Source organism: Serratia sp. SM04, assembly GCF_040280225.1.
Lineage (GTDB): Bacteria > Pseudomonadota > Gammaproteobacteria > Enterobacterales > Enterobacteriaceae > Serratia > Serratia sarumanii.
In genome coordinates this window covers 57672-168744 of the sequence record NZ_JBEOQT010000006.1, presented here as the reverse complement: position 1 = coordinate 168744, position 111073 = coordinate 57672, and the positions used below count along the sequence as shown (strand labels likewise).

Genomic DNA, 111073 nt, shown 5'->3' with positions numbered 1-111073 from the left:
GGCACCCAGAACAGATAGCGGTGGGTGGCGTCGCGAATTTCGTTCAACGCTTCGATCAACTGGGTGTTGGCCACCTTCAGCTTGGTCAGCTCGAGGATTTGGGTGTCGCAACCGGACAACAACGAGTTCAGCAGCTCGCGCTGGGTGCGCAGCTGGGCATCGACGATGCGCTGCTCCTGGTTGGTCAGCGCGCTGCCGTCGTCGCGTTTGAATTCGCGCTGCGACAGTTTTTCCAGCTGAGTTTCAAACTGCAGGCGCTGCACGCGCAGCTGGGCCATGTCGCCGTCCAGCTGTTGCGGCTTGGGCATTTCCGGTAGTGTCGCCACCTGGGCGCGCAGGGTTTCCCCCAGCGCCGACGACGAACCGAGCCACTGGGCCTGCTCGATGATGGTGCTCAGCGCCTGGCGCACCTGCAGCGTCTGCGCCGCCGCCTGCCGCTGCTGCGATGAAATCAGATCCATGCGCTGCGCCTGGCTGTTCAGCGCGGCAGACAGTTCGCGGTTGATCTGCAGCTGTTGGCTGATGCTTTTTGGCAAATCGCCGTTCTGCTCGGCCAGCTGCTCGGTTTTTTCCAGCGCCTGTTCCGCTTCGCGTTGGCGCTGGGCGTTGAGGTTGTTGCGCAGCGCCTGCAGTTGAACGTCTATTTTCTCGTGGCGCTTTTTATAGACTTCGGCGCGCATGCGCGCCAGCTCCTGCCGGTTGTTGGCCGACAGCTGCGCCAGTTCCAGCTCGTCCACTTTGGCCTTGCGCGCCGCGGCTTCGGTCTGCAGCAGGGCCAGGGCGGCCTGCGCGTACGGCGTGGTCGGGTTGGCGGGCTGCGCCTGCAGGCGGCGCTGCACTTCCGTCAGCGCACGGCGGGCGTCGGTCTGCTGCTGCGGCAGCTGGCCGAGCGAATCGCTGATTTCCCGCGTGCGATCCTGCTCTTGCTGCAGCAGGCGCGCCTGTTCCAGCAGCAGACTGCTGGTTTGCAGGATCTGCTGTTCCAACTCGGCGGCCGGCAGATCGTCGCCGTTCGGCAGGATCTTGTTGCTTTCCAGCACCAGCTGGCGGCGCAGTTCCTGCGTCATCTTCGGGAAATCGTCGATCACCCTCTGATACTGCTCGGAGCGAGTCTGCGACTCTTTACGCTCCGCCAGCCAGTTGAGGGCGCTTTGCAGCGCCTCGGTGGTCTCCGCCTGATTCGGCGCGTTTTTGCTGCTTTCCGCCTGCTTCAGCTCTTGCTTGAGCTGGGTCTCGGTCGGCAGGGGAGCGGCCAGCGCCGGTTGCCACAGCAGGCAACCGAGCAAAAGCGTGATGATCAGGCGCACGACGTCGATTCCTTTAGAGCGGGGTCTGTGGTGTTTCAGCGGCGGCCGGGATTTCGGCGAACGCCTCACCCATGCGGGTGACGGTGCCGTTTTGCAACTGCGGCGCGAGCTGCACGCTGCCTGCGGTAAACAGATTGATCACCGTGGAGCCAAGCTTGAAGCGGCCCATCTCGGCGCCTTTTTCCAGCGCGATGGCGCCCTCTTCACCGGCGGCCGGGTAGGTCCAGCGTTTGATGATGCCTTCGCGCGGCGGCGTGACGGTGCCGGCCCAAACGGTTTCGATGCTGCCGACGATGGTGGCGCCGACCAGAATTTGCACCATCGGCCCGATGTCGGTGTCGAACACGCAGATCACGCGCTCGTTGCGCGCGAACAGGTTAGGCACGTTGGCGGCGGTGAGCGGGTTGACCGAGAACAGATCGCCCGGCACATAGATCATTTCGCGCAGCACGCCGGCGCACGGCATGTGCACGCGGTGGTAATCGCGCGGCGCCAGATAGGTCGTGGCGAACAGGCCGTTGCGGAACGGTTCGGCCAGCAGGTAGTTGCCGGCCAGCAGCGCTTCCAGGCTGTAGTGATGGCCTTTGGCCTGGAAGATTTGATCGTCGCGGATCGGGCCGAGCTGGCTGATGGCGCCATCGGCGGGCAGCGCCAGCCAGTTGGCGTCGGCGATGATTGGGCGTGCGCCATCGCGCAGCGGGCGCACGAAGAAGTCGTTGAAGGTGGCGTAAGACGCCAGGTCCGGATTTTGCGCTTCCTGCATGTCCACGCGGTAGAAGCGGGCGAAGGCCTTGATCACCAGTTGGGTCAGCCAGCCGGCCCGTTTGTCGGCGCCCCAGCCCGCCAGGCGGGTCAGCGCCAGCTTCGGTAGCCAATATTGCAATTTAATCTTGATGCTATCCAGCACGTTAACCTCGTGAATCAGGGTAAAGGGCGCGCATTGTAACGAGGGCCTCGCCGTCGTCAATGCCCGCCCGTCAGTGTCAGTCTGCGGCGTCCGTGAAGTTCTTGCGAACCTTCACCTGCGCCATGCTTTCCAGAATGCGGTGATAGTTGTCGAAACGCTCTTCCGCGATATCGCCTTTCTCCATCGCCGCGCGGATGGCGCAGCCGGGATCGGTATCGTGGCGGCAGTCGCGGAATTTGCAACCGCCTAAATAATCACGGAATTCGACAAATCCGCGGGTGATTTGTTCCGGCTCCAGGTGCCACAGGCCAAACTCGCGCACCCCGGGGGAGTCGATCACGTCGCCGCCGTGCTGGAAATGGTACAGCCGCGCGGCGGTGGTGGTATGTTGCCCGAGGCCTGATACGTCGGAAACCTGATTTACCAGAATTTGCTCTTCGGACGGCGGCAGCAGCGCATTCAGCAGGCTGGATTTGCCGACGCCGGACTGGCCGGCGAAGATGCTGATGCGCCCGGCCAGCGCCTGTTCGAACTCCGGCATGCCTTCTCGCGTCTGGCTGGAGACTTCCAGCACCCGGTAGCCAATCTTGCGATAGATATCCATCATGCCGTCGACCAGCTTGCGCGCTTCGGCGTCCAGCAGGTCGATTTTGTTGAGCACGATCAGCGGCTCGACTTCGAGCGTTTCGCAGGCCACCAGATAGCGGTCGATGATGTTCAGCGACAGCTCGGGCAGGATCGCCGACACGATGACGATCTGATTGATATTGGCGGCGATCGGCTTCACGCCGTCGTAGAAGTCCGGGCGCGTCAGCACCGAGGTGCGTTCGTGCACCGCTTCCACGATGCCTTTCACCCCTTCATGGGCGCCCAGGCCGGGGCGCCACACCACGCGATCGCCGGTCACCAGCGAACGCAGCGTGCGGCGGATATTGCAGCGGTGCTGAGTGCCATCCGGCGCCTCAACGTCGGCGTGCATGCCGAAGCGGCTGATGACGACGCCTTCCTGCGGCTCGCCCAGTTGGGAATCATCCGGTTCCGGTTTGTTATCAGCGCGCTTCAGACGGCGCTGATGGTTCGCCTGCACGCGGCGTTGCTGACCTTTGGACAGTTTGTTCTTACTCACTGCGCCTCACTTGACTCGATTTTATACCTTTACACGTACGGCGGCGGTTGGGGCCTTCCCCGGCCGCAGCTTTGAACCCGTCGGGGTATATGTCGCCCAGGGCGACCAAAAAGACTATGATACACGCTATTTTATATTAAATAACCGTTGTTAGCCGTCGGCTGCGGCGCGTCGCCACCGGCGGCGCCCGCCGTCTCGTCCGCACAGCGTTTTTCTCTCGGCTTTTAGGCAGGAAACATCATGACAGGAAACGAAAATAACCTGATTTGGATCGATTTGGAGATGACCGGGCTGGATCCCGAGCGTGACCGCATCATCGAGATCGCCACGCTGGTCACCGACGCCAACCTGAACATCCTGGCGGAAGGGCCGGTGATCGCCGTGCATCAGTCCGACGAACAGCTGGCGCTGATGGACGAGTGGAACGTGCGCACCCATACCGGCAGCGGGCTGGTGGAGCGGGTGAAAGCCAGCCGCCAGGACGATCGCGCCGCCGAGCTGGAAACGATAGCCTTCCTGCAGCAGTGGGTGCCGGCCGGCAAATCGCCGATCTGCGGCAACAGCGTGGGCCAGGATCGCCGTTTCCTGTTCCGCTATATGCCGGAGCTGGAGGCCTACTTCCATTACCGCTACCTGGACGTCAGCACGCTGAAGGAGCTGGCGCGCCGCTGGAAGCCGGAAATTCTCGCCGGCTTTAAAAAGCAGGGCACCCATCAGGCGCTGGACGACATTCGTGAATCGGTGGCCGAACTGGCGTATTACCGCGAACATTTCATCCAGCTCTAAGGTGCGAGGGCCTCTGCGGGGAAAAAATGCCGGTTTTAGCCGCTTAATTCGCCAATCTGGCGCTTTAATCGGCAATCAAACAAAAATCGCGTTTTTTTGCTTTTAGGGGCTTGCGGCAAAAAGGATTTCTCGTATAATGCGCACCCCGTACCGATGAAGAATTTCGTAACGTTCCACCATCGATACGCCGGGCGGGAATAGCTCAGTTGGTAGAGCACGACCTTGCCAAGGTCGGGGTCGCGAGTTCGAGTCTCGTTTCCCGCTCCAAATTCAACAATGTCGCGATGCGGCATGATGAATAAATAAAGCAGTATCAAGCAGTACCTATGCGACGCGGGAATAGCTCAGTTGGTAGAGCGCAACCTTGCCAAGGTTGAGGTCGCGAGTTCGAGCCTCGTTTCCCGCTCCAAAAATTCAAAGGTCACGCCAGTGTTTGGTGGCCGGATGCCAAAAGCATCTCAATGCGGGAATAGCTCAGTTGGTAGAGCACGACCTTGCCAAGGTCGGGGTCGCGAGTTCGAGTCTCGTTTCCCGCTCCAATTTTCTCTTCGTTTCAAACTCAAATCCAACGCCTTATCCGGCGCGGGTTTTTGTCCCGTTTTACACGCCTGGTAAAAATGTTGTGAACAGAGTTATCCACAGCCTCTGCACATAAACTCGCCTGCCTGAAAAATCAACGTCATACAAATTAAATATTTATCTATTTGATTTGTAAGTTTATTTATTTATCCCAAAACGTTATGCCGATCACTTGCTCTTTTTGTTGCAGTTGAAAGACAACGTGTTTTTATTTTTATGCACAAATCCACAGAGTGAGTCTTCCGGCGCTACGTCCGAATGGCGCACGCCGTCAGGCATCCCTTGGCAAACCTTTTTCCACAGCCCGTATCAGCCGTTTTTTCTGCGCCGTTTGCACCTCGATGCCCTGCGCTTCGCGGCGGGCGAGCTGTTGCGCCAGCGCCCAGTGGATATGTTCGTCCAGCATGGCGTTCTGGCCCAAACGGGTGCGCAGTGCGAGCACGATGCCGTCCTCGTAGGGCGCATTGCCCAGCGCCACGGCGATATTGCGCAGCCAGCGCAGATGGCCGATGCGGCGTATCGCCGAGCCTTCGGTGATGCGCAGGAATTTTTCCTCCGTCCAGTTGAACAGATCGATCAGCTGCGGCGCATGCAGCGCGGCGCGCGGGCTGAAATCGTCTTCGTCGGTAAGCTGCGAAAAGCGGTTCCACGGGCAGATCAGCTGGCAGTCGTCGCAGCCGTAGATGCGGTTGCCGAGCAGCGGGCGGAACTCCTCCGGGATCGCGCCTTCCAGCTCGATGGTCAGGTAGGAGATGCAGCGCCGGGCGTCTACGGTATAGGGGGCGACGATGGCGCCGGTCGGGCAGGTGGTGATGCAGGCGACGCAGCGGCCGCACTGCTCTTCCTGCGGCTGGTCTACCGGCAGCGGCAGATCGATCAGCAATTCGCCGAGGAAAAACCACGACCCGGCTTCACGGTTGAGAATTAGTGAGTGTTTACCAACCCAGCCGATGCCCGCCTTGGCGGCCAGCGCGCGTTCCATCACCGGCGCAGAATCGACAAAGGGGCGGAAATTCAACTCGCCGCAGTAGGCCTGGATCTGATCGCCCAACTTTTTCAGGCGCTGGCGCAACAGCTTGTGATAGTCGCGCCCCAGCGCATAGCGGCTGACGTAGCCCAGCTGCGGATTTTGCAAGGTGCTGGCAAACGCCGCCTTGGCCGGCAGGTAGTTCATGCGTACGCTGATCACTCGCAGCGTGCCCGGCAACAGTTCGTGAGGGCGTGCGCGCAGCATGCCGTGGCGCGCCATCCATTCCATTTCGCCGTGGTACTGTTTGTCGAGCCAGGCCTGCAGCTTCGGCTCTTCAAGGCTCAAATCGGTATCGCAGATGCTAACCTGCTGGAATCCTAGCGATTGCCCCCATTGCTTGATATGTTGGGCGAGTTGATGGAGATCGAGGGGGTGCGTCATGACGGGCCACAGTGAAAAAGCATACGCTGACAGTTTACCACACTCTGTCTGGCCTGCGGATTGGATCCGTCGCTCGGAACCCGCAGCGGCGGCCTCGCTCGGTATTTCTCTTTACGATTTGATGCAGCGCGCCGGTCAGGCGGCCTACGCGCTGGCGCGCAACGCGTACCCCTCCCGCGACCACTGGCTGGTGCTGTGCGGCCACGGCAACAACGGCGGCGACGGCTATGTGGTGGCGCGCCTGGCGAAGGCGGCGGGCGTGCAGGTGACGCTGATCGCCTGCGACGGCGCACGGCCTTTGCCACCGGAAGCCGCAGCGGCCCGCGAGGCCTGGCAAGCCGCAGGCGGCGACATTCTGCCGGCGAGCAGCCGCTGGCCGGCGTCTGTTTCTCTCATCATCGACGGCCTGTTAGGTACCGGCCTGGGCAGCGCGCCGCGTGCGCCCTACGACGCGCTGATCGAGGCCGCCAACCGCCATTCGGCACCGGTGGTGGCTCTTGACATCCCGTCCGGCCTGCTGGCGGAGAGCGGCGCGGCGCCGGGCGCGGTCGTGCGTGCCGCGCACACCGTCACGTTCATCGGCCTCAAGCCGGGGTTGCTGACCGGCCAGGCGCGCGACTGGGTCGGGCAACTTCATCAGAATGCGCTAGGCTTATCGGGTTGGTTGGCGAAGCAACCGGAGCAGATTCAGCGGCTTACCGCCGAGGTGTTGCCGCGTTGGCTGCATCCGCGCCGTCCCTGCGCCCATAAGGGCGAGCATGGCCGCCTGCTGTTGGTGGGCGGCGATCGCGGGTTCGGCGGCGCCATTCGCATGGCGGCAGAGGCGGCGCTGCGCAGTGGGGCTGGGTTGGTGCGAGTGCTTACTCACATAGAGCATGTCGCGCCGCTGTTGGCGGCTCGGCCGGAGCTGATGGCGCAGGCGCTGGACGAGGCGACGCTGCGGCAGGCGATGCAATGGGCGGATGTGCTGGTGATTGGCCCGGGTCTGGGCCAGGCTGAGTGGGGCAAAAACGCCTTGAACGTGCTGCAAACCAGCGATAAACCGGCCTTGTGGGACGCCGATGCGCTGAACTTGCTGGCATTAAATCCCGAGAAACGGCAGAATCGCGTGATGACTCCGCATCCTGGAGAGGCTGCTCGGCTGTTGAGCTGCAGCACCGCCGACATCGAGAGTGATCGCTTACTTGCCGTGCGCAAGCTGACGGCGCGCTACGGTGGCGTGGCGGTGCTGAAAGGCGCCGGTACGCTGATCGCCGATGAGCAGGGGCAGATGGCGATCGCCGATGTCGGCAACGCCGGCATGGCCTCCGGCGGCATGGGCGATGTGCTGTCGGGCATCATCGGCGGTTTGCTGGCGCAAAAGCTCTCGCTGTATGATGCCGCCTGTGCGGGCTGCGTCGTACACGGCGCGGCCGGCGATCGCGTAGCGGAAAGACAAGGAACAAGAGGCATGTTGGCGACCGATTTACTGCCGGACATCCTTCATTTCGTTAACCCTGAGTGGGCAAAATAGACTTTATCGAATGAAAGAACTCGTTTTACCTCTGCCGGACGAGGCAGCGACTGTCGCTTTGGGCACCACTTTGGCCCAGGCCTGCGATCGCGCCAGCGTCATCTATCTCTACGGCGACCTGGGCGCCGGTAAAACCACCTTCAGCCGTGGTTTCCTGCAGGCGTTAGGGCATCAGGGCAACGTCAAAAGCCCGACCTACACGCTGGTGGAACCCTATGCCTTGCAGCCGCTGGCGGTGTATCACTTCGATCTGTATCGCCTGGCCGATCCGGAAGAGCTTGAATTCATGGGCATTCGCGATTACTTCGCGCAAGACGCCATCTGCCTGGTCGAATGGCCGCAGCAGGGCACCGGCGTGCTGCCGGAGCCGGATCTGGCGCTGCATCTTAGCTATCAGGGCGAGGGGCGAGAGGCGAAGATCGAGGCGATTTCCGCATACGGCAGCCAGCTGTTAGACCGCATTCATGGATCACAGGGATGATGCTGCAATGACGCACGTGTTGAAAAAATTTGCGGTCATCATGCTGATCGCCGTGCTGGGGCCGCTCGGCGCGCTGAACGCGCTGGCGGCGTCCTCGCTGTCCGATATCAAAGTGTCCAACGCCCAACGCGAAGCGACGGTGTCGGTGAGCTTCAATGGCCCGCCGGACTATGCGTTTTTCCCGCTGCACGGCCCGGAACGCGTGGTGCTGGACGTTAACCAGAAGGGCAAGGTCGGCGGTCTTCCGCTCAATTTCAGCGGGCAAAACCTGGTGAAAAGCATTCGTTCCAGCGCGCCGAAAGACGCGCAGAGCGTGCGCCTGGTGTTTGATCTGACCCAGCGCGCCAAAACCCGCGTCGCCACCCGCCAGAACGGCGGCGTGCATACCGTGGTGTTCACCATTACGGCCGAAGGCGGCGCCAATACCGTGGTGCGTAAAGCGCCGGTGCAAACGCCTGCGCCGGTTGCGGTCAATCCACCGCCGCGTCAGGCGCCGGTCACGGTCAGCCAGCCACCGCGCCAGGCGCCGGTCGCGGTGCGTGAAGCGCCGGAGCCGCCGCTGCGCAAAGCGCCGACAGGATCGAATCCCTTCACCAATAAACAGACCGTGGTCGCAGGCACCGCCACAGAGGTCACGCCGCGCAGCAGCCGCGTTTCCGCCGGTTCCGGCGATCGGGTGGTGGTAGCGATCGACGCCGGCCACGGCGGCCAGGATCCGGGCGCCATTGGCCCGAGCGGGCTGAAAGAAAAGAATGTCACCATCGCCATCGCGCGCCGCCTGCAGGCGATGCTGGACGCCGATCCGCAGTTCAAACCGGTGCTGACCCGTACCGGCGACTATTTCATCTCGGTGATGGGGCGCTCCGATGTGGCGCGTAAACAGGGCGCCAACGTGCTGGTCTCCATCCACGCCGACGCCGCGCCAAACCGCAGCGCCAGCGGGGCCTCCGTCTGGGTGCTGTCCAATCGCCGCGCCAACAGCGAAATGGCCGGCTGGCTCGAACAGCATGAGAAACAGTCCGAGCTGCTCGGCGGCGCCGGCGATCTGCTGGCCAACAGCCAGGCTGACCCTTACCTGAGCCAGGCAGTGCTGGATCTGCAGTTCGGCCACTCGCAGCGCGTGGGATACGACGTGGCGGTGAAGGTGCTGCAGCAACTGCAGAGCGTCGGATCGTTGCATAAACGCCGGCCGGAACACGCCAGCCTGGGCGTGCTGCGTTCGCCGGATATTCCCTCGCTGCTGGTGGAAACCGGATTTATCAGCAATAGCACGGAGGAGCGGCTGCTGGGCAGTAGCGCGTATCAGGAGAAGATTGCCAGGGCCATTCATAACGGCCTGCGCAGCTACTTCCTGGCGCATCCGCTGCAAGCCGACCCAAAGGTGGAAAACCGACCGCTGGACGTCGCAGCAGCGGTTAACACCTCAACACCAGACGTGCGCCAGCCTGAGCCTATCGTCAGCTCGGCCGGCGCGAGCCGCAGCGTAAGCGGCAAGACCCGGATCCACGTGGTGAAGCGGGCGGAAACGCTGTCCGGCATCGCCGACAGCTACGGCACCACCATGGCGGCGCTGCGTGATCTGAACAAACTGAAAAAAGACGGCGTGTGGGTAGGGCAACGTCTGAAGGTGCCGGCGGGGAAAGCCGCCGCCGTCACCACCACCGTCGCCAAGGCGAAAACGCCGGCGAAGAAAACGTCTAAACATAAAGTGGCCCGCGGGGATACGCTCTCCTCCATCGCTTCTCGCTACGGGGTCAGCGTCGGCGATCTGAAACGGGTCAATAATCTGAAGTCGGACGTCGCGCCGCTGGATCGGACGCTGACCATTCCGCAGGCCTAGCGCCATCGCTACAGGAGCCAGCATGCCTATCCAGGTGTTACCGCCGCAGCTTGCCAACCAGATTGCCGCCGGAGAGGTGGTTGAACGCCCCGCGTCGGTCGTCAAGGAGCTGGTGGAAAACAGCCTGGACGCCGGCGCAACGCGCATCGATATCGATATTGAACGCGGCGGTGCCAAGCTGATCCGCATTCGCGACAACGGCTGCGGCATCGGCAAGGACGATCTGGCGTTGGCGCTGGCGCGGCACGCCACCAGTAAAATCAGCACGCTCGACGATCTGGAGGCTATCGTCAGCCTCGGTTTCCGCGGCGAAGCGCTGGCCAGTATCAGCTCGGTTTCCCGTTTGACCCTGACGTCGCGCACCGCCGAGCAAAGCGAGGCGTGGCAAGCCTATGCCGAAGGGCGCGAGCAGGCGGTGACCGTCAAACCCGCCGCGCACCCGGTCGGGAGCACGCTGGAAGTGCTGGATCTGTTTTACAATACGCCGGCGCGCCGCAAGTTCATGCGCACCGAAAAAACCGAATTCGGCCATATCGATGAAGTGGTGCGGCGCATTGCGCTGGCGCGTTTCGATGTGGCGATCAACCTCAGCCACAACGGCAAACTGATCCGCCAATACCGGGCGGCGAAAGAAGAGAGCCAGCACGAACGCCGTTTGGGCAGCATCTGCGGCCCGGCGTTCTTGCAGCATGCGCTGAACATCGACTGGCAGCACGGCGATTTGAGCATCCGCGGTTGGGTGGCGGATCCGGCCGGGGCGCGCCAGCTGGGTGAAATGCAGTATTGCTACGTCAACTGCCGCATGATGCGTGATCGCTTGATCAATCACGCTATTCGTCAGGCCTATCAGGATCAGCTGAAGGACGATCAGCAGCCTGCTTACGTGCTGTATCTGGAGGTCGATCCGCACCAGGTGGACGTCAACGTTCATCCCGCCAAGCACGAGGTGCGTTTCCATCAGGCGCGGCTGGTGCACGATTTTATCTACCAGGCGGTAACCACCGTGCTGCAGCAGGCCGGTCAGACGCCGCCGCTGCCGCTGGCGGAAACGCCTGACGAAGCGCCCGCGCCGATCTGGCAGCCGGAGAACCGCATCGCCGCCGGCGGCAACCATTTTTCTCAGCCTGCGCCGCGCCGTGAAACGCCGCCACCGGCCGGCACCGCCCGCGAGCGGGCGCCGCAGCCGGGTTGGCAAACGACCGGCGGTTACCAGAAACGCGAAGGCGAGCTGTACGGTAAACTGATGCAGCCCGCCGCCGAGCCGCAGGCCGATGCCGCGCCGGAAGTCTCGAGCAAGCCGCCGCTGTTCCCGCCGGCGAAAGCCGCAGCGGAAACGCCGTTGGCGGGCGGCCAACACAGTTTTGGCCGGGTGTTGATGATCCATCCGCCGTGCTACGCGCTGATTGAGCAGCGCCAGCAGCCGGCGTTGCTCAATCTGGCGGTAGCCGAACGCTGGCTGCGCCAGGCGCAGCTCAACCCGCCGGCGGAAGGGCTGCGGCCGCAGCCGCTGCTGATCCCGATTAAGCTGACGTTGGAGAAGCGCGAAGCGGCGGCCATTGCGCGGCATCAGGCGCTGCTCGTGGCGATGGGGCTGGATCTGCAGACGGATCACGGCCGTGTGACGCTGCGCGCAGTGCCTTTACCATTACGCCAACAAAATTTACAAAAACTGATACCCGAACTGTTAGGCTATCTGGCCGAACATCAGGAGATGTCGCCCGCGGTGCTGGCCACCTGGCTCGCTCGCCGTCTTGGCAGCGAACATGAACAGTGGAACACCTCGCAAGCGATACAATTGTTGACCGACGTTGAACGACTTTGCCCGCAGCTGGTCAAATCGCCACCGAGCGGACTTTTACAACCCGTTGATTTACAGGCCGCACTGGCGGCCCTCAAGCATGACTGACACTGAAATGACACCACGTCCCCCGGCTATTTTCATCATGGGGCCGACCGCCTCGGGCAAGACCGCGCTGGCGATCGCGCTGCGCGAACGCCTGCCGGTGGAACTGATCAGCGTCGATTCCGCGCTGATTTACCGCGGCATGGATATCGGCACCGCCAAGCCGAGCGCCGAAGAATTGGCGCAGGCGCCGCATCGGCTGATCGATATCCGCGATCCCGCCGAAGCCTACTCGGCCGCGGAGTTTCGCGCCGACGCGCTGAAGGAGATGGCCGACATCACCGCCGCCGGGCGCATTCCGCTGCTGGTCGGCGGCACCATGTTGTATTTCAAGGCGTTGCTGGAAGGATTGTCGCCGCTGCCGTCCGCCGATCCCGCGGTGCGCGAGCGCATCGAACGGCAAGCGGCGGAGCAGGGCTGGGAGGCGTTGCATCGGCAGTTGCAGGCGATCGATCCGGTCGCGGCATTGAGAATTCATCCGAATGATCCGCAGAGACTGTCCAGAGCACTGGAAGTTTTTTTTATTTCGGGTAAAACTTTAACGGAACTGACTAAAATTTCGGGTGAATCGTTGCCGTATCAAGTTCACCAATTTGCGATAGCGCCGACCAGCCGTGAGTTGATCCATCAACGCATCGAGCTGCGGTACCATCAAATGTTGGCGGCGGGTTTTGAGACGGAAGCGCGTGCACTTTTCGCACGGGGTGATTTGCATACGGACTTGCCCTCCATTCGCTGTGTCGGTTACCGCCAGATGTGGTCATACTTGTCTGGTGAAATTAGTTACGATGAGATGGTTTATCGTGGTATTTGCGCAACACGTCAGTTGGCTAAACGCCAGATGACCTGGTTACGGGGTTGGGAGTCGGTCCATTGGTTGGACAGTGAAAAGCCGGGAGAGGCTTTGGACTCGGTGACACAGGTTGTTAGTGCATAGGTTGGGTGATTGTGTACAATTGCTGAGTATTCAGCGCGCAAATTTTTTACGTCGTTTATTTTAGAGCCGACAGGTTCTTAGTTACAAACAACAAGCAAATAAGGAAAAGATAGAATGGCTAAGGGGCAATCTTTGCAAGATCCGTTCCTGAACGCATTGCGTCGTGAACGTGTTCCGGTTTCTATTTATTTGGTGAATGGTATTAAGCTGCAAGGCCAGATTGAGTCTTTTGACCAGTTTGTCATCCTGTTGAAGAACACGGTTAGCCAGATGGTGTACAAGCACGCTATCTCTACCGTTGTCCCGTCTCGCCCGGTCTCGCATCACAGCAACAACCCGAGCGGCGGTTCAAGCAACTATCACCATGGCAACAATCCGTCTGCGCAGCAACAGCCGCAGCAGGAAAGCGATGACGCTGAATAAAGCGCGTTGCAAGTCAACCATGACGGGGAGCATAAGCAGCCGCGGGCTGTTTATGTCCCCCAAACTCACGGTGAGTGTCCGTTTGAGAGGTTGCACGCTTGTTTGACCGTTATGAAGCCGGTGAGCAGGCCGTACTGGTTCATATCTATTTCTCGCAAGACAAAGATACGGAAGACCTCAACGAGTTCGAATCGTTGGTTTCCTCAGCCGGTGTCGAAGCTTTGCAAGTGGTGACCGGTAGCCGCAAAGCCCCGCATCCGAAGTACTTTGTCGGCGAAGGAAAGGCCGAAGAAATTGCAGATGCGGTGAAAGCCAGCGGCGCGTCTGTTGTCCTGTTTGATCATTCCCTTTCCCCGGCGCAGGAAAGAAACCTCGAGCGCCTGTGCGAATGCCGGGTGATCGATCGCACCGGGCTGATTTTAGACATCTTCGCCCAGCGTGCCCGCACCCATGAAGGTAAGCTGCAGGTGGAGCTGGCGCAGTTGCGTCACATCGCCACGCGTCTGGTACGCGGCTGGACGCACCTGGAGCGGCAAAAAGGGGGGATTGGCCTGCGCGGGCCGGGGGAAACCCAGCTTGAGACCGACCGTCGCCTGTTGCGTGATCGCATCAGCTTGATTCTGCGCCGCCTGGAGCGGGTAGAAAAGCAGCGTGAACAAGGCCGACGCGCGCGGACCCGCGCCGATGTGCCGACCGTATCGCTGGTGGGCTACACCAACGCCGGCAAATCCACCCTGTTTAACCGAATAACGTCTGCCGAGGTGTATGCGGCGGACCAGCTATTTGCCACCCTGGATCCTACGTTGCGGCGCATTGACGTGCCGGACGTGGGGGATACCGTGTTGGCGGATACCGTAGGCTTTATCCGGCACCTGCCGCACGATCTGGTGGCCGCCTTCAAGGCAACGCTGCAGGAAACGCGCCAGGCATCTCTGCTGCTGCACGTCATCGATGCCGCAGATCCGCGCGTCGATGAGAACATCGAAGCGGTGAACACCGTGCTGGCGGAGATAGACTCGGATGAAATCCCTACACTGTTAGTGATGAACAAAATAGATATGCTGGACGATTTTGTGCCGCGTATCGACCGCAACGACGAAAACCTGCCGATCCGGGTGTGGCTGTCCGCCGCCAGCGGAGAGGGTATTCCGTTGCTGTATCAGGCGTTGACGGAGCGCTTATCGGGGGAGATCGCGCATTACGAATTGCGCTTACCGCCACGGGCAGGCCGTCTTCGCAGCCGTTTTTACCAGCTTCAGGCGATTGAAAAAGAGTGGAACGAAGAAGACGGCAGCATTGGCGTGGTGGTGCGAATGCCGATCGTCGAATGGCGTCGTCTTTGCAAGCAAGAACAGGACCTGATTGACTTTATCGTATGATCATATCCTGTTACATTTATGCTTCGCGAAAGCCTGAAGTACCCAATCACAGAATATGGAGCTAAAACATGGCGTGGAATCAGCCCGGTAATAACGGACAGGACCGCGACCCGTGGGGGAGCAGCAATAACAATGGCGGCAACTCTGGCGGTAACAACAAAGGCGGTCGTGATCAAGGGCCACCTGATTTGGACGATATCTTCCGCAAACTGAGCAAGAAATTGAGCGGTTTCGGCGGAGGCAAAGGCTCCAACAGCAATAGCGGCGGCACCGGCACCTCTGGTCCGGGCTTCAGCGGCCGCATTATCGGTATCGCGGCGGTGGCCGTGGTGGTGATTTGGGCCGCCAGCGGCTTCTACACCATCAAGGAAGCCGAGCGCGGCGTCGTGACGCGTTTCGGCAAGTTCAGCCACCTGGTGCAGCCGGGCCTGAACTGGAAGCCGACCTTCATCGACGACGTGCGTCCGGTGAACGTGGAATCCGTGCGCGAGCTGGCGGCGTCCGGCGTGATGCTGACCTCCGATGAAAACGTGGTGCGCGTGGAAATGAACGTGCAGTACCGCGTGACCAACCCGGAAGCGTACCTGTTCAGCGTCGTCAATGCCGACGACAGCCTGAGCCAGGCGACCGACAGCGCCCTGCGCGGCGTGATCGGCAAATACTCGATGGACCGCATCCTGACCGAAGGCCGTACCGTGGTGCGTAACGATACGCAGCGCATGCTGGAAGAGACCATCCGTCCTTACAACATGGGCATCACGCTGCTGGACGTCAACTTCCAGGCGGCGCGTCCGCCGGAAGAGGTGAAGGCGTCGTTCGACGATGCGATCGCCGCGCGTGAAAACGAGCAGCAATACATCCGTGAAGCGGAAGCTTACGCCAACGAAGTTCAGCCGCGTGCGAACGGCCAGGCGCAGCGTCTGCTGGAAGACTCCAAGGCTTATAAGGACCGTACCGTCCTGGAAGCCCAGGGTGAGGTGGCGCGCTTTGCCAAGCTGTTGCCGGAATACAAGTCCGCACCGCAGATCACCCGCGAGCGTCTGTATATCGAAACCATGGAAAAAGTGCTGGGCCATACCCGTAAGGTGTTGGTGAGCGACAAAGGCAACAATCTGATGGTGCTGCCGCTGGATCAGATGCTGCGCGGCCAAGGCGCGGCGCCGGAGAGCGGCAACAAGGATACCAGCCTGATTCGCCTCAATCCGAATCCTGCGCCGGCTGCCAACAGCAGCGCCCCGCGCACCAGCGGCGGTTCGATTATGGATCAGCGCCGGGCGAATGCGCAGCGTGACGACACCACTCGCGTAGGGAGAGAGTAATCAATGCGTAAGTCTTTTGTAGTTATTGTCCTCGCGGTGCTGGTGGTGCTGTACGCTTCGCTGTTCGTGGTGCAGGAAGGCCAGCGCGGCATCGTGCTGCGCTTCGGCAAGGTTCTGCGCGACGGCGAAAACAAGCCGCTGGTGTATGCGCCGGGTCTGCACCTCAAGATCCCGTTCATTGAGACCGTGAAGAACCTGGATGCGCGCATCCAGACCATGGACAACCAGGCCGATCGTTTCGTGACCAGCGAGAAGAAAGACCTGATCGTCGACTCCTATCTGAAGTGGCGTATCAGCGACTTCAGCCGTTACTACCTGGCGACCGGCGGCGGCGACGTCTCCCAGGCCGAAGTGCTGCTGAAACGCAAGTTCAGCGACCGTCTGCGTTCCGAAATCGGCCGCCTGGACGTGAAAGACATCGTGACCGACTCGCGCGGCAAGCTGATGTCCGACGTGCGTGACGCGCTGAACACCGGCACCGTGGGTGATGGCGAAGAAGTGGCGACCACCGAAGCCGATGACGCTATCGCCTCTGCGGCGGCGCGCGTTGAGCGGGAAACCACCGGCAAACAGCCGCAGGTTAACCCGAACAGCATGGCGGCGCTGGGCATCGAAGTGATCGACGTGCGTATCAAGCAGATCAACCTGCCGGCCGAAGTGTCCGACGCCATCTACCAGCGTATGCGCGCCGAGCGTGAAGCGGTAGCCCGTCGTCTGCGCTCGCAGGGCCAGGAAGAAGCCGAGAAGCTGCGCGCCAGCGCGGACTACGAAGTGACCCGTACCCTGGCTGAAGCCGAGCGTCAGGCGCGTATCACCCGCGGTGAAGGCGATGCCGAAGCGGCCAAGCTGTTTGCCAACGCGTTCAGCCAGGATCCGGACTTCTATGCCTTTATCCGCAGCCTGCGTGCCTATGAAGCCAGCTTCAAGGACAACCAGGACGTGCTGGTACTGAGCCCGGACAGCGATTTCTTCCGCTACATGAAGTCGCCTGATAGCCTGCGCAAGTAAGCGCGGCAGGCAATCTGATCGAGGGCCCGTTTACGCGGGCCCTTTCTCGTTTTTGGGGGATGCATGAACTCAACGATTTGGCTGGCGCTCGGGCTGGTTCTGGTGTTGGAAGGATTGGGGCCGATGCTGTTTCCGCAGGCCTGGCGCAAAATGATTGTGGCGATGTCGCAGTTGCCGGACGCGACGCTGCGGCGATTTGGCGGTGGAATAGTGGTTGCGGGCTGCGTGATCTACTACATGTTGAGCGGCCGCACGGGTCTTTAAAGTCTAGCCCAAAATTTATGCAATCGTATGCTAAAAGTGCTGAAAATCGAAAATTACGGTGGTAGAATCCATTTTTAAGCAATCGGTGATTTTGAAAAATGGGTAAGAACGTCGTCGTACTGGGCACCCAATGGGGTGACGAAGGTAAAGGCAAGGTTGTAGACCTGCTGACTGAACGGGCTCAATATGTTGTGCGCTACCAAGGTGGCCATAACGCTGGCCACACTCTGGTAATCAACGGTGAAAAAACCGTTCTTCATTTAATTCCTTCAGGTATTCTGCGTGAAAACGTCACCAGCATCATCGGCAACGGTGTTGTTCTGGCGCCGGACGCGTTGATGAAAGAAATGGGTGAACTCGAAGCGCGTGGCATCCCGGTACGCGAACGTCTGTTACTCTCTGAAGCTTGCCCGTTGATCCTGCCTTACCACGTTGCGTTGGATAACGCGCGTGAGAAAGCGCGCGGCGCAAAAGCGATCGGCACCACCGGTCGCGGCATCGGCCCGGCTTACGAAGATAAAGTGGCTCGTCGCGGTCTGCGCGTCAGCGATCTGTTCAACAAAGAAACCTTCGCCGCTAAGCTGAAAGAGATCGTCGATTACCACAACTTCCAGCTGGTCAACTACTACAAAGTTGAAGCCGTCGATTATCAGGCGACGCTGGACTACGTGCTGTCTATCGCCGACATCCTGACCGCCATGGTGGTTGACGTTTCCGAACTGCTGGACGGTGCGCGCAAGCGTGGCGACCTGATCATGTTCGAAGGCGCTCAGGGCACCCTGCTGGATATCGACCACGGTACTTACCCGTACGTGACCTCTTCCAACACCACCGCTGGCGGCGTGGCTACCGGTTCCGGCATTGGCCCACGTTATGTGGACTACGTGCTGGGCATCGTGAAAGCCTACTCCACGCGCGTGGGTGCAGGCCCGTTCCCAACCGAACTGTTCGATGAAACCGGCGAGTACCTGTGCAAGCAGGGTAACGAGTTCGGCGCCACCACCGGCCGTCGCCGTCGCACCGGCTGGCTGGACGCGGTAGCGGTACGTCGCGCGGTGCAGATCAACTCCCTGTCCGGCTTCTGCCTGACCAAACTGGACGTCCTGGACGGCCTGAAAGAAGTGAAGATCTGCGTGGGTTACCGCATGCCGGACGGCCGTGAAGTGGACACCACTCCGCTGGCGGCTGAAGGCTGGGAAGGCATTGAGCCTATCTACGAAACCATGCCGGGCTGGAGCGAAACCACCTTTGGCGTGAAAGAGCACAGCAAGCTGCCTCAGGCTGCGCTGAACTACATCAAGCGCATCGAAGAAGTGACCGGCGTACCGGTAGATATCATCTCTACCGGCCCGGATCGCAGCGAAACCATGATCCTGCGCGACCCTTTCGACGCATAATCAGGCTTTGCGGCATTAAACAAACCGGGCGCGTCCCGGTTTGTTTTTATCCTGACTCCCTCCGATTGCGGTTTCACGTCAAAAAATCCTTTCATAAACCCGCCTTAGGGCGCGGGATTCGCTAAATAATTAGCGACGAACTCTCCGGCTGGTTTATTATCCAATGAGTAATCTTTTGAATAGCGCCGAAAAGCGGCGTATCAGACGGGTAAAGCGATACCCAGAGGTAAGATGTGCAGTTAACAAGTTTTACTGATTATGGCCTGCGGGCGTTGATCTACATGGCCTCGTTGCCGCAGGACAAGATGACCAGCATCTCGGAAGTGACCGAGGTTTACGGCGTGTCTCGCAACCATATGGTGAAGATCATCAATCAGTTGAGCCGGGTAGGTTTTGTCACGGCGGTGCGCGGCAAGCATGGCGGCATTCGCTTGGGCAAACCGGCCGAGAGCATTCGCCTCGGCGACGTGGTGCGGGCGCTGGAGCCGCTCGCGCTGGTTAACTGCAGCAGTGATTTTTGCCACATCACCCCTGCCTGCCGATTGAAGCAGGTGCTCCACCAGGGCGTACAGAATTTCCTTGAAGAGCTGGATAAGCATACGTTGGCCGACATGGTCGAAGACAATCCGCCGCTCTACAAGCTATTGCTTGTCGAATAAAACGACGTTGAGAAGACAAGGCTCAACGTCATCCTGCTGATGACAACGGAGGAACCGCAATGTCACAAGATCCATTCCTGGAACGAGAAGCAGAAAAATACGAATCCCCTATCCCCAGTCGTGAATATATCCTGGCCCATTTGGCGAAAAGAGAAACGCCGGCCAGCCGCGAAGAACTGGGCAACGAACTGGGCCTCAGCGGTGAAGAGCAGCTGGAAGCGCTGCGTCGCCGCCTGCGCGCCATGGAGCGCGATGGCCAGTTAGTGTTTACCCGCCGCCAGTGCTACGCGCTGCCGGAACGTCTGGATCTGCTGCGCGGCACGGTGATCGGCCACCGCGACGGCTACGGCTTCCTGCGCGTTGAAGGCAGCAAAGACGATCTGTACCTGTCTGCCGAACAGATGAAAATGGCGATCCACGGTGACGTGGTGTTGGCACAGGCGCTGGGCGCGGATCGCAAAGGGCGCCGCGAAGCGCGCATCGTGCGCGTGCTGGTGCCGAAAACCAGCCAGATTGTCGGCCGCTTCTTCATGGACGCCGGTACCGGCTTCGTGGTGCCGGACGACAGCCGTCTGAGCTTCGATATTCTGATCCCGGCGGACAGCGTCAGCGGCGCGCGCATGGGCTTTATGGTGGTGGTGGAGCTGACTCAGCGCCCGACCCGCCGCACCAAGGCGGTCGGCAAGATCGTCGAGATCCTCGGCGACAAGATGGGCACCAGCATGGCGGTGGACATCGCGCTGCGCACCCATGAGATCCCGCATACCTGGCCGCCGCAGGTGGAAAAACAGGTGGCCGATCTCAGCGAGCAGGTGCCGGAAGCGGCCAAGAAGGGCCGCGTCGATCTGCGCAAGCTGCCGTTGGTGACCATCGACGGTGAAGACGCACGCGACTTCGATGACGCCGTGTACTGTGAGAAGAAACGCGGCGGCGGCTGGCGCCTGTGGGTGGCGATCGCCGACGTCAGTTACTACGTGCGCCCGCGCACCGCGCTGGACGACGAAGCGCGCAGCCGCGGCAACTCGGTGTACTTCCCGTCGCAGGTGATCCCGATGCTGCCGGAAGTGTTGTCCAACGGGCTGTGCTCCCTGAACCCGCAGGTCGATCGCCTGTGCATGGTGTGCGAGATGACCATCTCCGCCCAGGGGCGCCTGTCCACGGCCAAGTTTTACGAGGCGGTGATGAGCTCGCACGCCCGCCTGACCTACAACAAGGTGTGGCACATTCTGCAGGGCGATCAGGAGCTGCGCGAGCACTACCATCCGCTGGTCAAGCACCTGGAAGAGCTGCACGTGATGTACAAGGTGCTGGATAAGGCGCGCGCCGAGCGCGGCGGCATCGCGTTTGAAACCGAAGAAGCCAAGTTCATCTTCAATGCCGAACGCCGCATCGAGCGCGTGGAGCCGACGGTGCGCAACGACGCCCACAAGCTGATCGAAGAGTGCATGATCATGGCCAACGTGGCGGCCGCGCGCTTCGTCGAGAAACGCAACGAGCCGGCGCTGTACCGCGTGCACGATCGTCCGAGCGACGACCACATCTCCGCGCTGCGCAGCGTGCTGAGCGAGCTGGGGCTGACGTTGGGCGGCGGCAACAAGCCGCAGCCGAAGGACTATGCGGTGCTGATGGATGAAGTGTCCGAGCGCCCTGACCACGAAATGCTGCAAACCATGTTGCTGCGCTCGATGAAGCAGGCGATTTACGATCCGGAAAACCGCGGCCACTTCGGCCTGGCGCTGGCGTCTTACGGCCACTTCACCTCGCCAATCCGTCGTTATCCGGATCTGGCGCTGCACCGCGCGATCAAATATCAGCTGGCCAAAGAACACGGCGAGCCGAAAGAGCGCTGGACGCCGACCGGCGGCTGGCACAGCGAATTCGAAGAGATGCTGCAGCTGGGCGAACACTGCTCGATGACCGAACGCCGAGCGGACGAAGCGACGCGTAACGTCGCCGACTGGCTGAAGTGCGACTTCATGCAGGATCACGTCGGTGAAGTGTTCAGCGGCATCATCTCCAGCGTGACCGGCTTCGGTTTCTTCGTGCGCCTGAACGATCTGTTCATCGACGGGCTGGTGCACGTATCAACGCTGGATAATGATTACTATCGCTACGATAATATCGGCCAGCGCCTGATCGGCGAATCTTCCGGCACCGTCTATCGCCTGGGGGATACGGTGGAGATCCGCGTGGACGCGGTGCATATGGACGAGCGCAAGATTGACTTCGCGCTGGTGTCCAGCACCCGCAAAGCGCGCGGTGAAGGTAAAACCGAGCGCGATCGCGCCAAGAAGGGCGGCCAGCGCACGCTGCGCGACAACGGCAACGCGGGGCGCGGCAAGCGCCGCGGCGGCAAACCGCCGGCCAACTTCGAGCCGGACAGCGCCTTCCGCAAGCAGGATGACGCCAAACCCGCAGACAACGTGAAGAAGGCGAAAAAGAAAGCCAAGAAAGCGTCCGACAAAACGCGGAAAATCGCGGCGGCGACCAAAGCCAAACGCGCAGCCAAGAAGAAAGGTGCCGAGCAGGCTTAACCTGCCGCACATCGTTATCATCGGTCGGTTATCGCCGGCCGCACGAATTTAAAAGAGCATCATGAGCGAAATTATTTACGGCATCCACGCCGTCAAAGCCCTGTTAGAGCGCGATCCGCAACGCTTCCTGGAAGTGTTTATCCTGAAAGGCCGCGAAGATCGCCGCCTGCAACCGCTGATCGCCGAGCTGGAAGCGACCGGCATCGTGATCCAGGTGGCGAACCGCCAATGGCTGGATGACAAGGTTGAAGGCGCGGTGCACCAGGGGATCATCGCCCGGGTGCGCGAAGGGCGTCAGTATCAGGAGAACGATCTGCCGGGCCTGCTGGAAAGCGTGGAGACACCGTTCCTGCTGGTGCTGGACGGCGTGACCGACCCGCACAACCTCGGCGCCTGTCTGCGCAGCGCCGACGCTGCCGGCGTGCACGCGGTGATCGTGCCGCGTGACCGTTCCGCCCAGCTGAACGCCACTGCCAAGAAAGTGGCCTGCGGCGCCGCCGAAAACGTGCCGCTGATCCGCGTGACCAACCTGGCGCGCACGCTGCGTCTGCTGCAGGAAATGAACGTCTGGGTGGTGGGCACTGCCGGCGAGGCCGACCATACGCTGTATCAGAGCAAAATGACCGGCCCGATGGCGTTGGTGATGGGCGCGGAAGGCGAAGGCATGCGTCGTCTGACCCGCGAACACTGCGACGAACTGATCAGCATCCCGATGGCCGGCACCGTCTCTTCGCTGAACGTGTCGGTCGCCACCGGCATCTGCCTGTTCGAAGCGGTGCGCCAGCGCGGCTGATTCTTCTGACGGGGGCTTAGTGCTCCCGTTAATTCCCCCTCTTGTGATCCCGCCTGCGGCAGAAATCTCTGCGCCGACCATACTTACTCCTGACGCTTTTCTCAGGGAGCACTCTCATGGTCTGGACTACGCACACCGTTTTTAACCAACCCAAGCCGCTGGGCAACAGCAACCTGTTTCTCTCCGATACGCCGCTGCGAGAAGCGTTGCAGCGCGAGCAGGGCGGCTGGGACGCCGAGGTATTGGCCTCGCTGGGCCAGCAGCTCGGCACCCAGGAGTCACTGGAGCTGGGGCGCCTGGCCAATGCCAACCCGCCGGAGCTGCTGCGCTACGACGCCACCGGCCAGCGGCTGGACGACGTTCGCTTTCACCCCGCCTGGCATATCCTGATGCAGGGGCTGATCGCCAACCGGGTGCACAACCTGCCCTGGCAGGAGGATGCGCGCATCGGTTCCTTCGTGGCGCGCGCCGCGCGCTTTATGCTGCATGCGCAGGTCGAGGCCGGCACGCTGTGCCCGGTGACCATGACCTTCGGCGCTACGCCGCTGTTGCTGCAGGCGTTACCGGCCGAGTTTCGCTCCTGGCTGACGCCGCTGTTGTCGGATCGTTATGACGCTCACCTGTTGCCTGGCGGGCAAAAGCGCGGCCTGCTGATCGGCATGGGCATGACGGAGAAACAGGGCGGCTCCGATGTGCTGAGCAATACCACCACCGCCGCGCCGCTCGGCGCGCGCGGGCCGGGTGAAGCCTACCGGCTGGTGGGGCACAAGTGGTTCTTCTCGGTGCCGCAGAGCGATGCGCACCTGGTGTTGGCGCAGGCCGAAGGCGGGTTGTCCTGCTTCTTCCTGCCGCGCATTTTGCCGGACGGCAGCCGCAACGCCATTCGCCTGGAGCGGTTGAAAGACAAGCTGGGCAACCGTTCCAACGCCAGCAGCGAAGTGGAATTTCAGGACGCCACCGCCTGGCTGCTGGGGGAGGAGGGCGACGGCGTGCGGCATATCCTGAAGATGGGCGGCCTGACCCGTTTCGACTGCTCGCTCGGCAGCCACGGCCTGATGCGCCGCGGGTTGTCGGTGGCGCTGTATCATGCGCTGCAGCGGCAGGCGTTCGGCAAGCTCTTGATCGAACAACCGCTGATGCGTCAGGTTCTGGCGCGCATGGCGCTGCGGCTGGAAGGGCATACCGCGTTGCTGTTCCGGCTGGCCCGCGCCTGGGAGAGCCGCAGCAATGAGGGCGAGCTGATCTACAGCCGCCTGCTGACCCCGGCGGCCAAATACAGCATCTGCCGCCAGGGCATGCCGTTCATCGCCGAGGCGATGGAGGTGCTGGGCGGCATCGGCTACTGCGAAGAGAGCGAGCTGCCGCGCCTGTATCGCGAGATGCCGGTCAACAGCATCTGGGAAGGTTCCGGCAACATCATGTGTCTGGACGTATTGCGCAGCCTGCACAAACTGCCGGGTGCGCTCGAGATGCTGCAGTTCGAACTGCAGCCGGTGCGCGGCCAGAATCGGTTGTTCGATCATGCCTGGCGGCAGTGGCAGCAGCGCGCCCGGCAACCGAGTGAGGAGATGGGGCGGCTGCTGACCCAGCAACTGTTCGATCTGTGCTGCGCCGCGCAGCTGCTGCAGCACGCCAGCCCGCAGGTAGCCGACGCCTGGTGCCATCTGACGCTGGATCACCGCGGCGAGAGCCTGCTGTCGGCCGAGGTGTGCGAACTGCTGCTGAACCGCGCTATCGGCGGTTAGGGAAAAGGGTGGCGCGCGGCGGCGAAAACCTTTTTAATTCAGTTTCACTCTGACAGGAAAATGCACATGGATATTCTCAGCGCGTTGACGGCGTTCGCCTCTTACTTCTTCAGCGGTTTCGCCATGGTTTTGGTGTTTCTGTTCGTCTATACCCGCATCACCCCGCACGACGAATGGGCGTTGATCAAGGCCGATAACCAATCCGCCGCCTTTGCTTTCATCGGCGCTTGCCTGGGGTATGTGATCCCGTTGGCCAGCGCGGCGATCAACTCGATCAGCCTGCTGGATTACCTGCTGTGGGGCGTGGTGGCGCTGGTGGTGCAACTGCTGTTGTTCGCGGCCGTGAAGATCTACATGCCACGCATCAGCGACAAGATCGAAGCGAACCACCTGGCCGCCGGGATTTTCCTGGGGGGCGTCTCCGTCAGCGGCGGCGTGTTGAATGCGGCTTGCATGAGCTATTAAAGGTATAAGATGGCCGAGGCGCGCCAGCCAAGCGGGTGCGCCTGTTCTTCCATCCGCAGGATGCGGTAATAGCTGGCGCCGTGCTGGCCGGCGGTGCGGGCGATGGCCTGCTCCGCCTCCTGCGGTGAACCGGGCAGATCGTTAAAGGTGATCTCGGCGATTTCACTGAGCGGCGTCACGCGATCGGCGGGCGCCAGTTCGGCGGACTGTGCGCCGGTGCTGAGCAGCCCTACTGAAAGCAGGAGGGAGGTGAGTGCGGTGGAGCGTTTCATGGCGTTCCCCTTCGTCAGATCCTGAATCGCACCCGCAACATGCGGCATGCTGTCCGCCAGTGTGCAACACCCTACTTCAGCCTGTGCAAAGCCAGTGTAAATCTGCTTAAAAAATCCCCGCCTTACCGATACAGGATCGCCTGGGAATACCATTGGCCCGGCACGACGGTTTCGCTGTTCATGATGATCACGTAATACCGGGCGCCGGCGGCGGTGGCCTTGCGCTGGATCTCCGCTTCCACGTCCATCGGGCTGCCGCGCACTACGGCGGTGACGGTACCTATCTTCACCAGCTCGGCGGTCTGCGCGCGGACGATCTCCTGCGCCTGTGCGGTGGGCGGCGGCGGCGGTTTCGGCGTGGTGGTCATGATGCCGCAGGCGGAAAGCTGTGCGGCCAGCGTCAGGATGATGAGTGTACGGACAAGCGTCATGATGACCTCGGAAGAGCCGGTAGATGGCTTCAGTGTAACGCAATATAAGCTGGAACAGATTGAGCTAACGCTGGCCGGCGCAAGTTTGTCATGATGAATGCCAACAGGTGCGTTGAGGATGAACGGATGATCGAAATTCATGACGAGCGGGCGGGCGATATCGCGGTGATCCATGCGGTGCCGGCGGGGCAGTATCATCGGCCGTTGCCGACGGTGTTTTTCTGTCACGGCTATACCTCGTCGAAAGAGGTGTACGCCTACTTCGCCTATGCGCTGGCGCGCGTCGGTTTTCGGGTGGTATTGCCGGATGCCGATCGGCACGGCGAGCGGTTCGACGGCGATGAGGCGCGGCGTCTGGCCACGTTTTGGGAGATCCTGCGCAGCAATATCGACGAGCTGCCGCAGATCAAGGCGCATTTTGAGCGGCTCGGCCTGATTGCCGACGGGCGTATCGGCGTCGCCGGCGCCTCTATGGGGGGCATGACCGCGCTTGGCGCCTTCGCGCGCTTCCCGTGGGTCCGGGCGGCCGCCAGCCTGATGGGTTCCGGCTATTACCGTTCGCTGGCGCAAACGCTGTATCCGCCGTTGGGCGCAGAGGGCGAGGCGCTCTCGCCGGCGGCGTTTGCGGCGCGCACCGCCGTGCTGGCGGAATATGAGCTGGAGGGGCGTTTGGAGACGATCGCCGGGCGGCCGCTATTGCTGTGGCACGGCGAGACGGACGACGTGGTGCCGGCGGCGGACAGCCTGCGTTTGGCGGCTGAACTGCGCCGGCAAGGTGCGGACAGCCGTCTGACGTCGCTCGTCGAACCGGGGGTGAAGCACCGCATCACGCCGCTAGCGCTGTCCGCCACGGCCGACTTCTTCCGCCGCGAGCTGTAATGCTCCGCCGGGTGCGATGCAGGGAATTGCACCGCTCTGTGCCTGCTGTTTCGGCCATCGTTTGGCCGAATAAAGGGGAGAATGCCAGCGTGAATTCTTTCAGGGCAGCAAGGAGCAAAGGGCATGATAAAAAACATCGGCAGTGCGGCCGGTTTAATGGGAACGATGAAAGCACGCGCCGAGCTTAACTCAGCGGCCTTCAGCGAGATGTTGGGGGCCGCCGACGGCAAGGCGCGGCAAAACAAGGCGAATCCGCTGTCGCGCATCACCGCGCAGACGATGCAAAACGTGACGGCGCTGTTCGCCTCCGCGGCGAAAGCGGCGCCCACTCACCCCGTGGCAGCCGGTGCGCTCTCGTTCGAACAGCGGGCGACGCTGGCGGAAAGCGCAGAGCTGCTGCAAACGCGAACGAACTATCTGCGGACGGCGCTGCAATTGCACAATCCGGGCAAGGCGTTCAGCATGCCGGCGCTGCTCAAGCTCTGATGAGGAAAGCGGAGCGCCCAACGAGCGGCGCTCCGGTGCGGACTGAACGGGCTTTCTGATGAAGCCCTGGGGATTTCCCTGGCGTGGCTTGTCTCTTTAGCGATACAGCTCGGCGCTGACGTGCATCGTGCTGTTGTCGCCCGGTTCGTGCAGGGCGATGATGCGATAAGAGGTCGCGCCGCGTTGATCGGCGATTTTACTGACCTGGCTGCTGGCGTCATCCGGCGAAACCACGTTCTGGTTCAGGGTGATGAAGCCGACGCTCTGGCGTTGATCGGCCTGGTGCGACGTGATCTCCGTGGCGGCCATTACGTTGGCGGAGAACAGGGCGGCCAGCGCCGTTGCGAGAATGATGCGTTTCATAGTGCCTCTCTTACTTTTTGCCGTTACGGCCTGACAGCGAGTGTCGCTGCGGCAAAAAGTCATTTATCTGCATTGAATAACCTGGAATCTTTTTCGTCGCGCTGTCTGCGGCGGATATGGTTAATTTTAGTCCGTTGCGGCGGATTAAAAAGCGGGGTCTTTTGATGGCCTCTTTCAAAAAAAGTGAAATAGATTTGTGACTCAGCGCTGATTTCATTGAAAGATTTTTGAAACCGATGGATCGGCGTACATAGGTTCTCCCACGAGCAAATCGTGCTATTTCCCGTAACGCCTCGCATTAACGCGAATAAAACCCACGCAGTCCTTGAGTTTCCCGCCCTGCGTCAGTATGATTACGCGTCATTTTTCAGCCGCACACTAAACACGTTCCTTGCTTCCATGGGCCGCGGTTGACCCTGACAGGAGGCTGAATAATCCGTAAGGAGCAATTCGATGCGTCATTACGAAATCGTTTTTATGGTCCATCCTGACCAAAGCGAACAGGTTCCGGGCATGATCGAGCGTTACAGTGCTACCATCACTAACGCGCAAGGTCAGATTCACCGTCTGGAAGACTGGGGCCGCCGTCAGCTGGCTTATCCGATCAACAAACTGCACAAGGCTCACTACGTTCTGCTGAACGTTGAAGCGCCGCAGGAAGCGATCGATGAGCTGGAAACTAACTTCCGCTTCAACGACGCCGTTATCCGCAGCATGGTTATGCGCGTTAAGCACGCGGTAACTGAAGCATCTCCGATGGTTAAAGCGAAAGACGAACGTCGTGGCGATCGCCGCGAAGACTTCGCTAACGAAACCGCAGATGATGCAGATGCTGGGGATTCTGAAGAGTAATTGCCGCCGTGACGGCTAATCGTCTGGTTTTGTCGGGCACTGTGTGCAAGGCGCCGGTTCGAAAAGTGAGTCCTTCCGGGATACCGCACTGCCAATTTGTGCTAGAGCACCGTTCGCAGCAGATGGAAGCCGGATTCAGCAGACAAGCATGGTGCCGAATGCCCGTGGTTGTCAGCGGACAACAGTCACAAGCACTAACTCAAAGATTAACGGTCGGCAGTCAGATTACCGTGCAAGGCTTTGTAAGCTGCCATCAAGGGCGCAACGGGCTGAGTAAATTGGTTCTGCATGCCGAGCAGATTGAATTGATAGATTCTGGAGACTAGCCAAATGGCACGTTATTTCCGTCGTCGCAAGTTCTGCCGTTTCACCGCGGAAGGCGTTCAAGAGATTGACTATAAAGACATCGCTACGCTGAAAAACTACATCACCGAAAGTGGTAAAATTGTACCGAGCCGTATCACCGGTACTCGTGCAAAATATCAGCGCCAGCTGGCCCGTGCTATCAAGCGCGCGCGCTACCTGTCTTTGTTGCCGTACACTGATCGTCATCAGTAATCGGCCACTGTCCATTAACGACTTTGAGAGGATAAGGTAATGCAAGTTATTCTGCTTGATAAAGTAGCAAACCTGGGCAGCCTGGGTGATCAAGTTAACGTTAAAGCGGGCTACGCTCGTAACTTCCTGGTACCACAGGGCAAAGCTGTTCCTGCTACCAAGAAAAACGTTGAGTTCTTCGAAGCACGCCGTGCTGAACTGGAAGCCAAACTGGCTGACGTTCTGGCTGCTGCTGAAGCTCGCGCAACCAAGATCAACGAACTGGGTTCAGTCACCATCGCTTCCAAATCTGGCGACGAAGGTAAACTGTTCGGCTCTATCGGCACCCGCGACATCGCTGACGCAGTGACTGCGGCAGGCGTTGAAGTTGCCAAGAGCGAAGTTCGTCTGCCGAACGGCGTTCTGCGTACCACTGGCGAGCACGAAGTGCACTTCCAGGTACACAGCGACGTGTTCGCACAGCTGAATGTAGTTGTGGTTGCAGAAGCGTAATTTACGCTGCTGTTAACCCGGTTAAAACGCCAGCCTCGCGCTGGCGTTTTGCTTTTCTGCGCCCGGCAAAACGCGCTACGCTTGAAGACGGGATAAAAAGGAGAGCGTGGGATGGTAAAGATTACGCTACAGCGGGTTTACGATTTCAGCGCGCCGGCGCCGGAACACTGTTATCTGATAGACAGGCTATGGCCGCGCGGCATCAGCAAGGAGCGGCTGACGGGCGTGCAGTGGCTGAAACAGGTGGCGCCGGATGATGAGCTGCGCAAGTGGTTCCATCAGCATACCGACCAGTGGGCGGTCTTCGAGGCGCGTTACCGCCAACAGCTGGCGGCCAACGACGCCTGGCGGCCGCTGGTGGCGCTGTTACGGCAGGGGCAAGCGCTGACGCTGCTGTATGGCAGCAAAGATACCGAGCACAACCAGGGCGTGGTGCTGCGCGAGTTTTTGCTGGCGCAGCTGTAGAGGTTAACGTTCCCGGCGGTAGCTGCCGTCGGCCTGGCGGCGGAACAGCGCCTGGCTGTTGTCCACCGTGGTCACCGACAGCGCGTTAATCATGCCGTTGGCGCCGCGTTCGATGCGCACTTCCTGGCCGGCTTTCATGTTGCTCAGCGGCTTGTCGCCGCCTTCCACCTGCGCCATGGCGAACACTTCATTCACCGGCAGATTGTTGTCGCGAAACAGCTGCGCCAGGGTCTGGCCGGGCTGAATTTGGTAACGCTGCCAGTTGCCCGCCGGCGTCGGTTCGTTGGCTGGAGTGGCGCCGCCGCCGTTTTGCCGCTCGGCCTGCAGCGGCACGCTGGTTTCCTGCTGGGATACCGGGAACGGCTGTCTTTCGGGCGAGTAGGGCCACAGCAGGGCCAGCAGCAGGATAGCGCCGAAAATCAGCACCCAGCGGCGGTGAAAGTAGGGCAGCGGCTCCATCCAATGGAAACCGTCCGGCAGATGCCAGACTTTGGCCAGCAGCGCTTTGACCTGCTGCATTTTGTCGTTGGCCGGCGGTGGCTCCGATGGCGGTTCCGCGCCTTCAGACGTGGGTGCGGCGCCCGGTTTCAGGCGCTGGCTGACGTTCAGCCAGGTGCGCAGCAGCGGCTGGTAGATGCGGGTGGTTTTCCTTCTCCTGGGCGCGATTCTGCCCATGGTGACCTCTCTTCGACGGCGTAATAATGAGCGCGGCGCGGCAAGCGCGTCGCCTGCCCGATATCCTGCTTTCAGTATAGTCCGCTAACTGATTGAAGTGAAAGGCGGCTGAGCGGCAGGGCCGGGGGTTTGCGGCTGCGGGCGTTAACAGAAGGTTATTGTTTCTTTTTCTACGACAAAAGTCATCATTCTCCACACAAGATTTTACCCGGCATTGACGCGCTGTTATGCTGCGCTTTCGACTTTTTACAGACTTAAGGAAAACCCCATGACAACCCCTTCTTTTGACAGCGTTGAAGCGCAAGCAAGTTACGGGATTGGTTTACAGGTCGGCCAGCAGCTGCAAGAGTCCGGGCTGGAAGGTTTGCAACCGGAAGCTTTGCTGGCGGGCCTGCGTGACGCGCTGGAAGGGAATGCCCCGGCGGTTCCGGTAGACGTGGTGCACCGTGCGCTGCGTGAAATCCACGAGCGTGCGGACGCGGTGCGCCGCGAGCGCCAGCAGGCGATGGCGGTTGAAGGCCAGAAATTCCTGGACGACAACGCCAAGCGCGACGACGTGACGCTGACCGAGTCCGGCCTGCAGTTCTCCGTGCTGGAGCAGGGCAACGGCCCGATCCCGTCCCGTCAGGACCGCGTGCGCGTGCACTACACCGGTCGTCTGATCAACGGCGACGTGTTCGACAGCTCGGTCGAGCGCGGCCAGCCGGCAGAATTCCCGGTCAGCGGCGTGATCCCAGGCTGGATCGAAGCGCTGACCCTGATGCCGGTCGGCTCCAAATGGCAGCTGTATATCCCGCATAACCTGGCCTACGGCGAGCGTGGCGCAGGCGCGTCCATCCCGCCGTTCAGCGCGCTGGTGTTCGACGTCGAGCTGCTGGAAATCCTGTAATCCCACCGAGGATTGCTCCGGGCGCCTTCGTGGCGCCCTTATTTTATGCGCCGCGCAGCGCGCGCGGGAACAGCAGATTGTTTTCCAGGCTGATGTGCTCCATCAGATCGCCGATAAACTCATCGATGCCGGTGTACAGCGCTCGCCAGGTGGTGCAGGCGCCCTCCGGCGGCGTCACGTTATCGGTGAGGAACTTCACCACTTCCAGCTGCTCACCCGCCTCGTCATGTTCATGCTCCATCACCGAGATCGGTCCGGCGGCCTGCGGCCCCATGCCCTGTTTGATCAGCGGGAACAGGATCTGCTCCTCTTTCATCATGTGATTCTCCAGATCCAGGCGGATCAGGTTCAGCTGCTTCGCCAACCCGCGCGGGCAGCTGGGTTTGTCGCCGTGCACGCGTTCGACTTTTTCCGCCATCAGCACCAGTTCGGCCAATTGCTCGCGGTGCCGCTGATGAAAGCGCGGCAGAATGTAATCGATCACTTCACCGAGCGGCGCTGTGCGCCAGTCCCGGCTTTGTTCCGGCGTGGCGGCGAGTGCGGCCAGCGCGTTCTCCAACTGGTCGATGTCCAGCCCTTTACGCTCGGCGGCGCGCGCCAGCGACTGCCGGCCGCCGCAGCAGAAATCCAGCTGATGCTGGCGAAACAGCCGGGATGCCCGGGGAATGGCGATGGCGAGCGCGCCAAGGGATTGGTTGCGGTAATCCATGGTAGTGCCTCTTTAAACGAAGGAATTTTATAACATGTATTTTAAATGCAATTTAAAGGGCGCGCCAGTGGGAAAATAGCGAAGATGGCCGGGGGGATTGCCCCGGCCGGGTGATTATTTCGCGCTTAAATCGATGCGATAGACCGTGAAGCCGATACGGTCATTGCCCTCGGCGGTCATCGGATATTGAGCGTGCTCCTTGATAAACGCCGTCGCTTTGTCCGACGGCGAAGTCTCGAAGCGGATATCCAGCGGCTGCTGGCTGTTGAAGGTCGCCAAACGCCAGTTGTTGTCCGCCTGCGGATGCACCGCGCCGTGCCGTTGGGTTTCGGCGCTGATGTAGGCCGCCAGCACCGAACGGTTCTCATCCGGCGAAGCGAAGGCGATGTGTTTGTCGCCGGTGCCGGCAAACTTGCCGCCGTAGGCGCGGTAGTTGTTGGTGGCGACCAGGAAGGTGGCGTTCGGATCGATCGGCTTGCCGTTGAAGGTCAGCTGCTTGATGCGCTCCGCCTTGTCGTTGATCAGCTGGCATTCGCCGTCGTAGCGTGCCGGCTGGCTGACGTCGATCTGGTAGTTGACGCCGTCGATCACGTCGAAGTTATAGGTGCGGAAGCCGTCCCAGTTGATCAAGCCCTGCGGCTTGGCGCTGTTGACGTCGATCTGGTTGAACTGGCCGGCGGAGCACTCCAGCCACTCTTTCACCTCTTTGCCGCTGGCCTTCACTACTACCAGGGTATTGGGGTAGAGATAGAGATCGGCGGCGTTGCGGAAGGTGAGCTGGCCCTTTTCCACTTCGACGAAGCTGGCCGGATCGTTCTTGCGGCCGCCGACCTTGAACGGCGCCGCCGCCGACAGCACCGGCAGATCGGCCAGATCCGGATCGCCCTGAATGTAATGTTCAACGTAGGCCTTCTGCGCATTGTTGACGATCTGCACCGTCGGATCGTCCTGCACCAGCGCCAGGTAGCTGTACATGTTGCCGTCGGATTTGCCGATCGGCTGGCTGACGAACTCGCGCGTGCCCTTGTGATCGTCCGCCAACACTTTCACCAGCGCGGCGTCTTCCGCCGCCAGCGATTTCTTGTTCTCTTTGTCGTAGATCGGCCGCGCTTCCGCTTTGGCGGCGGTCACTTTCCAGCTGCCGCCATCGTTGTTGAGCTGCAGGTCGACCACGCCGAGATGATCGCCCCATTGGCCCGGCATCACCGCCGGTACGCCGTTCAGCAGGCCCTTATCGATATCCGCGCCTTTGATGTTGGCGAAGTCCTTGCTCGGGAACACCGCATGGGCGTGGCCGAACATGATGGCGTCGATGCCCGGCACCTGGCTGAGGTAGTAGACCGAGTTTTCCGCCATCGCCTTGTAAGGCTCGCTGGACAGCCCGGAATGCGGGATCGCCACCACCAGATCGGCGCCCTGTTTACGCATTTCCGGCACGTAGCGCTTGGCGGTGGCGGTGATGTCGTCCACCGTCACTTTGCCCTGCAGGTTAGCTTTATCCCACACCAGGATCTGCGGCGGCACGAAGCCGATGTAGCCGATGCGCAGCGTATGCGCCTTGCCGTCGCGGTCTTTCACCGGCGTATCGACGATGATGTAGGGCGTGAACAGCGGTTTTTGCGTTTTGGCGTCGATGACGTTGGCGTTGATGTACGGGAATTTGGCGCCGGCGATGGCGTTCTTCAGGTAGTCCAGCCCGTAGTTGAATTCATGGTTGCCGATGTTGCCGACCACGTAGTCCAGCGTGTTCATCGCCTTATAGACCGGGTGCACGTCGCCCGGCTTCAACCCCTTGGCCGCCATGTAGTCGCCGAGCGGGCTGCCCTGAATGATGTCGCCATTGTCCACCAACACCGCGTTGGTAGCCTGTTGGCGCGCCTGCTGGATCAGGCTGGCGGTGCGCACCAGGCCGAACTTGTCGGTCGGCGTGTCCTTGTAGTAATCGAAGTCCATCATGTTGCTGTGCAGATCGGTGGTTTCCAGCACGCGCAGATCGACGGTGGCCGCCTGCGCCGAGGCGCACACCAGCAGCGCAAGCGCGGACAGCGTCAGGGGATGCTTCATCATTTGGGGGCTCTCCATTCCATTTATTCGAGTGTTATCGCAGAGGGAAATGTAATTAACATTGCTTGCCACAGCAAACTGTGAAGTGTGGCAGAAAACGGCGGCAGGTAACGCGGGGAAGTTCACAGTTGTGCCCAACAAGATCTGAGGAATTCCCGGGGGTTAGCCGGTTGAGATGGATATTCGGCGTAAAAAAAACTAGTCTGCTAGCAGAGACAGAGGGAAATTTCCCACGGAGATGCAGAGTTGAGGTGCATGATGTTAGAGCGAATTTGCCAACTGTCCCGCGAGGCGGGGGCGGCGATCATGGCGGTGTACGACGGTGAACAACCGCTTGATGTCGCACAGAAAAAAGATGATTCACCGGTGACGGCGGCCGATCTGGCGGCGCATCACATCATCAAGCGCGGCCTGGCGGCGCTGACGCAGGAGGTGCCGCTGCTGTCGGAAGAAGATCCGCCGGCGTGGGAAGAGCGCCGCAGCTGGACGCGTTACTGGCTGGTCGATCCGCTGGACGGCACCAAAGAGTTCTTGCACCGCAACGGTGAGTTCACGGTCAATATCGCTCTGATTGAAGAGGGGCAGGCGGTGATGGGCGTAGTGTACGCGCCGGCGATAGACGTATTGTATCTGGCGGAGCGCGGCAAGGCCTGGAAAGAAGAGAAGGGCGTGCGGCAGGCGATCGGCGTCAGCAATGCGCACCCGCCGCTGGTGGTGGTGAGCCGCTCGCATATCGACGACGAGCTGAAAGATTATCTGCAGCAGCTGGGCGAGCACCAGACCGTGTCCGTCGGCTCCTCGCTGAAGTTCTGCCTGGTGGCGGAAGGCAAGGCGCAGCTCTATCCGCGCTTCGGGCCGACCAACATTTGGGATACCGCCGCAGGGCATGCGGTGGCGGTGGCCGCCGGGGCGCAAATTCACGATTGGCAGGGCAGGCCGTTGCTCTATACCCCGCGTGAATCCTTCCTCAACCCCGGCTTCCGGGTGTCGCTGTTCTGAGTTAGTTCGCCAACAGCTGGTGCAGCTTGGACATCACCTGCTGCACCTCTTCCGGCGTCAGCGCGCCGTCTTTGGCAAACTGAATGCGCCCTTGCTTATCCAGCACCACGATGGCGGAGCCTTTCGGCTGCAGATCCCAGGCCTTGCGCACGTTACCGTCGCTGTCGACGATAAACTGCGACCACGGGAACTCCTTCTTGCTGTCTTCAATGCTGCTGCGCACAAACATCGCGGTGCCCATCAGGGCATCGTCGGTGTTGACGATTGTCGTCGTTTGGTAACGATCGTGTGGTAGCTTCGCCTTCTTGATCGCTTCAATCAGTGGGTCGTTCATGTCTTTGGCGGAGCTGCGGCCGGCAATATGTTGTATCACTCGCACTTTTCCACTGAGCTGCGCGCTGTTCCAGTTCTGGTAGCTAAAATTACCTTCAGCGTAATTGAGCTCTCCTTTGTCGCTGACGCCGACCGGCGCCACGCGCTGCTGGAGCTGGAAGTTGTGCGCGGAAGCGAAAAGCGGGGCGAGCAGCAGGGATACCATCAGCATGCGACTTGTTTTCATGCTTTCTCCTTGTAATGGGGGGAATTTGTGCGACAGCACTTCGACAGCCTAAAGCATAGGATGTGATAAGAGGTCTGTCCTGTTAACCGGATCGCAGATTTTCCCTTGGTTCGCTAATCATCAGATTTTGAAGGGATATCCTGAAAACGTTATAAATTATCATATACAATTCTGTCAAAAAGTGTAAATCCAGTGCAGATCACCGGGCAGAAGTGAACGATCTGGTCTTTACTGGGTCTACTACATGCAATCAAGTTGCGTTCTGAATTTCGAGGCTGCCACTTTTGGCGGCTCGCTGAGCGCATGGATCAACGGGAGGAGCGTAAAAGAATGAGAATCTTCCAGCGTTATAACCCTTTGAAAGTGGCGAAGTACGTTAAGACCCTGTTTCGCGGAAGGCTGTATATCAAGGACGTGGGCGCATTTGAATTCGACGAGGGGAAAATCCTGCCGCCGAAGATTCGCGACAAGCGCCATTTCAGCGTGATGTCTGAAGTGAACCGTCAGGTGCTGCTGCTGCAGGCCGAGATGGGGTGAACACCTCGCTGACAGCGGTAAAAAAAATGCGGCCCCGATGGGGCCGCTGATGTTTTTGTCTTATCGCCTCAAGCTACGGGGTGTCTTCCGGCGCTTTCGGCAGCACCGCCGCCGGTTTGTCGCTCAGCCGGGTGACCAGCAACTGGTCTATCTTGTAGCTGTCGATATCCACCACTTCGAACTTGTAGCCGGCGTATTTGACGAAGTCGGTGCGTTTCGGGATCTTGCGCAGCATATACATCATAAAGCCGCCGATGGTCTCGTAGTTGCCCGCCTGCGGGAACTCGTCGATATCCAGCACGCGCATCACGTCGTCGATCGGCGTGCCGCCCTCAATCAGCCATGAGCTTTCGTCGCGCGCCACGATCTGCTCTTCCTGGCCCTGGCCGACCAAATCGCCCATCAGCGTGGTCATCACGTCGTTGAGGGTGATGATGCCCACCACCAACGCATATTCATTGAGGATCACCGCGAAGTCTTCGCCGGCGGTCTTGAAGCTTTCCAGCGCTTCGGACAGCGTCAGCGTATCCGGCACGATCAGCGCCGAGCGGATCTGCACGCCGCTGCTCAGCACCAGGCTCTGGTTGCCCAGCACGCGGTTCAGCAGGTCTTTGGAATCGACGTAGCCGACCACCTGATCGATATGGCCGTCGCACACCAGGAACTTGGAGTGCGGATGGGTCGAGACCTTCTCCTTGATGCTCTCTTCGCTTTCGCGCAGGTCGAAGTACACCACGCTTTCGCGCGAGGTCATCGAAGACGGCACGGTGCGCGATTCCAGTTCGAACACGTTTTCAATCAGCTCATGTTCCTGCTTGCGCAGCACGCCCGCCAGGGCGCCGGCTTCCACCACCGCGTAAATGTCGTCGGAGGTGATGTCGTCCTTGCGCACCATCGGCAGCTTGAACATACGGAAGATCAGGTTGGCCATGCCGTTGAAGAACCACACCAGCGGGCGGAAGATCATGATGGAGAAACGCATCGGGTTGATGATCCGGACGGCGACCGTCTCTGGTGCAATCATACCGATGCGCTTCGGGGTCAAATCGGCGAACAGGATAAACAGGCTGGTCACCAGCACGAAGGAGCAGATGAAGCTGACCTGTTCCGCCAGTTCGGGCGACAGGAAACGATCGAACAACACCTTGAAGGTGGGAGAGAAAGCCGCGTCGCCGACGATACCGCCGAGGATGGCCACGGCGTTCAGGCCGATCTGCACCACGGTGAAGAAGATGCCTGGGGTTTCTTGCAGTTTAAGCACTCTGGCGGCGTTGACGTTGCCTTCGTCCGCCATCAGCTTCAGTTTGATCTTGCGCGAGGCGGCCAGAGAGATTTCCGACAGTGAGAAGAACGCACTCACCGCGATCAGAAAAAGAATCAGTAAAATACTGTTTAACATAATCTATCCATACGTGCCGACGGGATGCCGGCGCTCTTGAGGAAGGGTAGTACATAGTAAAAAAAGCAGCGATAACAACCAGAAGGGAAGCTATCGGGCCGCAGAAGCGGCCCGCACAGTATAGCAGTTGCCCCACAGGGGCCGCCAGCGGTTAAAAAAGTGCCGCCGGCCGGCATCGGATCAGCCCTGCGGCGGCAGGCAAACGCCGATGCCGCCCAGCCCGCAGTAGCCTTCCGGATTCTTGAACAGGTACTGCTGATGATCGTCTTCCGCGTAATAGAACGGCAGCGCCGGTGCGATCTCGGTAGTGATGACGCGCTTGTCGCCCGCCGCCTCCATCGCCTGCTGGAAGCGCTGCAGGCTGCTTTCCGCCTCGGCCTGCTGCTCCGGGCTCAGCGTATAAATCGCCGAGCGGTACTGGGTGCCGACGTCGCCGCCCTGGCGCATGCCCTGCGCCGGATCGTGATTTTCCCAGAACACCTGCAGCAGCTGTTTGTAGCTGACGACCTGCGGATCGAACACCACGCGCACCACTTCGGCGTGGCCGGTCTGGCCGCTGCACACTTCGCGGTAGGTCGGGTTCGGCGTGTAGCCGCCGCTGTAGCCGGCGGCGGTGCTGTATACGCCCGGCTGCTGCCAGAACAGGCGCTCAACGCCCCAGAAACAGCCCATGGCGAAGATTGCCACCTCCATGCCTGCCGGCACCTGGGTCATCGAGTGTTCGGTGACCACGTTGAGCGTTGCGACAGGCATTGGCGTGGTGCGGCCAGGCAGCGCGCTTGCCTTATCGACGGTTTGTGATTTATCAAAAAATGGCACCACGGTTGACTCCTGTTGTCACAGTAAGAATTGACCCTACATGGGGGCGGTTCGGTTGTATCTCACCGCGTCTTTGCCCACAATAAGTGGCAAGTTGAGTTTATGTATAAGCTTAACGCAGTATTTTGAGCGCCAAAAGTGAAGAATTCGCCTGTTGCGCGGTGGTGGCAAGCGCGGCGGGCGGTGTCCGGAACAAGGTTGAAGAGGGCTGCCGTCATGATAGCGCGGAGTCTGCCCTGGCCCCGGAGCGAACACCATAACAGGAAAGTAAAATCAATAAGGAGAACACGTGCCAAAGTACCCGGTCATGTGCTTGATATCTGTGTTGCTTGCGGCACCTGCGGCCTATGCGGCCAACGTGCGCTTGCAGGTGGAGGGGTTAAGCGGAGAGTTGGAAAAAAACGTCCGGGTGCGGCTGTCGTCGATCACGCCTGAAGAGGTCGGCACCGACGGGCGCTTCCGCGCGCGGGTGGATGAGGCGGTGCGCCAGGGGCTGCGCGCGCTCGGCTATTACCAGCCGACCATCGAGTTTACGCTGGACGATCGGCCGGGGATGTCGCGCCCGGTGCTGCACGCCAAGGTCAATCCGGGCGAACCGGTGCGTATCGCCGGCGCCAACATCGTGCTGGAAGGCGGCGCGAAGACCGATGAGGACTATCTGGCGCTGGTGAAGAAGGGGCGGCCGACCATCGGCGAGATCCTCAACCACGGCAAGTATGACAGTTTCAAAGGCTCGCTCACCGGCCTGGCGCTGCGCAAAGGCTACTTCGACGCCGACATGACCAAAAGCCAACTCGGCGTGGCCGAAGATCTGCACAAGGCGTTTTGGGATATCGATTTCAACAGCGGCGAACGTTACCGCTTCGGCAAGGTGAAATTCACCGGTTCGCAAATCCGCGAAGACTATCTGCAAAATCTGGTGCCCTTTCATCAGGGGGATTACTACAGTTCGGAGGATTTGGCCGAGCTGAACCGCCGTTTGTCCGCCACCAACTGGTTCAACTCGGTGGTGGTATCCCCTGATTTCAACGATGCCAAAGAGAACAAGATTTTGCCGTTGGACGCGCTGGTGACGCCGCGCACGCGCAACACCGTCGAAACCGGTATCGGCTACTCCACCGACGTCGGCCCGCGGGTGAAAGGCACCTGGAAAAAGCCCTGGCTCAACGATCGCGGGCATAGTCTGGAAACCAGCGCCAGCGTGTCGGCACCGGAGCAGCAGCTGGATCTGACCTACAAAATCCCGTTGCTGAAGAACCCGCTGGAGCAGTATTACCTGCTGCAGGGCGGCCTCAAGAACGTCGATCTTAACGACACCAAGTCCGTCACCTCCAAAGTGGTGGCCTCGCGCAACTGGGATCTTTCCAGCGGCTGGCAGCGGGCGATCAACCTGACCTGGCGCTGGGATAACTTTACCCAAGGTAACGTCAGCAACACTACCATGCTGCTGTATCCTGGCGTCAGCTTCAGCCGCACCCGTTCGCGCGGCGGTCTGATGCCGACCTGGGGCGACAGCCAGCGCTACTCTATCGACGTGTCCGACACCTCCTGGGGCTCCGGTGTGGACTTTGCGCTGATGCAGGCGCAGAACGTCTGGATCCGCACCCTGGCCGACAAGCATCGTTTTGTGGCGCGCGGGCAGGTGGGCTGGATAGAAACCAACGACTTCGACAAGGTGCCGCCGGATTTGCGCTTCTTCGCCGGCGGTGACCGCAGCATTCGCGGCTACAAGTACAAAGACATCTCGCCGCGCGGTGACGACGGCAAGCTGACCGGCGCCTCCAAGATGCTGACCGGCTCGCTGGAGTACCAATACAACGTGACCGGCAAATGGTGGGGGGCGATGTTCGTCGACTCCGGTGAAGCGGTGAACGATATCAAGAAGAGCAACTTCAAGACCGGCGCCGGCGTAGGCGTGCGCTGGCAGTCGCCGGTGGGGCCGGTGAAGCTGGATATCGCCGCGCCTGTGGGAGACAAGGACACCCACGGGATGCAGTTCTACATCGGTTTGGGGCCTGAACTATGAGCCTGGTTAAAAAGATTTGTCTCGGATTTCTGGTCGTTCTGCTGTTGCTGATCGGCGGCCTGGCCTTCCTGATAGGCACCACCACCGGTTTGCATATGGTCATCAACGGCGCGGCGCGCTGGGTGCCGGGGCTGGAGATCGCCGGCGTCAGCGGCGGCTGGCGCGATCTGACGCTGAAGGGCGTGAAGTATCAGATGCCGGGCGTGACGGTCAACGCCGGGCAGTTCCATCTGTCGCTCGATCTCTCCTGCTTTAAGCGCAGCTCGTTGTGCGTCAATGCCTTGACCGCCCAGGATGTGGACGTGGCGGTGAACACCAAAGAGATGGCGCCTTCCGCGCCGGTGGAGGAGAGCAGTGAGCCGACCACCAATCTCAGCACGCCTTACCCGATCACGCTGCGCCTGTTGGCGTTGAACAACGTCAAGGTCACCGTCGACGACACCGCCATCTCGCTGGCCGAGTTCCGCACCGGCGCGCAGTGGCAAGAGCGCGCGCTGACGCTGATGCCGACCAAGATCGGCTCGCTGCTGATCGCCTTGCCGAAAACCCCGCAAAACCCGCTGCCGGAAGCGGTGCAGCCGGCGGTCGAGGTGGCGAAAAAGGTCGGCGAGCAGGTTACCGACGCGGCGAAGCCGGCACCTCAGCCGGAAGAGAAGCCGCTGGGCGAAACGCTGAAGGAACTGTTCGCCAAACCGCTGTTGCCGGATCTGCCGGACATCCGCCTGCCGCTGGATATCACCGTCAAAGAGATCAGCGGCGAGCAACTGCGCTTGACCGGCGATACCGACGTGCTGATCACGAGCCTGTTGCTGCAGGCCAGCACGCAGGATCAACATATCCAGCTGGACAACTTCGACGTGAAGTCGCCGCAGGGCACGCTGTCGCTGCAGGGGCAGGCGACACTGACCGGCGACTGGCCGGTGTCCCTGACCGCCAACAGCGCGCTGAACATCGAACCGCTGAAGGGCGAGAAGGTGAAGCTGAACGTCGGCGGCGGGCTACGTGACGAGCTGAAGGTGGCGCTGAACCTGTCCGGCCCGGTCGGCGCCCAGCTCGATGTGCAAACCCGGCTGGCCGAAGCCGGCCTGCCGCTGGCGCTGACGTTGCAGAGCAAGCAGCTGAAATGGCCGCTGAGCGGCGAGGCGCAGTATCAGGTCAACGATTTCCGCCTGCGCTTTAACGGCAAGGCGACCGACTACGCGCTGTCGACGCGCGCCAATCTGAAAGGCCAGGACTTGCCGCCGGCGGTGCTGACGCTGGACGGCAAAGGCAACGTCGAGCAGTTCAAGCTGGAGCGCCTGCGCTTGGCGGCGCTGCAGGGCAATACCGATCTCACCGCGTTGGTGGACTGGAGCAAGGCCATCAGCTGGAACTCGCAATTGACGCTGAGCGGCATCAATACCGCCAAGCAGTGGCCGGAATGGCCGGCGAAACTCGACGGCAAGATCACCACGCGCGGCAGCCTGCACGGCGGCAGCTGGCAACTGCAGGTGCCGGTGCTGCAGCTGGACGGCAACGTGAAGCAGAACAAGGTCACGGCGCGCGGTACGCTGAGCGGCAACGCCGCCGGGCAGTGGAAAATCCCCGGCATCGATCTGGCACTGGGGCGTAACCAACTGAACGTCAAAGGGCAGCTGGACGAGAAGAGCTGGAACCTGGACGCCAACATCGACGCGCCGCGTCTGGACGGCGCGCTGCCGGGCCTGGGCGGCACCGCCAAAGGGCTGCTGAAGCTGCGCGGCAATCTGCAGGCGCCGCAGCTGCTGGCGGATTTGACCGCATCCGGCCTGCAGTGGCAGGCGCTGCGCATCAACCGCGTGAAAATAGACGGCGACGTGCGCTCCACGGATCAGATTCAGGGGCAACTGGCGGTACGCGTCGAGCAGCTGAAGCAGGATGCGCTGGAGGTCAGCCTGTTGACCCTCGACGCCAAGGGCAGCGAGAAGCAGCACCAGCTGCAGCTGAAGATCGACGGCAAACCGGTCTCCGGCCAGCTGGCGCTGCAGGGCAGTTTCGATCGCCAGCAGCAGCGCTGGCGCGGCAATCTGAACAACACTCGCTTCGATACGCCGGTCGGGGAATGGCGCCTGACGCGCGCCATCGCGCTGGACTACCTGAACACCGAGCAGAAAATCAGCGTCGGGCCGCACTGTTGGCAGAACCCGAACGCCGAGCTGTGTGTGCCCAAGACCATTGAAGCCGGCCAGAGCGGCCAGGCCAGCGTGGTGCTCAACCGGTTCGATCTGGCGATGATCAAGCCGTTCCTCGGCCCGGAAACCGCCCTGAGCGGGGTGTTCACCGGCCGGGCCGACGTCAGCTGGAAACCGGGCGGCGCGCTGCCGGAGGCGAAAGTCACGCTGGCCGGCAACGGCGTCAAAGTGGTGCAGCAGGTGCAGGGCAACGCGCTGCCGATCGCCTTCGACACGCTGACCCTCAACGCCGGCCTGAACAACGGTCGCGCGCTGGCCGACTGGCGGATCAAGCTGACCAACAACGGCCAGTTCGACGGCAATATCCAGGTGGCGGATCCGCAGGTGCGGCGCACCATCAGCGGCAACGTCAATATCACCAACATCTCACTGGCGCTGATCAACCCGGCGCTGATGAAGGGCGAAAGCGCGGCGGGCATGCTGAACGCCAACCTGCGCCTGGGCGGCAGCGCGCAGAAGCCGCTGGTGTTCGGGCGCCTGGCGTTGGATCGGGCGAAGGTGCAGGGGCACTGGATGCCGTTCGATATGACCGACGCGCGGCTGGCGGTGAATTTCAACGGCATGACCTCGACGCTGGAAGGGCTGCTCAGCACCACGCGCGGCCAGCTGAATCTGGCGGGCGACGCCGACTGGCGCGATATCAACGCCTGGCGTGCGCGCATTGCCGCCAAGGGCGATAAGCTGCGGGTGACGGTGCCGCCGATGATCCGCATCGACGTGTCGCCGGATCTGGTGTTCGAAGCCACGCCGCAGCTGTTCTCGCTCAACGGCAAGGTCGACATTCCCTGGGCGCGCATCACGGTGCAGGAGCTGCCGGAAAGCGCGGTGGGCGTCTCTTCCGACGAGGTGATGCTGGACGACCAGCTGAAGCCGATTCAACCGAAGACCGCCTCGATCCCGATCAACAGCAATCTGATGATCCACGTCGGCAATGACGTGCGGCTGGACGCTTTTGGTCTGAAAGCCCGTCTGAAGGGCGACCTGAAGGTGGTGCAGGACAAGAAAGGGCTGGGCCTCAACGGCCAGATTGACATCCCTTCCGGCCGCTTCCATGCTTATGGTCAGGATTTGATCGTGCGTAAAGGGCAGCTGATGTTCTCCGGCCCTCCGGATCAGCCGCTGCTGAATATCGAGGCGATCCGCAACCCGGAATCCACCGAGGACGATGTGACCGCCGGCGTGCGCGTGACCGGCCTGGCGGATGCGCCGAAGCTGGAAGTGTTCTCCGATCCGGCCAAATCGCAACAGGAAGCCCTGTCTTATCTGCTGCGCGGCCAGGGCTTGAGCAGCTCCGGCGCCGACGGTAACGCCATGACCTCGATGTTAATCGGCATGGGGGTTGCACAAAGTGGTCAACTTGTGGGTAAAATCGGCGAGGCATTCGGCGTGAGTAATTTGGCTCTGGACACTCAGGGGGTTGGCGACAGTTCCCAGGTTGTCGTGAGCGGCTATGTTCTCCCAGGCTTACAAGTAAAATATGGGGTGGGCATCTTCGACTCCTTGGCCACGCTGACGTTGCGTTATCGCCTGATGCCTAAGTTGTATCTTGAAGCGGTGTCTGGTCTCGACCAGGCATTAGATTTGCTCTATCAGTTTGAGTTTTAGCGATGCGAATAATTGTCTACGGCAGTTTACGGCGCAAACAGGGAAACAGCCATTGGATGACCAACGCCCAATGGCTCGGCGAGCACGAGCTCGAAGGCTATCAGATTTATAATCTGGGCCATTACCCGGCGGCGATCCCTGGAGAGGGCACGATACATTGCGAGGTGTATCGTATTAACTCATCGATTCTGGCAGAGCTGGACGAACTGAAAAGCAACACCAAGGACTATAAGCGCGAGCTGATTCAGACGCCTTATGGGAGTGCGTGGATCTACCTGTACAAACACAGCGTGGACGGTTACCCGCGAATTACCAGCGGTGACTGGCTGAAGCGTCTCGACGAACAGTAAGAAAAAAAACACCGCTCATTGAGCGGTGTTTTTTCATCGGACGGCGGCAGGCATTACTTCTTGGCAGCGCGTTCGAAGGAGGCGATGATTTCCGCTTTAGCTGCGGCAGCGTCTGCCCAGCCTTCCACTTTCACCCATTTGCCTTTTTCCAGATCTTTGTAGTGCTCGAAGAAGTGAGCGATCTGGGCTTTCAGCAGTTCTGGCAGGTCGTTCACGTCTTTCACGTGATCGTACTCTTTGGTCAGCTTGCTGTGCGGTACCGCAACCAGCTTGGCGTCTTCACCGGCTTCGTCGGTCATCTTCAGCACGCCAACCGGACGGCAGCGGATCACGGAGCCCGGCTGCAGCGGGTATGGGGTTGGGACCAGCACGTCAACCGGGTCGCCGTCCAGAGACAGGGTGTGGTTGATGTAGCCGTAGTTGCACGGGTAGAACATCGCGGTGGACATGAAACGGTCAACGAACAGCGCGCCGGTTTCTTTGTCGATTTCGTATTTGATTGGATCGGCGTTGGCCGGGATTTCGATTACTACGTAGATGTCTTCCGGCAGGTCTTTGCCAGCAGGGACCAGATTCAAGCTCATGTCGGTTTCCTTTAATCATCAAACCAGAAATGGAGTGGCGGCTATTATAGCCAAAACGTCCTCAAAGTACTCTCATTTTTCGGGACATGAAGCTGCACCAGTACTGCATAGTACACACAAAATGTACCACTTTTCGGTCCAGAGCTGAAGTCACAGGTTAGTGGCTATGTTGCTGTGGGTTTGGTTGCTTGTTAGAGCTTACGGAAGTATTGAAAAGCAACTAACAGAGTGCAAGATTTGTTCGTACCAATCTTTCGAAGCAGGTCACATCTGTGGTGTCACAAACGTTCCGTTTTTGATGCTTTGTTAACAAAATAGTTTTAAGTTAACTTTTTACATTTATGTTGACAAATTAACAATAAAAAACATACTCTATGAGAGTACCCGACAAAGAACAGATAGAGCTACACTAGGAGAAGTAATTTTGACACCGAAAATGCCTTGGGAATTAAACCCTGCTTTAGAAAAACAGCACCTTATCACTGTTGCCAAATTTATTGCTGAAGTTCGCAACTCTGTCGTTGATCTTCATGATGAAGATCTGGGGGATACGAACCAATCTTTGGGCTTCAGAGCATATGAATGCTGTCGTAGCCGCATCAACAAGGCAGTGCTTGTAGAAAAGATTTGGCCGTTTCTTTCAATAGTTCGTAAAGGTGGCAAATTCACTTTTGCGATAGGTAAGACTCCTGTCAGATTTTACAAAGGAAGCCCTAGCTGCATAGAAGAAAGACGCCAAATTCCTTGTTCAGAAGCAGTGAAGCAGATGTCTCTTCTAGAACTAGATAATCCAGATTACTCTCGAATTATTTGGTACTTTGTTGTTGAAACTGATCAATTTAAATATGCCGAATCTGTAACATTCGCAGGTTATCTAGATGGTGTACAAGTATCTGCTTACGAAATTCCATTAGATGGTTTAGTCCCTCTCCTGTCTACAATTGGCACATCTAATAATGAAGATGACGTAATTGATAAATCCGTCAAGATCCCTAAACCTAAAGTGTCTCCTAAGAAGCCAAAACAGGATGACGATCAAGCAACAACAGCATTAAACAACGAGTAACTTATGTTCGCTGAATTTATAGGTGATCGTCTACGCTTAGCTCGCCTCTTGAAAGGTTATACACTTCAAGAGGTTGGTGATGCAGCTTGTGTGACTCGCCAAAATATCCATCAGCTTGAAAGTGGTGCAAGAAACCCTAGTGACGATGTTGCAAAAGCACTGGCAGAATTCTTAGGGGTTAAAGAAGATTTTTTCTTTAAACCCTTAGAAACAGAAGTAAAGTCTGAACAATGCCATTTTAGAAAAAGAAAGACCACACCAGTCAATGTAGCTAATCGCGTTTTAGCGTTTGGTACTATATTTGAACAGCTTGTATCTAATTTACATGAACAGCTTGAATTGCCAGAGCCTGACTTTGATATCTTGGAAAAGTATAACATTAGTGCAAAAGCATTTGACGCTTCAATCATTGAGAAAGCTGCTGAAAAAGCCAGGTTACACTGGGGGCTTGGGTTAAACTCCCCGATAGATAGTATGACAAGGGTACTAGAATCAGCTGGGGCTATAGTTGTTTTTATTGATGATCCGTCAGATAAAGTTGACGCATTGTCAATGAATAGAAAATACCCAGTTGTCATAAGGAACACAGCTAAAGACAATACTTGCCGTATGAGATTCGATCTTGCCCATGAGTGCGGACATTTAATTTTGCATCAAGGTATTGAGACTGGTGATTCGAAAACAGAGAAGGAAGCTGATATGTTTGCAAGTGCATTTCTGTTTCCAAGAATTGCATTTGTGAAGGAGTTTCAAAAATGCATGGTAGGCTCTAAACCTATAATTAGAAAAATAATTGAGCTTACATTAGCATGGAAAGTAAGCGCTAAAATGATTATTTACCGGGCCCGCTCTCTAAATTTAATTACTGCTGTAGACTATAGATCATTAAACATTTTCTTAAACAATAAAGGTTATACAAAGAAAGAGCCTTACAATGACTTAATCAACGATAGTGATCCTGAGTTATTGCGTGATGCATTAGAAGTTATGCATCGTGAATTGGGAATAACAGTTGAAATGCTTGCTGATAAATTAGGGCTTACTATGGATACCTTCAGGATTTTCGCACCATACAACATAAGTGATGAAAAAAACAACATCATACCTCTAAGGTTCTAATCTTTTTCCAATAGGCCATATAAACATGGCCTATTGGACTCATCTATTCCTGCCATGTCAACGTACCCCTTTATGTTTGTTATGTAAAAATCTCTCCCATTTTTTATTCAATTTTTTAAAATCTAAATCAATTGAATGCTTTCCTATTCTCTTTCCTTCAAACAAATTTGAATATATACACTCGACATTGAAATGAACTGTTAGATTTTCGGGATTTATCCCCAACTCATCATTATCGAACATGTAATGACAATCCGCAGAAAGTAAGATCCCGTTACTAGTGTCCATGTTATGATTAACGGCGTACTCCTCAATATGACACGCTTGCAAAATGCTAACGAGAACCTGCCCTGTAACCGCACAACGGTAGAAGAAATTATTTGCAATGCGACGTTTAAAATCAATTTGAGCCGATTGTTCTCGCTGGGAAATAGTTGTAACAACGCTCTCAGCATTTAATTTTACATCAACAGTCTCAACGTATACGACTTTTGAGAATATTCTTTTTTTGACAATACCTCGTGAATTAATCGGTTCTATTTTGCCTCTTACTCTTAAAATATGTATCTTATTTTGTGACTTTTTTTCCGTGGTGTTTAATTTTTCATTATAAAATTTATTATATGTATACATAGATATAAACGTGCTTAACTTGCTCTCAGAATACTCTTTATTTCTTGCCCTCTCTATGGCATGAATTTTACTTTCTGCATCTTTACACTCAATAAAATACATTAAAGTATTAAAGTAACTAAACGCTCCCTCAATAACGTGATTATTATAATACTGTGAAGTAAGTTCTTTGTTGAGACATATCCTAGCAGCATCTCCCACTGGCATTTTTTTAATTAATTCTTGGTACAAGTCTTTATTGAAATATCGTGACTCTTGGTTTTTAACTACTTTTGATAAACTCAGGGTATGTGTTTTTAATTCTTCATGTTTGATGGTTGCCTTCTCTAGAACAAAGTTACTAGCAACCTCAACTTTGCCGGGCTTTTCATTTAAATTAGTTGATGAAGAAGAGTATTTGTTAATTTGACTCATTCTATATAATTCAATTCTAGCCTCTTCCTCAATCAATTCTTTTCTTCTTTTCTCTCTTAAAAGCCTAGCCTCTAATTGCTCTTCAGTCATGCCAGAGATATATTCATATGAGCCTTGATGAATATATGAAGTGCTTTTATTTATTTTTCTCAATGAGGATGTTGCTTGTCTGTCAATATGGTTCCTTTGCATTAAAATTTTATCAAGAAAAACCAAGGTAGCTCTCATTGATTCTATTTTCTTTTTTGTATGAATGTTATTTTTCAAAGAATTTAAAATGTCTTTCTTCTTTGAAACTACCTGTTGAGAGGATAGGTTATATAAACTATAAACTACCTTGTCTTCCAAAGAAATTTTTCTTTGTATGTTCTTGTTTTTTTCTGCTGCTTTTTTACTTTCTATTTTCTTTTTAATCCCTGGAAATCTTTTAGATTGTTCTTCAAGGACTAATTTTTGCTTTCTTTCTAGCTCTATATTTTTAGGTTCATTGGACTTAACAAGCATTTCAGTTATAGCGATAGCACTATCACTCTCTGAGGAGTTAATTGCATCCAATAATGCCTGAGCCATGATGCTATTTTTCATATTTCACCAAATCAACAATGTGTTTTCTATATGATTGCAGACTATTGATTATTACTTCGATACGCTATCATAACAAGATGTTACATGGCAAGGTTTACTTATTAACTTTATGACAGGAATTTGATATTATTCAAGCAATAATCGCTAGTGGAAACTAGTGCAACAATGGAATATTATCTTTGAACGATAATCCTTGAAATGGATTTTTTATTTCAATCTCGCTTAGTCTGTTCATCCAGAGGAAAAAGCACCAATTTTAGATACGTATTTGTTACGCGTTGGAATCGCTGACGTAAGTTGATCGATAAAAGAGTGCTGCCTGCCGCTTACTGAATGGATCATTAGTAAAAGCAAGACATCCCCGAATTTTAATTTCTATCGCTCCTAATTCTTGTAATCGAAATTGACTTTTCTTAATTTTTAATTACTGATCAAGTTCTTGCTCAATGTTAGGTGTTTTGCGGGATGGAACTTTACGAGAACCACCTTGGCTTCTAAACCTATCTCTTGCAGTGTTTGTAATGATTTAAGCAGGGTTAACACTTGCTTTGAAGTATCCATCATGAGCGGAGTAAGATTTTCTTGATACTCGGCGATACGTTTTTTCGTTTCAGATTTCGAATGTGTACGCAATGAACGCCGGATCTCTCTACGTTTACCAGATGGAAGAACATTAACTTTTCGGTAATACCAGATCCCATGTCGACTCAGCATAAGAGATGCCATTGAAAATACTCCTTGGTGTCACAAGTGAAATGTACTGAAAGCGTGCATGTCCATTGTTGGAGTACTTTTTACTACTAATCAATTAGTTAGATATAATGTCGTTCTATTATAGCGGACTCTTTTGCGATTTCCTGCCCTTTTCATCGTCGAAAACCCCGCGCGCCGACGCAGGGAGAATTTCCAGATTAATCCCGCCGCGGCATGAAGTTTTGCCTCCGCCTGCCGATAACTTCAACAAACAATAATGAGCCAGCAAAGCTGGCTCCGCGTTTTGCCACCCCTACTACGTCTGATCTCACTATTCTGAAGCCGGGAAGAACTCATGCTAAAAAAGATTACGGTGAAGGCTGGGCTGATCGCCCTGCTGAGCCTGATGACCATGCTGCTGATCATGGTCAGCGTTATTGGCGTCAACGCGATTAACGAAGGATCGCGCTCGATCCATACCTTAAACCAGATCCTCGGCGAAGAGCTGGGCTCGCTGGCCAACAGCTCCAACCTGACGCTGCGCGCCAGAACCGCCGCCTCGCTGGCGGTGCGCCAACGGGAGATCGGCCAGACTGATGTCTCCGACGCCACCGTGGGCCGCATCTACGGTTACCTCGAGCAGTCGAACAAGGAAATGGCGCGCTTTGTCGGCGTCGGCACCGTGACCGAGCGCGGCCGCGAACTCTCCAACCGCCTGCAAAACAGCTACCGCGCCTATCTGGAGCAGGGTGTGAAGCCGATGGCCGCCGCCATCAAGGCCGGCAAGATTGATGAGTATTATCACATTCAGGAGACGCGAATCTCCGCGTTGAGCATCGCGTTTGAAAAGGATCTCAGCGATTTCCGCAGCTTCGCCATGAAGCTCGGCGCGCAGCAGGTGTATGACGCGGAAAGCAATGCCAGTACCAAGATCACGCTGATCGTGGTGGCGGGCCTGCTCAGCGTGCTGCTGGCGGTGCTGGCCTGGTTCGCGCTGCGGGTGATCATTCTGCGCCCGCTGGACGAGTCCATCGCGCAGCTGGAACACATCGCCGGCGGCGATCTGACCCACGAGATCCGCGGCGAGGGCGATACCGAGATGGGCCGCCTGGTGCGGGCGATGCAGCGCATGCAGCAGGCGCTGGCCAGTTCGGTCAGCAAAGTGCGCGACGCCAGCAGCCAGATCGACACCGGTTCACGCGAACTGGCGGCCGGCAACCTGCATCTGGCGCAGCGCACCGAAGAATCGGCCGCTTCGCTGGAAGAAACCGCCGCCAGCATGGAACAGCTGACTTCGACGGTGAAAATGAACGCCGAGAACTGCGAACAGGCCAACCAACTGGCGCTGAGCGTGTCCGATATCGCCAACCAGGGCAGCGAGGTGGTCAGCCAGGTGATGAGCAAGATGCAGGCGATCACCGACAGCTCGCGCCGCATCGCCGACATCATCAGCGTGATGGACGGCATCGCCTTCCAGACCAATATCCTGGCGCTGAACGCGGCGGTGGAAGCGGCGCGCGCCGGCGAACAGGGCCGAGGTTTTGCGGTGGTGGCCGGTGAAGTGCGTAATCTGGCGCAGCGCAGCGCCCAGTCGGCGAAAGAGATCAAAGGGTTGATCGAAGCGTCGCAGAACCGGGTGCAGGAAGGCGAGCAGATGGTGGAGTCGGCGGCGCAGACCATGAGCGGCATTACCGGCGAAGTGGGCCGGGTGACGGCGTTGATGCGTGAGATCTCGGCGGCGACGCGCGAACAAAGCAGCGGTATCGAACAGGTGAACCTGGCGGTGGCGCAGATGGATCAGGTGGCGCAGCAGAATGCGGCACTGGTGGAAGAGTCGGCGGCGGCGACGCGCTCGCTGGAAGATCAGGCTCAGCTGCTGGCGCAGAGCATGGCGGCGTTCAAGCTGTAAGGCGATAAGGGTTCGGCGCGGCGCCGAACCCTTGCAAAGAACGCGTTACTCGTCCGGGTTTTCGGCGATGAAGCGTTCCGCGTCTTCTACCATCGACTTGGTGCCGACGAAGAATGGCGCGCGCTGGTGCAGTTTCACCGGCGTGATGTCCAGAATGCGGTTTTTGCCGTCGCTGGCCTTACCGCCGGCCTGTTCGGCCAGGAACGCCATCGGGTTGCATTCGTACAGCAGGCGCAGCTTGCCTTGCGGGTGGCTGGCGGTGCTTGGGTAGATGTAGATGCCGCCTTTCAGCAGGTTGCGGTGGAAATCCGCCACCAAGGAACCGATGTAGCGCGAGGTGTAAGGGCGCTGCGTCGCTTCATCCTGCTCCTGGCAGTACTTGATGTATTTCTTCACGCCGAGAGGGAACTTGATGTAGTTGCCTTCGTTGATGGAATACATGTTGCCGCTCGCCGGGAAACGCACTTTCTCGTGGGAGAGGCAGAACACGCCCAGAGACGGATCGTAAGTGAAGGCGTGGACGCCGTAACCGGTGGTGTACACCAGCATGGTGGACGAACCGTAAACCACATAACCCGCTGCGACCTGGGCGCTGCCCGGCTGCAGGAAGTCTTCTTCGGTCACCGGCGTGCCGACCGGCGTGATGCGACGGTAGATAGAGAAAATCGTACCGACCGAGACGTTGACATCGATGTTGGACGAACCGTCCAACGGATCCATCAAAACGACATACTTGGCATTTTCAGCTCGCTCGCCGTCGAATATCACGATTTCATCTTCTTCTTCGGAAGCGATACCCGCAACTTCACCACGCGCTTTCAACGCCGCTTTCAGTTTTTCGTTCGCGTACAGGTCCAGTTTCATCTGAACTTCGCCCTGTACGTTGGACACCCCGCTGGTGCCCAGAATATCAACCAGGCCGGCCTTGTTGATGTCGCGGTGGATGATTTTGGCGCCCAGTTTAATTGCAGAAAGTAACGCGGTCAGCTCGCCGGTGGCGTGAGAGAAGTCGTGCTGTTTCTCGACGATAAATTCGCCTAACGTTTTCATGACACAATCCCTGAATCTACGGATGGATAGCGGCCTGTTAACAAACCGCCAACGTTTTCGCGTGCAGTGTAGCCCAAAGATGCGCGCTATTCATAGGCAAATCCATTTCTTCTGGACGATTCTGAGCGTTAGAATATGCCGACATTCGATGCACTCACATGAGAAACCTATGCGCATTCACATTCTTGGGATCTGTGGCACCTTTATGGGCGGGTTGGCGATGCTGGCGCGCTCACTGGGGCATGACGTCACCGGTTCGGACGCCAACGTCTACCCGCCGATGAGCACGCTGCTGGAGAACCAGGGGATCGATCTTATTCAGGGTTATGATCCGGCCCAGCTGGATCCGGCGCCGGATCTGGTGATCATCGGCAACGCCATGACGCGCGGCAACCCGTGCGTGGAGGCGGTGCTGGAACGTGGCATCCCTTACGTTTCCGGCCCGCAGTGGCTGCACGATGCCGTGTTGCGCGATCGCTGGGTACTGGCGGTCGCCGGCACCCACGGCAAAACCACCACCGCCGGCATGGCGACCTGGATCCTCGAGGCCTGCGGCTACCAGCCCGGCTTCGTCATCGGCGGCGTGCCGGGCAACTTCGACGTATCGGCGCGCCTTGGCGGCAGCCCGTTCTTCGTGATCGAGGCCGACGAATATGACTGCGCGTTCTTCGACAAGCGCTCCAAGTTCGTGCACTACAGCCCGCGCACGCTGATCATGAACAACCTGGAGTTCGACCACGCCGATATCTTCGACGATCTGAAAGCCATCCAGAAACAGTTCCACCACCTGGTGCGTCTGGTGCCGGGCAAAGGCAAGATCATCCTGCCGGACAACGACAGCCACCTGAAGCAGGTGATGGCGATGGGCTGCTGGAGCGAGCAGGAGCTGGTGGGGGAAGAGGGCACCTGGCGCGCACAGAAGCTGACGCCGGACGCCAGCCATTACGCTGTGTTCCTCGACGGCGAACAGGTCGGCGAAGTGAACTGGGCGCTGGTGGGCGAGCACAACATGCATAACGGCCTGATGGCCATCGCCGCCACCCGCCACGTCGGCGTGCAGCCGGCGGACGCCTGCCGCGCGTTGGGCGATTTCATCAACGCCCGCCGCCGCCTGGAGCTGCGTGGCGAAGCCAACGGCGTCACGGTCTACGACGACTTCGCGCACCACCCGACGGCGATCCTGGCCACTCTGGCCGCGCTGCGCGGCAAGGTCGGCGGCACGGCGCGCATTCTGGCGGTGCTGGAGCCGCGCTCCAACACCATGAAAATGGGCATCAGCAAAAACGATCTGGCGCCTTCGCTCGGCCGCGCCGACGAGGTGTTCCTGTTCCAGCCGCACCACATTCCGTGGCAGGTGGCGGAAGTGGCGGATGCCTGCGTGCAGCCGGCGCATTGGAGCGCGGATCTCGACACGCTGGTGGACATGGTGGTAAAAACCGCACAGCCGGGCGATCACATTCTGGTGATGAGCAACGGCGGTTTCGGCGGCATTCACGACCGTCTGCTGGACGCGCTGGCGAAAAAGCAGGAACCGAAAGTCACCTACTGATCGCTCAGCCGCATCAGCCACATCAAGGGCCGCATTCGCGGCCTTTTTTACGCCCATAAAAAAGCCCTCGCGAGCGAGGGCAACGGGGTTCGTCGGATAGGACGACGAGAGGGTCTCTGGGAAATCGGCGTTTGCGTCAGAACTCGGCAGTGGCAGTGACGAGGGTAATCAGCTCTGCAAAGCCGTTCCCAGAGTTGTTATTTGTAAATCTCGGCGGTGGCGTGGTAGTTGCCTTCGTTACGCGCTTCGATCACGCGGTAGGCGGTCGCGCCTTTCGCGTCGGCTTTGTCGGACAACGCCTGGCGAATGTCGGTCGGCGCGCCGTCGATGCCGCTGACGGTGATGGTGCCGATAGATTGCAGATTGGCGGTCTGATCGTTAGTCACCAGCTGGGCGGCGGAGGCGCCGAAGGAGATGACAGACAGCAGGCCGAATGCAGCGAGAGTAGTTTTCATGTTCATGATAGCGATCCTTGGTCATAACAGCCTGGAAGGGCTTGGCAGCGATTTTTATTCTTGAAGGCCGTTATGACAGCGTTTGATTCCAGAGATGTATTGCCCGTTGCCGGGTAATGCCGGTACTTATTTGTAGATTTCAGCGGTTGCGTGGAAGCTGCCGTCATTGCGGGCTTCGATTACGCGGTAAGCGGTCGCCCCTTTGGCGTCGGCTTTGTCGGACAGCGCCTGGCGGATGTCGGAAGGCGCAGCGGCGACGCCGCTCACGGTGATTACACCGGCCGGTTGCAGTTTTGCGGCCTGAGTTGCATCAATAGATTGTGCTGCGAATGCACCAAAGGAAAGCATGGACAGAACGCTCAGGGTTGCAACGGTAGCTTTAATTTTCATCATCTCACCTCATCGTATTCTTTTATCAGTTCCAACGAACTGTGATTCAGTTCACGAAAATGAGTATACAGCTAGTAACGCGAAAAATTAATAGTTAGCTAACAGTTGCTAGTGAAACTTTAACCTTATGATCCTTATTTTTTATAACTGTAAGGAATAAAAAACGCTCACAAAACGATCTTTTGATGTTAAATTTATGTAATTTCAATAAGGTAAGTGCTTTTGACCAAAAGTGCGGAAGATCACAGTGGGTACTGCTGGTTACATGTAGATGTCATGGAAATGTGTTGCTGAGGGATAAAAAAGCAGTGTTAAACGCGGTTGAGGGCGGGAAAGGTAACGTAAGAGTTAAAGAAGCGCTAACAAAGTGCGGGCTAAAGCCGCACTTTGTTAGCGCCAGGTTTCACAGCTCTTGCTCGAACACGCCCAGAATAGCCTCATGCAGTTTCTGAGCGGTAAAGCCGTTGGACGGGGTGACGAAAATCGTGTCGTCGCCGGCAATCGTGCCGAGGATGCCCTGGGATTTCCCCAATGAGTCGAGCAGGCGGGCGATCAGCTGCGCGGCGCCCGGGCTGGTGTGGATCACCACGACGGCGTCGTTATGGTCGACGTCCAGCACCAGATTCTTCAATGGGCTGGTGGTGGTCGGCACGCCGAGTTCGGCAGGAAGGCAATACACCATTTCCATTTTGGCATTGCGCGTACGTACCGCGCCGAACTTGGTCAGCATGCGCGATACTTTGGATTGGTTAATGTTTTCGAAGCCTTCTTCTTGCAGCGCCAAAACGATCTCGCCTTGAGAACTGAATTTTTCTTCTTTCAATAACGCTTTGAACGTCTTGATCAGATCTTCCTGTTTTGCGGGATTACGCATTTTGCACCGTGGAATGTTGATAGTGGAAGTCATGATTATGCATATAGATGAATTTTTATGCAACAAAGGCCGACCCAAAGAAAATAAGCATGACCGGGCGGCGAGGAAAGGGCGGCATTTTAACAAAATCCGGCCGCGATGAATATGCCCTTTTGGCGACGGAAAATCGGCCCGCAGTGGTAAATAAAATGTTATTAAAATGATGTTGTTCTGATGTTGCGTAAGGGTGTAATGTAACGGCCGGTTAACTTGCTCGTGAATAACCTCGCACTATTTTTGATTAGTGTGCGCTATGCCCTTCATGCGTAAGCGATTTAATCTAAAATGGGCGCGACAGCGGCCGTTTTATTACACCTGCAGGCAAGAATTGGCTAATTTATTGTTTTGAAAGGTGTAATGACTTAAGGTCCGTAACCAACACATTCACGGCGCTTTATATATTTAAGATAATAAAGGAGTATAGGATGAAAGTTGCAGTTCTCGGTGCTGCTGGCGGTATCGGCCAGGCCCTCGCCCTTCTACTCAAAACCCAGCTTCCTTCAGGTTCTGAACTCTCTCTCTACGACATTGCCCCCGTTACCCCAGGCGTTGCCGTCGACTTAAGCCACATCCCAACCGCAGTTAAAATCAAAGGCTTCAGCGGCGAAGACGCGACCCCGGCTCTGCAAGGTGCGGACGTGGTGCTGATTTCCGCCGGCGTGGCCCGTAAGCCAGGCATGGATCGCTCTGACCTGTTTAACGTTAACGCCGGCATCGTGCGTAACCTGATTGAACAAGTGGCGAAAACCTGCCCGAAAGCCTGCATCGGCATCATCACCAACCCGGTTAACACCACGGTCGCCATCGCGGCGGAAGTGCTGAAAAAAGCCGGCGTTTACGACAAGAACAAACTGTTCGGCGTGACTTCGCTGGATATCATCCGTTCCAACACCTTCGTGGCCGAGCTGAAAGGCAAGCAGCCGGAAGAGCTGAACGTGCCGGTCATCGGCGGCCACTCTGGCGTGACCATCCTGCCTCTGCTGTCGCAGATCCCAGGCGTGAGCTTCACCGATCAGGAAGTGGCGGATCTGACCAAGCGCATTCAGAACGCCGGCACCGAAGTGGTGGAAGCCAAAGCCGGCGGCGGGTCTGCAACGCTGTCCATGGGCCAGGCGGCCGCCCGTTTCGGTCTGTCTCTGGTGCGTGCGCTGCAGGGCGAAAAAGGCGTTGTGGAATGCGCTTACGTTGAAGGCGACGGCAAATACGCTCGCTTCTTCGCACAGCCGCTGGTGCTGGGCAAGAACGGCGTTGAAGAGCGCAAGGATATCGGCACCCTGAGCGCCTTCGAGCAGAAAGCGCTGAACGAGATGCTGGACGTGCTGCACAAAGATATCGAACTGGGCGAGAAGTTCATCAATAACTGATCGACGCCGATAGTCAGCCGATAAACGCCGCCGGACGCTGTTCCGGCGGTTTTTTTTGCTCCGCGTTCACGATTTGATGCGCGCCTTGCGATCCAGCAGGCAATCGCTGTGCGGATCGTAATAGCGGCTTGGCCAGATCTCCGAAGGGTGGACGCCTATCGCTTCGGCGATCAGCCATTCCCCCTTCGGCCACGGGCGCGACAGCGCGTTGGCCAGCGTCGATGAGCTTAATCCGGCCTTGCGCGACACTGCCGCCAGCGTGGTGCCCTGCTTGCGTAGCGCCGCGATGATATCTGCCGGATGCCAATCTGGGTTCCTTGAATTCATGTTTACATTCCTTTTCTGATTAGCCAAAGTTGCGTTAGTGGTATAACTAACGGGTCAAGGTTAAGCGCATGAACAACGTGAAACGCTTATTCGGAAACCAGAATACCATTAAATTTCCTAAAAAATACCCAAGTAATTTCCAAAAAATGACGTTGCCCACTATTGCCCAGAGATGATGGCTATGAAAAAAGAGTGGTTTGCCGCCAAGGAACTGACAGGCATCGCAGGATTACCTTCCTCACCACAGGGAATCAATCTGATGGCCCGGCGCGAAGGCTGGATCAGCCGCAGGCGTAAAGGCGTGCAGGGAAAAGCGTTGGAGTACCATATCGACAGCCTGCCTTCAGACGTGCGTAACCTGCTGGTGCTGAAGGAAGACGGGGCGGCATATGACGTAGAGCGTCAGGATCCGTTGGCGGTCTGGATCGAGTATTACTACCATTTGACGGAAAGCGAGCGCGAGAAAATGGTGGCTTTCCTGATGCGGGAAGGGATCGGCGGCCTGCTGGCGCGTATCGACGAAGAGAGCAATACCTAGGCAGGCCCGCGTATGCGGGCCTGATGGTTTTTAAGAAACATTAATTTCTTAAAAGTCGCGTTGCACCGCCAGATGGGCCAGGCCCTCCAGCGCCGTGCGGTGCTCCGATGCCGGCAATGCCTGCAGCGCGGCGATCGCCTTGTCGGCCTCTTCCTCGGCGCGTTTGCGGGTGTATTCCAGCGAACCGCATTGCTGCATCGCCTGCAGCACCGGCTCCAACAGGTGACGGCCGTTGCCTTGCTCAATCGCGCCGCGGATCATGTCACGCTGGGCGTCGTCGCCGTTGTGCATCGCGTGCAGCAGCGGCAGGGTCGGTTTCCCTTCGTTCAGATCGTCGCCGGTGTTTTTGCCCAGGGTGCTGCCGTCGGCGCTGTAGTCGAGCAAATCGTCGATCAGCTGGAAAGCGGTGCCGAGGTAGCGGCCATAGTCTTGCAGCGCCCGTTCTTGCTCAGCGCTGGCGCCGGACAGGATCGCCGACGATTGCGCCGCCGCCTCAAACAGACGGGCGGTTTTGCTGTAGATCACCCGCATATAGCTTTCTTCGCTGATGTCGGGATCGTGCACGTTCATCAACTGCAGCACTTCACCTTCGGCGATGACGTTGACCGCTTCCGACATCAGCGCCAGCACGCGCAGGGATTCCAGGCTGGTCATCATCTGGAAGGCGCGGGTGTAGATAAAGTCGCCGACCAGCACGCTGGCGGCGTTGCCGAACGCCGCGTTGGCGGTGGCTTTGCCGCGGCGCATGTCCGATTCGTCAACGACGTCGTCATGTAGCAGCGTGGCGGTATGGATGAATTCGATCAGGGCGGCCACGGTGACGTGCTTGCTGCCTTCATAGCCCAATGCCCGCGCCGCCAGGACGGCGATCATCGGCCGGATGCGCTTACCGCCACCGCTGATAATGTAATAGCCAAGCTGATTGATGAGCGTGACATCGGAATTCAGCTGTTCGAGAATTGTTGCGTTCACGGCCGCCATATCTTGCGCGGTTAACTCGGTAATTTGCTCTAGGTTCATTGTATTTTTTTCAGCTGTGTTTCTCTTCACCGCGTTGAGATCGCTGCTCACATCGGTACATGGCGGTAACTGTCCCTATGATTGTACTTGAAAAACGGTTCAGATAAACGCCACGAAAGAAACTGCGCTTTTTTTCTTCTTTTTTCTTGTTCTGGTCTTATTCTGCTCTTGTCATGCGCTGCTTTTTTGCGTAGAATTCGCGCCCTATTGTGAATATTTATAGCGCGCTCTGAACTAACACAGTCGGGCACGCGGAAAGCGGAGTTTTATATGTACGCGGTTTTCCAAAGTGGTGGTAAACAACACCGAGTAAGCGAAGGTCAGACCGTTCGCTTGGAAAAGCTGGACATCGCAACTGGTGAAGCGGTTGAGTTTGACCAGATTCTGATGATCGCTAATGGCGAAGATATCAAAATCGGCGTTCCTTTCGTCGATGGCGGCAAGATCAAAGCTGAAGTCGTTGCTCACGGTCGTGGCGAGAAAATTAAAATTGTTAAGTTTCGTCGTCGTAAACACCACCGTAAGCAGCAGGGCCACCGTCAGTGGTTCACTGACGTTAAAATCACCGGCATCAGCGCTTAAGTTAGGAGAGCGGATTAATGGCACACAAAAAGGCTGGCGGCTCGACTCGTAACGGTCGCGATTCAGAAGCTAAACGTCTGGGCGTAAAACGCTTTGGCGGCGAAGCAGTACTGGCAGGCAGCATCATCGTTCGTCAGCGCGGCACCAAATTCCACGCTGGTACCAACGTGGGTTGCGGCAAAGACCACACTCTGTTTGCTTTGAAAGACGGTAAAGTCAAATTCGAAGTTAAAGGCCCGAGCAATCGTAAATTCATCAGCATCGAAGCTGAATAATTTTTCGAGCCTTACGAAATAGATGTAAGCCCCGCAATTCGTTGCGGGGCTTTTTACATTTATGGGTTGCCTGAGGGCAGGCCCGTCAGCGTTGGCGAAGGTGATATGGATACGAAGCAGCAGGTCGGCGTTGGCATTTCTCTGGCGTTAACCACGGCGGTTTGCTGGGGCGCGTTGCCGATTGCGATGAAAGAAGTGTTGGTGGTGATGGAGCCGTTTACCGTTGTCTGGTATCGCTTTACCATGGCCGCCATCGGTTTGGGCGCGATCCTCGCGGTGCGCGGCAAGCTGCCGCCGCTGACGATGTTCCGCCAGCCGCGTTGGCTGCTGCTGTTGGCGATCGCGACGGCGGGGCTGCTGGGCAACTTTGTGTTCTTCAGCTCCTCGCTGCAATACCTGAGCCCGACGGCGTCGCAGGTGATTGGCCAGCTGTCGCCGGTCGGCATGATGTTCGCCAGCGTGCTGATTTTAAAAGAACGCATGCGCGTCACCCAGGTCATTGGCGCCCTGATGCTGATTTGCGGACTGATGCTGTTTTTCAACGTCAGTCTGATAGAGATCTTCACCCGGCTGACGGACTACACGCTGGGCGTCATGCTGGGCGTGTGCGCGGCGATGGTCTGGGTGAGCTACGGCGTGGCGCAGAAGGTGTTGCTGCGCCGGCTGGCTTCGCCGCAGATCCTGGTTATGTTGTACACTTTATGTGCGATGGCGTTGTTCCCTCTGGCCAAACCCGAGGTGATTTTCCAGCTGAGCGGCTGGCAATTGGCGTGTTTGCTGTTTTGCGGCGCCAATACGCTGATCGGCTACGGCGCGCTGGCAGAGGCGATGGCGCGTTGGCAGGCGGCGCAGGTAAGCGCGTTGGTGACGCTGACCCCGCTGTTTACCCTGCTGTTTTCAGATTTATTGGCGTTGGCCTGGCCCCAGGCATTCGCCGCGCCGACGCTGAACATTGTCGGCTATGTCGGTGCGTTTGTGGTTGTGGCGGGCGCCATGTTTTCCGCAATTGGTCACCGGTGGTGGCCGCGACGGGCAGAACCCCCCCTGGTTGCTCCTTTGAAGCAGCCCGGTGAATGATTTACGGAGACGGTAAATGAAGTTTGTAGATGAAGCAGCGATTCTGGTCGTTGCAGGCGACGGCGGCAACGGATGCGTCAGCTTCCGCCGCGAAAAATATATCCCCAACGGCGGGCCTGACGGCGGCGACGGCGGCGACGGCGGCGACGTCTACCTGCTGGCGGACGAGAACCTCAACACTCTTATCGACTATCGCTTTGAGAAGTCTTTCCGCGCCGAGCGCGGCCAGAATGGCCAGAGCCGCGACTGTACCGGTAAACGCGGTAAAGACGTCATCATCAAGGTGCCGGTCGGCACGCGCGTTAAGGATCAGGGCACCGGCGAGATCCTCGGCGACATGACCCGCCACGAGCAGAAGCTGATGGTCGCCAAAGGCGGCTGGCACGGCCTGGGCAACACCCGTTTCAAATCTTCGGTCAACCGTGCACCGCGTCAGAAGACGCTGGGTACCGCTGGCGAAGCGCGCGACCTGTTGCTGGAGCTGTTGCTGCTGGCCGATGTAGGCATGCTGGGGCTGCCGAACGCCGGCAAATCGACCTTCATCCGCGCGGTGTCCGCCGCCAAGCCGAAGGTGGCCGATTATCCGTTCACTACGCTGGTGCCGAGCCTGGGCGTGGTGCGTATGGACCACGAGCAGAGCTTTGTGGTCGCCGACATTCCGGGGCTGATCGAGGGCGCCTCCGAAGGCGCGGGCCTGGGCATTCGCTTCCTGAAACACCTGGAGCGTTGCCGCGTGCTGCTGCACCTGGTGGACATCGCGCCGATCGACGAATCCGATCCGGTGGAGAACGCCAAAGTCATCATCAACGAGTTGAACCAATACAGCGAAAATCTGGCGCAGAAGCCTCGCTGGCTGGTGTTCAACAAAATTGATGTGATTGGTGAGGAAGAAGCCGCCGAACGCGCCAAGGCGATTGTGGAAGGCATGGGCTGGGAAGGGAAGTACTACATGATCTCCGCCGCCAACCGCGAAGGCGTCAACGCGCTGTGCTGGGACGTGATGAACTTCATCAACACCCAGCCGAAAGCGATGGCGATCGAAGAAAGCGCACCGGAAAAAGTCGAATTCATGTGGGATGACTACCACCGCGAGCAAATCGCGGAAGTGGAAGCCGAAGCGGAAGATGACTGGGATGACGACTGGGACGAAGACGACGACGAAGGCGTCGAAATCATTTACCAGAAGTAATTCGGTGATAAGGGGCTCAGCAACGCTGGGCCCTTGTTATTTTAGCGCCTTTTCCGGCAGCCAGCACTGGGCGTTCAGGCCGCGCGCATCGCGGCGGTTTTCCAGCGTCAAACGCCCCTGGTGCAACTGTACGATGCGGATCACGATATTCAGGCCCAGCCCACTGCCGCCGTAGCGTTGATCCATGCGGCGAAACGCCTGCGTCAGCTCCCCGACCATCTCTTCCTTGATCCCCGGACCATCGTCGATGACTTGCAGCAGATAGCCGTTGTCTTGCGGCGTTAACTGCACCTGTATCGCGCCGCCTTCAGGGCCGTAACGGTGGGCGTTTTCGACCAGGTTGCGCAGCAGCAGCCGCAGCAGCACCGGATCGCCGTTTACTGTGGCAGTAGCCGGCAAGTGCCAGTCCAGCGTCTGCGCGCGTTGGGCGGCCATTTCGTAGAGCTCTTCACGCAGCGGCTGGATCACATCGGCCACCCAATCGACATGCTGATAATGGCCGCGGGCGAAGTCTTGCCCGGCGCGCGACAGCATCAGCAACTGCTCGACGGTGTGCATCAGCTGATCGATGCGGGCGATCAGCGCCTGGCTGCCCTTGACGCCCTGTTTCTCCATCAGTTCCAGATGCAGGCGGATGCCGGCCAGCGGCGTGCGCAGCTCGTGGGCGGCGTCGGCGGTGAACAGGCGTTCCTGTTGAATGGTGTTGTCCAATCGTGAGAACAGCTGATTGAGTGCATTGGTGACCGCCACCATTTCCTGGCTGTCGCTGGCGATCGGCAGCGGCGTCAGGTTATCGGCAGAGCGCTTTTCCAGCCGTTTCTGCAATTGGTTGAGCGGGCGGATGATCCAGCTGATGGCCCAAAACGACGCCAGCAGCGTGACGATCATCATGATCAGCGAAGGCGCCAACAGCGACGCGATGGCCTCGGCGATCTCGCTATCGACGCGTTCGGTACGCACTTTGGCGGACAGGGTTTCGTCCACCAGGAAGCTGATCTGTTCCTGGCTTTCGTGCCACAGCCAGAAGGCGCTGATGAGTTGCGTGACCAGCAGGATCAGCGCCAGCATCAGCAGCAGGCGGCGGCGCATGCTGATCATGAGGAGGGTTCCAGGCGGTAGCCGATGCCGCGCACGGTGCGGATGCGATCCTTGCCCAGTTTGCGGCGCAGGTTGTGAATGTGTACTTCCAGCGTGTTGGAACCTAAATCGTCTTGCCAGGTATAGAGATCCTGCTGCAGGAGTTCACGGTTGACCGTCTGCCCGGCACGCATGATAAGACGCGCCAGAATGGCGAACTCTTTCGGCGTGACCTCCACCGGCTGCTGCTGCAGGTAAACCTGCTGGCTGGAGAGGTTCAGCTGCAGATCGTCCACCTGCATCAGATTGTCGCTGTGCCCCTGGTAGCGCCGCAGGAGGGCGCGCACGCGCGCCTGCAGCTCGACCAGCGCGAAGGGTTTGACCAGGTAGTCGTCGGCGCCGGCGTCCAGCCCGTCGACGCGGTCTTCCAGCGCGTCGCGGGCGGTCAGGATCAGCACCGGCAGATCGATCTGTTGGCGGCGCCACTGCCGCAGCAGCGCGGCGCCGTCGGTGTCCGGCAGGCCGAGATCCAGGATCACCATGCTGTATTGGCTGGTGATGAGCAGGCTGTTGGCCTCCGCCGCCGTGGCGGCGCAGTCGCAGACGTAACCTTCGCCGGTCAGCGCCAGCGCCAGCCCCTGTTGCAACAGTTCATCATCCTCAACGACCAGCAGCTTCATGATGATCCTCAGTTGTTTTGGTAAATATCCCGATACAGGCGGCTTTCGAAACGCACCAGCGGCGCGCGGCGCTGTTTCTGATCCTCCGGCGGCACGGCGTAGCCGGAGAGATACTGCACGAAGGCCATGCGCTGGCCGCTGGCGGTGGTGATGAAGCCCGCCAGGTTGTACACGCCCTGCAGCGCGCCGGTCTTGGCCGACACTTTGCCGTCGACGCCGGCTTCGTGCAGGCCGCCGCGGTAGCGCAGGGTGCCGTCATAGCCGGACAGCGGCAGCATCGAGATGAAGTTCAGCTCGTTGTCGTGCTGCGCGATGTACTGCAGCGCATGCATCATGGTCGCCGGCGCCAGCAGGTTGTGGCGCGACAGGCCGGAGCCGTCGGCGATGATGGTGTTGCCCAGATCGATGCCGGCCTTCTGGCGCAGCACCTGACGTACCGCATCGGCACCCGCTCGCCAGGTGCCCGGCACGCCGAAGCGTTCGTGGCCGATGGTGCGGAAGACGGTATCGGCGATCATGTTGTCCGATTTTTTCAGCATGATCTTCAACAGATCGTGCAGCGGCGCCGACTGGGTTTGCGCGATCACCGTGCCGGTGATGCCGGGACGCGTCTGGCGTTTCAAGTGCCCGTCGATCTGGATGCCGGCCTGGATCAGTTCGTCTTTCAGGATGGCGCCCGCATAGCTGGCACCGTCCTGGATGGCGAAGGCCAGCGGCAGCGGTTCGCTGCGCTGCGTCAGGCAGCCTGTCAGGGTAAAGCGGTTCAGCTCGCCCGGCACCACGTCCAGTTCGCAGTACTGCGCGTCTGCAGAGCCGCGCGCCAGGGTACGCACCTGGCTAAACATATTGACCGGATAATAGGAGGCGACGCGGATAAACGCCATGTCGCCCGGATTCGGCGCGCTGTACAGCGAGACCGAGAAACAGTTGCGATCGACGATGGCGGCGGCCGGCGGCGCGCTGAAGCACTGCGTCAGATCGTTCCACGGCCAGCCGGGCGCCTTGTCATGGCTGGCGAAGACCGAGGTATCGACCAGCACGTCGCCGCTGATTTGGCGCACGCCCTGTTTCTTCAGGACGGCCACCATATTGCGCAGGCTCTGGCGTTTGAAGGTCGGATCGCCGCTGAAGCGGGCGATCAGGTTGCCGCGCAGCACGCCGTCGCGGATATCGCCCTGGCTCTCCAGCGTGGTGGTGAAACGGTAATCGGGCCCGAGTTGCAGCAATGCCGCCAGCGCCGTCAGCACTTTTTGGGTACTGGCCGGTAGCGCCATTTGCTGAGAGTGATAATCGATCGTCGGCGCGCCGGCACCGATTTTCTGAACGACCAGGGCAAGGTTGGCCCCATCAGGCAGATATTGTGTGTACTCTTCAACCGGGGCCGCATTCGCATTCAGAACAAATGCGCAAGCCAATGCACTGACAATTCGTGAAAAACGCATAATCTCGGGATAACAGCTGGATAACGTGCCGTCATACTACGGTGCAATCAGGGAAAAAGTAAACGATGACCCTCAAGGAACTCTAGGCTAAAATGCGTATCAAAATGCAAAACCGATCTTGGCTTGGGCTCCGTTCCGAGTCAGGTTTCTTTTGTTTGTCGCCTGGAGGCGGGTGGCGGTATGCCAACCGTGTTTTCATACGAATACGTCAGGATGACGGTTATTTGAACAGGAAAGATTTAGAGGTATTTATACGATGAACCAAATTCCGATGACCTTGTTTGGCGCTGAAAAACTGCGCGAAGAGCTCGAATATCTGAAAAGCGTGCGCCGCCCGAAAATCATTGCGGACATCGCTGAGGCGCGCGAGCACGGCGATTTGAAAGAGAATGCCGAGTACCACGCCGCCCGCGAACAGCAGGGTTTCTGCGAAGGCCGCATTCAGGAAATCGAAGCCAAGCTGTCCAATGCTCAGGTGATCGATATCACCAAGATGCCGAACACCGGCCGAGTGATCTTCGGCGCCACCGTATCGGTGATGAATCTGGACAGTGAAGAAGAAGTGACTTACCGCATCGTTGGCGACGATGAGGCCGATTTCAAGAAAAATCTGATTTCGGTAAACTCGCCGATGGCGCGCGGCCTGATCGGCAAAGAGCAAGACGATGTGGTGGTGATCAAAACCCCTGGCGGCGACGTCGAGTATGAGATCCTGAAGGTTGAGTATCTCTGATCGAGGCCGTTGGTCATTAATGCGCCAACGTTTTGTAAAGATAGGAAAAAGGCCGCAAGTGGCCTTTTATCTTGGTCAGGCGCATGGCACCTTTTCGTTAACCTGATGGTTATTAACGCGGTAGACTGATCTTGCGCTCTTTCGACGGGCGGTAAAGAATAAGCGTACTGCCGATAACTTGCACATTGCAGGCGCCCGTTTCACGCACGATAGCATCGGCGATCAGGGTTTTGGTTTCGCGATCTTCAGCGGCGATTTTTACCTTGATCAGCTCGTGATGCTCCAGAGCCTGTTCAATTTCAGCCAGCACCCCTTCGGTAAGACCGTTATTGCCCAGCATCACCACCGGTTTTAACGGATGCGCCAGGCCTTTCAGGTGCTGTTTTTGTTTATTATTCAGATTCATTGTCTTTTTTGCTTAAGTTGGGATTGAAAACGGTACATTCTACCGCCATCTCATGTATATCACCAAATCGGTCTTCACCGGTGTGAGTCTACGTGAGCAGCGACCCTGACATAAGACTCTTTTTATGATAGTTGGAAAACGAGATGGCTAATAAAAAGCGTTCGGCTAGCTCCAGTCGCTGGTTACAAGAACACTTTAGCGATAAATATGTACAGCAGGCGCAGAAAAAGGGACTGCGTTCCCGCGCCTGGTTTAAACTTGATGAAATACAGCAGAGCGACAAACTGTTCAAACCGGGCATGACCGTGGTGGATCTCGGCGCCGCGCCGGGCGGCTGGTCGCAGTATGTGGTCACCCAAATCGGCGGTACCGGGCGCATCATCGCCTGTGATATTTTGCCAATGGATCCTATCGTTGGCGTCGATTTCCTTCAGGGCGATTTTCGTGATGAACTGGTGCTGAAGGCGCTGTTGGAACGAGTAGGCGAGAGTAAGGTTCAGGTGGTCATGTCCGATATGGCCCCGAATATGAGTGGCACCCCGGCGGTCGATATTCCAAGGTCGATGTATCTGGTGGAGTTGGCGCTGGATATGTGTCGGGATGTCCTCGCACCAGGCGGAAGTTTCCTGGTGAAGGTGTTCCAGGGAGATGGCTTTGACGAGTACCTACGGGAAATTCGCTCCCTGTTTACGAAGGTTAAGATTCGTAAGCCAGACGCTTCCCGCGCCCGTTCGCGCGAAGTGTACATTGTAGCGACAGGGCGCAAACTGTAGTACCCTAACGCTGTTTGTTAACACAGTTGTAAGATGAGGTTAATCCCTTGAGTGACATGGCGAAAAACCTAATTCTCTGGTTAGTCATCGCGGTAGTGTTGATGTCTGTATTCCAGAGCTTTGGGCCCAGCGAGTCGAATGGCCGTAGGGTGGATTACTCTACCTTCATGTCCGAACTGACCCAGGACCAGGTTCGCGAAGCGCGAATCAACGGACGTGAAATTAACGTTACCAAGAAAGACAGTAACAAATACACGACCTACATCCCTGTCAACGATCCTAAGTTGCTGGATACGTTGTTAACGAAGAATGTGAAAGTTGTCGGCGAGCCGCCTGAAGAGCCGAGCCTGCTGGCTTCTATCTTTATCTCCTGGTTCCCGATGCTGTTGCTGATCGGGGTCTGGATCTTCTTTATGCGGCAAATGCAGGGCGGCGGCGGCAAGGGCGCGATGTCCTTCGGCAAGAGCAAGGCCCGCATGCTGACGGAAGACCAGATCAAGACCACTTTCGCCGATGTCGCCGGTTGTGACGAAGCGAAAGAAGAGGTGAGCGAACTGGTGGAATACCTGCGCGAGCCGAGCCGTTTCCAGAAATTGGGCGGCAAGATCCCGAAAGGCGTGCTGATGGTTGGCCCGCCGGGGACCGGTAAAACGCTGTTGGCGAAAGCGATCGCCGGCGAAGCGAAGGTGCCGTTCTTCACCATTTCCGGTTCCGACTTCGTCGAAATGTTCGTCGGTGTGGGTGCATCCCGCGTGCGCGACATGTTCGAGCAAGCGAAGAAAGCCGCGCCGTGCATCATCTTCATCGATGAAATCGACGCCGTCGGTCGCCAGCGTGGCGCCGGCCTGGGTGGCGGTCACGATGAGCGCGAACAGACCCTGAACCAGATGCTGGTTGAGATGGACGGTTTCGAAGGCAACGAAGGCATCATCGTCATCGCGGCCACCAACCGTCCGGACGTGCTTGACCCTGCGCTGCTGCGTCCGGGCCGCTTCGACCGTCAGGTCGTGGTCGGGCTGCCGGATGTGCGTGGCCGTGAGCAGATCCTGAAGGTGCACATGCGCCGCGTGCCGTTGGCGGCCGACATCGACGCCTCCGTCATTGCGCGCGGTACGCCGGGCTTCTCCGGTGCCGATCTGGCTAACCTGGTCAACGAAGCGGCGCTGTTCGCCGCCCGCGGCAACAAGCGCGTGGTGTCGATGGTGGAGTTCGAGAAAGCCAAAGACAAGATCATGATGGGTGCGGAACGCCGCTCCATGGTGATGACCGAAGCGCAGAAAGAGTCGACCGCGTATCACGAAGCGGGCCACGCCATCATTGGCCGCCTGGTTCCTGAACACGATCCGGTGCACAAGGTGACGATCATTCCTCGCGGCCGTGCGCTCGGCGTGACCTTCTTCCTGCCGGAAGGGGATGCGATCAGCGCCAGCCGTCAGAAGCTGGAGAGCCAAATCTCCACCCTGTACGGCGGCCGTCTGGCGGAAGAGATCATCTACGGGCCGGAGAAAGTCTCTACCGGTGCGTCGAACGACATCAAAGTGGCGACCTCCATCGCCCGCAACATGGTGACCCAGTGGGGCTTCTCCGAGAAGCTGGGGCCGCTGCTGTATGCGGAAGAAGAGGGCGAAGTGTTCCTGGGCCGTTCCGTGGCCAAGGCGAAGCACATGTCGGATGAAACCGCGCGCATCATCGACCAGGAAGTGAAGTCGCTGATCGAGCGTAACTACACGCGTGCTCGCTCGCTGCTGATGGAAAACATGGACATCCTGCACTCGATGAAGGATGCGCTGATGAAGTACGAAACCATCGATGCGCCGCAGATCGACGATCTGATGAACCGCAAAGACGTGCGTCCGCCTGCGGGCTGGGACGATGCGAACAAAGGCAACAGCTCCGACAACGGCGGCACCCCGAAAGCCCCGACGCCGGTAGATGAGCCGCGCACCCCAACGCCGGGCAACACCATGTCCGAACAGCTCGACAAGTAATTGCGGCTGTGTAATAACATCAAACCCCGGCATGCCGGGGTTTTTTTTGCCCGGCGGGCAGTGAACCAGGCAACAGTAAGGTGGACCAACCATGCAGTTAACCGTGCGCGACATGACGCTCAATCTCTCCCATCCGCAGGTGATGGGCATCCTCAACGTGACGCCGGATTCATTTTCCGACGGCGGCCGCCACAACACCCTGAACCAGGCATTGCTGCACGCGCATGCGCTGATTTCGGCCGGCGCCACGATGATCGATATCGGCGGCGAGTCGACAAGGCCGGGGGCGGCAGAGGTGAGTGAAGAGGAAGAATTGGAACGGGTCGTGCCGGTGGTGGAAGCGCTGGCGCAGCGTTTTGAAGTCTTTATCTCTGTCGATACCTCGAAAGCGGGCGTGATCCGCGAATCGGCGCACGCCGGCGCACACCTGATCAACGACATTCGCTCACTTCAGGAGCGGGGTGCCCTGGCGGCGGCGGCGGAAAGCGGGCTGCCGGTCTGTCTGATGCATATGCAAGGGCAGCCGCGCACCATGCAGCAGGCGCCGCACTACGACGATCTGATCGCCGACGTTCAGGCGTTTTTCGAGCACCATATCCGGCGCTGTAACGAGGCGGGGATAACAAATCAGAAATTGCTGCTCGACCCAGGCTTCGGTTTCGGTAAAAATTTGGCGCACAACTATCAGCTTCTGGCGCGGTTGTCGGAGTTTCATCGTTTCGGTTTGCCGCTATTGGTCGGCATGTCGCGTAAATCGATGATTGGGCAACTGCTGAACGTGCCGCCGGATCAACGGGTGATCGGCAGCGTTGCCTGCGCGGTGATCGCGGCGATGCAGGGCGCGCAGATTGTCAGAGTGCATGACGTTAAAGAAACCGTCGAGGCGATGCGTGTCGTCGAGGCAACACTTTCAGCTAAGGGACAGTAGAGACATGAGCGAGCGCAAATATTTTGGCACCGATGGCATCCGTGGGAAGGTCGGGGACAGCCCCATCACGCCGGACTTCGTGCTGAAGCTCGGCTGGGCGGCCGGTAAAGTGCTGGCGCGCCACGGTTCGCGCAAGATCATCATCGGTAAGGATACGCGCATCTCCGGCTATATGCTGGAGTCCGCGCTGGAAGCCGGCCTGGCGGCCGCAGGGCTGTCCGCCTCCTTCACCGGGCCGATGCCCACCCCGGCGGTGGCCTATCTGACGCGCACCTTCCGCGCAGAAGCGGGCATCGTCATTTCCGCTTCTCATAACCCGTTCTATGACAACGGCATCAAGTTCTTCTCGATCGACGGCGCCAAGCTGCCGGACAACGTCGAAGAAGCTATCGAAGCCGAGATGGAAAAGCCGCTGACCTGCGTGGAGTCCGCCGAGCTGGGTAAAGCCAGCCGCATCATCGACGCCGCCGGCCGCTATATCGAATTCTGCAAAGGCACCTTCCCGAGCGAGCTGAGCCTGAAGGGGCTGAAAATCGTGGTCGACTGCGCCAACGGGGCGACCTACCACATCGCACCGAGCGTGCTGCGCGAGCTGGGCGCCACGGTGATCGCCATCGGCGTTGAGCCGGACGGCATGAACATCAACGAGAAGTGCGGCGCTACCGACGTGCGTCAGCTGCAGGAGCGCGTGCTGCAGGAAAAAGCGCACGTGGGCCTGGCGTTTGACGGCGACGGCGACCGCGTGATGATGGTGGATCACCTGGGCAACAAGGTGGATGGCGATCAGATCCTGTACATCATCGCCCGCGAAGGCCTGCGTCAGGGGCAACTACGCGGTGGTGCGGTCGGCACCTTGATGAGCAATATGGGGCTGGAGCTGGCGCTGAAACAGCTGGGTATTCCGTTCGCTCGCGCCAAAGTGGGCGACCGCTATGTGTTGGAGAAGCTGCAGGAGCTGGGCTGGCGCATCGGTGCGGAAAACTCCGGCCATGTGATCCTGCTGGACAAAACCACCACCGGCGACGGCATCGTGGCTGGGCTGCAGGTGCTGACCGCCATGGTGCGCAACCACATGACCCTGCACGACCTGTGCAGCGGCATGAAGCTGCTGCCGCAGATCCTGGTCAACGTGCGCTTCGCCGGCGATCACAATCCGCTGGAGTCTGAAGCGGTGCGTAAAGTCACCGAGCAGGTGGAAGCCGAACTGGCTGGCCGCGGCCGGGTGCTGCTGCGCAAATCGGGCACCGAGCCGCTGATCCGCGTAATGGTGGAAGGCGAGGACGAGCAGCAGGTGACCGCGCTGGCGCATCGCATTGCCGATGCGGTGAAATCCGCCGGTTAAAACAGACAGTTAGCCATCGGGCTCGGCACAGCTGAGCCCGAATAGGCGATTGTTGGCGTTTTTTTCCGCAAACGCGCCGGCGGCTGCAAATTGCCCTTGCGCGGGTTGGCGGCTTTGGTTAGTATTCACACCCGCTTCAGTAGGCAGTTTATAAAAACGCCTGCTTGATGAGTGTGAAGCATTTGGCATGCGGTGAGGCCGCAAGGATACGGGTACTACTATGTACGAAGCTCTTCTGGTAATTTTCCTGCTGATTTCAATCGGGCTGGTTGCTCTGATTATGTTGCAGCAAGGTAAAGGCGCTGATATGGGAGCCTCTTTCGGAGCAGGTGCATCAGGCACATTGTTCGGTTCGAGTGGTTCCGGTAACTTTATGACCCGCATGACTGCTGTGCTGGCGACGCTGTTCTTCGTCATCAGCCTGATTCTGGGCAACCTCAGCAGCAACCAAAGCAAGAAAGGCAGCGAGTGGGAAAACCTGGGTCAGCCAGTGAAAACTGAGCAGACAACCGCGCCGGCAGCACCTGCCAAGCCGAGCAGCGATATCCCGCAGTAAGCCGAAAAAGTTTGTAAACGGTGGTTGTGAACTCGAAAGAACAACGGCCGTTAGCAGTAAGAATCAGTACCGAGGTGGTGGAATTGGTAGACACGCTACCTTGAGGTGGTAGTGCCCTAACGGGCTTGTGGGTTCGAGTCCCATCCTCGGTACCAAATCCCAGAGATAACTTGCAATTTTGCGATTATCGGCGTAGTATTTGCCACGTTTTCGGACGCGGGGTGGAGCAGCCTGGTAGCTCGTCGGGCTCATAACCCGAAGGTCGTCGGTTCAAATCCGGCCCCCGCAACCACTTTCCTTTAAGTGTTTATTTTCAAATACACTTTTCGATTGAAATCCGCTTTTCTCGATCAACATTTGAAAATGACACTTGCTCGAAAGTTGTACCGAGGCCGCCTAGCGGCAAACAGGGTCCAGTTGCATAAAGCCCCGATTTTTCGGGGTTTTTTGTTATTTGGCAACAGAATCACTGGGCTATTTAGCCCTTTTTTTATGTCTTGGGGGTGGGCTTGTCCACATTAGAGCAACAGTTAACAGAGATGCTTTCGGCACCCGTAGAAGCGTTGGGCTTTGAGCTTGTAGGCATCGAATTCATTCGTGCGCGCCAATCGACGCTCCGCATCTATATTGATAGTGATAACGGCATCAATGTTGATGATTGCGCTGATGTCAGCCACCAGGTCAGCGCTGTATTGGACGTCGAAGATCCAATCACGGTCGCTTACAACTTGGAAGTCTCCTCTCCTGGCCTTGATCGCCCGATGTTCACCGCAGAGCACTATACGCGTTTCCTCGGTGAAGAAGTCAGCCTGGTCCTGCGCATGGCGGTACAGAACCGTCGCAAGTGGCAGGGTATTATCAAGTCTGTCGAAGGCGAGATGATCACGGTTACTGTGGAAGGGAAAGATGAAGTGTTCGCGCTGAGCAACATCCAGAAAGCGAACCTGGTACCCCACTTTTAAAGTTTGGAAGAGGCAACTAGGATGAACAAAGAGATTCTGGCTGTTGTTGAAGCAGTTTCCAATGAAAAATCCCTTCCGCGCGAGAAGATTTTCGAAGCGCTGGAAACTGCATTAGCCACCGCAACCAAGAAAAAATACGAGCAGGAAATCGACGTGCGCGTCAGCATTGACCGCAGAACCGGCGATTTCGATACCTTCCGCCGTTGGGTCGCCGTAGACGAAGTGACGCAGCCAACGCGTGAAATCACGCTGGAAGCCGCTCAGTTTGAGGATCCGAGCATCGAGCTCGGCGGCTACGTCGAAGATCAGATCGAATCCGTGACCTTCGACCGCATCACCACCCAAACCGCCAAGCAGGTTATCGTGCAGAAAGTGCGCGAAGCCGAGCGTGCGATGGTGGTTGACGCTTTCCGTGAACACGAAGGTGAGATCGTCACCGGCGTGGTGAAGAAAGTGAACCGTGACAGCATCGCGCTGGATCTGGGCAACAACGCCGAAGCGGTGATTGGCCGTGAAGACATGCTGCCGCGCGAAAACTTCCGTCCGGGCGACCGCATTCGCGGCGTACTGTACGCCGTGCGTCCTGAAGCTCGCGGCGCGCAACTGTTCGTCAGCCGTTCCAGCTCGGAAATGCTGAAAGAACTGTTCCGCATCGAAGTGCCGGAAATCGGCGAAGAAGTGATTGAAATTAAAGCGGCAGCCCGCGATCCAGGCTCCCGCGCGAAAATTGCAGTGAAAACCAACGACAAGCGCATCGACCCGGTCGGCGCCTGCGTAGGTATGCGCGGTGCGCGCGTTCAGGCCGTGTCGAGCGAGCTCGGCGGCGAACGCATTGACATCATCCTGTGGGATGATAACCCAGCGCAATTCGTCATCAACGCCATGGCGCCGGCCGACGTCGCGTCGATCGTGGTAGACGAAGATAACTGCACCATGGATATCGCCGTTGAAGCCAGCAACCTGGCGCAGGCGATCGGCCGTAACGGCCAAAACGTGCGTTTGGCTTCCCAGCTGCTGAAACAACACCGCGGCGACGATCGTTGGGAACTGAACGTGATGACGGCGGACGACCTGCAGGCCAAGCACCAGGCCGAGGCTCATGCCGCTATTGATACCTTCACCAAGTATCTTGATATCGACGAAGATTTCGCCACCGTACTGGTTGAAGAAGGCTTCTCCACGCTGGAAGAGCTGGCCTACGTGCCGATCAAAGAGCTGTTGGAAATCGACGGTCTGGATGAAGATACGGTTGAAGCATTGCGCGAACGCGCCAAAGCTGCATTGACCACGCTGGCCCTGGCACAAGAAGAAAGCCTGGGCGACAACAAACCGGCCGACGATTTGCTCAACCTGCCGGGTCTTGAGCGCAGCATGGCCTTTAAACTGGCCGCGCGTGGGGTTTGTACGCTGGAAGATCTTGCCGAGCAGGGTGTTGACGATCTGGCTGATATTGAAGGGCTTAGCGACGAGCAAGCCGGCGAGCTGATCATGGCTGCACGCAATATCTGTTGGTTTGGCGACAACGCGTAATAACTGTAGCAGGAAGGAACAGCATGACGACAGATGTAACCGTAAAATCGCTGGCAGCAGAGATTCAGACCCCGGTTGATCGCCTGGTACAGCAGTTTGCTGATGCAGGGATCAACAAGTCCGAGTCGGACTCTGTTACCCAGCAAGAAAAAGAAACATTGCTGGCGCACCTGAACCGTGAACACGGCAGCGCGCCGGGTAAACTCACTTTGCAGCGCAAAACGCGCAGCACCTTGAATATCCCGAGCACCGGCGGTAAAAGTAAATCGGTGCAAATTGAGGTCCGCAAGAAACGCACTTATGTAAATCGCGATACGCAGGAAGCCCAGTTGGCTGAAGCGGCAGAGCAGGCACAGCGTGAAGCGGAAGAGCAGGCACGGCGCGAAGCGGAAGAGCTCGCAAAACGCGAAGCGGAAGCGAAGCGCGCAGCCGAAGAGCAAGCCAAACGTGAGGCCGCGGAGATTGCTAAGCGTAATTCAGCGGAAAAAGAAAAAGTGACCAATCAACATACCGACGAAATGACCAAGCCAGCTCAGGCGGAAAAAGCACGCCGTGAAGCCGAAGCCGCTGAACTGAAACGCAAAGCGGAAGAGGAAGTGCGCCGCAAGGTTGAAGAGGAAGCCAAGCGCGTGGCGGAAGAAGCCCGTCGCATGGCCGAAGAGAACGGCGAGAAGTGGGCCCAGGCAGACGCGGCAAGCGCCGCGGTTGAAAGCGCCGACTATCACGTGACCACCTCTCAGCACGCCCGCGCCGCGGAAGACGAAAACGACGCCAAAGTTGAAGGCGATCGTCGTAGCCGCACCCGCGGCGGCAAAGCCACCAAGCAGAAGAAAGGCAACAAGCTGTCCGAATCCAAAGCGGATCGCGAAGAAGCGCGTGCCGTTACCCGTGGCGGTAAAGGCAAACGCAAGCCTAGCGCTCTGCAGCAGGGCTTCAACAAGCCGGCGCAGGTGGTTAACCGTGACGTGGTGATCGGCGAAACCATCACCGTGGCCGAGCTGGCCAACAAGATGGCGGTAAAAGGTTCTCAGGTCATCAAAGTGATGATGAAGCTGGGCGCCATGGCCACCATCAACCAGGTTATCGACCAGGAAACCGCACAGCTGGTTGCCGAAGAGATGGGCCACAAAGTTATCCTGCGTCGTGAAAACGAGCTGGAAGAAGCGCTGATGAGCGACCGTGATACGGGCGCTGCGGCCGAGCCGCGCGCGCCGGTCGTGACCATCATGGGCCACGTTGACCACGGTAAAACCTCTCTGCTGGACTACATCCGCTCCACCAAAGTGGCGGCGGGCGAAGCCGGCGGCATTACCCAGCACATCGGTGCCTACCACGTAGAAACCGAGAACGGCATGATCACCTTCCTGGATACCCCGGGCCACGCCGCGTTTACCTCGATGCGTGCTCGCGGTGCTCAGGCGACTGACATCGTGGTGCTGGTAGTGGCGGCCGACGACGGCGTGATGCCACAGACCATCGAAGCTATCCAGCACGCGAAAGCGGCGCAGGTGCCGTTGGTGGTTGCGGTGAATAAAATCGACAAGCCGGAAGCCGATCCGGACCGCGTTAAGCAGGAACTGTCTCAGTACGGCGTTATGCCGGAAGAGTGGGGCGGCGAAGCGCAGTTCGTCCACGTGTCCGCGAAAGCCGGTACCGGTATCGACGAACTGCTGCAGGCTATCCTGCTGCAGGCCGAAGTTCTGGAACTGAAAGCAGTTCGCAGCGGCATGGCGAGCGGCGTGGTGATCGAGTCCTTCCTGGATAAAGGCCGTGGCCCTGTGGCTACCGTGCTGGTTCAGGAAGGTACGCTGAACAAGGGCGATATCGTTCTGTGCGGCTTCGAATACGGCCGTGTGCGTGCGATGCGCGACGAGCTGGGCCGTGAAGTGACCTCCGCCGGTCCGTCTATCCCTGTGGAAATCCTGGGTCTGTCCAGCGTGCCTGCAGCGGGTGACGAAGCGACCGTGGTGCGTGACGAGAAGAAAGCGCGTGAAGTGGCGCTGTACCGTCAGGGCAAGTTCCGCGAAGTCAAACTGGCGCGTCAGCAGAAGTCCAAGCTGGAAAACATGTTCGCCAACATGACCGACGGCGAAGTGTCCGAGCTGAACATCGTACTGAAGTCCGACGTACAGGGTTCTTGCGAAGCGATCAGCGACTCGCTGCTGAAACTCTCCACCGACGAAGTGAAGGTGAAGATTGTCGGTTCCGGCGTAGGTGGCATCACCGAAACCGACGCGACGCTGGCTGCGGCTTCCAACGCCATCATCCTGGGCTTCAACGTGCGTGCCGACGCTTCTGCGCGCCGCGTGATCGAAGCGGAAAGCCTGGATCTGCGTTACTACTCCGTGATCTATAACCTGATCGACGAAGTGAAGCAGGCGATGAGCGGTATGCTGGCGCCGGAATACAAGCAGCAGATCATCGGCCTGGCCGAAGTGCGCGACGTGTTCAAATCGCCTAAGTTCGGCGCTATCGCCGGCTGTATGGTTACCGAAGGGACCATCAAGCGTCACAACCCAATCCGCGTACTGCGCGACAACGTGGTTATCTATGAAGGCGAGCTGGAATCCCTGCGTCGCTTCAAAGATGACGTTAACGAAGTCCGTAACGGCATGGAATGTGGTATCGGCGTTAAGAACTATAACGACGTGCGCGTCGGCGACATGATCGAAGTGTTCGAAATCATTGAGATCCAACGCTCCATCGCTTAACGATTGCACATCTGCTTATATCTGTTTACGGGGGGCCTTGTGCCCCCCGATTTGTCTGGAGAATCCAAAATGGCAAAAGAATTCAGCCGCGGCCAACGCGTGGCGCAAGAGATGCAGAAAGAGATTGCGATCATTCTGCAGCGTGAAGTGAAAGATCCGCGCGTCGGCATGGCGACCGTTTCCGGCGTAGAAGTGTCCCGTGACCTGGCGTATGCCAAGGTTTACGTCACCTTTCTGAACGTACTGACCGAGAACCACGATCCGGATCTGGTCACCAACGGCATTAAAGCGTTGCAGGACGCTTCCGGTTATATCCGCACCCTGCTGGGCAAAGCGATGCGCCTGCGCGTGGTGCCGGAGCTGACCTTCGCTTACGACAACTCCCTGGTGGAAGGCATGCGCATGTCCAACCTGGTGACCAACGTGGTGAAGAACGACGCCGAGCGCCGTTCCGCCTCAGGCGATGACAAGGAGGATTAATGAGTCGCCCTCGTCGCCGCGGCCGTGATATCCACGGCGTGCTGTTGCTGGACAAGCCGCAGGGTTTGTCGTCCAATGATGCGCTGCAAAAAGTAAAACGCCTGTACAACGCCAACCGGGCGGGCCATACCGGCGCGCTCGATCCGCTGGCGACCGGCATGCTGCCTATCTGCCTGGGCGAAGCGACCAAGTTTTCGCAATATCTGCTCGATTCCGACAAGCGCTATCGGGTGATCGCCAAGCTGGGACAGCGTACCGATACCTCCGACGCCGACGGCCAGATCGTGCAGGAGCGCCCGGTGAACTTCACCCAGGCGCAGCTCGACGCGGCGCTGGACACCTTCCGCGGCGATATCCAGCAGGTGCCGTCGATGTATTCGGCGCTGAAATACCAGGGCAAGAAACTCTACGAGTATGCGCGCCAGGGCATTGAAGTGCCGCGCGAAGCGCGCAGCATCACGGTGTATGAGCTGCAGTTTATCCGTTGGGAAGGGGATGAGCTGGAGCTGGAGATCCACTGCTCGAAAGGCACCTACATCCGCACCATCACCGACGATCTCGGCGAGCTGCTGGGCTGCGGCGCGCACGTGATCTATCTGCGCCGCCTGCAGGTGGCGACTTACCCGATCGCGCGCATGGTGACGCTGGAACAGCTGAACGCCCTGCTGGAGCAAGCGCAGGAACAAGCGATCGCGCCCGGCGAGCTGCTCGATCCGCTGCTGATGCCGATGGACAGCCCGGTTGAGAACTATCCGGAAGTGAATTTGCTGCCGGTGGTGGCGGGCTACGTCAAGCAGGGGCAACCGGTGCAAGTGGCCGGTGCGCCGGCTTCCGGCCTGGTGCGCATCACCGAGGGTGAAGAGCGAAAATTCATCGGCGTTGGCGACATCGCCGAGGACGGTCGCGTGGCGCCACGCCGCCTGGTGGTCGAGCATTTCGACTAACGGCGGGGCTCTGCGTCGCCTTGCGATCGCACTGCGCTAAGAGTAGAATGGCGCAGCTTATGCATTGGGTTGCTGAATTAGAGATCGGCGCCTGTTTTTATTATCTATAATCTGGAGTATTACAATGTCTCTAAGTGTTGAAGCTAAAGCTCAAATCGTAGCTGATTTCGGTCGTGGTACTAACGACAGCGGTTCTACCGAAGTTCAGGTTGCCCTGCTGACTGCGCAGATCAACCATCTGCAAGGCCACTTCTCCGAGCACAAAAAAGATCACCACAGCCGTCGTGGTCTGCTGCGTATGGTTTCTCAGCGTCGTAAGCTGCTGGACTACCTGAAGCGTAAAGATGTAGCACGTTACACCAGCCTGATCGAGCGTCTGGGTCTGCGTCGCTAATCTAGCAAGTTTCAGTGGAAAGGGGCCTATTTTGGCCCCTTTCTTCTAGGAAGCATAAGCAAATCAGGTTAATGTATTACTGATGTTTCCAAACAGGTTCTTCCGTTACAGAGGTTCGCGCGGCTAATGAGAGGCTTTATCTCCCGCCTGAGATAAGGATTGTCATTAGTCGCGAGGATGTAGTGAGAAGGCAAATCGAATCACAGGCGTGTCGAGTCGTCAATGCGATTGCGCGCCGCTAATCAAGGATATAATTTTGCTGACACCGATCATTCGCAAATTCCAGTATGGCCAGCATACCGTCACCATCGAAACCGGTATGATGGCGCGTCAGGCCACCGCCGCCGTTATGGTGAGCATGGATGACACCGCCGTATTCGTTACCGTCGTTGGCCAGAAAAAAGCCAAGCCGGGCCAGAGCTTCTTCCCGCTGACCGTTAACTACCAAGAGCGTACCTACGCCGCCGGCCGCATCCCGGGCAGCTTCTTCCGTCGCGAAGGCCGTCCGAGCGAAGGCGAGACCCTGACTTCTCGTCTGATCGACCGTCCGATCCGTCCACTGTTCCCGGACAACTTCCTGAACGAAGTTCAGGTGATCGCGACCGTGGTTTCCGTTAACCCGCAGGTGAACCCGGACATCGTTGCGATGATCGGTGCTTCCGCAGCCCTGAGCCTGTCCGGTATTCCGTTCAACGGCCCAATCGGCGCCGCGCGCGTGGGTTACATCAACGATCAGTACGTGCTGAACCCGACGACCGATGAGCTGAAAGAAAGCCGTCTGGATCTGGTGGTTGCCGGTACCGCCGGCGCGGTGCTGATGGTGGAATCCGAAGCGGACGTGCTGAGCGAAGATCAGATGCTGGGCGCCGTGGTGTTCGGCCACGACCAGCAGCAAGTGGTTATCGAAAACATCAACGCGCTGGTTGCCGAAGCCGGCAAACCGAAGTGGGATTGGCAGGCGCCTGTGGTCAACGAAGCGCTGCAAGCACGCGTGGCTGAACTGGCCGAAGCTCGTCTGGGCGACGCTTACCACATCACCGAAAAACAAGAGCGTTACGCTCAGGTTGACGCGATCAAAGACAGCGTTGTTGAAACCCTGCTGGCGCAGGACGAAACGCTGGACGCCGGCGAAATCCAGGACATCCTGGGCAACCTGGAGAAAAACGTGGTGCGTAGCCGTGTACTGCGTGGCGAGCCGCGTATCGACGGCCGTGAAAAAGACATGATCCGTGGCCTGGACGTGCGCACCGGCGTACTGCCGCGCACCCACGGTTCCGCGCTGTTCACCCGTGGCGAAACTCAGGCGCTGGTTACCGCGACCCTGGGCACCGCGCGCGACGCACAGAACCTGGACGAGCTGATGGGCGAGAAGACCGACAGCTTCCTGTTCCACTACAACTTCCCTCCGTACTCCGTGGGCGAAACCGGCATGGTCGGTTCTCCTAAGCGTCGTGAAATCGGTCACGGTCGCCTGGCGAAACGCGGCGTATTGGCTATGATGCCTAAACCGGAAGATTTCCCGTACACCGTTCGCGTGGTGTCTGAAATCACCGAATCCAACGGTTCTTCTTCCATGGCTTCCGTGTGCGGCGCGTCTCTGGCGCTGATGGACGCCGGTGTGCCAATCAAGGCTGCCGTTGCGGGTATCGCGATGGGCCTGGTGAAAGAAGCCGACAACTTTGTGGTTCTGTCCGACATTCTGGGTGACGAAGATCACCTGGGCGACATGGACTTCAAAGTGGCCGGTAGCCGCGACGGTATCACCGCGCTGCAGATGGACATCAAAATCGAAGGTATCACCCGCGAAATCATGCAGGTGGCTCTGAACCAGGCCAAGGGCGCGCGTCTGCACATCCTGGGCGTGATGGAACAGGCTATCAGCACCCCACGCGGCGATATCTCCGAATTCGCACCGCGTATTCATACTATCCGCATCAACCCGGATAAGATTAAAGACGTGATCGGTAAGGGCGGTTCCGTTATCCGCGCGCTGACCGAAGAGACTGGCACTACCATCGAAATCGAAGATGATGGTACAGTTAAAATCGCTGCGACCGACGGGGAGAAGGCGAAATTCGCTATCCGTCGTATCGAAGAGATCACGGCAGAGATCGAAGTGGGCCGTATCTACCAGGGTAAAGTGACCCGTATCGTTGATTTCGGCGCATTCGTCGCTATCGGCGGTGGTAAAGAAGGTCTGGTACACATTTCTCAGATCGCCGACAAGCGCGTCGAGAAAGTGACCGACTATCTGCAGATGGGTCAGGAAGTGCCGGTTAAGGTACTGGAAGTTGACCGTCAGGGCCGCGTGCGTCTGAGCATCAAAGAAGCGATGGCGCCGGAAGCGGGTTCACCTGCGCCTGAAGCAGAATAACTGTATAGATAGTTTTACAGCTCCCCGCCACGGGGTTGGGAGCTGTTCGTATCGCGCGGGTAGGATGCCCGCGTTTTAGCAAACGGAGGACAGGACGTTCATCCAATGTTTGTCTTCGGGAGTGGGAAATGAAGCCTTTCTTGCGCTGGTGTTACGTTGCGACAGCACTCATGCTGGCAGGATGCAGCAACCATGATTGGCGTAAAGACGAAGTTTTGGCAATCCCGTTGCAGCCAACGTTGCAGCAGGAAGTGATCCTGGCGCGCATGGAACAAATTCTTGCCAGCCGGGCACTGACGGATGACGAACGCGCACAGCTTTTATATGAGCGCGGTGTGCTGTATGATAGCCTCGGGTTACGTGCATTAGCGCGCAATGATTTCTCGCAGGCGCTGGCGATACGTCCCGACATGCCGGAAGTTTTCAACTACCTGGGCATTTACTTAACGCAGGCAGGCAATTTTGATGCTGCCTATGAAGCGTTTGATTCTGTACTAGAGCTTGATCCAACTTACAATTACGCGCGTTTAAACCGGGGCATCGCACTGTATTATGGCGGCCGCTTCCCGTTGGCGCAGGATGATCTGCAGGCGTTTTATCAAGACGACCCAAACGATCCCTTCCGTTCGTTATGGCTGTATCTGGTGGAGCGAGAAATCGATCCCAAGAAGGCCGAGGTAGCGCTTCAGCAGCGCTATGACAAAGCGGACAGAGGGCAATGGGGATGGAATATTGTCGAATTCTACCTGGGCAAGATCAGCGAAAAAACGCTGATGGAACGCCTCAAGGCAGATGCAACGGATAACACTTCGCTCGCTGAGCATCTCAGTGAAACTGACTTCTATTTGGGTAAACACTACCTGAGTCTGGGGGACAAGGACACCGCTTCGGCGCTGTTCAAACTGACGGTGGCTAACAACGTTCACAACTTCGTTGAGCACCGCTATGCATTGTTGGAATTGGCGCTTTTGGGCCAAGAGCAAGACGACCTATCGGAATCGGACCAGCAATAGCTGACGAACACCTATCAGCCTGATGAACATTGGTTTTTAACCAAAGTTATCGCCTTCACGGGCGAGGGCTTTTTTGTTCGTTTTATAATCTAATTTGAGCCGGTTCACACTTTTCAATGAAAATGACTGAAAATTTTCTCGACGAGTTATGTAGACTGGCTGCCATTATTAATGAGGCACGTGTACATGACGACTGAGTTTGAAACCTCTTTTGCTGATCTGGGGCTGTCTGCTCCAATCATTTCCGCCCTGAACGATCTGGGCTATGAAAAACCATCTCCGATCCAGGCTGAGTGTATTCCTCACCTGTTGAACGGCCGCGACGTGCTGGGCATGGCACAGACCGGTAGTGGTAAAACTGCAGCGTTCTCGCTGCCGCTGCTGCACAACCTGCAGGCAGACCTGAAAGCACCTCAGATCCTGGTGCTGGCACCGACCCGCGAACTGGCGGTTCAGGTTGCCGAAGCGATGACCGATTTCTCCAAACACATGAACGGCGTCAACGTGGTAGCCCTGTACGGCGGCCAGCGTTACGACGTGCAGCTGCGCGCTCTGCGCCAGGGCCCGCAAATCGTTGTGGGTACCCCAGGCCGCCTGCTGGACCACCTGAAGCGCGGCACCCTGAACCTCTCCAACCTGAGCGGTCTGGTGCTGGATGAAGCCGACGAAATGCTGCGCATGGGCTTTATCGAAGACGTAGAAACCATCATGGCTGAGATCCCGGCTGAACATCAGACCGCGCTGTTCTCCGCCACCATGCCGGAAGCGATCCGTCGCATCACCCGCCGCTTTATGAAAGAGCCGCAGGAAGTGCGCATCCAGTCCAGCGTGACCACCCGTCCGGACATCAGCCAGAGCTACTGGTCGGTGTACGGCATGCGTAAAAACGAAGCGCTGGTGCGTTTCCTGGAAGCTGAAGACTTTGACGCAGCGATCATCTTCGTGCGTACCAAAAACGCGACCCTGGAAGTGGCCGAAGCGCTGGAGCGCAGCGGTTACAGCAGCGCCGCGCTGAACGGCGACATGAACCAGGCACTGCGTGAGCAGACCCTGGAGCGCCTGAAAGACGGTCGTCTGGATATCCTGATCGCGACCGACGTTGCGGCCCGCGGCCTGGACGTTGAGCGCATCAGCCTGGTTGTCAACTATGACATCCCGATGGACTCCGAGTCTTACGTTCACCGTATCGGCCGTACCGGGCGTGCGGGCCGCGCCGGCCGCGCGCTGCTGTTCGTGGAAAACCGCGAACGCCGCCTGCTGCGCAACATTGAACGCACCATGAAGCTGACCATCCCGGAAGTGGAACTGCCGAACGCAGAACTGCTGGGCGAGCGTCGTCTGGCCAAGTTCGCCGCAAAAGTTCAGCAGCAGCTGGAAAGCAGCGATCTGGATCTGTACCGCGCGCTGCTGACCAAACTGCAGCCGGAAGAAGAGCTGGATATGGAAACCCTGGCCGCAGCGCTGCTGAAAATGGCTCAGGGCGAACGTCCGCTGATCCTGCCGCCGGATCCGGTCTTCAAGCCGCGTCAGCGCCGCGAATTCAACGACCGTGACGATCGTCGCGGTGACCGTGGCGATCGCCGCGACAGCCGTGACGGCGATCGTCCGCGTCGCGAACGTCGTGACGTTGGCGAAATGCAGCTGTACCGCATCGAAGTGGGCCGTGACGATGGCGTAGAAGTCCGTCACATCGTTGGCGCTATCGCTAACGAAGGCGACATCAGCAGCCGTTACATCGGTAACATCAAGCTGTTCGCGTCCCACTCCACCATCGAGCTGCCAAAAGGCATGCCGGGCGAGATCCTGAATCACTTCACTCGCACCCGCATCCTGAACAAGCCGATGAACATGCAGCTGCTGGGCGATGCACAGCCGTTCGAACGCCGCGAGCGTCGTGACGGTGGCAACGGCGGCGAGCGTCGCGGCAACGGTCGTCCGTTCAACGGCGAACGTCGCGAAGGCGGCCCACGTCGTTCCTTCGGTGAACGTCGTGAAGGCGGCAACGGCGGCGAGCGTCGTGGCGGTAACTACAACCGTGACGGCAAACCGGCGCCACGCCGTGATGACGGCGCACCGGCAGCACCACGTCGTCGTTTCGGCGACGCGTAATCGCTGATTCATCGCTCGCGGTGAAATGCTCTGAAAAACCAGCCTGCGGGCTGGTTTTTTTATGCCTGAAAGTTGCCGTCAAACGTCCCTGAATGGCGTATCATTCATAAGGTTTTTTCTTACGGATGATATGCACGGGAGATGCCATGAGTTGGCAGCAGTTCAAATCTCAATACCTGGTGCGCTTTTGGGCGCCGCTGCCGGCGGTGATCGCCGCCGGGATCCTTTCTACCTACTACTTCGGCATGACCGGCACCTTCTGGGCGGTGACCGGCGAGTTCACCCGCTGGGGCGGCCATGTGCTGCAGTGGTTCGGCCTGCACCCCGAGCAGTGGGGCTATTTCAAGGTTATCGGCCTGCAGGGCACGCCGCTGGAGCGCATCGACGGGCGCATGATCATCGGCATGTTCGCCGGCTGCATCGCCGCCGCGCTGTGGGCCAACAACATCAAGCTGCGCCAGCCGCAGCACCGCATTCGCATCGTGCAGGCGCTGCTGGGCGGCATTATCGCCGGCTTCGGCGCGCGCCTGGCGATGGGTTGCAACCTGGCGGCATTCTTCACCGGCATTCCGCAGTTTTCGCTGCACGCCTGGTTCTTCGCGCTGGCGACCGCCGCAGGTTCGTACTTCGGCGCCAAATTCACGCTGCTGCCGATGTTCCGCATTCCGGTCAAATTGCAAAAGGTGAAGGCCGCCGCGCCGCTGACGCAGAAACCTGAGCAGGCGCGCCGCCGCTTCCGGCTGGGCATGGCGGTCTTCGGCCTGGCGGTGGCCTGGTCGCTGTGGACGCTGTTCGATGCGCCGAAGCTCGGCATCGCCATGCTGTTCGGCATCGGCTTCGGTCTGCTGATCGAACGCGCGCAGATCTGCTTTACCTCGGCGTTCCGCGATCTGTGGATCACCGGCCGCACCCACATGGCGAAAGCCATCATCATCGGCATGGCGGTGAGCGCCATCGGCATCTTCAGCTATGTGCAGCTCGGCGTGGCGCCGAAAATCATGTGGGCCGGCCCGAATGCGGTGCTGGGCGGCCTGCTGTTCGGCTTCGGTATCGTGCTGGCCGGCGGTTGCGAGACCGGCTGGATGTACCGCGCGGTGGAAGGGCAGGTGCACTACTGGTGGGTGGGGCTGGGCAACATCATCGGCGCCACGCTGCTGGCCTATTACTGGGACGATCTGGCGCCGGCGCTGGCGACCGACTACGACAAGATCAACCTGCTCGACACCTTCGGCCCGATCGGCGGCCTGCTGGTGACCTATCTGCTGCTGGCGCTGGCCTTCGCCGCCATGCTGTGGTGGGAGAAACGCTTTTTCCGCGCCCGGCCTGAGGCGCAGGTGGTGAATTTGAGGAGCATGCCATGAAAGAGACGACGATAGTGCCGGACTACCGGCTGGACATGCTGGGCGAGCCTTGCCCGTACCCGGCGGTGGCGACGCTGGAGGCGATGCCGCAGCTGAAGCCGGGGGAAATCCTGGAGGTGATCAGCGATTGCCCGCAGTCGATCAACAACATTCCGCTCGATGCGCGCAACCACGGCTACAAGGTGCTGGATATCCAGCAGGACGGGCCGACCATCCGCTATCTGATCCAGCGTTAACGCCGAGGCGGTGGGGTTCCCCACCGCTTTTTCGCGTTTTATCCCTTCACGACATCGCCTTTCACTCCGGCAACAATCTCGAACGAACGCAGCCGCGCCTGGTGATCGAAGATCTGGCCGTTGACCATGATCTCGTCGGCATCGGTTTCACGCAGCAGCGTTTGCAGCCCGTGGCGCACGGTTTTTTCATCGCCGACGATCGACATCCGCAGCGCCTGCTCGACGCCGTATTGCTCACCGGCGGTCCACAGCGCGTGGATGTTATCCACCGGCGGCGGCAGCGGGCCGGGCGATCCGCGGCGCAGGTTGATGAACTGCTGCTGCATCGAGCTGAACAGGAAGCGCGCATCGCTATCGCTGTCGGCGGCGATCACGTTGACGCACACCATGGCGTGCGGCTGCGCCAGCTGTTTGGACGGTTTGAAGTTTTCGCGGTACAGCTGCAGCGCCTGGAACAGCATATCCGGGGCGAAGTGCGAGGCGAAGGCGAACGGCAGGCCAAGCTGCGCCGCCAACTGCGCGCTGTAGAGGCTGGAGCCGAGCAGCCAGAGCGGCACGTGCAGCCCCTGGCCCGGCACTGCCTGCACCGGTTGGCCGGGCTGCGCGTCGCAGAAGTAGTTTTGCAGCTCCTGCACGTCGCGCGGGAAGGTATCCACATCGCCGGACAGGTGGCGGCGCAGCGCCATCATGGTGCGCTGATCGGTGCCGGGCGCGCGGCCCAGCCCCAGATCGATGCGGCCGGGGTAGAGCGACTCCAGCGTGCCGAACTGCTCGGCGATCACCAGCGGTGCATGGTTCGGCAGCATCACGCCGCCGGAGCCGAGGCGAATGCTCTGGGTGCCGGCGGCCAGATAGCCCAGCAGCACCGAGGTGGCGGCGCTGCCGATGCCGGTCATGTTGTGGTGCTCGGCCAGCCAGTAGCGCCGGTAGCCCCAGCGTTCGGCGTGCTGCGCCAAATCCAGCGAACAGTGGAAAGCGTCGCGCGCTTTGGCCCCTTGCGGGATTGGCGATAAATCCAGTACCGACAGCGGTACGGCAGTGTTTTCAGTCATGGCATCGTCCATCAGAGAGTGGATCGCTTAAAGGGCGATTGCAGGAATCTGCATACCAAAAAGCCGAAAATGATGCTTTTTAGTGTTAAAAGCATAATCCAATTTATAGTTATAAAAGAGGAGATATGTGCTTGTGATATCCTCATGAGAGCAATGGTGTTTTTTGGAGCAATTTAAGACATGGAAATGATGATCCCCGCCCGCCGCTTACCGTTCCGGGAGCCGACATAATGAAAAAAAAGACGCTGTTTACCCTGTTGCTGATGATGGTGGCGATCGCATTGGCGGTCCTGTTCCGCGCGCACAATCAGGATCTGTTACTGCAGGGTGAAGTGGACGCTCCCGAAGTGATCGTCGCTTCCAAGGCGAAAGGCCGGGTGGTTGAACGCCTGATCGAACGCGGCGACGACGTGAAAAGCGGCCAGCTGATTATCCAGCTCGACAGCCCCGAACTGATGGCGCAACTGCGTTCCGCGCAGGCCACGCGCGACGAGGCCAAGGCGCAGCTCGATCAGTCGCTGCACGGCACCCGTGAAGAGAGCATCCGCAACCTGCGCGCCAATCTGGCGCAGGCCGAAGCGCAGTACCGCAATGCGCAAAACGACTACAACCGCAACCTGAGTGTGGCCGGCAAGGGCTATATTTCGAAGTCCGAGCTGGATGCCTCGCGCCGGGCGCGCGACACCGCCTTCCAGCAGGTGCAGGCGGCCAAGGCCAACCTGGACGAAGGCATCAACGGCGACCGCGTCGAGCTGCGGCAACAATACGCGGCGGCGCTGCGGGCGGCGGAAGAGAACCTGCTGCAGATCCAGGCGCAGAGCGACGATCTGCAGGTGAAAGCGCCGGTGGACGGCGAAGTGGGGCCGATCCCGGCCGAAGTGGGCGAGCTGCTGAACGCCGGTAGCCCGCTGGTGACGCTGATCCGGGTGCCGGACGCCTACTTCGTGTTTAACCTGCGCGAAGACATCCTGGCCCACGTGCGCAAAGGCGACAAGGTCAAGCTGCGGGTGCCGGCGCTGAAGGACAAAATGATCGACACCGAGGTGCGCTACATCGCGCCGCTGGGGGATTACGCCACCAAACGCGCCACCCGCGCCACCGGCGACTTCGACCTGAAAACCTTCGAAGTGCGCCTGTATCCGTCACAGCCGGTGGACGGCCTGCGTCCGGGGATGAGCACCTTATGGCAATGGAAAGAGTAAGGGCCGGCTGGCGCTGCTTCAGTCACGCGTTCGACAAAGAGTGTCGCGTTGCCTTTCGCAGCCCGGTGGTGCACTGGCTGAGCTGGATCTTTCCGCTGATCCTGTTTGGGCTGATCAGCAGCAACTTCTCCGAAGGCACGCTGCTCGATCTGCCGGTCTCGGTGGTGGACAGCGATCACAGCCCGCTGTCCAAGTCGCTGACCCGGCGGCTGGACGCCGGGTCGCACGCCCACGTCGAGGCCTACGGCGGCGGGCTGCCGGAGTCGCTGAGTCGCCTGCGCAGCGCGCAGGATTACGCGTTGCTGTACATTCCGCCGGACTTCGAGGCCAACGCGCTGTCGGGCAAACAGCCTAGCGTGGTGATGTACTACAACGCGCTGTTCTACGGCGCCGGGCTGTACTCCACCCAGGACTTTGGCGGCCTGATGAACGAAATCAACGCCAGCACCCGCAGCATCATCGCCACCGAGATGGGCAAAACGCTGCCGCCCTTGGCGGACGTGACGCTCTCCTACGGTAGCCTGTTCAACGCCAGCGGCAGCTATATCTATTACCAGCAGTTCGCCGCCACCATCCATCTGCTGCAGCTGTTCGCGGTGACCTGCATGATCTACGTGCTGGCGCGCAGCAAGTCGCTGCTGCAGGCCAAGCCGTTCAGCCTGGCGCTGCTCGGCAAGCTGGCGCCGTACACGCTGTGTTTCACCACCCTGCTGATGGTGGAGATCGCGGCGCTGGTGGGCATCTTTGACGCCCGTGTCAGCGGTAACCCGCTGTTTATGCTGATGATCGGCCTGTTTTACGTGATGGCAGCGCAGAGCATCGGCCTGCTGCTGTACACCTTTACCGGCAGCACCATCACCGCCTACAGCCTGATCGGTATTTTGGTCAGTATCGCGATGACCTTCTCCGGCATGGCGGTGCCTGAGCTGTCGATGCCGCTGCCGGCGCGCATCATTTCCAACATCGAGCCGCTGACCCACGCGCTGTACGCGATGTTCGACGTGTTTCTGCGGCAGGTGCACGCCAGCGCCATTTTCAGCGTGTGTGCGCTGCTGGCGGTCTACCCGCTGGTGGCCGCGCTGCTGGTGCGCAATCGCCTGCCGGCGCGGCTGGCAAAAGAGGGGAACGCCGGATGAAGCTCTATTGGCAAACCTTCGTTAAGGTGCTGCTCGGCATGCTGGAGCGGCCGGTGTGGCTGATGCTGATCCTGTCGCTGTGCATCATGAGCATGGTGTACGCCAACCGCACGGTGTGGGATCTGCCGGTGGGAGTGGTCGATCAGGACCACAGCACCGCCAGCCGGCAGCTGATCCGCCAACTGGACGCCACCTCCAAGATAGCGATTGAAACCTACGACAGCCTGGAACAAGCGCAGCGCGATCTCAGCTGGCGCAAGCTGTTTGCGGTGATCATCATGCCGGTGGATCTGGAGAAGAAGATCCTCAGCGGGCAGAACATCGTGGTGCCGGTGTACGGCGACGCCACCAACCGCCTGGCCAACGGCCAGATCCAACAGGACGTGGTGGCGGCCTACCAGCAGCTGCTGACGGAGTACAACAACGGGCTGCTGCTGCGCAGCGGCTTCAGCGAACGACAGGCGCAGATACTGCTGACGCCGATACTGGGGCAAACGCTGGACGTGTTTAACCCCGGCATCAGCTTCGCGGCGATCATCTTCCCCGGCCTGCTGGTGATGCTGTTGCAGCACTCGCTGCTGATCGCCTGTATCCGCGTCAACATCGCCATGAAGAGCATGCCCGGCGGCAAGGCGCCGCTGGCGGCGCACCTCGGCGGGCTGACGGCGCTGCTGCCGATCTGGCTGTTCCTGTCGATCGTGCTGTTCGTGCTGTGGCCGTGGGTATTGGGCTATCGGCAGACGGCGAACATCGCCGAACTGCTGCTGCTGACCTTCCCGTTCCTGCTGGCGGTGCTGGGGCTGGGCAAGCTGGTGACCGAGTGCCTGCGCAGCGTCGAGATGATCTACCTGACGCTGGCGTTCATCACCACGCCGATCTTCTACCTGTCCGGCACCATCTGGCCGCTGCAGTCGATGCCGGCCTGGGTGCGCGCCATCTCCTACAGCATTCCCTCCACCTGGGGCACCAAGGCGATCGCCGGTGTCAACCAGATGGGGCTGTCGCTGAACGAAGTGTGGGGCGACGTGATGATGATGCTGGTGCTCGGCGTGGTCTACACCCTGCTGGGCTTCGGCGTCGGCTTCTTGCGCAACAGCGTGGCGCTGCGCGGGATGTTCAGGAAACGGCGAGTGTAGGGAACCAATAAAGGCGCCATATTCGGCGCCTTTATTATTTCGTATTATCGATATGTTTAAGGTTGTTTATTTAGCGGGATGTCTATTGTTATTTTGATTTAATTTCTTATATTGACTTTGGTAATTGTCATTGTCGACCGGTTTAGGGAATTAATGGTTGGCGTTAGTTTTATCTATAACGTGTTATTTAAAGGATAATATAAATATGTCAACAATAAGAGAGCTTACTTCTGATGAGATGAAACTGATTGGCGGTTGTGGTGATGGAAATAACGGCGGCGATCGTGACAGGCCAAGCAGAGGTGCACCAAACTCCTGTGCCAATCAGGTTGGAATGGGTATTATCATTGGCGCATTTACCGGTTTTTCAGGTGGCCCGCCAGGGATGATAGGTATGGCGGTTGCCGGTGGCTTGATGGGGGCGGTCTCTTGCGCCGATAACAGCCCCGCAGGGAATAATAAGAATAACGGTGGTGCCTTGGGTGGCAATAAAAACGCCAATAGCGTTAATGGGCAGTGTCGATGGTGATGAGAACATCGCTTTTACCGTTTCAACAATAGAGGGTGGGTTATGGCCAATAGACGTATTTTAGACCCGCTTTGTAATATGATGGCGCTAACGTTGAGCATGTTACTTGTCTCGCTCTCCTCGCTAAGTATTATTTCATACGGAGAACATTTGGTAGATGCGGTCATCGCGGTTTTTACTTATTTTGGTATCAGAAGCTGCTGCTTGATGTGTGTAAGTTTATTCCATTGGTTCCACGGCGGAAATAACCGTATTCATCTTGATAAATAAACAATGCCGGCGGCAGTGCGCCGCCGGCGCTTACCTCGCTAAGACACCAACTCCAACCCCGCCACGCGGCGCCAGTAGCCGTTGCAGTCGGCGTGATCGGTCAAGGCCAGCGGCTTTTCGCCGCGTTCGTTGGCGCGGAAGGCCTCGATTTGCGCCAGCGTCTCGGCGCCCTGCGGCGACAGCCGCACGATGTCCACCAGCCCCTGCATGCTCGGCAGCTCGTTGCCGAGGTTGTAGCAGTAGCCGCTCATGGTCTGGATGCCGTTGAGCACGAACACCTGTTGTTGCTCCTGCGAGCGCATCATGCGGCCCTGCGGATACTTGATGCAGCAGGTTTCGCACTCGTCCTTGCCGCGGTTCTCCGAGCGGGCGGTGAAGCAGCGCGCCGAATAGGCCAGCGGCAGGTGGCCGTAGCTCAGCACCTCCACCTCGAAATCGTGGCGGAAACCCAGCTCGTCGCACTGCGCCAGCAGGTTGGCCAGCCAGTCGCGCGACAGCTCGACCGGCATGCACCAGCGCATCATGCCCTGGCGGCGCAGCAGGCGCAGGGTATAGGCGTTGTAGCAGTTCAGCGCGTGGCCGGCGACGAACGGCAAGCCGCGCTCCGCCGCCATGTTCACCGCGCCCAGATCGTTGGCTTCAAACAGGAACTCGCCGTTCTCCACATAGCGTTTCAGCTCATTCAGCTCGGACGGCGCCTGCAACAGCGCCAGCGTAGAGATCACCACCTGCTTGCCGCTGCGGGCGATTTCGCGCGCCAGCGCCAGCCAATCGCCGACCTTCATCTCGCGCCGCTTGGTGCAGACGCTCTCGCCGAGGTAAATGATGTCGGCGCTGCTCTCTGCCGCCTGCTGATAGAACGCCGCGATGTCGTTTTTCGGCCAGTAGTAGAGCACCGGCCCCAGTGCGTATTTCATGTTTCCTCCGGCTACTGCCATTTGCGGTGATAGGCGCCCAGCGTGGTCTGGGTGCCCTCGGACATCGCGCCCAGCGTCTCCATCCAGGCGGCGTCGGCGCGGTAGGCGGCCGGATCGGCCTGGCAGCGGTCGATCGCCTGGCGCCAGACGCGCGCCACCTGGCTGACGTAAGCCGGGCTGCGCTGGCGGCCTTCGATCTTCACCGAGGCGATGTTGGCGGCCAGCAGCTCCGGCAGCAGCTCCAGCGTATTGAGGCTGGTGGGCTCTTCCAGCGCGTGGTAGCGCACGTCGTCCACCAGATAGCGGCCCTTGCACAGCGTCGGGTAGCCGGCGTTTTCATGGTCCTGGTAGCGGTCGATCAGCACGTCGTTCAGGCGCGACTCCATACCCTGCGGGGTTTGCTGCCAGCGCACGAAACGGGCCGGCGAACAGGCGCCGACGGTGTTCGGCGACTCGCCGGTCAGGTAGGAGGAGAGATAGCAGCGCCCCTCGGCCATGATGCACAGGCTGCCGAAGGCGAACACTTCCAGCGGCACCGGGCTGGTGCGCGCCAGCTGTTTCACCTGATGCATCGACAGCACGCGCGGCAGCACCACCCGGCCCACCTCGAAGTTGCGCTGGTAGAAACGGATCGCCTCCTCGTTGGTGGCGGAGGCCTGCACCGAAACGTGGCGCTCCAGCTGCGGGTAGCGCTGGGCGGCGTATTCCAGCATCGCCAGATCCGCCAGAATCAGCGCGTCGGCGCCCAGCTGGGCCGCCATATCCACCGCGCGCTGCCAGCGGGCGTAGCCGTCGGGATGGGCGAAGGTGTTGATGGCGATATGCAGCTTGCGGCCGTGGCGATGCACGTAATCGACCGCTTCCTGCAGCTTTTTCTCGGTGAAGTTGAGGCCGGCGAAGTGGCGCGCGTTGGTATCGTCTTTCAGGCCGATGTAAACGGCGTCGGCGCCGTTATCCACCGCGGCCTTCAGGGCCGGCAGGTTGCCGGCGGGACAAAGCAGCTCCATAGATTTATCCTGGCTTAGCCGTGCACCCGGCCGGGCGCACGCTGTCTTTAAAGGTTGCCGACGGCGGTGTTCCGCCGGCAAACGCGAATCGGGGAGGCCATTTTAGGCAAAGGGGCGTACACAGGTTTTGATTTGGGGCAGCTTATGGCGTATTGATAAACATGGCGGTGAAATGCACTATTTGTTGATATAGACCGCTGAAGCCGCGCGCCAGTGTGGCAAAATAGCGGTAGTCCGTATTGAAAGGAGTGGATGACCGTGTTGGAACAACTACGAGCACGCCTTGTGCGCCAGGGGCCGTCGCTGCTGCGCATCCCGCTGAAATTCACGCCGTTCGCCCTGCAGCGCCAGCTGCTGCAACAGGTGCTGAGCTGGCAGTTCCGCCAGGCGTTGGCGGATGGCGATCTGGAATTTCTCGAATCGCGCTGGCTGAAGATCGAAGTTCGCGATCTGGCGCTACAATGGTTTATGACGGTAGAAAACGACAAACTGGTGGTCAGCCAGCACGCCGAAGCGGACGTCAGTTTCAGCGGCGACGCCAACGATCTGATCCTGATCGCGGCGCGCAAGCAAGATCCGGATACGCTGTTCTTTCAGCGTCGGCTGCAGATTGAAGGGGATACCGAATTGGGCCTGTATGTGAAAAATTTGATGGACGCCATCGAGCTGGAAAGCATGCCTGCGCCGCTGCGCATGGGGCTGTTGCAGTTGGCTGATTTTGTCGAAGCAGGGTTGCAGGAGGGCACGGCGTCGGCTTCCCGTGTGGCGGTATCATGCTGATCCGCGTAGAGATCCCGGTAGACGCGGCGGGCATAGACGCCTTGCTGCGCCGCGCCTTTGGCCGCGACGACGAAGCCGATCTGGTGCAGCAGCTGCGCGAAGACGGCCTGCTGACGCTGGGCGTGGTCGCCACTGACGACGAAGGCGGGGTGGTGGGTTACGCCGCGTTCAGCCCGGTGGACGTGGCCGGCGAAGATCGCCAATGGGTGGCGCTGGCGCCGCTGGCGGTAGATGAAAGCCTGCGCCGCCAGGGGCTGGCTGAAAAGCTGGTGTACGAAGGTTTGGATTCGTTGAACGAATTCAGCTACGCCGCGGTGGTGGTGCTGGGCGATCCGGCCTACTACGGCCGCTTCGGTTTTAAACCGGCCGCCGCCTATGGCCTGAACTGCCGCTGGCCGGACACGGAAAGTGCGTTCCAGGTGTATCCGCTGGCGGAAGACGCCCTGAATGGCGTCAGCGGCGAAGTGGCTTTTTCGGCGCCGTTTAATCGCTTTTAACGACCGGCAATAGATACTCCAACGACAGCGGCGGGTGATTCACCAGCCGCTCTTTTTGTATTTTGCTCAGCTGTTTGACGCGGTATTCCAGCTTCAGCGCCGTTGAGCGATCCCCCACCTGGCAGTGAAATGCCAGCGTCAGCTCCCCTTTTCCGCGCAGCGCCTTGGCGCCTTTGCCGGCTTGATGCTGCGCCAGGCGGCGCGCCACGTCGGTGGTGATGCCGGTATACAGCATGCCGCTCGGTAAACGCAGCATGTAGAGGTGCCAGGGAGTGGGGGAGGTGTCGGTCATCGTACGCCGCTTTGGTGGCCAGGGTCGGCGTATGATGGCATGTTCGCCATCACAATCCCATCCCCGGCCGCCGGTGCCCTACCGCTTTACCCCTTTTTTCCCGCCAGCTCGAAGCGCGGCGAGACGATGCCGTACAGCGTCCAGCCGAGGAAGGTGGCGATGGCGCCCCACATCATCGCTTCCTCACCGGAGCTGTAGAGCGCGTAGAAGCTGTACAGCGCGCCGATGCCGGCGATGATATTGGCGATGCGCGCCTTGTTGTCCGGCACCTTCGCCACTTTCTGAATAATGACCAGCGCCGCCATCGACAGGATGTAAGGGATGATGTTGGTCACCACCGCCAGGTTCACCAGCACGTTGAACTGCTTGTTCAGCGACGGGCTGATGGTCATCAGCGACAGGCCGCTCTGGATGACGACGATGGTCAGCATGCCTTTAACCGGCGCGTCGGCCTTGCTCAGCTTGGAGAAGATTTTCGGGAAGAAGCCGCTGTCGGCGGAGGATTTGAACACCTGAGCGATGGTGAACTGCCAGCCGAGCAGCGAGCCGACGCAGGACATCACCATCAACGCCATGATGATCTTGCCGACCGTCGGGTTGAACATGTGGGAGAACGCCAGCCCGAACGGGGCGGTAGAGTTGGCCAGATCCATGTTCGGCACGATGCCGGCGATCACGTTGGTTGAAACGATATAGATCACCGCCGCGCTGAGCGTGCCGCCCAGTACGGCGATCGGCACGTTGCGCTCCGGGTTTTCCACCACGTCGGTGTTGGCGCAGGCGGATTCCAGCCCCAGGAACGCCCACAGGGTCATTGAGATGGAGGCGCCGATGGCTTCGAAGGTTGGCACCTGATGCGGGTTCCAGGCGGCGACGTAGGCGCTGCCGCTGAACCAGTACCAGCCGATGACCGAGATGCCCACCACCGGAATGATCACGCCCCAGACGGTGATGCCGCTGATTTTGCCGGTGATGCGCGCGCCGCCGAAGTTGGCGACGGTCGCCAGCCACAGCACGCCGATGGTGGCGATACAGATCCCGAGCGGGCTGAGGGTGGTGTCGAACAGCTCGGTGCCGTAGCCGACGGCGGAAATGGCGATGGCGATGTTGGCGATCAGCAGCGAAACGCCGTAGGTGTAGTTCGCCATAAAGTTGCCCGATTTGCCGAAGGCGTATTCGGCGTAACCACCCATGCCGCCGGATTTACGGCTGAACATGCCGCATTTGGCGAAGGCGTAGGCCAGCGCCATCGAGCCGACGGCGGTCACCAGCCAGGAAACGATCGAAATCGTGCCCACTTCGGCTAGCTTGGTCGGCAGCATAATTATGCCGGAACCCATCATGTTCACGGCGGTCAGGATCGTTAATTGCACGACACCCATTTTATTATTGGACTTACTCATGATCATTTTCTCTTTTAGGATGCGAACCGGGCGGCGAGAATCATCGCCGCCCCGTAAGGTGATTAATTTTTCATGACGTAGCCGTAAGCGCGGTTCCAGCCGTCCTCATCCTGTTGGATATAAACGCCCTGCAATTCCGGCGCGAATCCCGGCAATAAATTGATGCCTTCTTCCAGTGCCAGGAAATAACGCTGCGCGGCGCCGCCCCAAATTTCACCGGGCACCACGCACAGCACGCCCGGCGGGTAAGGCAGGGCGCCTTCGGCGGCGATGCGGCCCTCGGCTTTAGCCAGCGAGACCAATTCCACATTGCCGCGCACGAACTCGGTATTGGCGTCCTGCGGATTCATCACCACGCGCGGGAAATAACTTTTGCGGAACATCTCTTTTTGCAGTTCTTTAACGTCGTAGCTGACGTAAAGGTCGTGCATTTCCTGGCACAGCTGGCGGATGGTGTAGTTTTTGTAGCGCTGCTGGTGGTTTTTATAGACCGCAGGCAGCACCTCGCTGAGCAGGGAGTTTTGCTCGATGTGCTGCTCGAAGCGGGCGATCAGGGCCACCAGATGCTGCATCTTGGCGATGTCTTCCGCCGGCGTCAGCAGGAACAGGATCGAGTTGAGATCGCATTTTTCCGGCACGATGCCGTTTTCACGCAGGTAGTTGGCCAGAATGGTCGCCGGGATGCCGAATTCGCTGTAGCTGCCGGTGGCGGTATCGATGCCCGGCGTGGTGAGCAGCAGTTTGCACGGATCGACGAAGTACTGCGATTCGGCATAGCCTTCAAAGGCGTGCCATTTCTCGCCGGGCACGAAGTTGAAGAAGCGCAGATCGTTGGCCATCGCCGCGGTGTCATAGGCCTGCCACGGCTTGCCGTCGATCTGATCCGGCACGAACGGTTTGATCATCGTACAGGTGTCCAGCAGCATTTTGCGCGCTTCGATCCCCACGCGCACGCACTCCTGCCACAGGCGCTGGCCGCTTTTGCCCTCGTGCATCTTGGCGTTGACGTCCAGCGCGGCGAACAGCGGATAGAACGGGCTGGTGGAGGCGTGCAGCATGAAGGCGTTGTTGAAGCGCTTGTGGTTGCAGTAGCGGCTCTGGCCCTTGATGTGCTTGTCTTTTTTGTGGATCTGCGAGGTTTGTGAGAAGCCGGCCTGCTGTTTGTGCACCGACTGGGTGACGATGATGCCGGGATCGTTTTCGTTCAGCTCCAGCAGCAGCGGCGAGCAGTCTTTCATCATCGGAATGAACTGCTCATAGCCCACCCAGGCGGAGTCGAACAGGATGTAGTCGCACAGGTGGCCAATCTTGTCGACCACCTGGCGGGCGTTGTAGATGGTGCCGTCGTAGGTGCCGAGCTGGATGATCGCCAGGCGGAACGGGCGGGCTTCATTGGCGCGTTCCGGCGCCACTTCGCGGATCTGTTGGCGCAGGTAGCGTTCGTCGAAGCAGTGCGCGTCGATGCCGCCGATAAAGCCGAACGGGTTGCGGGCGGTTTCCAGATAAACCGGCGTGGCGCCGGCCTGGATCAACGCGCCGTGGTGGTTGGATTTATGGTTGTTGCGGTCGAACAGCACCAGATCGCCGCGCGTCAGCAGGGCGTTGGTCGCCACCTTGTTCGAGGCCGAGGTGCCGTTGAGCACGAAGTAGGTCTTGTCGGCATTGAACACCTTGGCGGCGTGCTGCTGCGCGGCGCAAGGCGCGCCTTCGTGGATCAACAGGTCGCCCAGTTTGACGTCGGCGTTGCACATATCGGAGCGGAAAAGCGTTTCGCCGTAGAAGTCGAAGAACTGGCGGCCCGCCGGATGTTTACGGAAGAACTCGCCGCCCTGGTGGCCTGGGCAGGCGAAGGTGGCGTTGCCCATTTCCACGTACTGCGTCAGCGTATTGAAGAACGGCGGCAGCAGCTCGCTCTCATATTTGGCGGCGGCGGCCTCCAGCTGTTTGCCGTAGAACTGGGTATTCTTGCCACACAGTTCAAACACGCCGTGCAGCGCCGGCAATACGGCGTTATCCAGCTCTTCTTCGCAGCAGACGGCGACGAACAGCGGAATGTTCAGGCCGTGCTCTTCAATGCGCGCCACCATGCCGTGCGTGACGTCGTCTACCGACAGCACGATGGCGGCGACGTCATTGAAATCGCTGTGATGCACATCGACGATGTCGCGTTCAGTTTCAAAGCAGCCGAGGGTTTGGGTGTTGGCGGCAATTTTTAATTTTTTCATTTTTCTCATTCTTCAGGCAAAGGCAGTCCGTCGGCAAATAATTCCATTTGCCGCTAACGCCTTCACGAAAATAAAGGTGTGCGAGAACCCAGCGATGCCGAAAGGCATTAACTGTGTTCGTTGTTTTATTTAGCTTGGATGCGCTTGGCCGAAATTAAGAATGAATTGCGTGTCCTTCCCGGTTAGCGAGAAAGCGATATTATCACCGGCGTGCGGAGAATAAATAAAAACGCAATGACACTCTTATCAACAGCGTAAGAGCGAAGGGAGAGGGTTATCTGTAGTTGAAGAATGCGAAGCTAAAGCAGCTGCGATGAGCCATCATCATAATATGGGTTGTGCGCCTGATATGCGCCATTTTTCGGTTATTGTTTTCCATTTTCTAATCCACCTTGCTGAGTGAAAAGATGGCGCTATTTTAACGCAAGGGGGGCTAAAAATCGTGATGAAAGTCACATAAATGCCGGTGTTTATAAATAACTATTCACCTGTTATGCAGTAGGTTGCATAAACAGCGTTCAGGCGGGCTAACAGGCATGTAAACGAATTGCTAATCGGTACCGGGGCGGTGCGCTAATTTTGCATGCCGTCAGGATAGGAAAAATAAAATCGCGCGATTAACCGGTTGCATAACGATCAAATAAATCCGTCTTGTATTTTTTATGTTATAAATCCGCTTCGGGCTTAAATTAATAAAAATGCATTTATTGTGTTTTTATATTCACTTTGGGATTTTGATGATTATCGTTATTTGTGACTCGCCTCAACAACGCAGGGTAAGATGAAGTGAGTGAACAGGGAGGCGAGCAACCTTGAATACCCCAGAACAACGGCAGCAGATTGCGGATTTCATCGGCAAACAACACGTCTTGACGCTGTGCGCCGGCGACGGTCTCGACATGTGGTGCGCCAACTGTTTTTACGTGTTCGACGCCGCGACGATGGCGCTGTGGCTGATGACCGAACCGCACACCCGCCACGGCGGGCTGATGCTGAACAACGGCCGGGTGGTCGGCACCATCGCGCCGAAGCCGAAAAGCATCGCGCTGATCCGCGGCGTGCAGTACCGCGCCGAGGCGGTGCTGCTGAGCGGCGAAGAGGCCGACGCGGCGCGCGCGCGTTACTGCAAGCGCTTCCCGATCGCCAGGGCGATGAAGGCCTCGGTTTGGCGGCTGGATCTGCACGAGGTGAAGATGACCGACAACACCCTCGGCTTCGGCAAGAAGCTGCACTGGGCGCGGTCTATACTTTAAGTCGACGTATTGATTACAACGGGAGATTGCATGGCGCGAGCACTGTTAGTCGGCGCAACCGGGCTGGTGGGGCGCGAGTTGCTGCAGCTGTTGCAAAGCGATCCGCAGATAACGGCCATCGTGGCGCCGACGCGCACGCCGCTGCCGCCGCACGGCAAGCTGACCAACCCGGTCGGCGATGCGCTGTTCGAACTGCTGAGTAGCCTGCAGCAGCCGGTCGATCTGGTGTTCTGCTGCCTGGGCACCACCCGCCGGGCGGCGGGTAGCGCCGATGCCTTCCGCTACGTCGATTACCAGTTGGTGGTGGAGAGCGCGCTGACCGGCCGCCGGTTGGGGGCGCAGCACTGTCTGGTGGTGAGCGCGTTGGGCGCCAACGCGGATTCCACCTTCCTGTATAACCGCACCAAAGGCGAGATGGAGCAGGCGCTGCGCGAACAGCACTGGCCGCGCCTGACGCTGGTGCGGCCTTCCATGCTGGTGGGGGAGCGCCCCGCGCCGCGCCTGATGGAGCGCCTCACGCTACCGCTGTTCAGGCTGCTGCCCGGCAAATGGCGCGCCGTCTCCGCCAAAGACGTGGCGCAAACGCTGCTGCAGCAGGCGTTCACGCCGGGCGAAGGGGTCAGGGTGCTGGAGTCGGATCGGCTGCACTGCTACCGAGGCTGACGCTGAGGTGGTCGAACGCCAGCTCCAGCCCGGCGGGCAGTTCGTTGTCCAGCAGCCACAGATCGAGATGATGGCTGATGTGCGTCAGCAGCGTGCGTTTGGGCTGCAGCAACCGCTGCGTCTCCTGCGCGCGGGTCAGGTCGTTGTGGTTGCGCGGCGCCTGCGGCTGCGGCGGCAGGCTGCAATCGAGCACCAGCAGATCCAGCGCCACGTTCTGCAGATAGTCGGCGGTGGCCGGCGGCAGGCCGACGGTGTCGGTCAGGTAGGCCAGCGCAGCGCCCGCCGCCTGGATCAGATAGCCGTGGGTCAGTTTGGAGTGTTGCAGCGGCAGCGGGGTGATGCGCATGCCGCCCAGTTCGACGGTGGCGAAGGGCGCCAGCGGCGGCTGAAACGCCAGAATGCCCGGGTGTTTGAACAGATCGTCGCAACCCTGTTCATCCGGCGGGCCATACACCGGAATGGAATTTCCGCACCCCCAACGCAAAGGAAATAACCCCTGAACGTGATCCATGTGGTAATGTGTCAGTAAAAAACGTTGAATTTGCCCCGCCGAAAATCGCCGCTCCAAAGCCGGCAATCCCGCATCCAATAAGGTCGTTTCCCCCTGATAGTTAAGCATGGCGCTGCATGCTCGCCGCCGAAATGCCGGCTCGCGCCGCGCCCGTTGGCAGATCAGGCAGTCGCAGCCGAACACCGGCACCTGCTGCGCGCCGCCGGTGCCGAGAAAGGTCAGTTGCATCGCTCCCCTCCGTTAAAGGTACTTTTGGGCAAAGCGGTTGATGTCGCGAAAATCCGCCAGCCGCGCCTGCAGCGTGGCGTGATCCCAGTGCCACCACTGGCTGCGTTCGATGCGTTCTATCAGCGCGTCGTCAAAGCGCATGCCGATCTTCTTGGCCGCCACGCCGGCGACGATGCTGTAAGGCTCCACGTCCTTGGTGACCACCGCCGCGCTGCCGATCACCGCGCCGTTGCCGACGCTGACGCCCGGCATCAGGATGGCGTTATGGCCGATCCACACGTCGTGGCCGACGGTGACGTGGTGCTCGCGCCGCCAGTCGAAGAACGCCGCGTCGTCTTCCCCCAGCCCGTATTCGGAGGCGCGGTAGGTAAAGTGGTGCTGCGCGATACGCTGGTAGGTCGGGTGGTTGCCGGGATTGATGCGCGCATAGGAGGCGATGGAGACGAACTTGCCGATGGTGGCGTAAAAAATCTGGTTGTGCCCGGCGGTGTAGGAGTAGTCCCCCATCTCCACCTCTTCCAGGATCGCATCGTCGGCCAGATGCACATACTGGCCGAGCCGGGTGCGGTTAAGGGTCACGTTGTCGCCGATTTTCGGCTGGGCAAAGTCGTTCATGGCGTCGCGTCCTGAGCTTGTCGGGTGGCGGTAGGCAGCAGCGCCAGCAGCGCTGCCAAAGTGTCGTCGAGTGGGCCGTCGTTGTGCAGCAGCCGGCAGCCGGCGGGCAGACCCTGCTGATATTCCGCCGCCCGCGCCAGCCGCTGCTCGATCTGTTCGGCGCTTTCTCGCCCGCGATCCTGCAGGCGCCGGCGCAGGATCGCGGCGCTGACCTGCAGGCACACCGGCAGCAGCTGCGCACCATAGCGCTGCTGCGCCTGCGGCAGGTGGGCGCGCGAACCGTTGACCGCCACGTCGATCCCCTGCAGCAGCCAAAGATCCACTTCGATCCCGAACGCATAGCGCTGCTGGTGCGCCTGCCAGTCGAGCGCGAACAGCCCCTTGGCGCGGCGGCGCAGAAATTCCGGTTCGCTCAGCGCAATATGATTCTCGCAGCCGGCGTCCGCCGGCCGGGTGATGTAACGGTGCGCCACCAGCGGCGCGCGGTCGGCGTCGGCCCGCAGCGCGGCCAGCAGGCTGTCCTTGCCTGCGCCGGAAGGCCCCATCAGGTAGATGAGCCGCGCCATCAGAACACCTGCCTGCCCTGGCGCCACACGTTCTGCACATAAACGTGCTCGCCGTGCGGCCGCGCCAGCACCAGATCCGCCCGCAATCCTTCGGCGATGGTGCCGCGATCCTGCAGATCCAGCGCCCGCGCCGGGTTGCGGGTGATCATGCGCACCGCCTGGGGCAGGTCGTAGGCGTTGCGTTCGTCCGCCGCGAGGCGAAACGCCGCGTCCAGCAGGCTGGCCGGGTAATAATCGGAAGAGAGAATATCCAACACCCCCAGCGCCGCCAGATGGTGCGCCGCCACGTTGCCGGAGTGGGAGCCGCCGCGCACGATGTTCGGCGCGCCCATCAGCACCTGCAGGCCCTGCTGGTGCGAGGCGCGGGCGGCCGCCTCGGTGGTGGGGAACTCGGCGATGGCGCTGCCCAGCGCGCAGGATTCGGCCACGTGCGCGGCGGTGGCGTCGTCATGGCTGGCCAGCGAGATGCGGCGCGCGCGGCAGTGGGCGGCGATCGCCTCGCGGTTCGGCGCGGCCCAGCGGGCGGACAGGGCGACCTGCTGCTCCTCGTATTCGCTCATCTGCTGGTCGTTGAGGTGGTATTTGCCCTGATAGTATTCGCGGTATTTTTCGCGCGAGGCGAACTGGCGCTGGCCCGGCGAGTGGTCCATCAGCGACACCAGCGACACGCCCGGCTTGTCCATCAGCTGTTCGAACAGCGGCAGGGTGCTCTCGTGCGGCAGCTCGCAGCGCAGGTGCAGCCGGTGCTCGGCGCGGTTCACCCCGGCGCGCTGGCTGTGGATCACCGCGTCGATCATCTTCTGCAGGTTTTCCAGCCGGTGGCCGCCGTCGCGCACGTCGCCGATCGCCACCGCGTCCAGCACGGTGGTGATGCCGTTGGCCACCATCAGCGCGTCGTGGCTGCTCATCGCCGAATGGGCCGGCCAGTCGACGTTCGGGCGCGGGGTGAAGAACTTGTCCAGGTTGTCGGTATGCAGCTCGATCAGCCCCGGCAGCAGCCAGCCGCCGTCGCCGTCCAGCGCCTGCGGCAGCCGGCTCGGGCCGTCGGCGAAGCTGCGGATCACGCCGTCCTGCATCTCCAGCGAGCCTTGCACCACCTGGTCATCCAGCACCAGCTTAACGTTATTGACGATCATCAGAGGGCCTCCAGCGCCTGCGGCGCCTGCATGTCATAAAGCCGGTCGGCGACCTGTCGGCGGACGCCTTCATCGTGAAAAATGCCGACGATCGCCGCGCCGCGCGCCTTGGCGCGTTCGATAAGCTGCACCACCGCCGCGCTGTTGCGGCTGTCGAGCGAGGCGGTCGGTTCGTCCAGCAACAGGATGGGGTAATCGACGATAAAGCCGCGCGCGATGTTCACCCGCTGCTGCTCGCCGCCGGAGAAGGTGGACGGCGCCAGCTGCCACAGGCGCTGCGGCACGTTGAGCGCAGCGAGCAGCGCCTCGGCGCGTTCGCGGCATTCGGCGCGCTCGACGCCCTGTTCCAGCAGCGGCTGCATCACCACCTCCAGCGCGCTGATGCGCGGGATCACCCGCAGGAACTGGCTGACCCAGCCCAGCGTATGGCGGCGCACCGCCAGAATCTGGCGCGCATCGGCGCTGACCATGTCCAGCCAGTCGCCCTGGTGGTTGATCCAGATATGGCCGCTGTCCGGCAGGTAGTTGGCGTACAGCGAGCGCAGCAGGGTGGATTTGCCGCTGCCGGAGTGGCCGTGCAGCACCACGCATTCGCCGCTGCCGACCGTCAGGTTGGCGTCGTGCAGCACCGGCAGGCGGGTGCCGTACTGCTGGTGCAGCACAAAGGTTTTACTGAGATGTTCAACTCGGATTTGCATAGTCATCTGTTATCGCCTTGGGTTACGACAGCACCGAAGAAACCAGCAGCTGGGTATAAGGATGGTGTGGATCGTCCAGCACCCGGTCGGTCAGGCCGCTCTCCACCACTTCGCCCTGTTTCATCACCAGCAGGCGGTGGGCCAGCAGCCGCGCCACGCCGAGATCGTGGGTGACGATCACCGCCGCCAGCTGCATCTCCACCACCAGGTTGCGCAGCAGATCGAGCAGGCGCGCCTGCACCGACACGTCCAGCCCGCCGGTCGGCTCATCCATAAACACCAGCTTGGGGTGGGTGACCAGATTGCGGGCGATCTGCAGCCGCTGCTGCATGCCGCCGGAGAAGGTGGTCGGCAGATCGTCGAGGCGCGACAGCGGGATTTCGACGTCTTCCAGCCACTGGCCGGCCTGGCGGCGAATGTCGCCATAGTGGCGCTGGCCGATGGCCATCAGCCGCTCGCCGATGTTGCCGCCGGCAGAGACCTGCGGCCGCAGCCCGTCGAGCGGGTGCTGGTGCACCACGCCCCAGTCGGTGCGCAGCAGGCGGCGGCGATCGCTCTCCGCCATGGCGTACAGATCCTGTTCCTGGCCCGCCTGCGGGCGGTACAGGATCTGCCCGCGCTGCGGCGCCAGCCGCGCCGAGATCGATTTCAGCAGCGTGGTTTTGCCGGAGCCGGATTCGCCGACGATGCCCAGCACTTCACCGGGGTAGATGTCGAACGACACGTCGCTGAAGCCCTTGCCGGGGGCGTACAGGTGGGTGAGCCGGTTCACCGACAGCAGCGGAGTGGTGCTCAAAGGGGTGGAAGTCATCAGTGCTGCGCCTCTTGCGAAGATTGCGCCAGCTGCTGCCGGCAGTAGTCGGTGTCCGAACAGACGAACATGCGGTTGCCCCGATCGTCGAGCACCACCTCGTCCAGGTAGCTGTGGCGCGAGCCGCACAGCGCGCAGGGTTCGTCCCACTGCTGCACGCTGAACGGATGGTCGTCGAAGTCCAGGCTCTCCACCTTGGTGAACGGCGGCAGGGCGTAGATGCGTTTCTCGCGCCCGGCGCCGAACAGCTGCAGCGCCGGCATCATGTGCATTTTCGGGTTGTCGAATTTCGGGATCGGCGAAGGATCCATCACGTAGCGATCGTTAACCTTCACCGGGTAGGCGTAGGTGGTGTCGATATGGCCGTAGCGCGCGATGTCTTCATACAGCTTCACCTGCATCACGCCGTACTCCTCCAGCGCGTGCATCTTGCGGGTCTCGGTTTCGCGCGGTTCGATAAAGCGCAGTGGCTCCGGGATCGGCACCTGATAGATCAGGATCTGGTCTTCGCGCAGCGCCGTTTCCGGAATGCGGTGACGGGTCTGGATCAGCGTGGCCTCCGGCGTGCGTTCGGTGGTTTCTACCCCGGCGACGCGCTGGAAGAAGCGGCGGATCGACACCGCGTTGGTGGTGTCGTCGGCGCCCTGGTCGATCACCTTCAGCACGTCGGCGCGGCCGATAACGCTGGCGGTGAGCTGAATGCCGCCGGTGCCCCAGCCGTAGGGCATCGGCATCTCGCGGCCGCCGAACGGCACCTGATAGCCGGGGATTGCCACTGCCTTGAGGATGGCGCGGCGGATCATGCGCTTGGTCTGCTCGTCCAGATAACCGAGGTTATAGCCGGTCAATACTTCACTCATCGCGGGCCTCCTGACGCTCGCTGTATTCCTGTCGCAGCCGCTTGAGCAGTTCCAGTTCGGCCTGGAAGTCGACGTAGTGCGGCAGCTTGAGATGGGAGACGAAGCCGGCGGCCTCGACGTTGTCGGCGTGGGCCAGCACGAACTCTTCGTCCTGCGCCGGGCCGGCGACGCCTTCGCCGTAGTCAGGGCTTTGCAATGCGCGGTCTACCAGCGCCATCGCCATCGCCTTGCGTTCGGCGCGGCCGAACACTAGCCCGTAGCCGCGGGTGAAGTGCGGCGGATGGTCCTTTGGATCGACGAAGCCGTTGACCATTTCGCACTCGGTCAGCAGGATTTCGCCGATATCGATGGCGAAACCGAGCTCTTCAGGCACGATCTCCACCGAAACGTGGCCGGTGCGGATCTCGCCGGCGAACGGGTGGTTGCGGCCGTAGCCGCGCTGGGTGGCGTAGCCGAGCGCCAGCAGAAAACCTTCGTCGCCGCGCACCAGCTGCTGCAGGCGCGCCGAGCGCGAGCAGGGGTAAACCGGCGGGTTGCGGGTGATGTCGTCCGGCGTGCTGCCGTCGTCCTGTTCCTCCTGCGCCAGCTGTTGGCGACACAACAGATCGAACACGTGGCTGCAGTTGTCCGGCAGCGGTTCGTCGGCCTGCGGCGCACGCGGCGCCTCGCCTTCCGCCAGCAGCGCGAAGTCCAGCAGCCGGTGGGTGTAGTCGTAGGTCGGCCCCAGCACCTGCCCGCCGGGCAAGTCCTTGTAAACCGCCGAGATGCGCCGCTCCAGCCGCATGTTTTCGCTGGCCAGCGGCTCGCTGACCGCCAGGCGCGGCAGGGTGGTGCGATAGGCGCGCAGCAGGAAGATCGCCTCCACCAGATCGCCGCTGGCCTGTTTGATGGCCAGCGCCGCCAGCTCGCGATCGTAGATGCCGCCTTCGGTCATCACCCGATCCACTGCCAGCCCCAGCTGCTGTTCGATTTGTTCCGCGCCGAGCGCCGGCAGCGCGTCGTCGCCGCGCCGCAGCTGTTCCTGCAGCTGATGGGCGGCCTCAATGGCTTTTTCGCCCCCTTTTACCGCTACGTACATCAGCACACCTCCACGCGGGTGGTCCGCGGGATCGCCAGCAGGCGATCGCCGCAGGTCAGCAAAATATCCAGCCCCAGCGGGAAGCGCTGCGGGCGGTTGACCAGGTAATCCAGCAGCGCCGGCGGCAGGCGCGGCGCTATCAGGCGATGATTCTCGATGCCGGGGCCGGTCAGGCGCAGCGCGGCGCCGTTCTCCAGCTCGCTGAGCTGCACGATGACCGTGGCGCCGAACTCCGGCGAGATTTCAGTGCCGTGCGGCAACGCCTGCAGATCGGCGGCCTGCAGCTGCTCATCGAATAGGGCAAAACAGACCTCCTGCGCCGTGGCGGCCAGCGGCGCACCGCTGTGAAAACGAATGTTTGTTAGCACTTGCTCACTTTTAAGCGCAGCGCACAGCTGCAGCGGCGTTTCCTGATCGGCCAGCGTCAGCAGCGCGGCGGTGCTGGCGGCGTTCAGCGGCGCCCAGGCCGGGCCGTTCGGCAGCGTCACCCGGTGGCCCGGTTCGCTCAAGGCTTTAAGAATCAAACGGAAAGTGTGCTGCGATTGGTCTATCGGTTGCTCAAAACCGGTCAATAAACTCATGGCTTAATCCCCTCGCACCAGCGTAAAGAAGTCCACCCGGCTGGCGACGATCGCCCGGGCGCGCAGCTGGCGCTGTTCGTGCTGCAGCGCGGCCAGCGGCGCGATCAGCTGTTGTTGCAGGCGTTCGCCGTGTTCCGGCTGTTGCAGCAGCGCATCGGCCAGCGCGCACAGCTCGGCGTGCGCCTTGTCGCGCCCGGCGATATAGCTGTAGCCGTAGCCGCCGTTGTCCAGCTGCACCACCGCGCGGGTGACCGTCATGTCCCCCAGCACGAAGCGGCGGCCGGTGGCGCCCATGCGCCCCTGCAGCTGGGCCAGGCCGATCTCCGGCGCGCGGATGCTGCGGTAAGCCGGGCTGAGGTTCAGCGCCTGCCAGTGGCTGCGCAGCTGCTCGGGCCGGCTGTGCGCCAGCACCGACATCCAGCGTTGTCTCGACTCTAAGGCTTGCATTCAGTGCTCCATCGTCAGTTCAATCATGTCGGCGCGGGCCAGGCTGACGGAGTATTCCGCCACGTCTTCGCCGCCGCTGCGGACGTTAAGGGTGCGCACGCACAGCAGCGGCGCGTGGGTGGCGATCTCCAGCAGCCGGCTCTCTTTGGCCTGCGCGCGGCGCGCGCTGATGCGCGTCTGGCGGCGGGTCAGCGCCTGCTGGAGGTGTTGTTCGATAAACTGGTGCAGCGAACCGCTGTGGAACTGCTGCAGCGCCGGCCACCAGTCCAGATCGGGCAGATAATGGTCAATCACGCTCATCGGCACGCCGTTGACCCGGCGCAGGGTGCGCAGGTGGATCACCATTTCGCCTTCTTCACGCAAAAGTGCGCTGGCGACATGCCCATTGCACGGGCGCAAGACGGCGAGTAAGCGCTCACTGGTGGGGTGGCTGCCCTGTTCGAACAGGTTCTGGCTGAAGCGGGTATTGGCGTGCAGCGGGTAGTCGTAAGGGCGCATCAGCACCAGAATGCCGACGCCGTGGCGGCGCTGCAGCCAGCCGCGTTCTACCAGTTGATCCACCGCGCGGCGCAGCGTGTGGCGATTGACCTGGTAACGTTCGGCCAGCTGCTGTTCCGAAGGCAGGTAGTCGCCGCAGCGGTACTGCGTGCGCAGCTCCTGTTCCAGCTGCGCGGCGATCTGCTGATAGCGGGTGGGGTAAGTGGTCGGATGTCTAGATAACTCCATCATAATAAAAACCTCGTCATACCGATGGCTGTGCGATGAAGGCGAAAGCGGTGCGTTTCATCGTGCGTCTACCCTGTGGTTTTCAAGTTGGCATCATGGTGCCGGGCGCAGATGACAATCGCGTTACGCGTCGGTGGCGAACAGATGAACTATTTTGGACAGCCCGGGCGTGCACGGGCGGCGGCGGCGCGCTATGCTGGCGCCACTGTTGACTGACTCTGGCCGCTGCCATGCCGCAATCTCTGAACGCCCCTGAACACGCCCCACGCGCCTGGCCGCTGTGGAAACCGATCCTGTTTCTGCTGGTGGTGGCCGTCGGCCTCTACTACGTCAAATGGCAGCCTTACTACGGCAAAGCCTTCGTGGCGGCGGACAGCCACTCGATCGGCAAATCGATCCTGGCCGACGGCGCCGCAAGCCTCTGGCTGGCGGCCTGGCAGTACGCACTGGTCTACTTCACCGCGGTGTGGAAGGCGGCGCTGCTCGGGGTGCTGATAGGCTCGCTGGTGCAGGTGCTGATCCCGCGCGACTGGCTGGCGCGCACGCTCGGCCACCGGCGTTTTTCCGGCACCGTGCTGGGGGCGCTGATCGCGCTGCCGGGCATGATGTGCACCTGCTGCGCCGCGCCGGTTGCCGCCGGCATGCGCCGCCAGTCGGTATCCAGCGGCGCCGCGCTGGCCTTCTGGCTCGCCAACCCGGTACTGAACCCGGCGACGCTGGTGTTCATGGGGTTTGTGCTCGGTTGGCCGTTCGCCGCCATCCGTCTGGTGGCGGGCGTGGTGATGGTGCTGGGCATCGCCTGGCTGGTGCAGCGCGTGACCGCCAACGACCCGCAGCCCGTCGCGCCGCAGCCTTTGGTGCTGACGGCGCAGAGCGAGGAACAGCCGTTCCTTGCGCGCTGGGGCAAAGCGCTGTGGGCGCTGTTTTGGTCGACCATTCCGATCTACGTGTTGGCGGTGCTGGCGTTGGGCGCGGCGCGGGTCTGGCTGTTCCCGCACGCCGACGGCGCCGTCGACAATAGCCTGCTGTGGATCATCGGCCTGGCGATCGTCGGCTGCCTGTTCGTTATCCCCACCGCGGCGGAAATCCCGATCGTGCAGACCATGATGCTGGCGGGCATGGGCGCCGGCCCGGCGCTGGCGCTACTGATGACCCTGCCGGCGGTCAGCCTGCCTTCGCTGCTGATGCTCAACAAAGCCTTCTCCGCCCGCGCGCTGTGCCTGACGGCGGCACTGGTGGCGCTGTGCGGCGTGCTGACCGGCGTGGTGGGGATGGGGTTGTTGTAACGGATTCATGACCCGATGCTGTCTCAATGGAGGAGATGGAAATGGAACAGCGGAATAAACCTGAAATGGACGTAGAGGCGATGTTGCTGGAGCAAGCGTTGCGTGAAAGGGTGGATGCCGCCTTTGAACGCTTAAGAAACGGCACCGCGGTTTATCTCAGCCATTCGGAGGTAGAAAAACGAATGGCTATATTTAAAGCAAAAATCATGGCGCGCTATCGGCGGGGGTGTTGAGGGGGATTCGTTTAGACCTGGGCTGGCAGTGTCTACGGATAGAACTGCCAGGCTGCTTTGAGCGAGGAGCGGAAGTTGGTACTTTTCCCAAAAGGTGACTACAGAATTAGTAGCTATTCACCATTCCGAAATCAAAAACCTGGAGAATATTTCACAGGAGACATAGCACCTTTCTTTCTTAGAATATCCGGAATCTTTTTACCAAGATAAATCTTCGTTATCTCTGGGGGGGCGACTCTTCCTCGGAACCCAAAGCGGGATTTTTGAGTAGATTCAAACTCATCGTCTGCATCCCATGAAGGCATCTCTGGAAAATTCTCACGAGTAGATTTGAGCCACTCATCAGCGATATAAACCCCTCTTACGATCCCCCTCACTGTAGCTAGTATGACCTCAGCTTTACAGGCACGCTCAATGCTGACACGCCAGCTAAAACGTACGGCATCATAGAGGTCTACATCCTTTGAACTTCTATTAACTGATATCATCAGAACTTTATGCTGGAACACAACTGTTTCAGGTTGGTATGTAGCGATTAACTCTTTGATGTGCGCTGCACCATATTCATTGCTGCCAGCACCGTTCATGATGTTAGTTAAACCAGGATAGGCGTCTATAAGTGCGGCTTCAACCTCGTAAGCAGTCTTTTCATCAGCCATTCCGTGCCGATGGATAACATGGATGACTTCGAGACCTGCTAGTCTTATCTCTCTAAGTTGCTTGAGTTTGTTACTAAGCAGTTCATTATC

114 protein-coding genes and 5 tRNA genes (2 of these 119 only partly in view) are annotated in these 111073 nt (G+C 59.1%); 73 read left to right on the top strand and 46 right to left on the bottom strand.

Translation table 11 applies throughout. The features are described from left to right. The 3 genes from mscM to rsgA form a co-directional block, all read right to left on the bottom strand. Window positions 1-1307 carry the start of a miniconductance mechanosensitive channel MscM gene (mscM, locus tag ABTW55_RS11375; protein ID WP_033648710.1) on the bottom strand. 2041 nt of this gene lie to the left of the window's left edge, so 1307 of the gene's 3348 nt are visible here — the first part of the coding sequence; its start codon is at window positions 1305-1307; its stop codon lies beyond the left edge, outside the window. Window positions 1308-1320: 13 nt separating this feature from the next. Further along, window positions 1321-2214 carry an archaetidylserine decarboxylase gene (gene asd, locus ABTW55_RS11370; RefSeq protein ID WP_033636775.1) on the bottom strand — a complete coding sequence of 298 codons (894 nt, stop codon included), beginning with the start codon at window positions 2212-2214 and terminating at the stop codon, window positions 1321-1323. 76 nt (window positions 2215-2290) lie between these two features. Next, window positions 2291-3340: a small ribosomal subunit biogenesis GTPase RsgA gene (rsgA, locus tag ABTW55_RS11365; protein ID WP_033654887.1), complete on the bottom strand. Its 1050-nt coding sequence runs from the start codon at window positions 3338-3340 to the stop codon at window positions 2291-2293. A gap of 240 nt (window positions 3341-3580) precedes the next feature. Between rsgA and orn the strand changes: the two genes are divergently transcribed. The 4 genes from orn (at window position 3581) to ABTW55_RS11345 (ending at window position 4665) form a co-directional block, all read left to right on the top strand. After that, a complete protein-coding gene (orn, locus tag ABTW55_RS11360; protein ID WP_033636776.1) occupies window positions 3581-4126 on the top strand; it encodes an oligoribonuclease in 546 nt (181 codons plus the stop codon). A gap of 191 nt (window positions 4127-4317) precedes the next feature. Further along, a tRNA-Gly gene (locus ABTW55_RS11355) sits at window positions 4318-4393 on the top strand. A gap of 66 nt (window positions 4394-4459) precedes the next feature. Then, window positions 4460-4535, top strand: a tRNA-Gly gene (locus ABTW55_RS11350). Between the two features lie 54 nt (window positions 4536-4589). Next, window positions 4590-4665, top strand: a tRNA-Gly gene (locus tag ABTW55_RS11345). Between the two features lie 311 nt (window positions 4666-4976). Here the strand turns inward: ABTW55_RS11345 and queG are convergent. Continuing rightward, window positions 4977-6116: a tRNA epoxyqueuosine(34) reductase QueG gene (gene queG / locus ABTW55_RS11340; RefSeq protein ID WP_060422755.1), complete on the bottom strand. Its 1140-nt coding sequence runs from the start codon at window positions 6114-6116 to the stop codon at window positions 4977-4979. Here queG and nnr point away from each other — a divergent pair. From nnr to ABTW55_RS11260, 16 genes are all read left to right on the top strand, one after another. Continuing rightward, window positions 6115-7629, top strand: coding sequence for a bifunctional ADP-dependent NAD(P)H-hydrate dehydratase/NAD(P)H-hydrate epimerase (gene nnr / locus ABTW55_RS11335; protein WP_060419651.1), 1515 nt, complete (start codon window positions 6115-6117; stop codon window positions 7627-7629). The genes queG and nnr overlap by 2 nt on opposite strands. Window positions 7630-7639: 10 nt before the next feature. Then, complete coding sequence (gene tsaE, locus ABTW55_RS11330; RefSeq protein WP_033648706.1) at window positions 7640-8110, top strand: tRNA (adenosine(37)-N6)-threonylcarbamoyltransferase complex ATPase subunit type 1 TsaE; 471 nt, start codon at window positions 7640-7642, stop codon at window positions 8108-8110. A gap of 7 nt (window positions 8111-8117) precedes the next feature. After that, window positions 8118-9950: an N-acetylmuramoyl-L-alanine amidase AmiB gene (gene amiB, locus ABTW55_RS11325; RefSeq protein ID WP_033648705.1), complete on the top strand. Its 1833-nt coding sequence runs from the start codon at window positions 8118-8120 to the stop codon at window positions 9948-9950. A gap of 22 nt (window positions 9951-9972) precedes the next feature. Next, window positions 9973-11856, top strand: a complete 1884-nt coding sequence (mutL, locus tag ABTW55_RS11320; RefSeq protein WP_060422752.1) for a DNA mismatch repair endonuclease MutL — start codon at window positions 9973-9975, stop codon at window positions 11854-11856. Continuing rightward, entirely contained in the window at window positions 11849-12790 is a 942-nt protein-coding gene (gene miaA / locus ABTW55_RS11315) for a tRNA (adenosine(37)-N6)-dimethylallyltransferase MiaA (RefSeq protein ID WP_004933679.1), read from the top strand. Before mutL ends, miaA begins: the two co-directional genes overlap by 8 nt. A gap of 114 nt (window positions 12791-12904) precedes the next feature. Then, the gene (gene hfq / locus ABTW55_RS11310) at window positions 12905-13213 is read left to right on the top strand and encodes an RNA chaperone Hfq (protein ID WP_004933678.1); all 309 of its coding nucleotides are present in this window, start codon (window positions 12905-12907) and stop codon (window positions 13211-13213) included. Window positions 13214-13311: 98 nt separating this feature from the next. After that, the gene (gene hflX / locus ABTW55_RS11305; RefSeq protein ID WP_004933675.1) at window positions 13312-14592 is read left to right on the top strand and encodes a ribosome rescue GTPase HflX; all 1281 of its coding nucleotides are present in this window, start codon (window positions 13312-13314) and stop codon (window positions 14590-14592) included. Window positions 14593-14660: 68 nt separating this feature from the next. Continuing rightward, window positions 14661-15911, top strand: coding sequence for an FtsH protease activity modulator HflK (gene hflK / locus ABTW55_RS11300; protein ID WP_033636782.1), 1251 nt, complete (start codon window positions 14661-14663; stop codon window positions 15909-15911). Window positions 15912-15914: 3 nt separating this feature from the next. Next, window positions 15915-16919: a protease modulator HflC gene (gene hflC, locus ABTW55_RS11295; protein WP_033648702.1), complete on the top strand. Its 1005-nt coding sequence runs from the start codon at window positions 15915-15917 to the stop codon at window positions 16917-16919. Between the two features lie 63 nt (window positions 16920-16982). After that, window positions 16983-17183 carry a DUF2065 domain-containing protein gene (locus tag ABTW55_RS11290; protein ID WP_004933666.1) on the top strand — a complete coding sequence of 67 codons (201 nt, stop codon included), beginning with the start codon at window positions 16983-16985 and terminating at the stop codon, window positions 17181-17183. Between the two features lie 98 nt (window positions 17184-17281). Continuing rightward, window positions 17282-18580 (top strand): adenylosuccinate synthase, encoded by a 1299-nt coding sequence (locus tag ABTW55_RS11285; RefSeq protein ID WP_033654892.1) that lies wholly within the window; start codon window positions 17282-17284, stop codon window positions 18578-18580. A 233-nt stretch (window positions 18581-18813) separates the two neighbouring features. Beyond that, complete coding sequence (gene nsrR / locus ABTW55_RS11280; RefSeq protein WP_033636784.1) at window positions 18814-19239, top strand: nitric oxide-sensing transcriptional repressor NsrR; 426 nt, start codon at window positions 18814-18816, stop codon at window positions 19237-19239. 59 nt (window positions 19240-19298) lie between these two features. Then, on the top strand, window positions 19299-21773 hold the full coding sequence (gene rnr, locus ABTW55_RS11275; RefSeq protein ID WP_060422749.1) for a ribonuclease R: 2475 nt from the start codon (window positions 19299-19301) through the stop codon (window positions 21771-21773). Window positions 21774-21834: 61 nt separating this feature from the next. Beyond that, window positions 21835-22566, top strand: a complete 732-nt coding sequence (gene rlmB, locus ABTW55_RS11270) for a 23S rRNA (guanosine(2251)-2'-O)-methyltransferase RlmB (protein WP_004933653.1) — start codon at window positions 21835-21837, stop codon at window positions 22564-22566. Window positions 22567-22682: 116 nt separating this feature from the next. Then, the gene (locus tag ABTW55_RS11265) at window positions 22683-24311 is read left to right on the top strand and encodes an isovaleryl-CoA dehydrogenase (RefSeq protein WP_033654894.1); all 1629 of its coding nucleotides are present in this window, start codon (window positions 22683-22685) and stop codon (window positions 24309-24311) included. A gap of 66 nt (window positions 24312-24377) precedes the next feature. After that, a complete protein-coding gene (locus ABTW55_RS11260; RefSeq protein WP_060422745.1) occupies window positions 24378-24776 on the top strand; it encodes a DUF350 domain-containing protein in 399 nt (132 codons plus the stop codon). Here the strand turns inward: ABTW55_RS11260 and ABTW55_RS11255 are convergent. Together ABTW55_RS11255 and bsmA are read right to left on the bottom strand one after the other, a co-directional pair. Further along, window positions 24773-25048: a DUF1471 domain-containing protein gene (locus tag ABTW55_RS11255; RefSeq protein WP_033638652.1), complete on the bottom strand. Its 276-nt coding sequence runs from the start codon at window positions 25046-25048 to the stop codon at window positions 24773-24775. The two genes, ABTW55_RS11260 and ABTW55_RS11255, sit on opposite strands and share 4 nt — an antisense overlap. Before the next feature lie 122 nt (window positions 25049-25170). Further along, window positions 25171-25479 carry a biofilm peroxide resistance protein BsmA gene (gene bsmA, locus ABTW55_RS11250; protein ID WP_033648696.1) on the bottom strand — a complete coding sequence of 103 codons (309 nt, stop codon included), beginning with the start codon at window positions 25477-25479 and terminating at the stop codon, window positions 25171-25173. Between the two features lie 126 nt (window positions 25480-25605). Between bsmA and yjfP the strand changes: the two genes are divergently transcribed. Both yjfP and ABTW55_RS11240 read left to right on the top strand, forming a co-directional pair. Beyond that, window positions 25606-26358 carry an esterase gene (gene yjfP, locus ABTW55_RS11245; RefSeq protein WP_060422743.1) on the top strand — a complete coding sequence of 251 codons (753 nt, stop codon included), beginning with the start codon at window positions 25606-25608 and terminating at the stop codon, window positions 26356-26358. 123 nt (window positions 26359-26481) lie between these two features. Beyond that, on the top strand, window positions 26482-26844 hold the full coding sequence (locus ABTW55_RS11240; protein WP_060422741.1) for a hypothetical protein: 363 nt from the start codon (window positions 26482-26484) through the stop codon (window positions 26842-26844). Between the two features lie 96 nt (window positions 26845-26940). Here ABTW55_RS11240 and ABTW55_RS11235 read toward each other — a convergent pair whose 3' ends face one another. Together ABTW55_RS11235 and ABTW55_RS11230 are read right to left on the bottom strand one after the other, a co-directional pair. Continuing rightward, the gene (locus ABTW55_RS11235) at window positions 26941-27207 is read right to left on the bottom strand and encodes a DUF1471 domain-containing protein (protein ID WP_033654897.1); all 267 of its coding nucleotides are present in this window, start codon (window positions 27205-27207) and stop codon (window positions 26941-26943) included. Between the two features lie 10 nt (window positions 27208-27217). Then, complete coding sequence (locus ABTW55_RS11230) at window positions 27218-27424, bottom strand: hypothetical protein (protein ID WP_125863085.1); 207 nt, start codon at window positions 27422-27424, stop codon at window positions 27218-27220. A gap of 236 nt (window positions 27425-27660) precedes the next feature. On the opposite strand from ABTW55_RS11230, the gene rpsF reads away from it, so the two are divergent. The 5 genes from rpsF to ABTW55_RS11205 all read left to right on the top strand — a co-directional run bounded on the left by rpsF (window position 27661) and on the right by ABTW55_RS11205 (window position 29574). After that, a complete protein-coding gene (gene rpsF, locus ABTW55_RS11225) occupies window positions 27661-28059 on the top strand; it encodes a 30S ribosomal protein S6 (protein WP_004933634.1) in 399 nt (132 codons plus the stop codon). An 8-nt stretch (window positions 28060-28067) separates the two neighbouring features. Beyond that, window positions 28068-28385, top strand: a complete 318-nt coding sequence (priB, locus tag ABTW55_RS11220) for a primosomal replication protein N (RefSeq protein ID WP_049233092.1) — start codon at window positions 28068-28070, stop codon at window positions 28383-28385. Window positions 28386-28389: 4 nt separating this feature from the next. After that, window positions 28390-28617: a 30S ribosomal protein S18 gene (gene rpsR / locus ABTW55_RS11215; protein ID WP_000135199.1), complete on the top strand. Its 228-nt coding sequence runs from the start codon at window positions 28390-28392 to the stop codon at window positions 28615-28617. Between the two features lie 39 nt (window positions 28618-28656). Then, window positions 28657-29109 carry a 50S ribosomal protein L9 gene (gene rplI / locus ABTW55_RS11210; protein ID WP_004933629.1) on the top strand — a complete coding sequence of 151 codons (453 nt, stop codon included), beginning with the start codon at window positions 28657-28659 and terminating at the stop codon, window positions 29107-29109. Between the two features lie 111 nt (window positions 29110-29220). After that, window positions 29221-29574 (top strand): DUF488 domain-containing protein, encoded by a 354-nt coding sequence (locus tag ABTW55_RS11205; protein ID WP_060422738.1) that lies wholly within the window; start codon window positions 29221-29223, stop codon window positions 29572-29574. 3 nt (window positions 29575-29577) lie between these two features. On the opposite strand, the gene ABTW55_RS11200 is transcribed toward ABTW55_RS11205, so the two are convergent. Further along, window positions 29578-30249 (bottom strand): OapA family protein, encoded by a 672-nt coding sequence (locus ABTW55_RS11200; protein ID WP_039567835.1) that lies wholly within the window; start codon window positions 30247-30249, stop codon window positions 29578-29580. A gap of 268 nt (window positions 30250-30517) precedes the next feature. Between ABTW55_RS11200 and fklB the strand changes: the two genes are divergently transcribed. Then, the gene (fklB, locus tag ABTW55_RS11195; RefSeq protein ID WP_004933618.1) at window positions 30518-31138 is read left to right on the top strand and encodes an FKBP-type peptidyl-prolyl cis-trans isomerase; all 621 of its coding nucleotides are present in this window, start codon (window positions 30518-30520) and stop codon (window positions 31136-31138) included. Window positions 31139-31181: 43 nt separating this feature from the next. Here the strand turns inward: fklB and ytfE are convergent, their stop codons facing one another. Further along, the gene (gene ytfE, locus ABTW55_RS11190) at window positions 31182-31847 is read right to left on the bottom strand and encodes an iron-sulfur cluster repair protein YtfE (protein WP_033648691.1); all 666 of its coding nucleotides are present in this window, start codon (window positions 31845-31847) and stop codon (window positions 31182-31184) included. Between the two features lie 114 nt (window positions 31848-31961). Further along, window positions 31962-33914 (bottom strand): bifunctional 2',3'-cyclic-nucleotide 2'-phosphodiesterase/3'-nucleotidase, encoded by a 1953-nt coding sequence (locus tag ABTW55_RS11185; protein WP_060422735.1) that lies wholly within the window; start codon window positions 33912-33914, stop codon window positions 31962-31964. Between the two features lie 255 nt (window positions 33915-34169). On the opposite strand from ABTW55_RS11185, the gene cysQ reads away from it, so the two are divergent. After that, on the top strand, window positions 34170-34910 hold the full coding sequence (gene cysQ, locus ABTW55_RS11180) for a 3'(2'),5'-bisphosphate nucleotidase CysQ (RefSeq protein WP_060422796.1): 741 nt from the start codon (window positions 34170-34172) through the stop codon (window positions 34908-34910). Window position 34911: 1 nt separating this feature from the next. On the opposite strand, the gene ABTW55_RS11175 is transcribed toward cysQ, so the two are convergent. Continuing rightward, entirely contained in the window at window positions 34912-35469 is a 558-nt protein-coding gene (locus ABTW55_RS11175; protein ID WP_033636799.1) for a YtfJ family protein, read from the bottom strand. Window positions 35470-35799: 330 nt separating this feature from the next. Between ABTW55_RS11175 and ABTW55_RS11170 the strand changes: the two genes are divergently transcribed. Beyond that, window positions 35800-36006: a DUF1107 domain-containing protein gene (locus tag ABTW55_RS11170; RefSeq protein WP_033636801.1), complete on the top strand. Its 207-nt coding sequence runs from the start codon at window positions 35800-35802 to the stop codon at window positions 36004-36006. 73 nt (window positions 36007-36079) lie between these two features. Here the strand turns inward: ABTW55_RS11170 and ABTW55_RS11165 are convergent, their stop codons facing one another. Both ABTW55_RS11165 and msrA read right to left on the bottom strand, forming a co-directional pair. Then, the gene (locus ABTW55_RS11165; RefSeq protein ID WP_033636802.1) at window positions 36080-37405 is read right to left on the bottom strand and encodes a hemolysin family protein; all 1326 of its coding nucleotides are present in this window, start codon (window positions 37403-37405) and stop codon (window positions 36080-36082) included. 180 nt (window positions 37406-37585) lie between these two features. Next, on the bottom strand, window positions 37586-38227 hold the full coding sequence (msrA, locus tag ABTW55_RS11160; RefSeq protein ID WP_033648689.1) for a peptide-methionine (S)-S-oxide reductase MsrA: 642 nt from the start codon (window positions 38225-38227) through the stop codon (window positions 37586-37588). Between the two features lie 304 nt (window positions 38228-38531). Between msrA and ABTW55_RS11155 the strand changes: the two genes are divergently transcribed. From ABTW55_RS11155 to ABTW55_RS11145, 3 genes are read left to right on the top strand one after another with little or no spacing between them, the layout of a single operon-like run. After that, the gene (locus tag ABTW55_RS11155; protein WP_194243329.1) at window positions 38532-40250 is read left to right on the top strand and encodes an autotransporter assembly complex family protein; all 1719 of its coding nucleotides are present in this window, start codon (window positions 38532-38534) and stop codon (window positions 40248-40250) included. Then, the gene (locus ABTW55_RS11150; RefSeq protein WP_039567824.1) at window positions 40247-44065 is read left to right on the top strand and encodes a translocation/assembly module TamB domain-containing protein; all 3819 of its coding nucleotides are present in this window, start codon (window positions 40247-40249) and stop codon (window positions 44063-44065) included. The genes ABTW55_RS11155 and ABTW55_RS11150 overlap by 4 nt, the downstream gene beginning before the upstream one ends. A 2-nt stretch (window positions 44066-44067) precedes the next feature. Continuing rightward, entirely contained in the window at window positions 44068-44415 is a 348-nt protein-coding gene (locus ABTW55_RS11145) for a gamma-glutamylcyclotransferase (RefSeq protein WP_033648686.1), read from the top strand. A gap of 53 nt (window positions 44416-44468) precedes the next feature. Here the strand turns inward: ABTW55_RS11145 and ppa are convergent, their stop codons facing one another. Then, window positions 44469-44999, bottom strand: a complete 531-nt coding sequence (gene ppa / locus ABTW55_RS11140; protein WP_004933594.1) for an inorganic diphosphatase — start codon at window positions 44997-44999, stop codon at window positions 44469-44471. A 424-nt stretch (window positions 45000-45423) separates the two neighbouring features. Between ppa and ABTW55_RS11135 the strand changes: the two genes are divergently transcribed. Both ABTW55_RS11135 and ABTW55_RS11130 read left to right on the top strand, forming a co-directional pair. After that, the gene (locus tag ABTW55_RS11135) at window positions 45424-46065 is read left to right on the top strand and encodes a peroxidase (RefSeq protein WP_144337658.1); all 642 of its coding nucleotides are present in this window, start codon (window positions 45424-45426) and stop codon (window positions 46063-46065) included. A 3-nt stretch (window positions 46066-46068) separates the two neighbouring features. Further along, window positions 46069-47184, top strand: a complete 1116-nt coding sequence (locus ABTW55_RS11130) for an XRE family transcriptional regulator (protein ID WP_033654904.1) — start codon at window positions 46069-46071, stop codon at window positions 47182-47184. Between the two features lie 57 nt (window positions 47185-47241). On the opposite strand, the gene ABTW55_RS11125 is transcribed toward ABTW55_RS11130, so the two are convergent. After that, entirely contained in the window at window positions 47242-48816 is a 1575-nt protein-coding gene (locus tag ABTW55_RS11125; RefSeq protein ID WP_072265371.1) for an HNH endonuclease signature motif containing protein, read from the bottom strand. A gap of 420 nt (window positions 48817-49236) precedes the next feature. Further along, a complete protein-coding gene (locus ABTW55_RS11120) occupies window positions 49237-49542 on the bottom strand; it encodes a hypothetical protein (protein ID WP_144337661.1) in 306 nt (101 codons plus the stop codon). Between the two features lie 322 nt (window positions 49543-49864). On the opposite strand from ABTW55_RS11120, the gene ABTW55_RS11115 reads away from it, so the two are divergent. Continuing rightward, window positions 49865-51418 carry a methyl-accepting chemotaxis protein gene (locus tag ABTW55_RS11115; protein WP_033655298.1) on the top strand — a complete coding sequence of 518 codons (1554 nt, stop codon included), beginning with the start codon at window positions 49865-49867 and terminating at the stop codon, window positions 51416-51418. A 45-nt stretch (window positions 51419-51463) separates the two neighbouring features. Here ABTW55_RS11115 and fbp read toward each other — a convergent pair whose 3' ends face one another. Next, the gene (fbp, locus tag ABTW55_RS11110) at window positions 51464-52468 is read right to left on the bottom strand and encodes a class 1 fructose-bisphosphatase (protein ID WP_004933587.1); all 1005 of its coding nucleotides are present in this window, start codon (window positions 52466-52468) and stop codon (window positions 51464-51466) included. 169 nt (window positions 52469-52637) lie between these two features. Between fbp and mpl the strand changes: the two genes are divergently transcribed. Next, a complete protein-coding gene (gene mpl, locus ABTW55_RS11105; protein ID WP_033636810.1) occupies window positions 52638-54017 on the top strand; it encodes a UDP-N-acetylmuramate:L-alanyl-gamma-D-glutamyl-meso-diaminopimelate ligase in 1380 nt (459 codons plus the stop codon). A gap of 197 nt (window positions 54018-54214) precedes the next feature. Here the strand turns inward: mpl and yhcN (ABTW55_RS11100) are convergent, their stop codons facing one another. The 3 genes from yhcN (ABTW55_RS11100) to argR form a co-directional block, all read right to left on the bottom strand. Further along, complete coding sequence (gene yhcN, locus ABTW55_RS11100; RefSeq protein ID WP_033648684.1) at window positions 54215-54478, bottom strand: peroxide/acid stress response protein YhcN; 264 nt, start codon at window positions 54476-54478, stop codon at window positions 54215-54217. 120 nt (window positions 54479-54598) lie between these two features. Continuing rightward, a complete protein-coding gene (gene yhcN / locus ABTW55_RS11095; protein WP_033638655.1) occupies window positions 54599-54862 on the bottom strand; it encodes a peroxide/acid stress response protein YhcN in 264 nt (87 codons plus the stop codon). A 403-nt stretch (window positions 54863-55265) separates the two neighbouring features. Continuing rightward, entirely contained in the window at window positions 55266-55736 is a 471-nt protein-coding gene (argR, locus tag ABTW55_RS11090) for a transcriptional regulator ArgR (protein ID WP_004933572.1), read from the bottom strand. A 464-nt stretch (window positions 55737-56200) separates the two neighbouring features. Between argR and mdh the strand changes: the two genes are divergently transcribed. Further along, window positions 56201-57139, top strand: a complete 939-nt coding sequence (gene mdh, locus ABTW55_RS11085; protein ID WP_033636811.1) for a malate dehydrogenase — start codon at window positions 56201-56203, stop codon at window positions 57137-57139. A gap of 66 nt (window positions 57140-57205) precedes the next feature. On the opposite strand, the gene ABTW55_RS11080 is transcribed toward mdh, so the two are convergent. Then, on the bottom strand, window positions 57206-57466 hold the full coding sequence (locus ABTW55_RS11080) for a helix-turn-helix transcriptional regulator (RefSeq protein ID WP_033636812.1): 261 nt from the start codon (window positions 57464-57466) through the stop codon (window positions 57206-57208). 181 nt (window positions 57467-57647) lie between these two features. On the opposite strand from ABTW55_RS11080, the gene ABTW55_RS11075 reads away from it, so the two are divergent. After that, complete coding sequence (locus ABTW55_RS11075; RefSeq protein ID WP_033655297.1) at window positions 57648-58004, top strand: DNA-binding protein; 357 nt, start codon at window positions 57648-57650, stop codon at window positions 58002-58004. Window positions 58005-58052: 48 nt separating this feature from the next. Here the strand turns inward: ABTW55_RS11075 and ispB are convergent, their stop codons facing one another. Next, window positions 58053-59024, bottom strand: a complete 972-nt coding sequence (gene ispB, locus ABTW55_RS11070; RefSeq protein ID WP_033636815.1) for an octaprenyl diphosphate synthase — start codon at window positions 59022-59024, stop codon at window positions 58053-58055. Between the two features lie 270 nt (window positions 59025-59294). Between ispB and rplU the strand changes: the two genes are divergently transcribed. From rplU to cgtA, 4 genes are all read left to right on the top strand, one after another. Then, window positions 59295-59606, top strand: a complete 312-nt coding sequence (rplU, locus tag ABTW55_RS11065; protein WP_004933561.1) for a 50S ribosomal protein L21 — start codon at window positions 59295-59297, stop codon at window positions 59604-59606. Between the two features lie 17 nt (window positions 59607-59623). Beyond that, the gene (gene rpmA, locus ABTW55_RS11060) at window positions 59624-59881 is read left to right on the top strand and encodes a 50S ribosomal protein L27 (protein ID WP_004933559.1); all 258 of its coding nucleotides are present in this window, start codon (window positions 59624-59626) and stop codon (window positions 59879-59881) included. A gap of 105 nt (window positions 59882-59986) precedes the next feature. Further along, complete coding sequence (locus ABTW55_RS11055) at window positions 59987-60958, top strand: DMT family transporter (RefSeq protein WP_033636816.1); 972 nt, start codon at window positions 59987-59989, stop codon at window positions 60956-60958. A 16-nt stretch (window positions 60959-60974) separates the two neighbouring features. Next, the gene (gene cgtA, locus ABTW55_RS11050) at window positions 60975-62147 is read left to right on the top strand and encodes an Obg family GTPase CgtA (protein WP_004933553.1); all 1173 of its coding nucleotides are present in this window, start codon (window positions 60975-60977) and stop codon (window positions 62145-62147) included. 36 nt (window positions 62148-62183) lie between these two features. Here cgtA and pmrB read toward each other — a convergent pair whose 3' ends face one another. The 3 genes from pmrB to dacB are packed head-to-tail and all read right to left on the bottom strand — an operon-like array spanning window position 62184 to window position 65346. Continuing rightward, window positions 62184-63245 (bottom strand): two-component system sensor histidine kinase PmrB, encoded by a 1062-nt coding sequence (pmrB, locus tag ABTW55_RS11045; RefSeq protein ID WP_060422733.1) that lies wholly within the window; start codon window positions 63243-63245, stop codon window positions 62184-62186. Beyond that, complete coding sequence (gene pmrA / locus ABTW55_RS11040; RefSeq protein WP_033648677.1) at window positions 63242-63904, bottom strand: two-component system response regulator PmrA; 663 nt, start codon at window positions 63902-63904, stop codon at window positions 63242-63244. Before pmrA ends, pmrB begins: the two co-directional genes overlap by 4 nt. A gap of 8 nt (window positions 63905-63912) precedes the next feature. Beyond that, on the bottom strand, window positions 63913-65346 hold the full coding sequence (gene dacB, locus ABTW55_RS11035; RefSeq protein WP_060422730.1) for a serine-type D-Ala-D-Ala carboxypeptidase: 1434 nt from the start codon (window positions 65344-65346) through the stop codon (window positions 63913-63915). A 256-nt stretch (window positions 65347-65602) separates the two neighbouring features. Between dacB and greA the strand changes: the two genes are divergently transcribed. Then, the gene (greA, locus tag ABTW55_RS11030; RefSeq protein ID WP_004933539.1) at window positions 65603-66079 is read left to right on the top strand and encodes a transcription elongation factor GreA; all 477 of its coding nucleotides are present in this window, start codon (window positions 65603-65605) and stop codon (window positions 66077-66079) included. A gap of 112 nt (window positions 66080-66191) precedes the next feature. Here the strand turns inward: greA and yhbY are convergent, their stop codons facing one another. Then, window positions 66192-66485, bottom strand: a complete 294-nt coding sequence (gene yhbY, locus ABTW55_RS11025) for a ribosome assembly RNA-binding protein YhbY (RefSeq protein ID WP_004933536.1) — start codon at window positions 66483-66485, stop codon at window positions 66192-66194. Window positions 66486-66628: 143 nt separating this feature from the next. Between yhbY and rlmE the strand changes: the two genes are divergently transcribed. From rlmE to yedF, 19 genes are all read left to right on the top strand, one after another. After that, a complete protein-coding gene (rlmE, locus tag ABTW55_RS11020) occupies window positions 66629-67258 on the top strand; it encodes a 23S rRNA (uridine(2552)-2'-O)-methyltransferase RlmE (RefSeq protein ID WP_004933533.1) in 630 nt (209 codons plus the stop codon). Between the two features lie 56 nt (window positions 67259-67314). Continuing rightward, window positions 67315-69246 (top strand): ATP-dependent zinc metalloprotease FtsH, encoded by a 1932-nt coding sequence (gene ftsH, locus ABTW55_RS11015; protein WP_004933529.1) that lies wholly within the window; start codon window positions 67315-67317, stop codon window positions 69244-69246. 91 nt (window positions 69247-69337) lie between these two features. Beyond that, window positions 69338-70174, top strand: coding sequence for a dihydropteroate synthase (gene folP / locus ABTW55_RS11010; RefSeq protein WP_060422726.1), 837 nt, complete (start codon window positions 69338-69340; stop codon window positions 70172-70174). 4 nt (window positions 70175-70178) lie between these two features. After that, entirely contained in the window at window positions 70179-71516 is a 1338-nt protein-coding gene (glmM, locus tag ABTW55_RS11005; RefSeq protein WP_049233337.1) for a phosphoglucosamine mutase, read from the top strand. A 220-nt stretch (window positions 71517-71736) separates the two neighbouring features. Beyond that, the gene (secG, locus tag ABTW55_RS11000; protein WP_004933519.1) at window positions 71737-72072 is read left to right on the top strand and encodes a preprotein translocase subunit SecG; all 336 of its coding nucleotides are present in this window, start codon (window positions 71737-71739) and stop codon (window positions 72070-72072) included. Between the two features lie 68 nt (window positions 72073-72140). Next, window positions 72141-72227: transfer RNA gene (locus tag ABTW55_RS10995), tRNA-Leu, on the top strand. Window positions 72228-72287: 60 nt separating this feature from the next. Next, window positions 72288-72364: transfer RNA gene (locus ABTW55_RS10990), tRNA-Met, on the top strand. Between the two features lie 217 nt (window positions 72365-72581). Further along, the gene (rimP, locus tag ABTW55_RS10985; protein WP_028127574.1) at window positions 72582-73034 is read left to right on the top strand and encodes a ribosome maturation factor RimP; all 453 of its coding nucleotides are present in this window, start codon (window positions 72582-72584) and stop codon (window positions 73032-73034) included. A 21-nt stretch (window positions 73035-73055) separates the two neighbouring features. Beyond that, entirely contained in the window at window positions 73056-74564 is a 1509-nt protein-coding gene (gene nusA / locus ABTW55_RS10980) for a transcription termination factor NusA (protein ID WP_019453340.1), read from the top strand. Window positions 74565-74587: 23 nt separating this feature from the next. Beyond that, a complete protein-coding gene (gene infB, locus ABTW55_RS10975; RefSeq protein ID WP_060422723.1) occupies window positions 74588-77275 on the top strand; it encodes a translation initiation factor IF-2 in 2688 nt (895 codons plus the stop codon). A 69-nt stretch (window positions 77276-77344) separates the two neighbouring features. Then, the gene (gene rbfA / locus ABTW55_RS10970; RefSeq protein ID WP_004933508.1) at window positions 77345-77755 is read left to right on the top strand and encodes a 30S ribosome-binding factor RbfA; all 411 of its coding nucleotides are present in this window, start codon (window positions 77345-77347) and stop codon (window positions 77753-77755) included. Then, window positions 77755-78699: a tRNA pseudouridine(55) synthase TruB gene (gene truB / locus ABTW55_RS10965; RefSeq protein ID WP_033636823.1), complete on the top strand. Its 945-nt coding sequence runs from the start codon at window positions 77755-77757 to the stop codon at window positions 78697-78699. The genes rbfA and truB overlap by 1 nt, the downstream gene beginning before the upstream one ends. 124 nt (window positions 78700-78823) lie before the next feature. Continuing rightward, window positions 78824-79093, top strand: coding sequence for a 30S ribosomal protein S15 (rpsO, locus tag ABTW55_RS10960; protein ID WP_004933502.1), 270 nt, complete (start codon window positions 78824-78826; stop codon window positions 79091-79093). 256 nt (window positions 79094-79349) lie between these two features. Then, window positions 79350-81467, top strand: a complete 2118-nt coding sequence (gene pnp, locus ABTW55_RS10955; RefSeq protein WP_060422722.1) for a polyribonucleotide nucleotidyltransferase — start codon at window positions 79350-79352, stop codon at window positions 81465-81467. Window positions 81468-81595: 128 nt separating this feature from the next. Then, complete coding sequence (gene nlpI, locus ABTW55_RS10950) at window positions 81596-82480, top strand: lipoprotein NlpI (protein WP_033636826.1); 885 nt, start codon at window positions 81596-81598, stop codon at window positions 82478-82480. Between the two features lie 116 nt (window positions 82481-82596). Continuing rightward, complete coding sequence (gene yrbN, locus ABTW55_RS10945; protein WP_099032700.1) at window positions 82597-82677, top strand: protein YrbN; 81 nt, start codon at window positions 82597-82599, stop codon at window positions 82675-82677. Further along, window positions 82667-84589, top strand: a complete 1923-nt coding sequence (locus ABTW55_RS10940; protein WP_004933492.1) for a DEAD/DEAH family ATP-dependent RNA helicase — start codon at window positions 82667-82669, stop codon at window positions 84587-84589. Before yrbN ends, ABTW55_RS10940 begins: the two co-directional genes overlap by 11 nt. A 146-nt stretch (window positions 84590-84735) precedes the next feature. Then, window positions 84736-85950, top strand: coding sequence for a selenium metabolism membrane protein YedE/FdhT (yedE, locus tag ABTW55_RS10935; protein ID WP_016929320.1), 1215 nt, complete (start codon window positions 84736-84738; stop codon window positions 85948-85950). Beyond that, on the top strand, window positions 85947-86186 hold the full coding sequence (gene yedF / locus ABTW55_RS10930; protein ID WP_004933486.1) for a sulfurtransferase-like selenium metabolism protein YedF: 240 nt from the start codon (window positions 85947-85949) through the stop codon (window positions 86184-86186). Before yedE ends, yedF begins: the two co-directional genes overlap by 4 nt. A 38-nt stretch (window positions 86187-86224) precedes the next feature. Here yedF and ABTW55_RS10925 read toward each other — a convergent pair whose 3' ends face one another. Then, window positions 86225-87238, bottom strand: coding sequence for a luciferase-like monooxygenase (locus ABTW55_RS10925; RefSeq protein WP_049288409.1), 1014 nt, complete (start codon window positions 87236-87238; stop codon window positions 86225-86227). A gap of 230 nt (window positions 87239-87468) precedes the next feature. Between ABTW55_RS10925 and ABTW55_RS10920 the strand changes: the two genes are divergently transcribed. The 4 genes from ABTW55_RS10920 (at window position 87469) to ABTW55_RS10905 (ending at window position 91241) form a co-directional block, all read left to right on the top strand. Further along, a complete protein-coding gene (locus tag ABTW55_RS10920) occupies window positions 87469-88440 on the top strand; it encodes an HlyD family secretion protein (protein WP_033636831.1) in 972 nt (323 codons plus the stop codon). Further along, window positions 88422-89576, top strand: coding sequence for an ABC transporter permease (locus ABTW55_RS10915; protein WP_060422719.1), 1155 nt, complete (start codon window positions 88422-88424; stop codon window positions 89574-89576). The genes ABTW55_RS10920 and ABTW55_RS10915 overlap by 19 nt, the downstream gene beginning before the upstream one ends. Next, the gene (locus tag ABTW55_RS10910; protein ID WP_049213112.1) at window positions 89573-90712 is read left to right on the top strand and encodes an ABC transporter permease; all 1140 of its coding nucleotides are present in this window, start codon (window positions 89573-89575) and stop codon (window positions 90710-90712) included. The genes ABTW55_RS10915 and ABTW55_RS10910 overlap by 4 nt, the downstream gene beginning before the upstream one ends. Before the next feature lie 157 nt (window positions 90713-90869). After that, window positions 90870-91241, top strand: coding sequence for a hypothetical protein (locus tag ABTW55_RS10905; RefSeq protein WP_126171282.1), 372 nt, complete (start codon window positions 90870-90872; stop codon window positions 91239-91241). Window positions 91242-91549: 308 nt separating this feature from the next. Here the strand turns inward: ABTW55_RS10905 and ABTW55_RS10900 are convergent, their stop codons facing one another. Next, window positions 91550-92428, bottom strand: coding sequence for a U32 family peptidase (locus ABTW55_RS10900; protein ID WP_060422717.1), 879 nt, complete (start codon window positions 92426-92428; stop codon window positions 91550-91552). 11 nt (window positions 92429-92439) lie between these two features. Beyond that, complete coding sequence (locus ABTW55_RS10895; RefSeq protein WP_015376422.1) at window positions 92440-93435, bottom strand: peptidase U32 family protein; 996 nt, start codon at window positions 93433-93435, stop codon at window positions 92440-92442. 252 nt (window positions 93436-93687) lie between these two features. Here ABTW55_RS10895 and ABTW55_RS10890 point away from each other — a divergent pair, with 252 nt between their 5' ends. Together ABTW55_RS10890 and ABTW55_RS10885 are read left to right on the top strand one after the other, a co-directional pair. Next, window positions 93688-94215: an SCP2 domain-containing protein gene (locus ABTW55_RS10890; RefSeq protein WP_170311425.1), complete on the top strand. Its 528-nt coding sequence runs from the start codon at window positions 93688-93690 to the stop codon at window positions 94213-94215. Then, window positions 94209-94712, top strand: coding sequence for a GNAT family N-acetyltransferase (locus ABTW55_RS10885; RefSeq protein ID WP_033648656.1), 504 nt, complete (start codon window positions 94209-94211; stop codon window positions 94710-94712). The genes ABTW55_RS10890 and ABTW55_RS10885 overlap by 7 nt, the downstream gene beginning before the upstream one ends. Here the strand turns inward: ABTW55_RS10885 and ABTW55_RS10880 are convergent. The 4 genes from ABTW55_RS10880 to speFL form a co-directional block, all read right to left on the bottom strand. Beyond that, window positions 94699-95004, bottom strand: a complete 306-nt coding sequence (locus ABTW55_RS10880; protein WP_139291246.1) for a GIY-YIG nuclease family protein — start codon at window positions 95002-95004, stop codon at window positions 94699-94701. The genes ABTW55_RS10885 and ABTW55_RS10880 overlap by 14 nt on opposite strands. Window positions 95005-95090: 86 nt before the next feature. Beyond that, the gene (gene potE, locus ABTW55_RS10875; protein WP_033648789.1) at window positions 95091-96407 is read right to left on the bottom strand and encodes a putrescine-ornithine antiporter; all 1317 of its coding nucleotides are present in this window, start codon (window positions 96405-96407) and stop codon (window positions 95091-95093) included. Between the two features lie 62 nt (window positions 96408-96469). Beyond that, window positions 96470-98632 carry an ornithine decarboxylase SpeF gene (gene speF, locus ABTW55_RS10870; RefSeq protein ID WP_033648654.1) on the bottom strand — a complete coding sequence of 721 codons (2163 nt, stop codon included), beginning with the start codon at window positions 98630-98632 and terminating at the stop codon, window positions 96470-96472. 274 nt (window positions 98633-98906) lie between these two features. Next, window positions 98907-99011 (bottom strand): leader peptide SpeFL, encoded by a 105-nt coding sequence (gene speFL, locus ABTW55_RS10865; protein ID WP_004933443.1) that lies wholly within the window; start codon window positions 99009-99011, stop codon window positions 98907-98909. Window positions 99012-99444: 433 nt separating this feature from the next. Between speFL and ABTW55_RS10860 the strand changes: the two genes are divergently transcribed. Next, entirely contained in the window at window positions 99445-99885 is a 441-nt protein-coding gene (locus ABTW55_RS10860; RefSeq protein ID WP_060422715.1) for a YhbP family protein, read from the top strand. 30 nt (window positions 99886-99915) lie between these two features. Further along, on the top strand, window positions 99916-100548 hold the full coding sequence (locus ABTW55_RS10855) for an NAD(P)H-binding protein (protein WP_060422712.1): 633 nt from the start codon (window positions 99916-99918) through the stop codon (window positions 100546-100548). On the opposite strand, the gene phnP is transcribed toward ABTW55_RS10855, so the two are convergent. The 11 genes from phnP to phnF are packed head-to-tail and all read right to left on the bottom strand — an operon-like array spanning window position 100505 to window position 108808. Further along, window positions 100505-101287, bottom strand: a complete 783-nt coding sequence (phnP, locus tag ABTW55_RS10850; protein WP_033641671.1) for a phosphonate metabolism protein PhnP — start codon at window positions 101285-101287, stop codon at window positions 100505-100507. The genes ABTW55_RS10855 and phnP overlap by 44 nt on opposite strands. A 12-nt stretch (window positions 101288-101299) precedes the next feature. Further along, window positions 101300-101902 (bottom strand): DapH/DapD/GlmU-related protein, encoded by a 603-nt coding sequence (locus ABTW55_RS10845; protein ID WP_015376431.1) that lies wholly within the window; start codon window positions 101900-101902, stop codon window positions 101300-101302. Continuing rightward, window positions 101899-102468 carry a ribose 1,5-bisphosphokinase gene (gene phnN, locus ABTW55_RS10840; protein ID WP_060422708.1) on the bottom strand — a complete coding sequence of 190 codons (570 nt, stop codon included), beginning with the start codon at window positions 102466-102468 and terminating at the stop codon, window positions 101899-101901. The genes ABTW55_RS10845 and phnN overlap by 4 nt, the downstream gene beginning before the upstream one ends. Next, window positions 102468-103604, bottom strand: coding sequence for an alpha-D-ribose 1-methylphosphonate 5-triphosphate diphosphatase (phnM, locus tag ABTW55_RS10835; protein WP_004933428.1), 1137 nt, complete (start codon window positions 103602-103604; stop codon window positions 102468-102470). Before phnM ends, phnN begins: the two co-directional genes overlap by 1 nt. After that, a complete protein-coding gene (gene phnL, locus ABTW55_RS10830) occupies window positions 103604-104308 on the bottom strand; it encodes a phosphonate C-P lyase system protein PhnL (protein ID WP_060422705.1) in 705 nt (234 codons plus the stop codon). Before phnL ends, phnM begins: the two co-directional genes overlap by 1 nt. Before the next feature lie 16 nt (window positions 104309-104324). Continuing rightward, window positions 104325-105113 carry a phosphonate C-P lyase system protein PhnK gene (gene phnK, locus ABTW55_RS10825; RefSeq protein WP_038879071.1) on the bottom strand — a complete coding sequence of 263 codons (789 nt, stop codon included), beginning with the start codon at window positions 105111-105113 and terminating at the stop codon, window positions 104325-104327. Then, window positions 105113-105973, bottom strand: a complete 861-nt coding sequence (locus tag ABTW55_RS10820; protein WP_060422702.1) for an alpha-D-ribose 1-methylphosphonate 5-phosphate C-P-lyase PhnJ — start codon at window positions 105971-105973, stop codon at window positions 105113-105115. The genes phnK and ABTW55_RS10820 overlap by 1 nt, the downstream gene beginning before the upstream one ends. After that, window positions 105966-107051: a carbon-phosphorus lyase complex subunit PhnI gene (locus tag ABTW55_RS10815; RefSeq protein ID WP_060422699.1), complete on the bottom strand. Its 1086-nt coding sequence runs from the start codon at window positions 107049-107051 to the stop codon at window positions 105966-105968. Before ABTW55_RS10815 ends, ABTW55_RS10820 begins: the two co-directional genes overlap by 8 nt. Continuing rightward, a complete protein-coding gene (gene phnH, locus ABTW55_RS10810; protein WP_039567746.1) occupies window positions 107051-107632 on the bottom strand; it encodes a phosphonate C-P lyase system protein PhnH in 582 nt (193 codons plus the stop codon). The genes ABTW55_RS10815 and phnH overlap by 1 nt, the downstream gene beginning before the upstream one ends. A gap of 3 nt (window positions 107633-107635) precedes the next feature. Next, the gene (gene phnG, locus ABTW55_RS10805) at window positions 107636-108079 is read right to left on the bottom strand and encodes a phosphonate C-P lyase system protein PhnG (protein WP_060422695.1); all 444 of its coding nucleotides are present in this window, start codon (window positions 108077-108079) and stop codon (window positions 107636-107638) included. Continuing rightward, on the bottom strand, window positions 108080-108808 hold the full coding sequence (gene phnF / locus ABTW55_RS10800) for a phosphonate metabolism transcriptional regulator PhnF (RefSeq protein WP_060422692.1): 729 nt from the start codon (window positions 108806-108808) through the stop codon (window positions 108080-108082). It abuts the gene before it with no gap. 227 nt (window positions 108809-109035) lie between these two features. Between phnF and ABTW55_RS10795 the strand changes: the two genes are divergently transcribed. Together ABTW55_RS10795 and ABTW55_RS10790 are read left to right on the top strand one after the other, a co-directional pair. Continuing rightward, window positions 109036-110091, top strand: coding sequence for a permease (locus tag ABTW55_RS10795; RefSeq protein WP_060422689.1), 1056 nt, complete (start codon window positions 109036-109038; stop codon window positions 110089-110091). A gap of 35 nt (window positions 110092-110126) precedes the next feature. After that, entirely contained in the window at window positions 110127-110324 is a 198-nt protein-coding gene (locus tag ABTW55_RS10790) for a hypothetical protein (RefSeq protein ID WP_226871976.1), read from the top strand. 131 nt (window positions 110325-110455) lie between these two features. On the opposite strand, the gene ABTW55_RS10785 is transcribed toward ABTW55_RS10790, so the two are convergent. Then, window positions 110456-111073 carry the 3' portion of a hypothetical protein gene (locus ABTW55_RS10785; RefSeq protein WP_033652779.1) on the bottom strand. 156 nt of this gene lie beyond the right edge of the window, so only the last 618 of its 774 coding nucleotides appear in the window; the start codon falls outside the window, past its right edge; its stop codon occupies window positions 110456-110458.

Coding starts and splice junctions, on each gene's coding strand:
- orn (WP_033636776.1), top strand. CDS start 3,581: ATGACAGGAAACGAAAATAACCTGATTTGGATCGATTTGGAGATGACC.
- nnr (WP_060419651.1), top strand. CDS start 6,115: ATGACGGGCCACAGTGAAAAAGCATACGCTGACAGTTTACCACACTCT.
- queG (WP_060422755.1), bottom strand. CDS start 6,116: ATGACGCACCCCCTCGATCTCCATCAACTCGCCCAACATATCAAGCAA.
- tsaE (WP_033648706.1), top strand. CDS start 7,640: ATGAAAGAACTCGTTTTACCTCTGCCGGACGAGGCAGCGACTGTCGCT.
- amiB (WP_033648705.1), top strand. CDS start 8,118: ATGACGCACGTGTTGAAAAAATTTGCGGTCATCATGCTGATCGCCGTG.
- mutL (WP_060422752.1), top strand. CDS start 9,973: ATGCCTATCCAGGTGTTACCGCCGCAGCTTGCCAACCAGATTGCCGCC.
- miaA (WP_004933679.1), top strand. CDS start 11,849: ATGACTGACACTGAAATGACACCACGTCCCCCGGCTATTTTCATCATG.
- hfq (WP_004933678.1), top strand. CDS start 12,905: ATGGCTAAGGGGCAATCTTTGCAAGATCCGTTCCTGAACGCATTGCGT.
- hflK (WP_033636782.1), top strand. CDS start 14,661: ATGGCGTGGAATCAGCCCGGTAATAACGGACAGGACCGCGACCCGTGG.
- hflC (WP_033648702.1), top strand. CDS start 15,915: ATGCGTAAGTCTTTTGTAGTTATTGTCCTCGCGGTGCTGGTGGTGCTG.
- ABTW55_RS11290 (WP_004933666.1), top strand. CDS start 16,983: ATGAACTCAACGATTTGGCTGGCGCTCGGGCTGGTTCTGGTGTTGGAA.
- ABTW55_RS11285 (WP_033654892.1), top strand. CDS start 17,282: ATGGGTAAGAACGTCGTCGTACTGGGCACCCAATGGGGTGACGAAGGT.
- rnr (WP_060422749.1), top strand. CDS start 19,299: ATGTCACAAGATCCATTCCTGGAACGAGAAGCAGAAAAATACGAATCC.
- rlmB (WP_004933653.1), top strand. CDS start 21,835: ATGAGCGAAATTATTTACGGCATCCACGCCGTCAAAGCCCTGTTAGAG.
- ABTW55_RS11265 (WP_033654894.1), top strand. CDS start 22,683: ATGGTCTGGACTACGCACACCGTTTTTAACCAACCCAAGCCGCTGGGC.
- ABTW55_RS11260 (WP_060422745.1), top strand. CDS start 24,378: ATGGATATTCTCAGCGCGTTGACGGCGTTCGCCTCTTACTTCTTCAGC.
- ABTW55_RS11255 (WP_033638652.1), bottom strand. CDS start 25,048: ATGAAACGCTCCACCGCACTCACCTCCCTCCTGCTTTCAGTAGGGCTG.
- bsmA (WP_033648696.1), bottom strand. CDS start 25,479: ATGACGCTTGTCCGTACACTCATCATCCTGACGCTGGCCGCACAGCTT.
- yjfP (WP_060422743.1), top strand. CDS start 25,606: ATGATCGAAATTCATGACGAGCGGGCGGGCGATATCGCGGTGATCCAT.
- ABTW55_RS11240 (WP_060422741.1), top strand. CDS start 26,482: ATGATAAAAAACATCGGCAGTGCGGCCGGTTTAATGGGAACGATGAAA.
- ABTW55_RS11235 (WP_033654897.1), bottom strand. CDS start 27,207: ATGAAACGCATCATTCTCGCAACGGCGCTGGCCGCCCTGTTCTCCGCC.
- ABTW55_RS11230 (WP_125863085.1), bottom strand. CDS start 27,424: ATGAAATCAGCGCTGAGTCACAAATCTATTTCACTTTTTTTGAAAGAG.
- rpsF (WP_004933634.1), top strand. CDS start 27,661: ATGCGTCATTACGAAATCGTTTTTATGGTCCATCCTGACCAAAGCGAA.
- rpsR (WP_000135199.1), top strand. CDS start 28,390: ATGGCACGTTATTTCCGTCGTCGCAAGTTCTGCCGTTTCACCGCGGAA.
- rplI (WP_004933629.1), top strand. CDS start 28,657: ATGCAAGTTATTCTGCTTGATAAAGTAGCAAACCTGGGCAGCCTGGGT.
- ABTW55_RS11205 (WP_060422738.1), top strand. CDS start 29,221: ATGGTAAAGATTACGCTACAGCGGGTTTACGATTTCAGCGCGCCGGCG.
- ABTW55_RS11200 (WP_039567835.1), bottom strand. CDS start 30,249: ATGGGCAGAATCGCGCCCAGGAGAAGGAAAACCACCCGCATCTACCAG.
- fklB (WP_004933618.1), top strand. CDS start 30,518: ATGACAACCCCTTCTTTTGACAGCGTTGAAGCGCAAGCAAGTTACGGG.
- ytfE (WP_033648691.1), bottom strand. CDS start 31,847: ATGGATTACCGCAACCAATCCCTTGGCGCGCTCGCCATCGCCATTCCC.
- ABTW55_RS11185 (WP_060422735.1), bottom strand. CDS start 33,914: ATGATGAAGCATCCCCTGACGCTGTCCGCGCTTGCGCTGCTGGTGTGC.
- cysQ (WP_060422796.1), top strand. CDS start 34,170: ATGTTAGAGCGAATTTGCCAACTGTCCCGCGAGGCGGGGGCGGCGATC.
- ABTW55_RS11175 (WP_033636799.1), bottom strand. CDS start 35,469: ATGAAAACAAGTCGCATGCTGATGGTATCCCTGCTGCTCGCCCCGCTT.
- ABTW55_RS11170 (WP_033636801.1), top strand. CDS start 35,800: ATGAGAATCTTCCAGCGTTATAACCCTTTGAAAGTGGCGAAGTACGTT.
- ABTW55_RS11165 (WP_033636802.1), bottom strand. CDS start 37,405: ATGTTAAACAGTATTTTACTGATTCTTTTTCTGATCGCGGTGAGTGCG.
- ABTW55_RS11155 (WP_194243329.1), top strand. CDS start 38,532: ATGTGCTTGATATCTGTGTTGCTTGCGGCACCTGCGGCCTATGCGGCC.
- ABTW55_RS11150 (WP_039567824.1), top strand. CDS start 40,247: ATGAGCCTGGTTAAAAAGATTTGTCTCGGATTTCTGGTCGTTCTGCTG.
- ABTW55_RS11145 (WP_033648686.1), top strand. CDS start 44,068: ATGCGAATAATTGTCTACGGCAGTTTACGGCGCAAACAGGGAAACAGC.
- ppa (WP_004933594.1), bottom strand. CDS start 44,999: ATGAGCTTGAATCTGGTCCCTGCTGGCAAAGACCTGCCGGAAGACATC.
- ABTW55_RS11130 (WP_033654904.1), top strand. CDS start 46,069: ATGTTCGCTGAATTTATAGGTGATCGTCTACGCTTAGCTCGCCTCTTG.
- ABTW55_RS11125 (WP_072265371.1), bottom strand. CDS start 48,816: ATGAAAAATAGCATCATGGCTCAGGCATTATTGGATGCAATTAACTCC.
- ABTW55_RS11120 (WP_144337661.1), bottom strand. CDS start 49,542: ATGGCATCTCTTATGCTGAGTCGACATGGGATCTGGTATTACCGAAAA.
- ABTW55_RS11115 (WP_033655298.1), top strand. CDS start 49,865: ATGCTAAAAAAGATTACGGTGAAGGCTGGGCTGATCGCCCTGCTGAGC.
- fbp (WP_004933587.1), bottom strand. CDS start 52,468: ATGAAAACGTTAGGCGAATTTATCGTCGAGAAACAGCACGACTTCTCT.
- mpl (WP_033636810.1), top strand. CDS start 52,638: ATGCGCATTCACATTCTTGGGATCTGTGGCACCTTTATGGGCGGGTTG.
- yhcN (WP_033648684.1), bottom strand. CDS start 54,478: ATGAACATGAAAACTACTCTCGCTGCATTCGGCCTGCTGTCTGTCATC.
- yhcN (WP_033638655.1), bottom strand. CDS start 54,862: ATGAAAATTAAAGCTACCGTTGCAACCCTGAGCGTTCTGTCCATGCTT.
- argR (WP_004933572.1), bottom strand. CDS start 55,736: ATGCGTAATCCCGCAAAACAGGAAGATCTGATCAAGACGTTCAAAGCG.
- mdh (WP_033636811.1), top strand. CDS start 56,201: ATGAAAGTTGCAGTTCTCGGTGCTGCTGGCGGTATCGGCCAGGCCCTC.
- ABTW55_RS11080 (WP_033636812.1), bottom strand. CDS start 57,466: ATGAATTCAAGGAACCCAGATTGGCATCCGGCAGATATCATCGCGGCG.
- ABTW55_RS11075 (WP_033655297.1), top strand. CDS start 57,648: ATGAAAAAAGAGTGGTTTGCCGCCAAGGAACTGACAGGCATCGCAGGA.
- ispB (WP_033636815.1), bottom strand. CDS start 59,024: ATGAACCTAGAGCAAATTACCGAGTTAACCGCGCAAGATATGGCGGCC.
- rplU (WP_004933561.1), top strand. CDS start 59,295: ATGTACGCGGTTTTCCAAAGTGGTGGTAAACAACACCGAGTAAGCGAA.
- rpmA (WP_004933559.1), top strand. CDS start 59,624: ATGGCACACAAAAAGGCTGGCGGCTCGACTCGTAACGGTCGCGATTCA.
- ABTW55_RS11055 (WP_033636816.1), top strand. CDS start 59,987: ATGGATACGAAGCAGCAGGTCGGCGTTGGCATTTCTCTGGCGTTAACC.
- cgtA (WP_004933553.1), top strand. CDS start 60,975: ATGAAGTTTGTAGATGAAGCAGCGATTCTGGTCGTTGCAGGCGACGGC.
- pmrB (WP_060422733.1), bottom strand. CDS start 63,245: ATGATCAGCATGCGCCGCCGCCTGCTGCTGATGCTGGCGCTGATCCTG.
- pmrA (WP_033648677.1), bottom strand. CDS start 63,904: ATGAAGCTGCTGGTCGTTGAGGATGATGAACTGTTGCAACAGGGGCTG.
- dacB (WP_060422730.1), bottom strand. CDS start 65,346: ATGCGTTTTTCACGAATTGTCAGTGCATTGGCTTGCGCATTTGTTCTG.
- greA (WP_004933539.1), top strand. CDS start 65,603: ATGAACCAAATTCCGATGACCTTGTTTGGCGCTGAAAAACTGCGCGAA.
- yhbY (WP_004933536.1), bottom strand. CDS start 66,485: ATGAATCTGAATAATAAACAAAAACAGCACCTGAAAGGCCTGGCGCAT.
- rlmE (WP_004933533.1), top strand. CDS start 66,629: ATGGCTAATAAAAAGCGTTCGGCTAGCTCCAGTCGCTGGTTACAAGAA.
- ftsH (WP_004933529.1), top strand. CDS start 67,315: ATGGCGAAAAACCTAATTCTCTGGTTAGTCATCGCGGTAGTGTTGATG.
- folP (WP_060422726.1), top strand. CDS start 69,338: ATGCAGTTAACCGTGCGCGACATGACGCTCAATCTCTCCCATCCGCAG.
- glmM (WP_049233337.1), top strand. CDS start 70,179: ATGAGCGAGCGCAAATATTTTGGCACCGATGGCATCCGTGGGAAGGTC.
- secG (WP_004933519.1), top strand. CDS start 71,737: ATGTACGAAGCTCTTCTGGTAATTTTCCTGCTGATTTCAATCGGGCTG.
- nusA (WP_019453340.1), top strand. CDS start 73,056: ATGAACAAAGAGATTCTGGCTGTTGTTGAAGCAGTTTCCAATGAAAAA.
- infB (WP_060422723.1), top strand. CDS start 74,588: ATGACGACAGATGTAACCGTAAAATCGCTGGCAGCAGAGATTCAGACC.
- rbfA (WP_004933508.1), top strand. CDS start 77,345: ATGGCAAAAGAATTCAGCCGCGGCCAACGCGTGGCGCAAGAGATGCAG.
- truB (WP_033636823.1), top strand. CDS start 77,755: ATGAGTCGCCCTCGTCGCCGCGGCCGTGATATCCACGGCGTGCTGTTG.
- rpsO (WP_004933502.1), top strand. CDS start 78,824: ATGTCTCTAAGTGTTGAAGCTAAAGCTCAAATCGTAGCTGATTTCGGT.
- nlpI (WP_033636826.1), top strand. CDS start 81,596: ATGAAGCCTTTCTTGCGCTGGTGTTACGTTGCGACAGCACTCATGCTG.
- yrbN (WP_099032700.1), top strand. CDS start 82,597: ATGAAAATGACTGAAAATTTTCTCGACGAGTTATGTAGACTGGCTGCC.
- ABTW55_RS10940 (WP_004933492.1), top strand. CDS start 82,667: ATGACGACTGAGTTTGAAACCTCTTTTGCTGATCTGGGGCTGTCTGCT.
- yedE (WP_016929320.1), top strand. CDS start 84,736: ATGAGTTGGCAGCAGTTCAAATCTCAATACCTGGTGCGCTTTTGGGCG.
- yedF (WP_004933486.1), top strand. CDS start 85,947: ATGAAAGAGACGACGATAGTGCCGGACTACCGGCTGGACATGCTGGGC.
- ABTW55_RS10925 (WP_049288409.1), bottom strand. CDS start 87,238: ATGACTGAAAACACTGCCGTACCGCTGTCGGTACTGGATTTATCGCCA.
- ABTW55_RS10920 (WP_033636831.1), top strand. CDS start 87,469: ATGAAAAAAAAGACGCTGTTTACCCTGTTGCTGATGATGGTGGCGATC.
- ABTW55_RS10915 (WP_060422719.1), top strand. CDS start 88,422: ATGGCAATGGAAAGAGTAAGGGCCGGCTGGCGCTGCTTCAGTCACGCG.
- ABTW55_RS10910 (WP_049213112.1), top strand. CDS start 89,573: ATGAAGCTCTATTGGCAAACCTTCGTTAAGGTGCTGCTCGGCATGCTG.
- ABTW55_RS10900 (WP_060422717.1), bottom strand. CDS start 92,428: ATGAAATACGCACTGGGGCCGGTGCTCTACTACTGGCCGAAAAACGAC.
- ABTW55_RS10895 (WP_015376422.1), bottom strand. CDS start 93,435: ATGGAGCTGCTTTGTCCCGCCGGCAACCTGCCGGCCCTGAAGGCCGCG.
- ABTW55_RS10890 (WP_170311425.1), top strand. CDS start 93,688: ATGACCGTGTTGGAACAACTACGAGCACGCCTTGTGCGCCAGGGGCCG.
- ABTW55_RS10885 (WP_033648656.1), top strand. CDS start 94,209: ATGCTGATCCGCGTAGAGATCCCGGTAGACGCGGCGGGCATAGACGCC.
- ABTW55_RS10880 (WP_139291246.1), bottom strand. CDS start 95,004: ATGACCGACACCTCCCCCACTCCCTGGCACCTCTACATGCTGCGTTTA.
- potE (WP_033648789.1), bottom strand. CDS start 96,407: ATGAGTAAGTCCAATAATAAAATGGGTGTCGTGCAATTAACGATCCTG.
- speF (WP_033648654.1), bottom strand. CDS start 98,632: ATGAAAAAATTAAAAATTGCCGCCAACACCCAAACCCTCGGCTGCTTT.
- speFL (WP_004933443.1), bottom strand. CDS start 99,011: ATGGAAAACAATAACCGAAAAATGGCGCATATCAGGCGCACAACCCAT.
- ABTW55_RS10855 (WP_060422712.1), top strand. CDS start 99,916: ATGGCGCGAGCACTGTTAGTCGGCGCAACCGGGCTGGTGGGGCGCGAG.
- phnP (WP_033641671.1), bottom strand. CDS start 101,287: ATGCAACTGACCTTTCTCGGCACCGGCGGCGCGCAGCAGGTGCCGGTG.
- ABTW55_RS10845 (WP_015376431.1), bottom strand. CDS start 101,902: ATGAACGACTTTGCCCAGCCGAAAATCGGCGACAACGTGACCCTTAAC.
- phnN (WP_060422708.1), bottom strand. CDS start 102,468: ATGGCGCGGCTCATCTACCTGATGGGGCCTTCCGGCGCAGGCAAGGAC.
- phnM (WP_004933428.1), bottom strand. CDS start 103,604: ATGATCGTCAATAACGTTAAGCTGGTGCTGGATGACCAGGTGGTGCAA.
- phnL (WP_060422705.1), bottom strand. CDS start 104,308: ATGACTATGCAAATCCGAGTTGAACATCTCAGTAAAACCTTTGTGCTG.
- phnK (WP_038879071.1), bottom strand. CDS start 105,113: ATGACTTCCACCCCTTTGAGCACCACTCCGCTGCTGTCGGTGAACCGG.
- ABTW55_RS10820 (WP_060422702.1), bottom strand. CDS start 105,973: ATGAGTGAAGTATTGACCGGCTATAACCTCGGTTATCTGGACGAGCAG.
- ABTW55_RS10815 (WP_060422699.1), bottom strand. CDS start 107,051: ATGTACGTAGCGGTAAAAGGGGGCGAAAAAGCCATTGAGGCCGCCCAT.
- phnH (WP_039567746.1), bottom strand. CDS start 107,632: ATGAGTTTATTGACCGGTTTTGAGCAACCGATAGACCAATCGCAGCAC.
- phnG (WP_060422695.1), bottom strand. CDS start 108,079: ATGCAAGCCTTAGAGTCGAGACAACGCTGGATGTCGGTGCTGGCGCAC.
- phnF (WP_060422692.1), bottom strand. CDS start 108,808: ATGATGGAGTTATCTAGACATCCGACCACTTACCCCACCCGCTATCAG.
- ABTW55_RS10795 (WP_060422689.1), top strand. CDS start 109,036: ATGCCGCAATCTCTGAACGCCCCTGAACACGCCCCACGCGCCTGGCCG.
- ABTW55_RS10790 (WP_226871976.1), top strand. CDS start 110,127: ATGGAAATGGAACAGCGGAATAAACCTGAAATGGACGTAGAGGCGATG.